General features: G+C 69.4%; 100 protein-coding genes, 2 tRNA genes, 1 other RNA gene and 1 pseudogene (1 of these 104 cut by a window edge). 51 read left to right on the top strand and 53 right to left on the bottom strand.

Annotated features, from left to right (window positions below):
* Positions 1–115 precede the first annotated feature (115 nt).
* Complete coding sequence (locus ACFYWJ_RS04360; RefSeq protein WP_355284013.1) at positions 116–2,410, bottom strand: MMPL family transporter; 2,295 nt, start codon at positions 2,408–2,410, stop codon at positions 116–118.
* A 200-nt stretch (positions 2,411–2,610) separates the two neighbouring features.
* On the opposite strand from ACFYWJ_RS04360, the gene ACFYWJ_RS04355 reads away from it, so the two are divergent.
* The 5 genes from ACFYWJ_RS04355 to tgt all read left to right on the top strand — a co-directional run bounded on the left by ACFYWJ_RS04355 (position 2,611) and on the right by tgt (position 8,763).
* Positions 2,611–3,207 (top strand): TetR/AcrR family transcriptional regulator, encoded by a 597-nt coding sequence (locus ACFYWJ_RS04355; protein WP_355284011.1) that lies wholly within the window; start codon positions 2,611–2,613, stop codon positions 3,205–3,207.
* 47 nt (positions 3,208–3,254) lie between these two features.
* Entirely contained in the window at positions 3,255–3,731 is a 477-nt protein-coding gene (locus ACFYWJ_RS04350; RefSeq protein ID WP_355284008.1) for an Rrf2 family transcriptional regulator, read from the top strand.
* A gap of 82 nt (positions 3,732–3,813) precedes the next feature.
* On the top strand, positions 3,814–5,547 hold the full coding sequence (locus tag ACFYWJ_RS04345) for an ABC transporter ATP-binding protein (protein WP_355284006.1): 1,734 nt from the start codon (positions 3,814–3,816) through the stop codon (positions 5,545–5,547).
* The gene (locus ACFYWJ_RS04340) at positions 5,544–7,451 is read left to right on the top strand and encodes an ABC transporter ATP-binding protein (protein ID WP_355284003.1); all 1,908 of its coding nucleotides are present in this window, start codon (positions 5,544–5,546) and stop codon (positions 7,449–7,451) included. The genes ACFYWJ_RS04345 and ACFYWJ_RS04340 overlap by 4 nt, the downstream gene beginning before the upstream one ends.
* Positions 7,452–7,509: 58 nt before the next feature.
* Complete coding sequence (gene tgt / locus ACFYWJ_RS04335) at positions 7,510–8,763, top strand: tRNA guanosine(34) transglycosylase Tgt (RefSeq protein ID WP_355284000.1); 1,254 nt, start codon at positions 7,510–7,512, stop codon at positions 8,761–8,763.
* 33 nt (positions 8,764–8,796) lie between these two features.
* Here the strand turns inward: tgt and ACFYWJ_RS04330 are convergent, their stop codons facing one another.
* Positions 8,797–9,579: a queuosine precursor transporter gene (locus ACFYWJ_RS04330; RefSeq protein WP_355284091.1), complete on the bottom strand. Its 783-nt coding sequence runs from the start codon at positions 9,577–9,579 to the stop codon at positions 8,797–8,799.
* 53 nt (positions 9,580–9,632) lie between these two features.
* Between ACFYWJ_RS04330 and ACFYWJ_RS04325 the strand changes: the two genes are divergently transcribed.
* Positions 9,633–10,196: a DUF4190 domain-containing protein gene (locus ACFYWJ_RS04325; RefSeq protein ID WP_355283997.1), complete on the top strand. Its 564-nt coding sequence runs from the start codon at positions 9,633–9,635 to the stop codon at positions 10,194–10,196.
* A 70-nt stretch (positions 10,197–10,266) separates the two neighbouring features.
* On the opposite strand, the gene ACFYWJ_RS04320 is transcribed toward ACFYWJ_RS04325, so the two are convergent.
* The 3 genes from ACFYWJ_RS04320 to ACFYWJ_RS04310 are packed head-to-tail and all read right to left on the bottom strand — an operon-like array spanning position 10,267 to position 12,421.
* Complete coding sequence (locus tag ACFYWJ_RS04320; protein WP_355283994.1) at positions 10,267–10,953, bottom strand: RDD family protein; 687 nt, start codon at positions 10,951–10,953, stop codon at positions 10,267–10,269.
* A 43-nt stretch (positions 10,954–10,996) separates the two neighbouring features.
* The gene (gene gluQRS / locus ACFYWJ_RS04315; protein WP_355283991.1) at positions 10,997–11,923 is read right to left on the bottom strand and encodes a tRNA glutamyl-Q(34) synthetase GluQRS; all 927 of its coding nucleotides are present in this window, start codon (positions 11,921–11,923) and stop codon (positions 10,997–10,999) included.
* A 9-nt stretch (positions 11,924–11,932) separates the two neighbouring features.
* Positions 11,933–12,421 carry a DUF309 domain-containing protein gene (locus ACFYWJ_RS04310; RefSeq protein ID WP_355283989.1) on the bottom strand — a complete coding sequence of 163 codons (489 nt, stop codon included), beginning with the start codon at positions 12,419–12,421 and terminating at the stop codon, positions 11,933–11,935.
* 431 nt (positions 12,422–12,852) lie between these two features.
* On the opposite strand from ACFYWJ_RS04310, the gene ACFYWJ_RS04305 reads away from it, so the two are divergent.
* On the top strand, positions 12,853–13,050 hold the full coding sequence (locus ACFYWJ_RS04305) for a DUF397 domain-containing protein (RefSeq protein WP_308248653.1): 198 nt from the start codon (positions 12,853–12,855) through the stop codon (positions 13,048–13,050).
* An 87-nt stretch (positions 13,051–13,137) separates the two neighbouring features.
* Positions 13,138–14,589 carry a wax ester/triacylglycerol synthase domain-containing protein gene (locus ACFYWJ_RS04300; protein WP_355283986.1) on the top strand — a complete coding sequence of 484 codons (1,452 nt, stop codon included), beginning with the start codon at positions 13,138–13,140 and terminating at the stop codon, positions 14,587–14,589.
* Here the strand turns inward: ACFYWJ_RS04300 and ACFYWJ_RS04295 are convergent.
* Both ACFYWJ_RS04295 and ACFYWJ_RS04290 read right to left on the bottom strand, forming a co-directional pair.
* Positions 14,586–15,056 carry a helix-turn-helix transcriptional regulator gene (locus ACFYWJ_RS04295; RefSeq protein WP_355283984.1) on the bottom strand — a complete coding sequence of 157 codons (471 nt, stop codon included), beginning with the start codon at positions 15,054–15,056 and terminating at the stop codon, positions 14,586–14,588. The genes ACFYWJ_RS04300 and ACFYWJ_RS04295 overlap by 4 nt on opposite strands.
* Before the next feature lie 265 nt (positions 15,057–15,321).
* Positions 15,322–15,966, bottom strand: a complete 645-nt coding sequence (locus tag ACFYWJ_RS04290) for a helix-turn-helix transcriptional regulator (RefSeq protein ID WP_355283981.1) — start codon at positions 15,964–15,966, stop codon at positions 15,322–15,324.
* A 345-nt stretch (positions 15,967–16,311) separates the two neighbouring features.
* Between ACFYWJ_RS04290 and ACFYWJ_RS04285 the strand changes: the two genes are divergently transcribed.
* The gene (locus ACFYWJ_RS04285; RefSeq protein WP_355283979.1) at positions 16,312–17,763 is read left to right on the top strand and encodes a threonine/serine exporter family protein; all 1,452 of its coding nucleotides are present in this window, start codon (positions 16,312–16,314) and stop codon (positions 17,761–17,763) included.
* On the opposite strand, the gene ACFYWJ_RS04280 is transcribed toward ACFYWJ_RS04285, so the two are convergent.
* Together ACFYWJ_RS04280 and ACFYWJ_RS04275 are read right to left on the bottom strand one after the other, a co-directional pair.
* A complete protein-coding gene (locus tag ACFYWJ_RS04280) occupies positions 17,764–18,183 on the bottom strand; it encodes a DUF5994 family protein (protein WP_355283976.1) in 420 nt (139 codons plus the stop codon). It abuts the gene before it with no gap.
* Between the two features lie 258 nt (positions 18,184–18,441).
* Positions 18,442–18,529 (bottom strand) — tRNA-Ser (locus ACFYWJ_RS04275).
* A 147-nt stretch (positions 18,530–18,676) separates the two neighbouring features.
* On the opposite strand from ACFYWJ_RS04275, the gene ACFYWJ_RS04270 reads away from it, so the two are divergent.
* Positions 18,677–19,228, top strand: a complete 552-nt coding sequence (locus ACFYWJ_RS04270; RefSeq protein WP_355283973.1) for a TetR/AcrR family transcriptional regulator — start codon at positions 18,677–18,679, stop codon at positions 19,226–19,228.
* Positions 19,229–19,230: 2 nt separating this feature from the next.
* On the opposite strand, the gene ACFYWJ_RS04265 is transcribed toward ACFYWJ_RS04270, so the two are convergent.
* Positions 19,231–20,181: a hypothetical protein gene (locus ACFYWJ_RS04265; RefSeq protein ID WP_355283971.1), complete on the bottom strand. Its 951-nt coding sequence runs from the start codon at positions 20,179–20,181 to the stop codon at positions 19,231–19,233.
* 102 nt (positions 20,182–20,283) lie between these two features.
* On the opposite strand from ACFYWJ_RS04265, the gene ffs reads away from it, so the two are divergent.
* Both ffs and ACFYWJ_RS04255 read left to right on the top strand, forming a co-directional pair.
* Positions 20,284–20,378: signal recognition particle sRNA small type (gene ffs, locus ACFYWJ_RS04260), an RNA gene on the top strand.
* Between the two features lie 168 nt (positions 20,379–20,546).
* Positions 20,547–21,839: an aminotransferase class I/II-fold pyridoxal phosphate-dependent enzyme gene (locus ACFYWJ_RS04255; protein WP_355283968.1), complete on the top strand. Its 1,293-nt coding sequence runs from the start codon at positions 20,547–20,549 to the stop codon at positions 21,837–21,839.
* Positions 21,840–21,881: 42 nt separating this feature from the next.
* On the opposite strand, the gene ACFYWJ_RS04250 is transcribed toward ACFYWJ_RS04255, so the two are convergent.
* Positions 21,882–22,688 (bottom strand): methyltransferase domain-containing protein, encoded by an 807-nt coding sequence (locus ACFYWJ_RS04250; RefSeq protein WP_355283966.1) that lies wholly within the window; start codon positions 22,686–22,688, stop codon positions 21,882–21,884.
* A gap of 79 nt (positions 22,689–22,767) precedes the next feature.
* Between ACFYWJ_RS04250 and ACFYWJ_RS04245 the strand changes: the two genes are divergently transcribed.
* The 3 genes from ACFYWJ_RS04245 (at position 22,768) to ACFYWJ_RS04235 (ending at position 25,824) form a co-directional block, all read left to right on the top strand.
* Positions 22,768–23,346, top strand: a complete 579-nt coding sequence (locus ACFYWJ_RS04245; RefSeq protein ID WP_355283963.1) for an HhH-GPD-type base excision DNA repair protein — start codon at positions 22,768–22,770, stop codon at positions 23,344–23,346.
* 105 nt (positions 23,347–23,451) lie between these two features.
* On the top strand, positions 23,452–24,171 hold the full coding sequence (locus tag ACFYWJ_RS04240) for a hypothetical protein (protein WP_387160810.1): 720 nt from the start codon (positions 23,452–23,454) through the stop codon (positions 24,169–24,171).
* A gap of 372 nt (positions 24,172–24,543) precedes the next feature.
* Positions 24,544–25,824 carry an ROK family protein gene (locus ACFYWJ_RS04235; RefSeq protein ID WP_355281012.1) on the top strand — a complete coding sequence of 427 codons (1,281 nt, stop codon included), beginning with the start codon at positions 24,544–24,546 and terminating at the stop codon, positions 25,822–25,824.
* A 61-nt stretch (positions 25,825–25,885) separates the two neighbouring features.
* Here ACFYWJ_RS04235 and ACFYWJ_RS04230 read toward each other — a convergent pair whose 3' ends face one another.
* Entirely contained in the window at positions 25,886–27,511 is a 1,626-nt protein-coding gene (locus tag ACFYWJ_RS04230; RefSeq protein WP_355281010.1) for a DUF2207 family protein, read from the bottom strand.
* Between the two features lie 277 nt (positions 27,512–27,788).
* On the opposite strand from ACFYWJ_RS04230, the gene ACFYWJ_RS04225 reads away from it, so the two are divergent.
* Both ACFYWJ_RS04225 and ACFYWJ_RS04220 read left to right on the top strand, forming a co-directional pair.
* Entirely contained in the window at positions 27,789–28,700 is a 912-nt protein-coding gene (locus ACFYWJ_RS04225) for a neutral zinc metallopeptidase (RefSeq protein ID WP_355281009.1), read from the top strand.
* Between the two features lie 104 nt (positions 28,701–28,804).
* Entirely contained in the window at positions 28,805–29,827 is a 1,023-nt protein-coding gene (locus ACFYWJ_RS04220) for a neutral zinc metallopeptidase (RefSeq protein WP_355281007.1), read from the top strand.
* Between the two features lie 3 nt (positions 29,828–29,830).
* Here the strand turns inward: ACFYWJ_RS04220 and ACFYWJ_RS04215 are convergent, their stop codons facing one another.
* Both ACFYWJ_RS04215 and ACFYWJ_RS04210 read right to left on the bottom strand, forming a co-directional pair.
* Complete coding sequence (locus ACFYWJ_RS04215) at positions 29,831–31,111, bottom strand: ammonium transporter (protein ID WP_355281005.1); 1,281 nt, start codon at positions 31,109–31,111, stop codon at positions 29,831–29,833.
* Between the two features lie 77 nt (positions 31,112–31,188).
* On the bottom strand, positions 31,189–32,013 hold the full coding sequence (locus ACFYWJ_RS04210) for a hypothetical protein (RefSeq protein ID WP_355281003.1): 825 nt from the start codon (positions 32,011–32,013) through the stop codon (positions 31,189–31,191).
* Between the two features lie 485 nt (positions 32,014–32,498).
* On the opposite strand from ACFYWJ_RS04210, the gene ACFYWJ_RS04205 reads away from it, so the two are divergent.
* The 3 genes from ACFYWJ_RS04205 (at position 32,499) to ACFYWJ_RS04195 (ending at position 39,115) form a co-directional block, all read left to right on the top strand.
* Positions 32,499–35,522: a DNA polymerase III subunit gamma and tau gene (locus tag ACFYWJ_RS04205; protein ID WP_387160805.1), complete on the top strand. Its 3,024-nt coding sequence runs from the start codon at positions 32,499–32,501 to the stop codon at positions 35,520–35,522.
* Between the two features lie 188 nt (positions 35,523–35,710).
* Positions 35,711–36,925 carry an acetyl-CoA C-acetyltransferase gene (locus ACFYWJ_RS04200; protein WP_355281002.1) on the top strand — a complete coding sequence of 405 codons (1,215 nt, stop codon included), beginning with the start codon at positions 35,711–35,713 and terminating at the stop codon, positions 36,923–36,925.
* 39 nt (positions 36,926–36,964) lie between these two features.
* Complete coding sequence (locus ACFYWJ_RS04195; protein WP_355281000.1) at positions 36,965–39,115, top strand: 3-hydroxyacyl-CoA dehydrogenase NAD-binding domain-containing protein; 2,151 nt, start codon at positions 36,965–36,967, stop codon at positions 39,113–39,115.
* Positions 39,116–39,189: 74 nt separating this feature from the next.
* Here the strand turns inward: ACFYWJ_RS04195 and ACFYWJ_RS04190 are convergent, their stop codons facing one another.
* Complete coding sequence (locus ACFYWJ_RS04190) at positions 39,190–40,065, bottom strand: exodeoxyribonuclease III (RefSeq protein ID WP_355280999.1); 876 nt, start codon at positions 40,063–40,065, stop codon at positions 39,190–39,192.
* A 253-nt stretch (positions 40,066–40,318) separates the two neighbouring features.
* Between ACFYWJ_RS04190 and ACFYWJ_RS04185 the strand changes: the two genes are divergently transcribed.
* Positions 40,319–43,846: a protein kinase gene (locus tag ACFYWJ_RS04185; RefSeq protein ID WP_355280997.1), complete on the top strand. Its 3,528-nt coding sequence runs from the start codon at positions 40,319–40,321 to the stop codon at positions 43,844–43,846.
* A gap of 44 nt (positions 43,847–43,890) precedes the next feature.
* Here ACFYWJ_RS04185 and ACFYWJ_RS04180 read toward each other — a convergent pair whose 3' ends face one another.
* Positions 43,891–45,207 (bottom strand): class I SAM-dependent methyltransferase, encoded by a 1,317-nt coding sequence (locus ACFYWJ_RS04180; protein WP_355280995.1) that lies wholly within the window; start codon positions 45,205–45,207, stop codon positions 43,891–43,893.
* Positions 45,204–46,640, bottom strand: a complete 1,437-nt coding sequence (locus ACFYWJ_RS04175; protein WP_355281025.1) for an FAD-binding oxidoreductase — start codon at positions 46,638–46,640, stop codon at positions 45,204–45,206. Before ACFYWJ_RS04175 ends, ACFYWJ_RS04180 begins: the two co-directional genes overlap by 4 nt.
* 175 nt (positions 46,641–46,815) lie before the next feature.
* On the opposite strand from ACFYWJ_RS04175, the gene ACFYWJ_RS04170 reads away from it, so the two are divergent.
* The gene (locus ACFYWJ_RS04170; RefSeq protein ID WP_355280994.1) at positions 46,816–47,250 is read left to right on the top strand and encodes an SRPBCC family protein; all 435 of its coding nucleotides are present in this window, start codon (positions 46,816–46,818) and stop codon (positions 47,248–47,250) included.
* Between the two features lies 1 nt (position 47,251).
* Here the strand turns inward: ACFYWJ_RS04170 and ACFYWJ_RS04165 are convergent, their stop codons facing one another.
* From ACFYWJ_RS04165 to ACFYWJ_RS04155, 3 genes are read right to left on the bottom strand one after another with little or no spacing between them, the layout of a single operon-like run.
* Entirely contained in the window at positions 47,252–47,602 is a 351-nt protein-coding gene (locus ACFYWJ_RS04165) for a VOC family protein (RefSeq protein WP_355280993.1), read from the bottom strand.
* A complete protein-coding gene (locus tag ACFYWJ_RS04160; RefSeq protein ID WP_355280992.1) occupies positions 47,599–48,429 on the bottom strand; it encodes a MerR family transcriptional regulator in 831 nt (276 codons plus the stop codon). The genes ACFYWJ_RS04165 and ACFYWJ_RS04160 overlap by 4 nt, the downstream gene beginning before the upstream one ends.
* Before the next feature lie 44 nt (positions 48,430–48,473).
* Positions 48,474–49,040, bottom strand: coding sequence for a hypothetical protein (locus ACFYWJ_RS04155; RefSeq protein WP_355280990.1), 567 nt, complete (start codon positions 49,038–49,040; stop codon positions 48,474–48,476).
* A gap of 251 nt (positions 49,041–49,291) precedes the next feature.
* Here ACFYWJ_RS04155 and ACFYWJ_RS04150 point away from each other — a divergent pair, with 251 nt between their 5' ends.
* The gene (locus tag ACFYWJ_RS04150) at positions 49,292–49,609 is read left to right on the top strand and encodes a YbaB/EbfC family nucleoid-associated protein (RefSeq protein ID WP_378825692.1); all 318 of its coding nucleotides are present in this window, start codon (positions 49,292–49,294) and stop codon (positions 49,607–49,609) included.
* Complete coding sequence (gene recR, locus ACFYWJ_RS04145; protein ID WP_019044526.1) at positions 49,609–50,217, top strand: recombination mediator RecR; 609 nt, start codon at positions 49,609–49,611, stop codon at positions 50,215–50,217. The genes ACFYWJ_RS04150 and recR overlap by 1 nt, the downstream gene beginning before the upstream one ends.
* Here recR and ACFYWJ_RS04140 read toward each other — a convergent pair.
* Positions 50,214–50,855 (bottom strand): hypothetical protein, encoded by a 642-nt coding sequence (locus tag ACFYWJ_RS04140; RefSeq protein ID WP_355280988.1) that lies wholly within the window; start codon positions 50,853–50,855, stop codon positions 50,214–50,216. The genes recR and ACFYWJ_RS04140 overlap by 4 nt on opposite strands.
* Before the next feature lie 147 nt (positions 50,856–51,002).
* On the opposite strand from ACFYWJ_RS04140, the pseudogene ACFYWJ_RS04135 reads away from it, so the two are divergent.
* From ACFYWJ_RS04135 to ACFYWJ_RS04110, 6 genes and pseudogenes are all read left to right on the top strand, one after another.
* A pseudogene (locus ACFYWJ_RS04135) lies at positions 51,003–51,188 on the top strand (transglutaminase N-terminal domain-containing protein); the annotation flags it as partial.
* A gap of 210 nt (positions 51,189–51,398) precedes the next feature.
* The gene (locus ACFYWJ_RS04130; RefSeq protein ID WP_387161402.1) at positions 51,399–55,043 is read left to right on the top strand and encodes a transglutaminase family protein; all 3,645 of its coding nucleotides are present in this window, start codon (positions 51,399–51,401) and stop codon (positions 55,041–55,043) included.
* Positions 55,044–55,070: 27 nt separating this feature from the next.
* The gene (locus ACFYWJ_RS04125; RefSeq protein WP_387160799.1) at positions 55,071–58,220 is read left to right on the top strand and encodes a circularly permuted type 2 ATP-grasp protein; all 3,150 of its coding nucleotides are present in this window, start codon (positions 55,071–55,073) and stop codon (positions 58,218–58,220) included.
* Entirely contained in the window at positions 58,217–59,113 is an 897-nt protein-coding gene (locus ACFYWJ_RS04120) for a transglutaminase family protein (RefSeq protein WP_355280986.1), read from the top strand. The genes ACFYWJ_RS04125 and ACFYWJ_RS04120 overlap by 4 nt, the downstream gene beginning before the upstream one ends.
* Before the next feature lie 4 nt (positions 59,114–59,117).
* Positions 59,118–60,182 (top strand): putative zinc-binding metallopeptidase, encoded by a 1,065-nt coding sequence (locus ACFYWJ_RS04115; protein ID WP_355280985.1) that lies wholly within the window; start codon positions 59,118–59,120, stop codon positions 60,180–60,182.
* A gap of 103 nt (positions 60,183–60,285) precedes the next feature.
* A complete protein-coding gene (locus ACFYWJ_RS04110; protein ID WP_355280984.1) occupies positions 60,286–61,170 on the top strand; it encodes a bile acid:sodium symporter family protein in 885 nt (294 codons plus the stop codon).
* Between the two features lie 3 nt (positions 61,171–61,173).
* Here the strand turns inward: ACFYWJ_RS04110 and ACFYWJ_RS04105 are convergent, their stop codons facing one another.
* The 10 genes from ACFYWJ_RS04105 to ACFYWJ_RS04060 all read right to left on the bottom strand — a co-directional run bounded on the left by ACFYWJ_RS04105 (position 61,174) and on the right by ACFYWJ_RS04060 (position 70,487).
* Positions 61,174–61,950, bottom strand: a complete 777-nt coding sequence (locus tag ACFYWJ_RS04105) for an ABC transporter ATP-binding protein (RefSeq protein ID WP_355280983.1) — start codon at positions 61,948–61,950, stop codon at positions 61,174–61,176.
* A complete protein-coding gene (locus ACFYWJ_RS04100) occupies positions 61,947–63,008 on the bottom strand; it encodes a glycine betaine ABC transporter substrate-binding protein (RefSeq protein ID WP_355280981.1) in 1,062 nt (353 codons plus the stop codon). Before ACFYWJ_RS04100 ends, ACFYWJ_RS04105 begins: the two co-directional genes overlap by 4 nt.
* The gene (locus ACFYWJ_RS04095; protein WP_387160796.1) at positions 63,005–63,889 is read right to left on the bottom strand and encodes an ABC transporter permease; all 885 of its coding nucleotides are present in this window, start codon (positions 63,887–63,889) and stop codon (positions 63,005–63,007) included. Before ACFYWJ_RS04095 ends, ACFYWJ_RS04100 begins: the two co-directional genes overlap by 4 nt.
* A gap of 136 nt (positions 63,890–64,025) precedes the next feature.
* Complete coding sequence (locus ACFYWJ_RS04090; RefSeq protein ID WP_355280979.1) at positions 64,026–64,385, bottom strand: hypothetical protein; 360 nt, start codon at positions 64,383–64,385, stop codon at positions 64,026–64,028.
* Complete coding sequence (locus ACFYWJ_RS04085; protein ID WP_355280977.1) at positions 64,382–64,849, bottom strand: hypothetical protein; 468 nt, start codon at positions 64,847–64,849, stop codon at positions 64,382–64,384. Before ACFYWJ_RS04085 ends, ACFYWJ_RS04090 begins: the two co-directional genes overlap by 4 nt.
* Before the next feature lie 39 nt (positions 64,850–64,888).
* Positions 64,889–65,605, bottom strand: coding sequence for a glutamine amidotransferase (locus ACFYWJ_RS04080; RefSeq protein WP_355280976.1), 717 nt, complete (start codon positions 65,603–65,605; stop codon positions 64,889–64,891).
* On the bottom strand, positions 65,602–66,837 hold the full coding sequence (locus ACFYWJ_RS04075; RefSeq protein WP_355280975.1) for a MurT ligase domain-containing protein: 1,236 nt from the start codon (positions 66,835–66,837) through the stop codon (positions 65,602–65,604). The genes ACFYWJ_RS04080 and ACFYWJ_RS04075 overlap by 4 nt, the downstream gene beginning before the upstream one ends.
* 57 nt (positions 66,838–66,894) lie before the next feature.
* Entirely contained in the window at positions 66,895–67,512 is a 618-nt protein-coding gene (locus ACFYWJ_RS04070) for a hypothetical protein (protein ID WP_355280973.1), read from the bottom strand.
* A 104-nt stretch (positions 67,513–67,616) separates the two neighbouring features.
* Positions 67,617–69,368 (bottom strand): FAD-dependent oxidoreductase, encoded by a 1,752-nt coding sequence (locus ACFYWJ_RS04065; protein WP_355280971.1) that lies wholly within the window; start codon positions 69,366–69,368, stop codon positions 67,617–67,619.
* Between the two features lie 189 nt (positions 69,369–69,557).
* Positions 69,558–70,487, bottom strand: coding sequence for an EamA family transporter (locus tag ACFYWJ_RS04060; RefSeq protein WP_355280969.1), 930 nt, complete (start codon positions 70,485–70,487; stop codon positions 69,558–69,560).
* A 71-nt stretch (positions 70,488–70,558) separates the two neighbouring features.
* Between ACFYWJ_RS04060 and ACFYWJ_RS04055 the strand changes: the two genes are divergently transcribed.
* On the top strand, positions 70,559–71,458 hold the full coding sequence (locus ACFYWJ_RS04055) for a LysR family transcriptional regulator (protein ID WP_355280967.1): 900 nt from the start codon (positions 70,559–70,561) through the stop codon (positions 71,456–71,458).
* On the opposite strand, the gene ACFYWJ_RS04050 is transcribed toward ACFYWJ_RS04055, so the two are convergent.
* The 3 genes from ACFYWJ_RS04050 to leuA all read right to left on the bottom strand — a co-directional run bounded on the left by ACFYWJ_RS04050 (position 71,445) and on the right by leuA (position 76,028).
* The gene (locus ACFYWJ_RS04050; RefSeq protein ID WP_355280965.1) at positions 71,445–72,227 is read right to left on the bottom strand and encodes a DUF6585 family protein; all 783 of its coding nucleotides are present in this window, start codon (positions 72,225–72,227) and stop codon (positions 71,445–71,447) included. The genes ACFYWJ_RS04055 and ACFYWJ_RS04050 overlap by 14 nt on opposite strands.
* Positions 72,228–72,253: 26 nt before the next feature.
* A complete protein-coding gene (locus tag ACFYWJ_RS04045; protein ID WP_355280963.1) occupies positions 72,254–73,879 on the bottom strand; it encodes a MinD/ParA family protein in 1,626 nt (541 codons plus the stop codon).
* Positions 73,880–74,228: 349 nt separating this feature from the next.
* Complete coding sequence (gene leuA / locus ACFYWJ_RS04040; RefSeq protein WP_355280961.1) at positions 74,229–76,028, bottom strand: 2-isopropylmalate synthase; 1,800 nt, start codon at positions 76,026–76,028, stop codon at positions 74,229–74,231.
* A 273-nt stretch (positions 76,029–76,301) separates the two neighbouring features.
* Here leuA and ACFYWJ_RS04035 point away from each other — a divergent pair, with 273 nt between their 5' ends.
* The 3 genes from ACFYWJ_RS04035 to ACFYWJ_RS04025 all read left to right on the top strand — a co-directional run bounded on the left by ACFYWJ_RS04035 (position 76,302) and on the right by ACFYWJ_RS04025 (position 79,737).
* Positions 76,302–77,072, top strand: coding sequence for a sulfite exporter TauE/SafE family protein (locus tag ACFYWJ_RS04035; protein ID WP_355280959.1), 771 nt, complete (start codon positions 76,302–76,304; stop codon positions 77,070–77,072).
* 103 nt (positions 77,073–77,175) lie between these two features.
* Positions 77,176–78,810, top strand: a complete 1,635-nt coding sequence (locus ACFYWJ_RS04030; protein WP_387160789.1) for a GMC oxidoreductase — start codon at positions 77,176–77,178, stop codon at positions 78,808–78,810.
* A gap of 69 nt (positions 78,811–78,879) precedes the next feature.
* The gene (locus tag ACFYWJ_RS04025; RefSeq protein ID WP_355280956.1) at positions 78,880–79,737 is read left to right on the top strand and encodes an ion transporter; all 858 of its coding nucleotides are present in this window, start codon (positions 78,880–78,882) and stop codon (positions 79,735–79,737) included.
* On the opposite strand, the gene ACFYWJ_RS04020 is transcribed toward ACFYWJ_RS04025, so the two are convergent.
* From ACFYWJ_RS04020 to ACFYWJ_RS04010, 3 genes are all read right to left on the bottom strand, one after another.
* Positions 79,724–80,926 (bottom strand): low temperature requirement protein A, encoded by a 1,203-nt coding sequence (locus tag ACFYWJ_RS04020; RefSeq protein WP_355280954.1) that lies wholly within the window; start codon positions 80,924–80,926, stop codon positions 79,724–79,726. The genes ACFYWJ_RS04025 and ACFYWJ_RS04020 overlap by 14 nt on opposite strands.
* Positions 80,927–80,995: 69 nt before the next feature.
* Entirely contained in the window at positions 80,996–81,454 is a 459-nt protein-coding gene (locus ACFYWJ_RS04015; RefSeq protein ID WP_355280952.1) for an SRPBCC family protein, read from the bottom strand.
* A gap of 98 nt (positions 81,455–81,552) precedes the next feature.
* On the bottom strand, positions 81,553–82,125 hold the full coding sequence (locus tag ACFYWJ_RS04010; protein WP_355280951.1) for a TetR family transcriptional regulator: 573 nt from the start codon (positions 82,123–82,125) through the stop codon (positions 81,553–81,555).
* Positions 82,126–82,196: 71 nt separating this feature from the next.
* Between ACFYWJ_RS04010 and ACFYWJ_RS04005 the strand changes: the two genes are divergently transcribed.
* The 3 genes from ACFYWJ_RS04005 (at position 82,197) to ACFYWJ_RS03995 (ending at position 85,210) form a co-directional block, all read left to right on the top strand.
* On the top strand, positions 82,197–82,769 hold the full coding sequence (locus ACFYWJ_RS04005; RefSeq protein ID WP_355280949.1) for a dihydrofolate reductase family protein: 573 nt from the start codon (positions 82,197–82,199) through the stop codon (positions 82,767–82,769).
* Positions 82,770–82,906: 137 nt separating this feature from the next.
* Positions 82,907–84,172 (top strand): aspartate kinase, encoded by a 1,266-nt coding sequence (locus tag ACFYWJ_RS04000; RefSeq protein ID WP_218716967.1) that lies wholly within the window; start codon positions 82,907–82,909, stop codon positions 84,170–84,172.
* A 3-nt stretch (positions 84,173–84,175) separates the two neighbouring features.
* Complete coding sequence (locus ACFYWJ_RS03995) at positions 84,176–85,210, top strand: aspartate-semialdehyde dehydrogenase (RefSeq protein WP_355280947.1); 1,035 nt, start codon at positions 84,176–84,178, stop codon at positions 85,208–85,210.
* Between the two features lie 58 nt (positions 85,211–85,268).
* Here ACFYWJ_RS03995 and ACFYWJ_RS03990 read toward each other — a convergent pair whose 3' ends face one another.
* On the bottom strand, positions 85,269–85,826 hold the full coding sequence (locus ACFYWJ_RS03990; protein ID WP_355280945.1) for a helix-turn-helix domain-containing protein: 558 nt from the start codon (positions 85,824–85,826) through the stop codon (positions 85,269–85,271).
* A gap of 90 nt (positions 85,827–85,916) precedes the next feature.
* Here ACFYWJ_RS03990 and ACFYWJ_RS03985 point away from each other — a divergent pair, with 90 nt between their 5' ends.
* Positions 85,917–86,348: a nuclear transport factor 2 family protein gene (locus tag ACFYWJ_RS03985; RefSeq protein WP_355280943.1), complete on the top strand. Its 432-nt coding sequence runs from the start codon at positions 85,917–85,919 to the stop codon at positions 86,346–86,348.
* A gap of 1 nt (position 86,349) precedes the next feature.
* On the opposite strand, the gene ACFYWJ_RS03980 is transcribed toward ACFYWJ_RS03985, so the two are convergent.
* Together ACFYWJ_RS03980 and ACFYWJ_RS03975 are read right to left on the bottom strand one after the other, a co-directional pair.
* Entirely contained in the window at positions 86,350–87,657 is a 1,308-nt protein-coding gene (locus ACFYWJ_RS03980; protein ID WP_387161399.1) for a serine hydrolase domain-containing protein, read from the bottom strand.
* A gap of 120 nt (positions 87,658–87,777) precedes the next feature.
* Complete coding sequence (locus tag ACFYWJ_RS03975) at positions 87,778–89,016, bottom strand: amino acid permease (RefSeq protein WP_355280941.1); 1,239 nt, start codon at positions 89,014–89,016, stop codon at positions 87,778–87,780.
* A gap of 321 nt (positions 89,017–89,337) precedes the next feature.
* Between ACFYWJ_RS03975 and ACFYWJ_RS03970 the strand changes: the two genes are divergently transcribed.
* From ACFYWJ_RS03970 to ACFYWJ_RS03960, 3 genes are all read left to right on the top strand, one after another.
* The gene (locus ACFYWJ_RS03970) at positions 89,338–89,787 is read left to right on the top strand and encodes a Fur family transcriptional regulator (protein WP_355280939.1); all 450 of its coding nucleotides are present in this window, start codon (positions 89,338–89,340) and stop codon (positions 89,785–89,787) included.
* A complete protein-coding gene (locus ACFYWJ_RS03965; protein ID WP_355280937.1) occupies positions 89,784–91,244 on the top strand; it encodes a catalase in 1,461 nt (486 codons plus the stop codon). The genes ACFYWJ_RS03970 and ACFYWJ_RS03965 overlap by 4 nt, the downstream gene beginning before the upstream one ends.
* Before the next feature lie 523 nt (positions 91,245–91,767).
* Positions 91,768–92,436: an arsenate reductase ArsC gene (locus ACFYWJ_RS03960; RefSeq protein ID WP_387160781.1), complete on the top strand. Its 669-nt coding sequence runs from the start codon at positions 91,768–91,770 to the stop codon at positions 92,434–92,436.
* Here ACFYWJ_RS03960 and atzF read toward each other — a convergent pair.
* Together atzF and ACFYWJ_RS03950 are read right to left on the bottom strand one after the other, a co-directional pair.
* A complete protein-coding gene (gene atzF, locus ACFYWJ_RS03955) occupies positions 92,393–94,102 on the bottom strand; it encodes an allophanate hydrolase (RefSeq protein ID WP_355280936.1) in 1,710 nt (569 codons plus the stop codon). The two genes, ACFYWJ_RS03960 and atzF, sit on opposite strands and share 44 nt — an antisense overlap.
* Positions 94,103–94,114: 12 nt before the next feature.
* Complete coding sequence (locus tag ACFYWJ_RS03950; protein WP_355280934.1) at positions 94,115–94,819, bottom strand: GntR family transcriptional regulator; 705 nt, start codon at positions 94,817–94,819, stop codon at positions 94,115–94,117.
* A gap of 470 nt (positions 94,820–95,289) precedes the next feature.
* On the opposite strand from ACFYWJ_RS03950, the gene ACFYWJ_RS03945 reads away from it, so the two are divergent.
* Entirely contained in the window at positions 95,290–95,877 is a 588-nt protein-coding gene (locus ACFYWJ_RS03945) for a hypothetical protein (protein WP_355280931.1), read from the top strand.
* Between the two features lie 68 nt (positions 95,878–95,945).
* On the opposite strand, the gene ACFYWJ_RS03940 is transcribed toward ACFYWJ_RS03945, so the two are convergent.
* The 3 genes from ACFYWJ_RS03940 to ACFYWJ_RS03930 form a co-directional block, all read right to left on the bottom strand.
* Positions 95,946–96,019: transfer RNA gene (locus tag ACFYWJ_RS03940), tRNA-Pro, on the bottom strand.
* A gap of 64 nt (positions 96,020–96,083) precedes the next feature.
* A complete protein-coding gene (locus ACFYWJ_RS03935) occupies positions 96,084–98,252 on the bottom strand; it encodes a hypothetical protein (protein ID WP_355280929.1) in 2,169 nt (722 codons plus the stop codon).
* 39 nt (positions 98,253–98,291) lie between these two features.
* Positions 98,292–99,254, bottom strand: a complete 963-nt coding sequence (locus tag ACFYWJ_RS03930) for a metallophosphoesterase (protein ID WP_355280928.1) — start codon at positions 99,252–99,254, stop codon at positions 98,292–98,294.
* A 121-nt stretch (positions 99,255–99,375) separates the two neighbouring features.
* Between ACFYWJ_RS03930 and ACFYWJ_RS03925 the strand changes: the two genes are divergently transcribed.
* Positions 99,376–99,840, top strand: coding sequence for a GatB/YqeY domain-containing protein (locus tag ACFYWJ_RS03925; protein WP_355280926.1), 465 nt, complete (start codon positions 99,376–99,378; stop codon positions 99,838–99,840).
* Between the two features lie 57 nt (positions 99,841–99,897).
* Here ACFYWJ_RS03925 and ACFYWJ_RS03920 read toward each other — a convergent pair whose 3' ends face one another.
* The gene (locus ACFYWJ_RS03920) at positions 99,898–102,276 is read right to left on the bottom strand and encodes a transglycosylase domain-containing protein (RefSeq protein WP_355280924.1); all 2,379 of its coding nucleotides are present in this window, start codon (positions 102,274–102,276) and stop codon (positions 99,898–99,900) included.
* A gap of 374 nt (positions 102,277–102,650) precedes the next feature.
* On the opposite strand from ACFYWJ_RS03920, the gene ACFYWJ_RS03915 reads away from it, so the two are divergent.
* The gene (locus ACFYWJ_RS03915) at positions 102,651–102,974 is read left to right on the top strand and encodes a WhiB family transcriptional regulator (RefSeq protein WP_019044565.1); all 324 of its coding nucleotides are present in this window, start codon (positions 102,651–102,653) and stop codon (positions 102,972–102,974) included.
* A gap of 136 nt (positions 102,975–103,110) precedes the next feature.
* On the opposite strand, the gene ACFYWJ_RS03910 is transcribed toward ACFYWJ_RS03915, so the two are convergent.
* Both ACFYWJ_RS03910 and ACFYWJ_RS03905 read right to left on the bottom strand, forming a co-directional pair.
* On the bottom strand, positions 103,111–104,244 hold the full coding sequence (locus ACFYWJ_RS03910; RefSeq protein ID WP_355280922.1) for an ArsA family ATPase: 1,134 nt from the start codon (positions 104,242–104,244) through the stop codon (positions 103,111–103,113).
* Positions 104,241–105,278 carry an ArsA-related P-loop ATPase gene (locus ACFYWJ_RS03905; RefSeq protein WP_355280920.1) on the bottom strand — a complete coding sequence of 346 codons (1,038 nt, stop codon included), beginning with the start codon at positions 105,276–105,278 and terminating at the stop codon, positions 104,241–104,243. Before ACFYWJ_RS03905 ends, ACFYWJ_RS03910 begins: the two co-directional genes overlap by 4 nt.
* Positions 105,279–105,337: 59 nt before the next feature.
* Here ACFYWJ_RS03905 and ACFYWJ_RS03900 point away from each other — a divergent pair, with 59 nt between their 5' ends.
* The 3 genes from ACFYWJ_RS03900 to ACFYWJ_RS03890 are packed head-to-tail and all read left to right on the top strand — an operon-like array spanning position 105,338 to position 106,770.
* Entirely contained in the window at positions 105,338–105,499 is a 162-nt protein-coding gene (locus ACFYWJ_RS03900; protein WP_019044568.1) for a DUF4177 domain-containing protein, read from the top strand.
* Positions 105,500–105,501: 2 nt separating this feature from the next.
* Positions 105,502–105,963 carry a RidA family protein gene (locus tag ACFYWJ_RS03895; RefSeq protein WP_355280918.1) on the top strand — a complete coding sequence of 154 codons (462 nt, stop codon included), beginning with the start codon at positions 105,502–105,504 and terminating at the stop codon, positions 105,961–105,963.
* Between the two features lie 9 nt (positions 105,964–105,972).
* A complete protein-coding gene (locus ACFYWJ_RS03890; RefSeq protein ID WP_355280916.1) occupies positions 105,973–106,770 on the top strand; it encodes an MBL fold metallo-hydrolase in 798 nt (265 codons plus the stop codon).
* A gap of 172 nt (positions 106,771–106,942) precedes the next feature.
* On the opposite strand, the gene ACFYWJ_RS03885 is transcribed toward ACFYWJ_RS03890, so the two are convergent.
* Positions 106,943–107,617 carry a Crp/Fnr family transcriptional regulator gene (locus ACFYWJ_RS03885; RefSeq protein ID WP_019044571.1) on the bottom strand — a complete coding sequence of 225 codons (675 nt, stop codon included), beginning with the start codon at positions 107,615–107,617 and terminating at the stop codon, positions 106,943–106,945.
* 167 nt (positions 107,618–107,784) lie between these two features.
* Positions 107,785–108,027 carry a hypothetical protein gene (locus ACFYWJ_RS03880; protein ID WP_255587266.1) on the bottom strand — a complete coding sequence of 81 codons (243 nt, stop codon included), beginning with the start codon at positions 108,025–108,027 and terminating at the stop codon, positions 107,785–107,787.
* A gap of 155 nt (positions 108,028–108,182) precedes the next feature.
* Between ACFYWJ_RS03880 and nth the strand changes: the two genes are divergently transcribed.
* From nth to ACFYWJ_RS03860, 4 genes are read left to right on the top strand one after another with little or no spacing between them, the layout of a single operon-like run.
* Positions 108,183–108,941 (top strand): endonuclease III, encoded by a 759-nt coding sequence (gene nth / locus ACFYWJ_RS03875; protein WP_355281019.1) that lies wholly within the window; start codon positions 108,183–108,185, stop codon positions 108,939–108,941.
* Positions 108,938–109,597 carry a TlpA disulfide reductase family protein gene (locus tag ACFYWJ_RS03870; RefSeq protein ID WP_355280914.1) on the top strand — a complete coding sequence of 220 codons (660 nt, stop codon included), beginning with the start codon at positions 108,938–108,940 and terminating at the stop codon, positions 109,595–109,597. Before nth ends, ACFYWJ_RS03870 begins: the two co-directional genes overlap by 4 nt.
* A 14-nt stretch (positions 109,598–109,611) precedes the next feature.
* Positions 109,612–110,340, top strand: coding sequence for a CoA pyrophosphatase (locus ACFYWJ_RS03865; RefSeq protein WP_355280912.1), 729 nt, complete (start codon positions 109,612–109,614; stop codon positions 110,338–110,340).
* Complete coding sequence (locus tag ACFYWJ_RS03860) at positions 110,337–111,530, top strand: MarP family serine protease (RefSeq protein WP_355280910.1); 1,194 nt, start codon at positions 110,337–110,339, stop codon at positions 111,528–111,530. Before ACFYWJ_RS03865 ends, ACFYWJ_RS03860 begins: the two co-directional genes overlap by 4 nt.
* 46 nt (positions 111,531–111,576) lie before the next feature.
* Here ACFYWJ_RS03860 and ACFYWJ_RS03855 read toward each other — a convergent pair whose 3' ends face one another.
* The 3 genes in view from ACFYWJ_RS03855 to nhaA are tightly spaced (at most 55 nt apart) and all read right to left on the bottom strand, a layout consistent with a single transcriptional unit that may run on beyond the window.
* Positions 111,577–112,563, bottom strand: a complete 987-nt coding sequence (locus ACFYWJ_RS03855; protein ID WP_355280908.1) for an alpha/beta hydrolase — start codon at positions 112,561–112,563, stop codon at positions 111,577–111,579.
* A 55-nt stretch (positions 112,564–112,618) separates the two neighbouring features.
* On the bottom strand, positions 112,619–113,107 hold the full coding sequence (locus ACFYWJ_RS03850) for a phage holin family protein (RefSeq protein ID WP_355280906.1): 489 nt from the start codon (positions 113,105–113,107) through the stop codon (positions 112,619–112,621).
* A 31-nt stretch (positions 113,108–113,138) separates the two neighbouring features.
* On the bottom strand, positions 113,139–114,234 hold the 3' portion of the coding sequence (nhaA, locus tag ACFYWJ_RS03845) for a Na+/H+ antiporter NhaA (RefSeq protein ID WP_355280905.1). 170 nt of this gene lie beyond the right edge of the window; 1,096 of the gene's 1,266 nt are visible here — the last part of the coding sequence; the start codon falls outside the window, past its right edge; the stop codon is at positions 113,139–113,141.

Raw genomic sequence — 114,234 nt, 5'->3', positions numbered from 1 at the left:
CCGAGTCTGGTGCCAGGCCACCGCGATATCAAGCAACGTGCCAGGCGCGACGGGCGAAAAAGCGGGACGACCCCGCGATCCGGGATGGATCGCGGGGTCGTCCGATTCGAGCGGGTCAGGAGACCGGAAGCGGGTGCTTCACCGTCTCGGCGCCCTGGTTACGGAGCTGTTCGAGCTTGGAACCCTCGACGTCGATGTCGGGCAGGATGCGGTCGAGCCACTTCGGGATCCACCACGACCACTTGCCCATGATGACCAGCAGCGCGGGCACCACGATCATGCGGACGATGAAGGCGTCGATCGCGACACCGGCGGCCAGCGCGAAGCCGAACGACTTCGCGGTGACGTCGGTTTCCAGGATGAACGAGCCGAACACCGAGATCATGATGATCGCCGCCGAGGTCACGACGCGGGCGCCGTGGTGGTAGCCGGAGACCATCGCGTCCTTGGGCGACTTGCCGTGCACGAATTCCTCGCGCATGCGGGTCACCAGGAACACCTGGTAGTCCATGGCCAGGCCGAACACCAAGCCGATCAACATGATCGGCAGGAAGCTGACCAGCGGCTGCGGGTCCTCGATCAGGCCGAGCTTGCCCTGCTGGAAGATCAGCACGGTGGCGCCGAAGGTGGCCGCCATCGAGAGCAGGAAGCCCAGGGCCGCGGTGAGCGGGACCAGGATCGAGCGGAACACCAGGATCAGCAGGATGAACGCGGCACCGGCGACGATCGCCAGGTACGGCACGATCTTGCTGAGCAGCACGTGGTCGACATCGGCGTAGATGGCGGTGGTGCCGGTGATGCCGTACTCCATGCCGAACTGCGCCTTCAGGTCGGCTTCGGCGCCGCGCGCCTCGGCGACCAGATCCTTGGTGGCCTGGTTGTTCGGGCCGGACTTCGGCACGCCGTTGAGCATGGCGCCCTGCTTGTTCTCGCTCCACTGCGGCTCGGTCACGTAGTCCATGCCGTCGTAGGAGGCGAGCTTGTCGCGCAGGGCGCCGACCGCGGCCTCACGCTGGTTCTCCGGCACCGCGCTCAGGTCGGTGACGACCATCAGCACGCCGTTGCTGCCCTCGCCGAAGCCCTCCGTGCGCAGCTCGTAGGCCTTGCGGACGGTGGAGGTCTTCGGGGCCGAGTCCTCGCCGGGCAGACCCAGGTTCAGGCCCGCGGCGGGCGCGGCGAGTGCGCCGAGCACGACCACCGACAGGATCAGCGCGACCCACGGGGCCTTGCCGATCAGGCGGGCGAAGCGCTGGCCGTTGGTGACCGAGTTCTCGTCCTCGGGATCGTTCTGGGCGACCAGCGGCAGCTTCGGCTTGAACAGGGTCTTGCCGAAGGCGCCCATCAGCGCGGGCATCAGGGTGATCGCGGTGAGCACGGCGAAGCCGGCGGCGATGGCGCCACCCAGACCCATGAAGGTCAGGAACTGCACGCCGACGATGCTCAGCGCGCCGAGCGCGATGATGACGGTCAGACCGGCGAACACGACGGCCGAACCGGCGGTGCCGAGCGCGGTACCGGCGGCTTCCTCGGCCGAGTCACGCACGGCCAGTTCGTGCTTGTAGCGGGAGACGATGAACAGCGCGTAGTCGATCGACAGCGCGATACCGATCATCGAGGCGAGGAAGGTGGTGAAGCTGGGGACCTCGATCACCGAGGTACCGAGCATGATCAGCGAGGTCGCCGCGCCGAGGCCGACGATGGCGGTGACGATCGGGACGACGGCGGCGACGATGGCGCCGAAGGCGACCACCATCACGATCAGCGCGACACCCATGCCGATCAGCTCGGACTTGCCGCTCGGCTGCTCCTGCTCCATCGCGATGGAACCGCTGAGCTCGACCGTCAGGCCCGCGTTGCGGGCTTCGGCCGCGACCTCGTAGGCGGCGTCGCGCTCGACGTCGGTGACGTCGGTGACGCCCTCGATGTTGAACGGCACGGTCAGCACCGCGACGCTCTCCGGCGCCGTCGAGCTGAGCACGTTGAGCGGCGCGCCCGAGCACTGCGACGGGTCTGGGTTGGCGAGGCAGCCCATCTTGTCGGTCATCTCGATGGGGCTCATCAGCGGCTTCGCGTGATCGACGATCTGCAGCTCACCGAGCTTGGTGATGAGCGCGTCGACGGCGGCGCGGTTGGCCGGGTCGGTGAGCTTCTGGCCCTCCGGGGCGCCGATCACGTAGGTGCCGGACACGGCGTCGAACTTGAACTGCTCGGACATGCCGGGGAAGTGCTTGTCGAGGATCTCGTTCGCACGGGCCGAAGGCAGCGAGGGCATGCTGAAGTCGTTGGTCATCGGCTTGCTCAAGGCGGCGCCGACGCCACCGAGCAGCAGGAACAGCAACAACCAGACCGGTAGCACGATCCATTTACGGCGGAAAGCGAACTTTCCCCATCTGTACAGGTATACGGACACGAGGGTGCTCCTAGCGCGAAGAACTCGGGTGGGATCAGGCTCGTAGACAGCACATGCGGGTCTCCCCTGACGACCCGCCTCCACATCGTCGTTTTCTGCCTACCGTGCGGTAGGTAGACTACCGATCCAGTAAGTGGAGAGGCAACCTCGATTTCGGGGGCGCGCAGTGAGTCACCCGCAGTGATGGGAGGATTGAATACATGGCTCCCCGAGACACCGTCGACGCCGTTTCCGCAGGTGGAGGCACCAAGCAGGCTATTCGCGACGCCGCGGTGCAGCTTTTCGCCGCCAAGGGTTTCGAGCAGACGAGCCTGCGCGAGGTCGCCGATATGGTGGGGATCACAAAGGCGTCGCTGTACTACCACTACGCGTCGAAGCTGGATCTGCTCCTGGCGATCATCGATCCGATCATCGATCACATGCGCGACATCGTCACCGACATCGATGCCGTCCCGTACAACGACGAGGGCATCCGCGCGGTGCTGCGCACCTACCTGCGCGGGATGATCCGGCACCGCGCCGCAGGCGCGCTGTGTGTGCGCGATACGGCGGCGATCGTCAACGCCATCGCCGATCGCTATCCCGATCTGATGGAGCCGACCAGGGAACTGCGCACCTGGCTGGCCGGTCCCGACCCGGACCAGGAGGCGATGCTGCGCGCGGCCGCCGCCATCGAGGTGCTCGGGGTCGCGCTGCTGTCGTCGGAACTGGCGCCCGGCGCGACCGACGAGATGGTCGAGAAGACCCTGCTCGACGCGGCGACCTGCGTGCTGACCGCCTGCGGGCGGTCGGCCTGAGCGGGCGGCCCGCCGCTCCCGCCGGGTCGACCGCGTAAGTTCGAGACGTGCATATCACCGCCAGGGTCGATTACGCGGTGCGAACGCTGCTGGAACTCGCCGCGACCGACGGCGTCGTCAAGGCCGAGGCGATCGCCGCCGCCGCGCAGATCCCACCGAAGGTGCTCGAGACCGTGCTGGCCGAGTTGCGCCGCGCCGACCTCGTGCTGAGCAGGCGCGGCCCCGACGGCGGCTATCGGCTCGGCAGGCCCGCGCCGGAGATCTCGGTGGCCGACGTGATCCGCGCGGTGGAATCGCCGCTGGCCTCGGTCCGCGGGCAGCGCCCGGAGGACGTGCGCTACCCGGGCGCCGCCGAACCGCTGCAGCAGGTGTGGATCGCGCTGCGGGTCAATATCAGGGCCGTGCTGGAGAACGTCTCCATCGCCGATATCGCCACCGACCGACTGCCAGGTTTCATCGGTGAGCTGATCGCCGACCCCGGCGCCTGGGCGCGTCGCGAGCCGCGGACCCCCGCCGGCGCGTAGTTCATCCACAGGCTGGACTTGTCCACAGGGCGGGTAAAAGTCGGCGGCGACGGTCACCCGCACGCGGTAGCCTGCGACCACCATGTTGATCACCCTGCTGCGGACCTACCTGGCCCCGTACCGCGCTCAGCTGGCCGGTGTCCTCGTGCTCCAGCTGATCTCGGTCATCGCGATGCTCTACCTGCCCAGCCTCAACGCCGACCTCATCGACAACGGCGTGACCAAGGGCGATATCGGCTACATCTGGTCCACCGGCCTGTTCATGCTCGCGGTCAGCTGCGTGCAGATCGTGGCCTCGTCGGCGTCGGTGTACCTCGGCGCCCAGGCGGCCATGGGCGCCGGCCGGGACATGCGCGGTGGCGTGCTGCACCGGGTCGAGACGTTCTCGGCCAGGGAGGTCGGCCTGTTCGGCGCGCCGTCGCTGATCACCCGCTCGACCAACGACATCCAGCAGGTGCAGCTGCTCATCGTCATGTCGGTGACGATTCTGGTGATGGCGCCGATCATGTGCGTCGGCGGCATCATCATGGCGCTGCGCGAAGATCTCGGCCTGTCCTGGCTGCTGCTGATCGCGGTCCCCGCGCTCGCGCTGGCCATGGGCACGATCGTGGCCCGCATGGTGCCCGGCTTCCGGCAGATGCAGGCGCGCATCGATGAGGTGAACCGGGTGCTGCGCGAGCAGATCACCGGCATCAGGGTGGTGCGGGCGTTCGTGCGCGAGCGGCAGGAGATCTGGCGCTTCGGGATGGCCAACACCGCGCTCACCGACGCCTCGCTGCGGGTCGGCAAGCTGATGGCGCTGATGTTCCCGACGGTCATGCTGATCAGCAACGTCACCGCCGTCGCGGTGATCTGGTTCGGCGGTCACCACGTCGACAACGGGACGATGCAGATCGGCTCGCTCACCGCGATGCTGTCCTACATCATGCAGATCCTGATGGCCGTCATGATGGCCTCGTTCCTGGCGATGATGGCGCCGCGCGCCGCCGTCTCGGCCGACCGGATCGGCGGGGTGCTCGAGACCGAGTCCTCGGTCCGGCCGCCGCGGCTGCCGCAGCCCTTCGCCGCCGACCCGGCCGCGGTCGACCTGCAGTTCGCCGAGTTCGCCTTCCCCGGCGCGGAGAAGCCGGTGCTGCGCGGCATCCGGTTCCAGGTCGCCCCCGGCACGACGACCGCGATCGTCGGCGCCACCGGCGCGGGCAAGACCACCCTGATCAACCTGATCCCGCGGCTGATCGACGTCACCGACGGCGCGGTCTACGTCGGCGGCACCGACGTGCGTCATCTCGACCTCGAACTCCTGCGCGGCGGTATCGGCCTGGTGCCGCAGAAGGCGTACCTGTTCTCCGGCACGGTCGCGAGCAATCTGCGCTACGGCAAGCCCGAGGCCACCGACGAGGAACTGTGGCACGCGCTCGAGGTGGCCCAGGCGGCCGACTTCGTGCGCGAGATGCCGCAGGGGCTCGATACCCCCGTCGCCCAGGGCGGCACCACGGTGTCTGGCGGGCAGCGGCAGCGCCTGTGCATCGCCCGCGCGCTGGTGCGCAGGCCGAGCGTCTACCTGTTCGACGACTCCTTCTCGGCGCTCGACGTCGCCACCGACGCCCGGCTGCGCGCCGCGCTCAAGCCCGAGACCGCGGACGCGTCGGTGCTCATCGTCGCCCAGCGGATCGCGACCATTCGCGACGCCGACCAGATCGTCGTCCTGGAGGACGGCGCGATGGCGGGCATCGGTACGCATGAGCAGCTGATGCAGCGATGTCCCGAGTACCGCGAGATCGTCGAGTCCCAGCTGAGTGTGGAGGAGGCTCGATGAGGCCCGGTGCTCCGGTACCCGGCGCGCCGGGTACGAAGGCCAAGTCGTTCGGACCGTCGCTGAAGCGACTGCTGCGCAGGCTCGCGCCGGAACGCTTCGCCGTCGGCGTGATCGTCGCGCTGGTGATCACCTCGGTGGTGCTCAACACGCTCGGCCCCTACCTGCTCGGCAAGGCCACCAACCTGGTCTTCGACGGTTTCGTCGGCAAGCAGCTCGACCCGCGGTTCAGCAAAGAGCAGACCATCCAGATGCTGCGCGACCGCGGCGAGAACACCCGCGCCGACATGCTCTCGGCGATGAACGTCATCCCGGGCACCGGCATCGACTTCGACGCCGTCGCGCGCGTGCTGCTGATCGTGCTCACCCTGTACGTGGCGGCCTCGGTGTTCGGCTGGCTGCAGGGCTACCTGCTCAACATCGTCATCAACCGGACCGTCAAGCGCCTGCGCGACGACGTCGAGGACAAGCTGCACCGGCTCCCGCTGCGCTACTTCGACTCCGCGCCGCGCGGTGACGTGCTCAGCCGCGTCACCAACGACGTCGACAATGTCTCGCAGAGCCTGCAGCAGACGATGAGCCAGCTGCTGGTCTCGCTGTTCACCGTGGTCGGCATCCTGATCATGATGTTCTGGATCTCGCCGCTGCTGGCGCTGATCGCGCTGCTCACCGTGCCCGCGGCGATCATCGTCACCGCGCAGATCGCCAAGCGGTCCAAGCCGCACTTCGTCGACCAGTGGAAGTACACCGGCGCGGTGAACGCCTCGGTCGAGGAGGCCTACACCGGCCACGAGATCATCACCGCGTTCGGCCGCAGCCGCGAGGTCGGCAAGGAGTTCGACGAGCGCAATCAGAAGCTCTACGACGCGAGCTTCAAGGCGCAGTTCATCTCCGGCCTGATCATGCCCGCCATCATGTTCCTGGGGAACGTGAACTTCGTGTTCATCGCGCTGGTCGGCGGTCTGCGGGTGGCCACCGGCAACCTGTCGCTGGGTGACGTGCAGGCGTTCATCCAGTACTCGCGCCAGTTCAGCCAGCCGCTCACCCAGATCGGCGCGATGGCCAACCTGCTCCAGTCCGGCGTGGCCTCGGCCGAGCGGATCTTCGAGATCCTCGACGCCGAGGAGCAGAGCCCGGACCCGGAGACGGAGAACCAGCGCCCGGTCGATCGCGGGCGGGTCGAGTTCGAGGCGGTCTCCTTCGGCTACGACCCCGAGGTGCCGGTCATCGAGCGGCTGTCGCTGGTCGCCGACCCAGGGCACGTCGTCGCGATCGTCGGCCCGACCGGCGCGGGCAAGACCACCCTGGTCAACCTGCTCATGCGCTTCTACGAGCTCGACGCGGGCACCATCGCGATCGACGACGTCGACATCACCACCATCACCCGCGACCATCTGCGCTCGCGGATCGGCATGGTGCTGCAGGACACCTGGCTGTTCAAGGGCACGATCCGGGAGAACATCGCCTACGGCGACCCGAACGCCTCCGAGCACGACATCCTGGCCGCGGCCCGCGCCGCCTATGTCGACCGGTTCGTGCACGCGCTGCCGCACGGCTACGACACGGTGATCGACGAGGAGGGCGGCGGTGTCAGCGCCGGCGAGAAGCAGCTGATCACCATCGCGCGCGCGTTCCTGGCCAAGCCGTCGATCCTGATCCTCGACGAGGCGACCAGCTCGGTCGACACCCGCACCGAACTGCTGGTCCAGCAGGCGACCGCGGCCCTGCGCCGCGACCGCACCAGCTTCGTCATCGCGCACCGGCTCTCGACCATCCGCGACGCGGATCTGATCGTGGTGATGGAGAAGGGGCGCATCGTCGAGCACGGCTCGCACGAGCGGTTGCTCGAGGAGCGCGGCGCGTACTACCGCCTCTACAACGCGCAGTTCGCGGCGGCGGAACTGTAGGCGACCGGCGCGTCACCCGGGCGGGTGCCGCGCCGGGCCGTGCTGGCACGATGGGCTGGTGGCCGATCCCAGCGAGTTCTCCTTCACCGTAGGCACCCGTCTCGACGGCGGGCGGCACGGCCGTACCGGGGTCATCGGTACCCCGCACGGCGAGATCGCCACGCCCGCCTTCATCCCGGTGGGCACCAAGGCGTCGGTGAAGGCGGTGCTGCCGGAGACGATGAAGGATCTCGGCGCGCAGGCGCTGCTCGCCAACGCCTACCACCTGTACCTGCAGCCGGGCGCCGATATCGTCGACGAGGCCGGCGGTCTCGGCACCTTCATGAACTGGCCGGGCCCCACCTTCACCGACAGCGGCGGTTTCCAGGTGATGTCGCTGGGCGTCGGGTTCAAGAAGGTGCTCGCGATGGAAGCGGTCGACATCCGCTCCGACGAGGTGATCGCCGAGGGCAAGGAGCGGCTGGCCACCGTCGACGACGACGGCGTCACCTTCCGCTCGCACCTCGACGGCTCCAAGCACCGCTTCACCCCCGAGGTGTCGATGGGCATCCAGCATCAGCTCGGCGCCGACATCATGTTCGCCTTCGACGAGCTGACTACCCTGCTGAACACCCGTGGCTACCAGGAGAAGTCGCTCCAGCGCACGCACGAGTGGGCCCAGCGCTGCATCGATGAGCACGAGAAGCTCACCGGCGAGCGCGGGCACCGGCCCTATCAGGCGCTGTTCGCGGTGATCCAGGGCGCGCAGTACGAAGACCTGCGCCGCAAGGCCTGTCGCGAGCTCGAGGAGATCCGCGGGGCGGGCGGAACGGAATTCGACGGCTACGGCATCGGCGGCGCGCTGGAGAAGCACAATCTCGGCACCATCGTCGGCTGGTGCTGTGACGAGCTGCCCGAGCACAAGCCGCGGCACATGCTCGGCATCAGCGAACCCGAGGACATGTTCGTCGCCATCGAGAACGGCGCCGACACCTTCGACTGCGTGAACCCGTCGCGGGTGGCGCGCAACGCGGCGATCTACGTCGACCAGGGCCGGTTCAACATCAACACCAGCCGCTTCCGCCGCGATTTCACCCCGATCGACGAGAACTGCGACTGCTACACCTGCGCCCACTACACCCGCGCCTACCTGCATCACCTGTTCAAGGCCAAGGAGATGCTCTCGGCGACGCTCTGCACGATCCACAACGAGCGGTTCACCGTGCGGCTGGTCGACCGCATCCGCGCCAGCATCGAGGGCGGCTATTTCGACGAGTTCAAGACCGAATTCCTGGGCCAGTGGCAGGGCCGGATCAAGGCGCCGGGGGCGTAGCGGCGGACCGGAGACCGATCCGCCGCCTGCCGCCTAGTCGTGCAGGGCGTCGACCTTCGCCGGAGCGTAGGTCGGTTCGGTCTTCTTGAGGATCGCGATCACGCGGTAGGTGATCGGCATGACGAGGATCTCGACCAGCGTCTTCCACAGGAAGCCGACGATCACGTAGTTGACGAACGACTGCCAGCTGTCGATGCCGATGGCGGTGGCGGCGATCGAGCAGAAGATCAGCGTGTCGGCGAACTCGCCGATCACCGTGGAGCCGAGCAGCCGCGCCCACAGGTGCTTTTCCTTGGTGCGTTCCTTGATCATCACCAGGGTGGCCGAGTTCAGCAGCTGACCGACGAAGTAACCGGCCAGGCCGGCGAGCACGAGCTGCGGGGTGGTGCCGAGGACCGTGCGGAACGCTTCCTGGTTCTCGTAGAAGCCGGCGGCGGGCAGCCGGATCGCGATCGCGAAGCACGCGACGGTGAGCAGCAGCGCGCCGAAACCGGTGTAGATGGCGTGGCGGGTGGCACGGAAGCCGTACACCTCGCTGAGCACGTCACCGAGGATGTAGGCGAGGGGGAACAGGAAGAAGGCGCCGTCGGTCGCGATCGGCAGGATCTGCAGCGGGCCGAGCATCACCGATTTGTCGGCGAAGAATTCGACGCCCTTGGTGGCACAGATGTTGGAGATGATCAGCGTCGCCGTGAACACGGCGACGATTACCGGGTAGAACCCCCGCGCAACCTGGGCGAATGCCGCGTGGTCCGGCGCGGGGTGCCCAGATTCGGCAGGTTGGTCGAGAGTGTTTGCATCAGTCACGGCTCCTATCCAACCAAGGTCGCGGTGCCTCACGGGCGTCGGTTGTGGAATACGCTGTACCAATGACGAATCCCGGCGATTCCGACGAATGGTGGAAGCAGTACGGCGGCTCCGGCGTGTCGCCGGAGTCCGGCGCGCCGGGCTCGGTGCCGCAGTACCCGTCCGCGCAGCCGTCGCAGCCCCCCAGCTACCCGTCGGCGCCGCAGTACCCGCAGCAGCCCGCCCCTCCGCCGTCGCAGCCGCAGTATCCGAACTACCAGCAGCCGTCGGCGCCGCAGTATCCGCAGCAGCCGCCGCCGCAGCAGCCCGGCTACGGTGCCTACCCCGCCGCGGGCGGGTACCAGCCCTACGGCGGGTTCCCGCAGCCGCAGGGCACCAACGGCCTGGCGATCGGCGCGCTGGTCTCCTCGCTGGTCGGCCTGTGCACCTGCATCGGCTCGATCGTCGGCATCGTGCTCGGGGTGATGGCGCTCAACCAGATCAAGGAGCGCGGCGGTGAAGGCCGCGGCATGGCGCTGGCCGGCATCTGGATCGGTGCGATCACGCTCGTGCTCGGCCTGCTGTACGTGGTGTTCGTCATCGTGCTCGGGGTAGCGGGCGGGTTGGATTCCTCCTCGTCGTACTGACGTCCGGCGAAACGAACAGGGGCGCTTCCGGATTCGGAAGCGCCCCTGGCGTTTGTGGTCAGCCGGGAAATCAGCCCTTGACGACCTGCGTGCCGCCGGCGAACTTGTCGTGCCAGCCCTGCTTGTTCGGGTCCTGGGAGATGGTGATCATGATGTAGATCGCCAGGCCCAGGCTGATCAGGCCACCGACGCACGGGATCAGGCCGACGATCTGGAACAGGTTGCGCTTGGCCGACTGCTCCGGGGTCAGGTTCGGCGCGCCACCGGGAGCGACGACCCGCAGACCCAGGATCTTCTTGCCGAGCGAGGTGCCCTGGGTGACTTCCATGGCGATGAAGTAGCCGTAGACCGCCAGCGAGATGATGGCGCCGCCGATGAACTGGTAGGTGCTGCCGCTGAACACCAGCGCCAGCACGATCGCGAGCGGGATGCTGACGATCAGGTTGTCGATGAGGCGCGCGCCGATCCGGACGCCCAGGTCGGCAGGCTGCACGCCGCCGTACCCCTGCTGGCCGTATCCGCCCTGCCCGCCCGGGTAGGCCTGCTGGCCGTACGGGTCCTGGCCGTAGGCCGGCTGCTGCTGGCCGTAGGGATCCTGGCCGTAGCCGGGCTGGGGCTGCCCGTACGGCTGCTGCTGCCCGTATCCCGGCTGCTGCTGGCCGTAACCCGGCTGCTGCTGGCCGTAGGGGTCCTGGCCGTAGCCGCCGGGCTGACCGCCCTGCGGGTACTGGTTGGGGTCGTAACCACCGCTGGTCATAAATTCGTCCTCGTCGTGATCAGGAGATCGGTCGATGCGTACGTTACGGACATCCCTCTGGTCGGAACAACCCGATAGGCTCGAGTATCCACGGTTTTGCCGGTATCCGCGCCGGGTCGAAAACTTCACGGAGCTCGGTTGTTGTCCGCGCGTCGTATCCGAGGGAATCGGCGATGGCCGCCACCACATCCTCGGGCGTGTTGCCCAGGGCGCGCTGATCCGAAAGACTCACGGCACCGTCACGTTTGGCCAGCCGCTTGCCCTCGGCGTTGAGCACCAGCGGGACATGCGCGTATTGCGGCGCGGCCAACCCGAGCAGCTCCGCGAGGTAGGCCTGGCGCGGGGTGGACGGCAGCAGATCGTCGCCGCGGACCACCTGGTCGACGCCCTGCTCCGCGTCGTCGACGACGACGGTGAGGTTGTAGGCGGGGATACCGTCGCCTCGGCGCAACACCAGATCGTCGACGGCGCCACGGTATTCGCCGTGCAGTAGATCGGTGATCGGGTAGTCGTCGACATCGGCGCGCAATCGCAGTGCGGCAGGCCGTCCTTCGGCGCGCTTGGCCGCGCGCTCGGCGTCGCTCAGGTGCCGGCAGGTCCCCGGGTAGGCGCCCATCGGTCCGTGCGGCGCGGCCGCGGCCTGCTGGATCTCACGGCGGGTGCAGAAACATTCATAGGTGCGCCCGGCCGCGGCGAGCGTGGCGATGGCGCGGTCGTAGCGCGCGAGCCGCTCGGATTGGCGCACCACGGGGCCGTCCCAATCGATGCCGATGGCGGCGAGGTCGTCGAGCTGGCGTTCGGCGGCGCCGGGGCGGACCCGGTCGAGATCGTCGATCCGGAGCAGGAAGTCGCGTCCGGTCGTGCGGGCGAACAGCCAGGCCAGGATCGCGGTGCGCAGATTGCCCAGGTGCAGTTCACCCGAGGGGCTCGGGGCGTACCGGCCCGCGCCGGTGGAGGGGCTGGTTGGCACCGCACCATCCTAGGTGGCCCGCGGGTGGCACAGCCGCGGCCGCAACTGCTCCTCGGCGATCGGATCCCCCGCGGCCAGCGCGGCGAGCAGCACGGCCGCGTGGGCGATCAGCCCGGTCCGGTCGACATCGTGCTGCTGAGCATTCGCCGGGTAGGCCCCGAGCCGCTCGCTCGCGCGGCGCAGCAGAGTACCCGCGCCCTTGGCGTTTCCACGCTGGATGTGGGTGATGCCGACCGCGTACTGCGCCAGCCCCTGCCAGAGCATCCGCTCGGCAACCGGCCCGTTCTTCCACGCTGCCTCCAATACCTCGTGGGCATTGAATGCCAAACCGTCGTCCAGCAGTTGCTGAGCGAAGGTGAGAGTTTGCTGGGGTGCCAGCTCGAGGTCGTCCGGAATTCGGGCGACTCCGGCACTGCCGGGGGGCAGCGGCCTGCCGAGTCGGTCCCTGGGGCGGTCGTTGCGGGCACGACCTGCGGCATCGCGGTCACGGGAGATCATCACCCCATGATCCACGGGCGCCGTCGGTGGTGCTCGCGAGGCGGCTGAGACAGTCGAGAAATTGACGTATCACGGACTAATCACACGGATGTAAAACTTGATGCGTCAGCCGGTTCGGGAATGGGTACCGGGGTCCGGCAATGCTCCCGCAAACGTGAAGCTTCGCAAGCTTGGCAAACCCATATGAGAAAGCAAATTCTCATCCGCAAACTTGCGGAAGACCTGCTAGTGTTTCTTCCGCGGGGGCAGCCCCCGGAGGCGGAAACGCCTCGATGCGCTGGTTCGTGCCGGTCGGTTGCGCGCACCCTGTGGCAGTGCTCTGTGTGCCACGAAGTAACTCGTCGATCGCACCGGATATCGGAATGTTGCAACGATTCCTGGAGTAATCCCGTTCTCGATCATGCAAAGGAGTAAGTGCCGTGGAAGTTGATGTGACGGACGCTGTGTGGCGGAAGAGCACCTACAGCGGACCCGATGGGAACTGCGTGGAAGTGGCCTTTCTCGCCGGCGGCGATGTCGCGGTCCGCGACACCAAGGATCGCGGTCGCGGTCCCGTGCTGGCCTTCGGACCGGGAGAGTGGCGCGCGTTCTTAGCCGACGTCACCGCGGGAGAGTTCGCGCGCGGCTGAGCCGCGCCATGCGCCTCGAGAAGGCAGCACGGGCCCCGGGTCGGTAGGACTCGGGGCCTTCTCAGTGGTGTGGCCTATCGTGGCCGGATGACCACGATGGCCGCGCGTGACGCGACGATGTTCTGGCTGTCGCGCCGCGGCGCCAATGATGTGTTCCTGCTCTACTGTTTCGCCGAAAACGACAGCAGCGCAGACGAACTCCGCGCTTTCATCGCCGACCGTTCGGCGCGCATTCCGGATCTGCGGATCCGGATTCGGGAGATTCCGGGCAACCTCGACTATCCGCGGTGGGAGCCCGCCGAATTCACGTCCCAGCAATTCGTGTACCACCGTCCCGATGGGCTCCGGTGGCCCGCGCTGCTCGACCGCGTCGGCGAACTGCTGGGTACCGGCGTCGACGGCACCGAAAGTCCTTGGCGCATCCACGTTTTCCGCGCTGTCCTGGATGCGCCCGCGGCGTCGGGGCCCTTACTCGTCGTCGTGCTGCAGGTGTCGCACGCCCTGGCCGACGGCACCGGGGCGGCCGCTCTCGCGCGTGCACTGTTCGCTCCGTCGCCGGTGCGCGAAGTTATCCCCAGCTCTCCCGGTGTGCCTGTGGACAACTCGGAATATCCCCCGGTCGAGCCTGTGAAAACTCCCCCCCGGCCTGTGGATTACTGGGGACAACTCTGTGCATGGACCACTCGGGCCGCCGGTCCGAGAGTGACTGGGGTGCTGCGGTTTCCCCGGCAGCTGGTGACCACCGCTCGCCGGGGGCGCGCGGCGCAACTGGCCCAGCGCGAGCTCGTTGACCGCACCGCCGCGGGTGCGGTACCGGCGCCCACCACCGGTTTCGCGCCGAACCCGCTGAATCCGAGTGCTCCCGTCGGCGTGTTCGACCATCGGGTTCGCCTGCTCGTCGTCGACGCGGCACGGATCCGGGTCCCCGGCCGTACCGTGACAGTCGTTGCCCTGACGGCGGTTTCCCATGCGCTCGCCGCCTACCTCGCCGAGCGCGGCGAGCACCCCGACCGCCTCGGCACCGCCCTGCCGATGGCGCTGCCCGGCCCCGGCGCTGCCCGCAACCACTACCGCGGCCTGTCGATCGACCTGCATATCGACGAACCCGATCTGGTCGTCCGCGCCGGGCTGATCGCCGACGACCTCGCGACCCGCCGGGAGCGCGCGCTGAATCCACTACTCGCCGTCCAGGATCGGGTCGGCGCGACCGTCCCGGCCGTCTTCGCTGCCCGCGATGTCGCCAGGGCCGATCTGGACAGCGTGCCCGCCGCCCTGGACGGCAACACCGTGGTCTCCAGTGTCTACCGCGGCGACGCCGACCTCACCTTCGCCGGCGCCCCCGTCCTGTTCACCGGCGGTTTCCCTGCTCTCGGCGCCGTCATGCACCTGACCCACGGCGTGCACGGCATCGGCGAAACCATCGCGCTGTCGGTGCATTCGGATGTGCGGGTGCTGTCCGATCCGGACCGGTATCTCGCCCTGCTCGCCGAATCGCTGGACGCGGTGGTCGAGGCGCACCGCGCGAACGAGCGCGGCTAGTCGCGCTCGCGGTCCAGCTCGACGCCGATGGCGCGCAGCGCCGAGTGCAGCGCGGTGGCGGCGTCGGTGCCCGCGGCCTCGCCTTCGATCAGGCCGTCGATGCGGAACGGGCAGAAGAAGCCGGTTCCGTTGTCGCCCCGGTGTGGTCGGTCGATCTCGATGAGCGGGCGGGTGGTGCCGCGACCGGCCGCGATGGCGCGGGCCAGCGCGGTGTCGGCGGCGCGTGGGTCGCGGCGCCGGGCGCCGGGGAGCGCGGGTGCCGCTTGGGCGTGTACTCGCTCGTACCAGTCGATCACCTCGGATGACGCTGCGCGCGTGCCGGTTTCGTAGTGGCCGAGGGCCGCCCGGCTGTACGGGACGCGGGTGGCCAGCGCGGTCAGGGATAGTCCGGCTTCCTCGCGGAGTTGTCGCAAACGTGCCCCGACGACGGTGATCTCGTCGTTCCCCTGCTCGCCCCGACTGGACATGGACACACCGTAGCGAACTGTAGACGTTTGTAGACGCTTTTTGCTGTCCAAAAGGTCTTGACGACGACCATACTTTGCTGCGGTGGCTTCGACACCACCATACCGCGCCACCCGCGTAGTACCGACTGGTTCGGAGGGGACAGATGGACATCTACCTGTGGATTGCTGTGGGCCTGTTCGTGTTCGGAGCGCTGACCCGCTACCTGCTACTGCTGCCACCCGTGGAGCCGGGGCGGCCGACCGTCGGCGACATCCTGCGCCGGCTTCAGGCCGAGCGCGAACTCCCCGGCCACGACTCGACCGTGCCGTCGGTGCGGACCAGTTCCGACAGGAGCTTCTCGGCGTCGGACTTCTCCCTGGCCAGCGCGCTCCAGCCGCGGACGACACCGTCGGGGCCGGATTTCGTCGTCCACGAGCCGACCGCATGAGCGCCCTGGGGGTGCAGCGAGTAGTAGATGGTGCCGATCGGCCGCGCGACATCCATGCCACGGACCCAGCCGGTGAGCGCGTCACCGTCCCACACCCGCATCTCGCCGCGCATCTGCGCGGCCGGGTCGTCCTGCGCCGCAGCGGGTTCGGCGGCCGAGTCGATGAGCAGATGGTCGCCCTCGTGCCGGATCGTCACCGGCGTTACCTCGACCTCGTCGCCGTGGTGCGCCGCTTTCTGCCAGGCTGCCCACCAGCGGCCCGCCAGATCGATCCGGTTGTCGACGATGCCCGCCAGCTCGGCGAGCGAGATCTGCAGCGCGTCGGCCAGCCGGATCGCCACCGGCAGCGTCGGCGACTGTTCCTCCGATTCGTACCGGGTGATCTGCCGCGAGCTCACCCCGATCGCGGTCGCGAGCGCGGGCTGCGAGAGCCCGAGCAACCGCCGCCGCTCCTGGATCACCTTCCCCGTCCCGGTGTTCATACAGTCATCGCCTCCATCGCCGGCCCCTACCGTCACACCCTGCTGGACACATCCGCACCAGACCCGCCCACATCGCGGGCCGCCACCCGTGGTCGCGAAGACCGCTGGCGCGCCGCGCATGCCGACTGCGTGGCCGATTCTCCCATCTTCTCGCTTCAGCAGGCTCGTTTCGTGCTGACTCAGCACGACGGCTGCGGTCCGCGCTGCCTCCAGCACCTGGCGGCCACGGCTTACAGCACGGGGCTGATCGAGGACATCTGAGATCGGCCCCGTGCGGCAGACGACACGTTGACGAACTCGTTGCGAGACGGCGAACCGGCCTCGAACGCCGTTACGGTCGAGAGTATGAGTGCGGACCCGGCAATGGAAGGCGACGGCGACACGATCACCGCCCGTCCAGGGCCGCGCACGCGATGGTGGCGACTGCGCCGCCCGTTCGTGCTGCCCTCGCAGCGCGCCACGGCCGACAACATCACCATCGCCCCCACCCCGCTGCAGCCGATCGACCTCACCGACGACGCCGAGGTGTCGCAGGTGCTCGACCTCGCCGTGCGGGTGGGGGAGGTGGTGCTCGCCGCCGGTACCGGTGTCATCGACACCTCGGCCCAGGTCCGCTTCATCGCCTCGACCTACGGCCTGGACAAATGCGATATCGACGTCACCTTCGACGCCATCCGCATCTGGGCCGATCGCGGCCCGCGCCTGCCCCCGGCCAGCGATATGCGGGTGGTGAAGTACCGCTCGCTCGACTTCACCCGGCTGGCCGCGGTCGACCGGCTGACCCGGCGGATCCGCAGCCAGGTCGTCCCGGTCGACCAGGCGCACGCCGCGCTGGACGAGATCGTCTCCGGGGCGCACCCGTATCCGCGCTGGGTCTCGACGATGGGCTGGTCCCTGCTGGCGGCGGCCATCGCGGTACTGCTCGGTGGCGGCGCGCTGCTCGCGGTCATCAGTTTCGCGACCACGGCGCTGATCGATGTAGTCAACCGGGCGCTGCACCAGCTCGGCCTGCCGATCTTCTTCCAGCATCTGGTCGGTGGTGTCATCGCCGCCGCGCCCGCCATCGCGCTCGCCGCGATCAGTGATCACTGGCGGGCCGACGCCGCGCTGATCGTCGCCGCGGGCATCACGGTGCTGCTGTCCGGGCAGCAGCTGGTCGGTTCGGTGCAGGACGCCATCACCGGCGCGCCGATCACGGCGGCCGCGCGCATGCTCGAAGTGGTGATGATGACCGGCGGCATCGTCGCCGGTATCGGCCTGGCCCTGCGGGTTTCGACCATGCTCGGGATCGCGGTGCCGGAGATCGCGGACAGCGCGGGCCGCGACACCGAGTTCCTGGCGATCAAACTGAGCGCGGGCGCGGTGGCCGCGATCGCCTTCGCGATGGCCTGTTACGCCGAACGTCGGGCCCTGTTCGCGGCCGGGCTGAGCGGCGCGGCGGGCACCGTCGCCTACCTCGTCGCCCAGGACATCGGGTTCGGTCCGGTCGTCGCCTCCGGGATGGCGGCCACGCTGATCGGCCTGGCCGGTGGTCTGATGGCCCGCCGCGCGCTCACGCCGCCGCTGGTCGTCGCGGTCGCGGGCATCACGCCGCTGCTGCCGGGTCTGAAGGTGTATCGCGGCCTGTACGCGCTGCTCGAGGACGAGACGCTGCTCGGGTTCGGGCAGATCCTCGGCGCGTTCGGCGTCGGGTGCGCGCTGGCCGCCGGCGTCATCCTTGGCGAATGGTTCGACCGCCTGCTGAGCCGCCGTGGCGCGCCGCGCGACTTCGACCCGACCTACACCAGCGATCGATAGTCAGGTCTGGACGAGGGTGCGCGGCCCGTCGGCCGCCGTCTCGGCGGGCGCGGGGTCCTGGACGCGCGGTTTGCCCGCGGCCCAGCGCATCTGACTGCGCGCCGCGGGTGCCTCGGTCGAGGCGGGGATGACGAGCAGCGCGAGGTCGGCGCCGTTGCTGCCGACCAGATGCATGATGCGCGAGGCCTGCTCGGCCGACGCCTCGGATTCGGTGGCATGCCAATCGAATCCGAGCCTGGCCAGCTTGCCGATCCGCGGCGAGACCGCCTGCACCAGCTGGTGCAGTTCGGTCATCGGCTGGTCGGTGCGCGGCCACCAGGCGCCGTCGATCGGGCCCGTGATGGCATGTCGCTCACGCAGCATCAGCCGGATCGGCCCGGACGCGTCGCGGCCGATGCTCGTGTCAGGTGATGTAGTCACTACGAATTTTCTTCCTGAAGTCTGGGGCGCCGTCGAAGAACAATCGACCGGCGCACGCCGTCCGTTTACGGACGGGCACTGGGGATGGGTACCCACTCCGCTGTGTCGGCACGCACACATCTGAGACGGCGGCGACACCGGCGGGTGGGTTGGTGGGGGTTTCCCGCACCATCGGGGCTCACTCTACGGAAGCCCACCGACAGATCCACCGATTAAACGAACAGGGCCCCGACCGGCGAACCGATCAGGGCCCTGCTGTGGCGGAGGATAGGGGATTTGAACCCCTGAGGGCGTTAACCCAACCCGCGTTCCAGGCGAGCGCCATAGGCCACTAGGCGAATCCTCCGTGGAGCAGCATAGCGGTCCCGGTGCCCCGGTGTAAAAACGGGTCGGGTCGGTCGGGTCGGATCGGGAGACTATACGGCTCCGTACACTGGTTGCTCCGGCCGCTCATCCGGCGGTCCGGCCGAGGCGATATGAGGTGGAACACGTCGTGGGTACCGCGCGAACTCCCCGGGAGCGCTGGGTCGAGGAAGGGTTGAGCGTGCTGGCCGCCGCCGGCGTCGACGCGGTCCGGGTCGAGGCGCTGGCCAAGCGCATCGGCGTCACCAAGGGCGGGTTCTACGGCTACTTCGCCGACCGGGACGCCCTGCTCGTCGCGATGCTGGAGCAGTGGGAGCGCGAGGCGGTCGACCAGGTGCTCGAACAGGTCGAGCGGGCGGGCGACCCGAAGGCCAAAGCCCGCCTGGCGGGTGTGCTCACCTTCTCCAGCGACCGGCTGCTGCCCATCGACCTCGCGATCCGCGACTGGGCCCGCCGCGACGACGACGTCGCCGCGCGGCTGCGCCGGGTCGACAATCGCCGAATGGACCTGCTGCGCGAGACGATCGGCGCCTTCTGCGCCGACCCCGACGAGGTCGAAGCCCGCAGCCTGCTCGCCTTCTGCGCGGTGATCGGCGGGCACTTCCTGGCCGCCGACCACGAGGGCCGCACCCGCACCCAGGTGCTGGCCCGCGCCGCCGACCTGCTGTTCGAGCCGCGCTGAGGCTACTTCTTCAGCCCCGTGAGCGCCTTCTGCGCCTGGGCTTTCGCGACCGTGGCGACCTCGTCGGTATTGATGGTCTCGCCCTCGGCCCGCGAGAGGGTGATCTGCACCTTCACCGAGACATTGCTGTCGGCGACGGCGACGGTGTAGGTCAGCCGCGGGCCGACGACGTCGCGCGTCTCGGATTTCCAGTAGCCTTCCGCGCCGATCCCGGTGACCGGGCCCGAGGCGAGGCCCGAACCCGAAGTGCCGGTGTCGTATTCCTTCCACCGGGTGTAGGAGGGGTCGCCGTAGGCGTCGTTGAATTCGACGTCCAGGTCGATCTCGGCGTCGTTGGTCTGGTACTTGCTGCGGGGCGATTTGCTCGAGTAGTCCGCGGTGCACGAGAGCCTGCCGCCGGTGGAGCTGGTGGGCTGGGTCTCCTTGTGCTCCGGGCTGCCCTTGGGGTCCGAGGACCACTTCTTCAGCACCGTCGGGTCGATGAGCGAGCAGGCGTTGGAGATGGAGGTCATCGCGTAGTTGCCCTCCATCTTCTTCTTGCGGTCGTTCTCCATCGAGGTCAGCGGGTCGGACGGGTCGTCGCGGGTGGCGACCGCGACGCCGACGACACCGATGCTGACCACCGCGAGCAGCCCGACGACACCGGCGATGATCAGCCCGTTCTTGTTCCCGGACGGCCGGGGCGGCATCCCGTAGGCGGGCTGCTGGTAGCCGGGGCCGTACGGGGGCGGGGGCTGCTGTGGATAACCGGCCTGTGGCGCGCTCGGGACGGAGGGGTACTGGCCGTAGCCGGGCTGCCCCTGCGCCGGGTGGCCGTACCCCGGCTGCGGCTGGTCGGCGGCCGGATTGAACACCGTGGGATCGGCGCCCGCGTTCGTCGGCGTCGACCACCAGTGCACGGTCGGATCGGACTGTCCAGGCTGATCGCCGGATCCCTGCTGGGAATTCGTCATGGTTCGGCCCCCTCCGGTTTCGATACGGGACAAGCCCCGTCGATTCGACGCGATCGTATCGACCCCCCGCTGCGAGGGGCACATCGAACCGCTACACTGGCCGACGGATCCCGCGCGGCGCGCATCCTGTGAACTCCCCCAGGGCCGGAAGGCAGCAAGGGTCAACGGGCTCTGCCGGGTGCGCGGGGTCCCCTTAATTTTTCGGGGACCCCCGCCGGATCGATCCGCCTACGCACCTTCGCAGCGTGCGAGCCTGATTCGGCCCCGGATACCCCACCGATTCCGAGCAACCGCCGGGTAACGTTGCGGGTGTCGGCACGCGCAGCGTGCACCACCCACCTTGCTGCTTCGAAAGGCTGCCCAGGATGCCCCGGCAAACGCAGATCGGTTTGATGAGCCACGCGGAACTCGTGTCCGAGCACGAGTCCCAGACCGCGAATTACGCGACGCTCCAGACCGAGAAGCTCACCCTGGACCTCACTCGAGGTAAGCCCTCGCCGGAACAACTCGACCTATCCGCGTCGCTGCTCTCCCTCCCGGGCGACGGCGACTTCCGCGACGGGTCGGGTGTGGACTGCCGCAACTACGGCGGCCTCAACGGCCTGCCCGAGCTGCGCGCGATCTTCGGTGAACTGCTCGGCATCCCGGTCGAGCAGCTGATCGCGGGCAACAACGCCAGCCTCGAGCTCATGCACGACAACATCGTCTTCGCGATGCTCTACGGCACGCCGGACTCCCCGCGCCGCTGGGCGGCGGAGGAGACGATCAAGTGGCTGTGCCCGGCCCCCGGCTACGACCGGCACTTCGCGATCACCGAGGCGCTCGGCATCGAGATGATCGCCGTCCCGATGAACAACGATGGCCCCGACACCAGGGCCATCGCGGCGCTGCTGGCCGACGACCCGCAGATCAAGGGCCTGTGGGCGGTGCCCAACTACGCCAACCCGACCGGCGCCGTCTTCTCCGAAGAGGTTGTCCGCGAGCTGGTTTCGATGAAGGCCGCCGCGCCGGACTTCCGGCTGTTCTGGGACAACGCCTACGCGGTGCACCCGCTCACCGACACCGCGGCGCCGGTGCTCGACGTGCTCGGCATGGCCGCGGCGGCGGGCAACCCGAACCGCCCGCTGGTGTTCGCCTCCACCTCCAAGATCACCTTCGCCGGCGCGGGCGTGAGCTTCTTCGGCGCTTCGAAGGCCAACCTCGACTGGTACCTCGGGCACGCGTCGAAGAAGAGCATCGGCCCCGACAAGCTCAACCAGCTGCGGCACCTGCGCTTCTTCACCGACGCCGAGGGCGTGCGCGAGCACATGCAGAAGCACCGCAGGCTGCTCGAGCCGAAGTTCGCGCTGGTGCGCCGGATCCTCGAGGACCGGCTCGGCGCGTCCAAGGTGGCGTCCTGGACCGAACCCAAGGGCGGCTACTTCATCAGCCTCGACGTGCTCGACGGCACGGCCGCGCGGGTGATCGCGCTGGCCAAGGACGCGGGCATCGCCCTCACCGCCGCCGGCTCGGCCTTCCCGTACGGCAAGGACCCCGACGACAAGAACATCCGCATCGCCCCCTCCTTCCCGCAGCTGCCGGAGCTGGAGAAGGCGATGGACGGGCTGGCGACCTGCGTGCTGCTCGCGGCCACGGAGAAGCTGCTCGCGGAGCACTGAGCGCGCGCGGCCGGGCGCGTGCCGACGCGCCCGGCCCTCGGCTCAGCTCGGCTTGTGCACCAGCACGCCGAACATCGTCACCGAGACGTGGACGTCACCGCGATCGGCGCCCGCCTGCAGGTCGGCGATCAGCCGCGCGTGCTCGGCCTCGGTGATCACCCCGCGCAGCACCGCCAGCCCGGCGATCCGGCTGACCAGCGCGCCCGCGCCGACGCTGCGGTCCTGCACCAGCGCGTGCGAGCCGATCTCGTCGACGACCAGTCCGGCGCCGCTGAGCAGCCCGGCCAGCCTGCGGCCGGACAGCGGGTTCGTGGTCGAGGAGATCAGGGTGTCGATCACCGCGCCGACCACCCGCGGGTCGCCCGGATGCACGATCGAGGTGGCCCAGTCGCTGTCGACCACCACCGCGCGGCCACCCGGCCGCAGCACGCGGGCGATCTCGGCCGCGGCGCGGGCGGGCGCGGTCAGATGCTGGAAGACGCGTTCGCAGAGCACCGCGTCGAAGCTCTCGTTGCCGAACGGCAGGCCGTAGGCGTCGCCGGTGGCGAAGGTCGCCGTCGACTCGCGCTCACCGGCGCGGCGCTGGGCCGAGGTGAGCAGGTTGAGGTCGGGTTCGACGCCGACGGCGGTGCCGGTCGGGCCGACGGCGTCGGCGAAGACGAACACCTCCGAGCCGGTGCCGGAGCCGATGTCGAGGGCGCTCTCGCCCGGTTGCAGGGCCAGCGCGGCGTGGCTCCAGGCGCGTAGCCTGCGCATCCCGGGCTGGGTGACCTCCAGGTCGTGGGCGTCGATCAGTTGGTCCTGGCCCGCTTGATCGAAGCGGTCAGGGCGAGGGGTGTAGTCGGTCATACTTACCGCCATCGTGGAAGCTGCAGTCCTCGGGAGCATGGATCCAGAGGCTACTAGTGAAATGTGTCACGATGAATGTATGACTCGAACGCTGTGTCTCGCGCAGGAGGCCGAGGCCGACGAACTCCTCAGCACCGATGATTTCGCGTTGCTGCTCGGCATGCTGCTCGATCAGCAGTATCCGATGGAGCACGCGTTTCGCGGGCCGCGCAAACTCGCCGAGCGCATGGGCGGATTCGATCTGCGCCGGATCGCGGAGGCCGATCCGGCCGAATTCGAGGAGCTCGCCGCCACCCCGCCCGCCATCCATCGCTACGGCCGCTCGATGGCCCGCCGGGCGCAGGCGCTGGCCCAATACGTCATCGAGCACTACGACGGCGTGCCCGCCAACCTCTGGACCAGCGGCGATCCGGACGGCAAAGAGGTGCTGCGCAGGCTGCAGGACCTGCCGGGCTTCGGCGCGCAGAAGGCCAAGATCTTCCTGGCGCTGCTCGGCAAGCAACGTGACGTACATCCCAATGGCTGGCGAAAGGCCGCGGGATCCTATGGTGACGAGGGCTCGCGCCGCTCGGTCGCCGATGTCGTCGACGCCGAAACCCTCGCCGAAGTAAGGGAATTCAAGAAGCAGGCAAAGGCCGCCGCGAAATCCGCCGGGTGAATTCTTAGTTACGATCTGCCTGCTTTTTTCCCTCGTCATCGGTGGTCGTCTGCTCGAAGCTGGCTTCTCGAACAGATCGACAACCGATGAGGGATTGGCAGTTTTATGAAGATGAGGAAGCTCGCCGTGGTCGCGGCGCTCGTGACCATGGCAACCGGTGTTGCTGCGGGCACCTCCTACGCGGCTCCGGCGCCGGCCGACGAGGGCGCCGACGTGATCAACTACTCCGCCGAGGTCGTCGAAGACTCGAAGGCTGTCATCACCACCGATGCGGGCTCGCTCGTCGTCGAGGACGGCGCCTTCAAGGTCAAGGCCGCCAACGGCACCACCGTCGCGGGTACCCCGCTGACCTTCCGCCTCGACGAGTTCGAGCTGCCCATCGCGGCCGAGATCTCGGGCAACAAGGCCACCCTGAGCCCGGTCTACGACGCCTCCAAGGCCGTCTACAAGCCCGTCGCCCTGCCGTTCGAGAACCAGGCTCCCTGGAAGAACGAGTACGAGCGTGAGCAGGCCGCCTGGTCGCGCCTGACCTCCACCATCTCGCTCGGCGCCGCGATCGGCACGCTGGTCGGTGGCCTCGGCGGCGCCGCTGTCGGTTGCATCGCGGGTGCCGGTGCCGGCCTCGTCGCGACCGGTGTGCTGCTGGCGCTGTTCGGCGCGGGCCCGATCGCGGGTTGCGTCGTGGGTGCCACCACGATCGGTGCCCTCGGCGTCATCGCGGGTCAGATCTTCGTGACCGCGCCGGTCGCGATCGGTGCCGCGATCCAGTACTTCATCACCATCACCCAGCCGTACCCGACTCCGGCCCCCTCGCCGGCCAAGTAGTCACCCGGCTCAGCGACCCCTCCGGAACCACGGTTCCGGAGGGGTTCTGCCGTCTGCCCGGGTAGACCGAAATCGGCTTTGCGCACCCCTCGCGCCCTTCTGACCTGCGGAAACGTTGTGCGTCGCGACACAATCCGCCGGTTCGGCTTGGATGGGTCCGGGTTAGGTGTTAACTTGATTGTTATGTCCGGCAACCATCTTCTCGCCAAGCGGGTCACCTATGTGACCGCCGCTCTCGGCTTGCGGTTGCCGTTGACGCGTGAACTTTGTCGTTCCTGATGCTGCAGCTGAGCCTTCTGCGGCTCGCGAGCTGCCACGCCATACGTGTCGGCAATTCCGTTGGGACAACGGGATTTCAGCAAGGAACTTCATATGTCTACTCCCATCATCGATCGCCCCGCCGCTCGGGCGGGCGCCGGTCGTCCTCGGGTTTCCCGCCCCGTCGTCGCCCCGGAACTGCGCCGTAGCGACAACCCCGCCGCCGCCGTGCTGCGGACCGCCGCCTCGGGTCCGGTCTCGCGCGACAATGCCGCGCGGGCAACGGGTCTCAGCATCGCCACCGTGAATCGCCAGGTGGCCTCGCTGCTTTCGGCCGGTCTGCTGCGCGAGCGGCCCGATCTGACCGCCGCCGGCGCGGTCGGCAGGCCCCGCGTGCCGTTCGAGATCGACCACGACGCCTACCTCACGCTCGGCATCCACATCGGCGCCGCGGCGACCAAGATCGTCGCGGCCGATCTGCGCGGCCGGATTCTGGGTGGCCTCGCCATCGCGACTCCGCAGACCGGTCAGGAGTTCGCGGTCACCACCGTCGCGCGCAGCGCCAAGGCGTTCCTGCAGCGCTGGCACCGGCGCACCCCGCTGTGGGCGGGCGTCGCCATCGGCGGTCGCGTCGATTCGCACACCGGGGTGGTCGACCATCCCAAGCTGGAATGGAAGGGCGCCCCGATCGGTCAGGTGCTCGGTGACGTGCTGGAGCTGCCGGTCTCGGTCGCGCCGCACGTCGAGGCGATGGCCGCCTCGGAGCTGCTGCTGCCGACCTTCGACGCGCGCAGGCCCGAGCCCGACACCGAACTGCCCGCCACCCAGAACGGCAGCAGCCTCTACTTCTACGTCCGCGAGACCGCGGGCATCGCCGTCACCCTCGACGGCCGCGTGCACACCCCGAACAACGGCCCCGGTTCCATCGCGCACCTGCCCACCGGCTCGGACGTGCAGTGCACCTGCGGCCGTCGCGGCTGCTTGGAAGTGACCGTCGGCGATCGCGCGCTGCAGGCCAGGGCCGTCGGCCGCGGCATCATCCCCGCGCACAACGGCACCGCGGGCACCACCATCGCCGACCTGTACCGGGCCGCCGAGTCCGGGTCCGACGGCGCGCGGGAACTGCTCGCGGAGCGGGCCACGATGCTCGGGCAGACCGTCGCGCTGGTCCGCGACATGCTCAACCCCGACCGCGTCGTCCTCGGCGGCCAGGCGTTCACCGGGTACCGCCCCGCGCTGCCGCACGTCGCCAGGGCCTTCACCCAGAGCACCCAGCTCCCGCCCACCGACATCCGGATCAGCGGATTCGGCGGCAAGGTGCAGGAATTCGCCGCCGTCGTCACCTCGCTCAGCGCGCTCTACGCCGACCCGCTGGCGGCCATCCGCCGGATCTGAGCGGAACCTCGGACAGACGAACGGCCGCCTCGACACAGTCGAAGCGGCCGTTCGGCATCCGCTAGCGGGGGTTGAACGCGCCTTCCAGCGCGGTGATGAAGAACGGGAACTGCGCGGCGAAACGGTGCAGGTTGCGGTCGCGGTCGTAGCCGGCGAACCAGTACAGCCCGGGCTGGGAATCGGCCGACGGGTCCATGTCGCGGAAGGCGCGGATCCAGTTGTCGGCCCGGCCGCTGATCACCGTGTACGGCAGGGCGCGGGAGAACACCGTCTCCTGATCGATCGGCGGGATCTGTTCGCGGGCCACGGTATCCAGGCCGCGCTGCATGGCGCGCACCCGGCCCGCGACGGTGTCGCCGAGGGTGGTCCTGGTCGGCAGGTAGTTCGGCAGCAGGATCGCGGCCACACCGGCCAGCGCGATCGCGACGCCGACCAGCGCGTGCCCGGAGGTCAGCGCGAGCACCACGGTGGCGATCACGCCGAGGACGATCAGCGCGCCGCCGATCCAGCGGGGGAGCGCGCGCTGCTTCGGGTCGGCGAAGGCGCCGGTGGCGACCGCGTCGGCGCGCATCGCGGCGCGGATCGGGTCGAGCTGCATCCGGCCCGGCGCGCGCAGCTCGCGCACGGCGACGGTGTCGGTGCCCTCGGGCAGCAGCATGTCGTAGACGGTGCGCTCGTAGTCGCGCAGCTGATCGTCGGGCGCGTTGACCCGGCTGATCCGCCAGTCGTCCTCGCCGCGCGCGTTCACCGGAGTGATCCAGATGTAGCGCCGGACCGCGAGATCGACGACGGTGGCGGCGATGTCGACCGGGTCGACGTGCTCGTCGAGCAGCAGACCGGCCTCACCGGGAAGCACGCCGTCGGGGGAGGTGAAGTCCACCCGGCCGCCCTGCTGGACGATCGGCTGGAAGGTGTCGCTGCCCGCCAGCGCCGCCGCGGCGCGCTTCCTGGCGGTCAGCACGTAGGCGATCATCGCCGCCAGCGCCAGCAGCAGCGCGCCGAACGCGGCGAGCACCGGGGTGGTGAAGGCGAAGAAGTTGTCCGAGTCGCCGCCGCGCACATCGGCGTTGGCGGGCACGGTGCCGGGCGGCAGCTGCAGGGTGAGGTCGATCGCATCGCCCTTACGCAGGTCGCGCTGGCTCAGGTACAGCACACCGTCGGGTTCGGTGTGCACATCGGCGCACGGCTTGGGGCTGCCCGCCGGGCCGAGTTTGCAGTCGACGATGCCCATTTGATAGCTGGGGCTGATCACCGAGACGTCGAGCGCGGCGATATCGGCGTTCATCACGCCGAGCCAGTGGAACACCTGGGTGCCCGGTGCGTCGGAGACGGTGTTGTGCACCGAATAGGTGAACTTGGATTCACCAGGCTTCGCTTCGACGACGAACTGATCGTTGACCGTGGTGGCGGTGCCTGCGCCGCTCGCGGTGACATCGGTGACCTTGAAAACGCGCTCGACGTCGTCGCCGACCTTCAGGCGCAACGGCAGCGACATCGTGAAGTTGCCGTCGGCGGGCACCCCGACGGTCTCGGTGACCTGGAGCACACCGTCATCGGTCAGGGTGAGATCGGCGGTGATCGTGACGCCGGCCGGCGCGGGCTCCGTGTGGGCTACCGGCGCGGCCGCGAGCAATCCCGCCGAAGCGAGCAGCAGCGCGCCTGCGGCGCCCCCCCGAAAAGTCAGCATGGCTGCTTACTCTAGACAGCTTGCTATTCTGCGTCAGCGGCTGTCGGCGACTCACGAGACGAGGGGGTACGGGGGCGTGACCCAACCACCGTACGGTTATGGCCCGGTCGGTCCAGGTGGACGACCGGTTCCGCCGCCCCCTGGCTATGGGCAGCCCCCGGGATATCGACCGCAACCCGGTTACGGGCCGCCCGGTTATCAACAGCCGCAAGGTTATCCACAGGGTTACGGACCGCGACAGGGCTACGGTCCGCCGTCCGGCTACCGGCCGCCGCCGATGCCCTACGGCCCGCCCGGCAGGCCGACCCCGCCACCGCGCAAACGCCGCGGCGGCCTGACCTCGCTGTTCCTCGTCGTCGTCTTCCTCGTGGTCGGCGGCCTGGTGAAGTTCGCCGTCAGTACCGGCCTCGACGCGGGCATCGGCGCGATCGGCCCGAAACCGAGCACCACCTACACCCCGCAGCCCGGCACCGCGCCCGCGGCCACCGGCGACAATCCGCTGCTCACCGACGCCGACGGCACCCTGGTGCCCGCGTCCTGCGATTACGCGCCGTGGGGCACCCAGGTCGAGAAGGCGCGCGCCTTCTTCGAATCGGCCGCGACCTGCCTGGAGGCGGCCTGGAAGCCGTTGCTGGCGGCCAACAACCTGCCGTTCGAGTCGCCGACGCTGAGCGTCACCGCGACCACCGCGGGCATCACCACGCCGTGCACCGGGTCGACGAGCAACTTCGCCGCCTTCTACTGCGCGGCGAACAAGACCATCTACATGCCGATCAGCCAGCTGCAGACCGATCAGTTCCGGGACAACTGGGTCGTCTACCTGTCGGTGTTCGCGCACGAGTACGGCCACCACGTGCAGGCCCAGTCGGGCATCCTGCGCAAGGCGAACTCGGAACGCGTCGACGCGGGCGCCCGCTCGCCCAAGGGGCTCGAGCTCTCGCGCCGGGTCGAGTTGCAGGCCAACTGCTTCGACGGCATGTTCATCGCGTCGTCGAAGGGCGGCGGTTCGCTGTCGGCCTCGCAGGTCACCGTCGCCACCAAGGACTCCTACGGCCGCGGTGACGGCCCGGGCGACATGCGCGATCACGGCACCTCCGAGCACGGTGGGCAGTGGTTCGAGGCCGGGTTGCAGCGCAACCTCACCTCCCAGTGCAACACCTTTACCGCCGCCGCGAGCGAAGTGAGCTGATTTTCCTGTCCCAACCGCCCGGACCCTATGGACCCGGGGCGCCCTACGGATATCCGCAGCAGGGGCAGCCGCCCTACGGGTACCCCGCGTCCTACCAGCAGCCGATGTACCCGCGCCCGCTGCCGCCGCCGTACGGCTATGCGCCGCAGGGGTATCCGCCGCCGCGCCGAGGTGGTGGCGGCTGGTTCGGGTCGCTGCTCACCGTACTGACGGTGTGCGGGATCGTCGGCGCGCTGCTGGTCGCGGCGGTCTCGCTGTCGGAGGACTCGTCGAAGAAGAACGTCGCCAAGACGACGACGCCGAGTTTCACCTACAGCAGCTCGGCCACTCCGGCACCGACCACGACGACCCAGACCACCGTGCGCACCTCGGCCCGCACCACCGCGCCGACGACGACGAAACCCGCTGGGCCGCAACCGGTGATCGCGCTCGGCCAGCATCCGCTGTTCCGCGACAGCAGCGCCTTCCTGCCGAACATGGATTGCGATCTGCCGCGCTGGTCGACCGACGCGGCCACGGCCAAGGCCTTCTTCGCGGCCGCGCAGGGCTGCCTCGACCAGATGTGGCGGACCAACCTGGCCGCGGCGAACCTGCCGTTCCGCAGCCCGGGCCTGGAAGTCGCGGTGAATCCGTCCGAGCTGTCCTCGCCGTGCGGCGGCGCCACCAGCGACGCGTTCTACTGCAGCGCGTCGAGCACCATCTACATGTCGACGGCCGGGCTGGTCCTGCACAACACGCCGTACCCGCCGATGGAGGCGCTGTCGGTGTACGCGCACGAATACGGCCACCACGTGCAGGGCCTGACCGGACTGCTGCAGGCCTCGTCGAATCAGCGCCGCGAGCAGGGCGCCACCTCGGCGGGCGGGCTGGAGACCTCACGGCGAATGGAATTGCAGGCCAGCTGCTTCGGCGGCATGTACATCGGCTCGGCGGAGGCGGGCGGTTCGTGGACCTCGCAGGAGGGCTACGCCGCGGTCAAGCACAACTACAACCGCGGTGACGGCAACGGCCGCCACCGCGATCACGGAACGCCTGAGCACAACGGCAATTGGTACAACCAGGGTTACTCGAAGAACCGCAACTTCGAATGCAACACCTGGTTGTCCCCGGCCGACGAGGTCAGCTAGGGGTCAGTGACCCCCGTAGTGCCCCTCGCCGAAGCGACGCGGCGAACTCCCGTGCACGCCTTCGGCGTACGCGGTCTCGGCGTGCAGGGCGAAGTCGATGCCCGCGGTCTCGTCTTCCTTGCTGACGCGGAACCCGATGACCTTGTCGATCAGCTTGCCGATCACGAACGACACCCCGAACGTGTACGCCGCGACCACGAGCACGCCGACCAGCTGCTTGCCGAGCTGGGCGAAGCCGCCGCCGTAGAACAGGCCGTTCACCCCGCCGGTCATCACCTCGGTGGCGAGCAGGCCGATCAGGATCGTGCCGACGATGCCGCCGACGAAGTGCACGCCGACCACGTCGAGCGAATCGTCGTAGCCCGCCCGGTGCTTCCAGCCGACGGCGAACGAACACACGACACCGGCCGCCAGGCCGACGATCACCGCACCGAGGGTGTTGATCACGCCGCAGGACGGCGTGATCGCGACCAGACCGGCCACCGCGCCGGAGGCCGCGCCGAAGGTGGTCGGCCTGCCGTCGCGGACCTGCTCGACGATCAGCCAGCCGAGCATGCCGAGACTGCCCGCGACCAGGGTGTTCAGGAAGACCGCCGCCGCGGTGCCGGTGGCGCCGAGCGCGGAACCGGCGTTGAAGCCGAACCAGCCGAACCACAGCAGACCGGCACCCAGCAGCACGAACGGCAGATTGTGCGGTCGCATGGCGTCGATGTTGAAGCCGATGCGCGGGCCGAGCACCAGGGCCAGCGCCAGCGCCGAGGCGCCCGAGGCGATCTCGACGACCAAGCCGCCCGCGTAGTCGAGCGTGCCGAAACCGAGCAGCCAGCCGTCGGGTCCCCATACCCAGTGCGCGATCGGGGCGTACACGGCCAGCGTCCACAGCGGGACGAAGACCATCCAGCCGGAGAACTTGGCGCGGTCGGCGATCGCGCCCGAGACCAGCGCGGCGGTGAGGATCGCGAAGGTCAGCTGGAAGGTGACGAACAGCAGCTCCGGAATCGTGCCGCGCACCGAGCCGGGATCGATCCCGGCCAGGCCGACGTGCTCGAGGTTGCCGATCAGGCCGCCGCCCGCGTCGTCACCGAAGGCCAGGCTGTACCCGGCGACCAGCCACACCACCGTGACCAGCGGGATCGCGATGAAGCTCATCATCAGCATGTTCAGCACGCCCGTGGAGCGCACCATCCCGCCGTAGAAGACGGCCAGCGCCGGCGTCATCAACAGCACCATGGCGGTAGCCGCGAGAAGCCAGGCGGTGGCCGCAGGATCGATCGTTGCGGGCACGGTAACTCCTTTCACGCGTGATTGCGTTGCAAGGAAATTACCGAATGCTCACCGTCCGCGCTGGTGTCGCCCGGGTTCTAGCCCCGGTTTTCCTTCGCCAGCGCCCTGGTGCCGCGCTTGCCGGGAACGGGCAGGTCATCGCCGTCGGCGAGCCATTCGGCGGTGATCAGCCAGCGTCGCTGGGCGTGCGCGTCGGCCACATCGAAGAAGACCCGCCTGCCGCGATCGTCGCGGGCGTCCCTGGCCAGCGCGGCCCAGCTCGGCGGCCTGCCCCGCTCGGCGGTGTGCTCGACGACGAATCCGGCGACCAGCTTGCCGATCATGTTGACCGGTTTCTGCGAGACCCGGTTGCCGTACTTGGTGGTGTGCCAGCGGCGGGCCGGGCACAGCGAACCGGGGTTCGCGTTCGAGGCGATCCAGCCCGCGCGCTGCGCCCGCTCGATCAGCCACAGGTGCTTGACCGCCGACGGCGCGATCTCGCCGACTCGCTCGGCGATGAGCTCGGAGACCTCGGCGTCGGCGAGGATGTCGCGGCGGGTCGGCCCGATGCCGTGGTCGGTCCAGTGGGCGGCGGCGAGCCGGGCCAGGATGCGGCCGAACTCGTCGATGCTGCGCTGGGCGCGCCTGCCGAGACGCTCGATCCGCTCGGCCTCGCGGCGCATCTCGTTCTGCGCGGTGAGGGTGCGGATGGCCGCCATCGTCGGCACCTGCCCGCGTTCGAGCAGTTGCAGGATGGCCGCGGCGGTCGCCGGGTCCGCCGCGGCGGCGACGGGCAGCGAATCGCGCTTGATGTCGAAGTCCTGGGGGCTGATCGCCCGGCTCAGCAGGCCGACCGCGGCGTGGTCGCCGGCGAAGTCGGTGTGGGCGAGCCAGGCGGCTGCGATGTCATCACACGACAGCACGGTGAAACGTTCCTCCGGTCGGCGGTGGGGGAGCGATACGGTGCGCGAAGGTTGTGCCCCGGTCGGGATGAGGGACCGGCCGGGGTCACCAACCTGATGAAGGTTTGGCCACCGAAGTTGCCGAGATCCACGGTAGCCAGGCGCTTGCGCTGCTGTCACGGCGATTGATTGTTTCGTTACATCTGGAAAGGGGCTGTCAATCGGGGAACGGGTACGCATTTCCGTCACAACCAGGATCAACCGCCGTTCCTCCGGGCATTCGCCGCGCGCGAAATAGTCGACAACTCGGCCGTAGCGCCTCGTCGACCGGGTTTGCCCACCCGCTCCGAACCTGCACTCGAACTGTGATCTGCATCACGTTTGTGCGACGGGATGCGGGCGAGACGGTGACGCGTCGGCCGCTCATCCACATGTCACAGTGCGGCGGTAGCCTGTGGGCCGTGGCTCTGTACCGGAAGTATCGACCGGCGACGTTCGCTGAGGTAGTGGGTCAGGAGCATGTCACCGACCCGCTGAGTACGGCGCTGGATACCGGACGGATCAGTCACGCGTATCTGTTCTCCGGTCCGCGTGGTTGCGGCAAGACCTCCTCGGCGCGCATCCTCGCCCGCTCGCTGAACTGCGTGGAGGGGCCGACCTCCACGCCGTGCGGGGTGTGCGCGTCCTGCGTGGCGCTCGGGCCGGGCGGCGCGGGCAATCTCGATGTCATCGAGCTCGACGCGGCCAGTCACGGTGGTGTCGACGACACCCGTGAGCTGCGTGATCGCGCGTTCTACGCGCCCGCCGAGTCGCGCTATCGCGTGTTCATCGTCGACGAGGCGCACATGGTCACCACGGCCGGCTTCAACGCGCTGCTCAAGATCGTCGAGGAGCCGCCGGCTCACCTGATCTTCATCTTCGCCACCACCGAACCGGACAAGGTGCTGCCGACGATCCGTTCACGCACCCACCACTACCCGTTCCGGCTGCTGCCGCCGGCGACCATGCGCGGCCTGCTCGGCAAGATCTGCGAGCAGGAGCACGTGCCGGTCGAGGAGGCGGTGTATCCGCTGGTCATCCGGGCGGGCGGGGGTTCCCCGCGCGACAGCCTGAGCGTGCTCGACCAGCTGCTGGCCGGTGCCGGGCCCGAGGGCGTCACCTATCCGCGCGCGGTCTCGCTGCTCGGCGTCACCGATGTCGCGCTGATCGACGACGCGATCGACGCGCTGGGTGCCGACGACGGCGCCGCGCTGTTCGGCACCATCGACAGCGTGATGGAGGCGGGCCACGACCCGCGCCGCTTCGCTGTCGACCTGCTCGAGCGCCTGCGCGACCTGATCCTGCTGCGCGCGGTCCCCGACGCCGCCGAGCGCGGCCTGGTCTCCGGCCCCGGCGACGTCCTGGAACGCATGCGTGACCAGGCCGAACGCCTCGGCCCCGCCACCCTCACCCGCTACGCCGAACTCCTGCACGAGGGCCTCGGCGAGATGCGCGGCGCGACCGCCCCCCGCCTCCTGCTCGAGGTCATCTGCGCCCGCATGCTCCTCCCGTCGGTCTCCGACGCCGAATCCGCCACCCTCCAGCGCCTGGAACGCCTGGAGCGCGGATTCGCCGGTGGCGCAATCGCTCCCGCCCCCGCCCGCCCCGGCCCCGCCGCCGGTGAACCCACCGCCGCGCCCGCCGCCGCCCCGTCCCCCCGCCCCGCAGGCGGCGAGAACCGTCGCCGCGGCGCCGAACTCCTGGCCGCCGCCCGCGCCGAAAAGGAAGCGGCCGCAGGCGGTTCGGTGCCGTCCGCGCCAAGCCGTGAGCGCCCCGCTGCTGGTGGATCGGCCGCTCCTGGCGGATCGGCCGCTGCTGGTGGATCGGCCGCTGCTGGTGGATCGGCCGCAGCAGGCGGATCGGCCGCTACTGGTGGACCGGCCGCTACTGGTGGTTCGGTCGCCCCCAGTGGTTCGGTCGCTCCCGGTGGTTCGGTCGCAGCAGGCGGATCGGATGCTTCTGCCTCGACCGTGGCGCCGGTGCGGGATATGGCGTCGCAGCCGTCCACCCAGTCGAATGTGCAGACCGGGCCCTCCGGTGACCGCCCGTCCGCTGCCCCAGGGTCGGAAACGACTGCCTCGCAGGCGCCTTCGGTGGTCAGGCAGGATCCCGCGTCCGCTGCAGCGTCAATCGCCCAGCCGTCGGCCGATACGCGCGGGCAGCGCCCCGGTGAGGCTGTGACCGGGCAAGATCCCGACCTGGCGCCGAACGGCCAGGGTGAACCCGCCGGGCCGGGCGCTGTCCCGCAATCCGGTGCGGCAATCAAGCGTGGAACGGAAATGTCGGCACCGCAAGGTGATTCGCCCACACGCGTGGGTGATTTCCCAGCGCCGGACCCGGTCGCATCCCCGCCCGCGGCATCGCGAGCGGCGGACGTCGCTCCGGTACCCGCCGCGGCGCACCAGCCGGAACCTTCCGGCGCCGCGCATCAATCAGAGTCGGCTGACGTACATCGATCTGAACCCGGCGCCGCGTATCGCCCGGATCCCGCTGCCGCACAGAGGCTGGAGCCCGCCGCCGCGCAGCGGCCGGAGCCCGCTGCCGCGCAGCGGCCGGAACCCACTGTCGCCCACCAGCCGGAACCCACCGCTGCCGCGCAACGGCCGGAACCCGCTATAGCTGCGCAGCGGCCGGAGCCTGCTGCTGCGCACGAGCCGGAGCCTTCTGCTGCGCAGCGGTTGGACTCCGCTGCTGCCCCTCGGCCGGAGTCGGCCGCTGCCGCTCACCGACCGGAGCCTGCCGCCGCGCACCAGCCCGAACCCGCTGTCGCTGCCCAGCGACCGGAGTCCGACGCCGCTCCGCAACCGGCCGCCGCGCCGGCCGAGGACCTCGTCGCGTTGGTCGACGGGGCCTGGGCGGAGATCAAGGGGAAGGTGCGGGAGTTCGGGCCGACCTTGCAGGCGTTGCTGTCGGGGGCCGCGGTGTCGCGGGCCGAGGGTGACGTGATCGTGTTCGCGCATCAGAGCCCGCCGTTGGCGCAGCGGCTGTCGGATCCGCGCAATATCGACGCGGTGCGGTCGGCGGTGCGCGCGGTGCTCGGCCGCGAGCTGGATGTGCGCTGGGAGACGGGTGCGCCCGCGCCGCGTCCGGCGGCGAAGGCGGCGAGTGCTCCGGCGCGCGGTGCGGGTCAGGGTGAGGCCAAGCCGGCGGGGCGGCCCAAGTTCTCCCGGCCCAGCCAGGCCAACGGCAATCAGGCGGGTCAGGCCAAGCGGGCCGCCGACGACGACATCCCGCCGCCCGATTTCCCCGACCTTCCCGACGACCCCGGCCCCGATGAGGGGTACGGGCCCGATTCGAGCCGGTCCGGTGGCGATTCCGGGCACGGCTCGAGGCCGGGCGACGCGGTGCTGGCGCCGCCGACCCCGGAAGAGGAGCAGGAGATGCTGGCCGCCGCCGCGGAGCCGGTGGCTCCCGGCGATCGGCAAGACCCGGACGAGGTCGCTCTGGCGTTGCTGCGAGACGAGCTCGGAGCGAAGAGTCTGGATGGTTGACAGCCACCGGCTGGACCACGTTAAGTTAACCGGAGTTCGCACACCACGGTAGTATGAACGGGTGGCCGGAATCGCCGGATGGAGCATGGCTCTGTGCTCCGTCGGCGCTGCCGGATTTGTACGGCGTCGAGACAGTTGGTCGTGGCGTTCGTGCGGCCACCGCACCCCAAGGAAGGAAACACTCCGATATGACCACAGAGGCCTACATCTACGAGGCCATCCGCACTCCGCGCGGCCGCGGCAAGAAGAACGGCTCGCTGCACTCGGTCAAGCCGATCGATCTGACTGTTGGTCTGATCCAGGAGCTGCGTGGCCGCTTCCCCAACCTCGACGAGGACCAGATCTCGGACCTCATCCTCGGCGTCGTCACCCCCGTCGGTGACCAGGGCATGGACATCGCCCGTGTCGCCGTCACCATCGCGGGTCTGCCCGACACCGTCGGTGGCTTCCAGCTCAACCGCTTCTGTGCTTCCGGCCTCGAGGCCGTGAACCTGGCTGCGCAGAAGGTTCGCTCCGGCTTCGACGACCTCGTCATCGCCGGTGGCGTCGAGTCCATGTCGCGCGTGCCGATGGGCTCCGACGGCGGCTCGTGGGCGCTCGACCCGGCCACCAACTACGACGGCTACTTCGTGCCGCAGGGCATCTCGGCCGACCTGATCGCCACCATCGAGGGCTTCTCCCGCGATGACGTCGACGCCTACGCGGTGCGTTCGCAGGAGCTGGCCGCCAAGGCCACCACCGGCGGCTACTTCGCCAAGTCGATCGTCCCGGTCAAGGACCAGAACGGCCTCGTCGTGCTCGACAACGACGAGCACATGCGTCCCGGCACCACCGCCGCCGACCTGGGCAAGCTGAACCCCTCCTTCGCCGGCATCGGCGAGATGGGTGGCTTCGACGCCGTCGCGCTGCAGAAGTACACCTACATCGAGAAGATCAACCACGTCCACCACGGTGGCAACAGCTCGGGCATCGTCGACGGCGCCGCCCTGGTGCTGATCGGCTCCGAGGAAGCGGGCAAGAACTCGGGTCTGACCCCGAAGGCCCGCATCGTCGCGACCGCCACCTCCGGCGCGGACTCGACCATCATGCTGACCGGTCCGACCCCGGCCGCCAAGAAGGCGCTGGCCAAGGCCGGTCTGACGATCGAGGACATGGACCTCGTCGAGATCAACGAGGCGTTCGCCTCCGTGGTGCTGAAGTTCCAGAAGGACCTCAACGTCCCGGACGAGAAGCTGAACGTCAACGGCGGCGCGATCGCCATGGGCCACCCGCTGGGTGCCACCGGCGCGATGATCACCGGCACCGTGGTCGACGAGCTGGAGCGCCGCAACGCGCGCTACGGCCTGGTCACCCTGTGCATCGGTGGCGGCATGGGTGTCGCCACCATCATCGAGCGCGTCTGATCCCCGGCCGAAACTTCTCATAGGAGAGAACGAAAACTTATGACTGACAACATCATCGGCTGGGAGAAGGACGCCGACGGCGTGGTCGTCCTGACGATCGACGACCCCAGCCAGGGCGCCAACACCATGAACGACGCCTACCTGGACTCGATGGCCGCGACCGTCGACCGCCTGGAGGCCGAGAAGGACGACATCACCGGTGTCGTGCTCACCTCCGGCAAGAAGACCTTTTTCGCCGGCGGCGACCTGAAGAACATGATGCAGGTCGGCCCGGAGGACGCGGCCGCGGTCATGGACATGGTCACCCGCGTGAAGGCCCCGCTGCGTCGCCTCGAGCAGCTCGGCAAGCCGGTCGTCGCCGCCATCAACGGCGCCGCCCTCGGCGGTGGCCTGGAGATCGCGCTGGCGACCCACTACCGCGTCGCGGCCGACGTCAAGGGCTCGGCCATCGGCCTGCCCGAGGTCTCCCTCGGCCTGCTGCCCGGTGGCGGCGGCGTGACCCGCACCGTGCGCATGCTCGGCCTGCAGGGCGCGCTGATGCAGGTGCTGCTGCAGGGTCAGCGTCACCGCGTCACCAAGGCCAAGGAAATCGGCCTGATCGACGAGGTCGTGTCCTCGGTCGAGGAGCTGCTGCCCGCCGCCAAGGCGTGGATCGCGGCCAACCCCGAGGCGGCCCAGCCGTGGGACAAGAAGGGCTTCAAGATCCCCGGCGGCACCCCGTCCACCCCGGCCTTCGCGGCGAACCTGCCCGCGTTCCCGGCTAACCTGCGCAAGCAGATCAAGGGCACCAACATGCCCGCCCCGCGCGCCATCATGGCCGCGGCGGTCGAGGGCGCGCAGGTCGACATCGACAACGCGCTGACCATCGAGGGCCGGTACTTCACGAGCCTGCTGACCGGTCCGGTCGCGAAGAACATGATCCAGGCGTTCTTCTTCGACCTGAACCACATCAACGGTGGCGGTTCGCGTCCGAAGGACGTGCCGAAGCGTGAGATCAAGAAGATCGGTGTCGTCGGCGCCGGCATGATGGGCGCGGGCATCGCCTACGTCTCCGCCAAGGCCGGCTACGAGGTCGTCCTCAAGGACGTCAAGCTCGAAGCCGCCCAGAAGGGCAAGGCGTACTCGGAGGCCCTCGAGGCCAAGGCCCTCTCCCGTGGCAAGACCACCCAGGAGAAGTCCGACGCGCTGCTGGCCCGCATCACCCCGACCGCGGACGCCGCCGACTTCAAGGGCGTCGACTTCGTGATCGAGGCCGTGTTCGAGAACCCCGAGCTCAAGAACAAGGTCTTCCAGGAGATCGAGGACATCGTCGACGCCGACGCGCTGCTCGGCTCGAACACCTCGACCCTGCCGATCACCCTGCTGGCCGACGGTGTGAAGCGCTCCGAGGACTTCATCGGTATCCACTTCTTCTCCCCCGTGGACAAGATGCCGCTGGTGGAGATCATCAAGGGCGAGAAGACCTCGGACGAGGCGCTGGCCAGGGTGTACGACTACACCCTCGCCATCAAGAAGACCCCGATCGTCGTCAACGACAGCCGTGGCTTCTTCACCTCGCGCGTGATCGGTACCTTCATCAACGAGGCCATCGCGATGGTCGCCGAGGGCATCGACCCGTCCACCATCGAGCAGGCGGGCCTGCAGGCCGGTTACCCGGCGGCGCCGCTGAAGCTCTCGGACGAGCTGAACTTCACCACCATGCAGAAGATCTACAAGGAGACCGCCGAGGCCATCCTTGCTGCCGGTGGCGAGCTCAACGCCGCGTCCGCGAAGACCGCCGAGGTCATCGACTCGATGGTCAACGAGCACAAGCGCTCCGGCAAGCTGGGCGGCGCGGGCTTCTACGACTACGTCGACGGCAAGGCCACCGGCCTGTGGGACGAGCTGCGCTCGATCTACAACTCACAGCGTGAGCTCCCGGAGGGTGTCACCTTCCAGGACCTCAAGGACCGGATGATGTTCGCCGAGGCCATCGAGACCCAGAAGTGCTTCGACGAAGGCGTGCTGACCAGCACCGCCGACGCGAACATCGGCTCGATCTTCGGCATCGGCTTCCCGGCCTGGTCGGGCGGCTCGCACCAGTTCATCGTCGGCTACCCCGGTGGCCAGGAGGCCTTCGTGGCCCGTGCGGACGAGCTGGCCAAGAAGTTCGGCCCGCGCTTCGAGGTCCCGGCCTCGCTGCGCAAGTAAGCGGCACCCGGCTCCGGCCGGACCGGAAGCCCGTCACCGTTCGCGGTGGCGGGCTTCCGCCGTTTCGGGCCGAGTCAGCCGTAGGTCACCACGAGCGGCGCGTGATCGGAGAGCCGCTGGTCGGGTGACGATTCCTTGTCGGCGGCGACGGCCGTGGCCAGCCGGGCGAGGTTCGGTGTGGCGAGCTGGTGATCCACCCGCCAGCCCACATCCTTGACGAACGACTGGCCCGCCCAGCTCCACCAGGTGAGCGGCCCCGGCCGCTCGCCGTGCACCTGCCGCACCACGTCGACGAGCCTGCGGGTGCCGAGCACCGTGCCGAACCACTCACGGTCGGCGGGCAGGAAGCCGTCCATCGTGCGCGCGGCACGCCAGTTGGTCACGTCGTGCTGGGTGTGGGCGATGTTCAGGTCGCCGGCGAGGAGGAACTCGCGTCCCGAGGCGAGCGCCGCGAGTCGGTTCCGGCGCAGTTCCCGGGCGAACGCCGCGAGAAACCGGTGCTTGCGCTCGTATTTGCGACCGCCGTCGGGCTGTTCACGCATCGACCCCGGACGCTGCAGATGCGCCGGCAGCCCGCCCTTCGGGAGATAGAGACAGGCCACCGTCACCGCGCGGTCGGCCAGGTCGACCTCGAGGTAGCGACCCTGCGTGGCGAACTCGCCGAGTCCGCGGGCCTTGGGCGGATGGGTCACCCACGTCCGCACCGCGGCGGCGGGAACCCTCGTGAGCACCGCCACCCCGTTCCGGCCTGCCACGGAACCGACGTCGACAGCGGCCGAGTAGCCCGGAAAAGTTCCCACTTCCGCGGCGGGACAACGCAGTTCCTGCAGCGCGACGACATCGGCCGACCGAGCCCGCAGCCACGTGTCGAACCCGCGACGCCGCGCCGCGCGAATCCCGTTGACATTGAACGTGGCGACAGTGAACGAATCGACGACCGACGAACTCATGCGCAACACTGTGCCGGAGCCGCGCACCGCCCGAGGCGCCGGGACCGCCCTGGTCACCGGCCGGCGCTCGTCGACGATGGCGCGGCGCCGAACTCCGGTGTCGGCCAACCGTGGCCGCCACAGCATCGAATCTCCACCCGATGGATGCCATATCGCGCTAGCTTGGATATGTGCGGATATTCGGGCGCGCGCCCGATAGGTCGCACGCCGACCGATACGCCGGTGACGCCGATTCGATGTGTGAGGTGGTCACATGGATCCGCAGCAGACGCGCATAGCGAACACGCAGCGCCAGCAGGCTCCCGGCGAGGTCGACGAGGCCGTGATCGCCGAGCTCGACGCCATGGGCCTGACCGGGGCCAAGGAGATCGGGCGCGGCGGGTTCGGCGTGGTCTACCGGTGTCTGCAACCCGCGCTGGACCGGGTGGTCGCGGTGAAGGTGCTGTCCTCGGAGATCGACGAGGAGAGCCGCGAGCGGTTCCTGCGCGAGGAACAGGCGATGGGCAGGCTCTCCGGCCACCCGAACATCGTCGACATCCTGCAGGTCGACGTGACCGCGACCGGGCTGCCGCTGATCGTGATGCCGTACTGCTCGCGGGGTTCCCTCGAACGCCTCATCCACGATCGCGGCCCGCTGACCTGGGCCGACACCTTGCGCGCCGGGGTGAAGCTGGCCGCGGCGATCGAATCGGCGCACCGGGCCGGGATTCTGCACCGGGACGTGAAACCGGCGAACGTGCTGATCAGCGGGTACGGCGAACCGCAGCTCACCGACTTCGGGATCGCCCGCATCCCCGGTGGCTTCCAGACCTCGAGCAGCCTGATCACCGGCTCGCCCGCGTTCACCGCGCCCGAGGTGCTCAAGGGGCAAGAACCAACTGTTCAGTCCGATATCTATGGCCTGGGCGCGACCCTGTTCGCCCTGCTGACCGGGCACGCCGCCTTCGAACGGCAGGCGGGCGAGAAGGTGGTCGCCCAGTTCCTGCGGATCACCACCCAGCCGGTGCCCGACCTGCGCGCCCAGGACATCCCCGACGACGTGGCCGCGGTGATCGAGGCGGCGATGTCCCCGGATCCGGCCGACCGGCCCGCCTCGGCCTACGAGTTCGGCGAGATGCTGCGCGAGGTGCAGCGCGCGCACGGCCAGATGCCCGACGAGATGGCCCTGCTCGACACCGAGCCCGCCGAGATCGACGCGGGGACCCCGGAGGCGCTCAAGGCCGTCACCGCCCGGCGCAGCTGGCCGCTCACCCTGCAACCCGCGGGCGCCTCGGTGCCACTGCGCAGCGGCAGTGGCGGATCCACCGGCACCTTCCCGCCCACCGCGGCCACCAAGTTCCGGCCGCCGACCCCGGCCCGCGAGCCGTTCCCGCGCCAGCGGCTGCTCGACGTGCTGCGCGCGGGTGGCAATCGCCGGCTGGCGCTGGTGCACGCGCCCGCCGGGTTCGGCAAGAGCACGGTGGCCGCGCAGTGGCGGGCCGACCTGGTCGCCAGGGACATCCCGGTGGCCTGGCTCGGCGTCGACCAGGACGACGACAGCGAGATCTGGTTCCTGGCCCACCTGATCGAGGCCATCCGCCGGGTGCGCCCCGATGTCGGCGCCGGCCTGGAGCAGGTGCTCGAGGAACGTCCCGCCGACGCGTCCGCCTTCGTGATCGCCACCCTGATCGACGAGATCCACGCCAGCGATCGCAGCGTGGTGGTCGTCGTCGACGACTGGCACCGCGTCCGCGACCCCGGCGTGCACCGTGCGATGGCGGCGTTGCTCGACAACGGTTGCCACCATGTGCGTTTCGTGGTGACCAGCCGCGACCAGTCCGGGCTGCCGATCAGCAGGCTGCGGGTGCGCGACGAGCTGGTCGAGCTGGGCCCGGCCGAGCTGCGCCTCACCGAGGCCGAGACCCGCCAGATCCTGGTGGAGCGCAACGGTTTCGCGCTCACCGACGAGCAGATCGAGCAGATCCACACCGCCACCGAGGGCTGGCCCGCCGCCATCCAGCTGGTGAGCCTGACCCTGCGCGGCAAGGCCGACCCGGTCCAGCTGCTCAGCTCGCTGGCCGAGGGCGGGCACGGCATGCGCGAGTACCTGGCCGAGAACGTTCTCGACAGCATCGCGCCGGAGCTGCTGGAGTTCCTGATGGCCATCTCGGTGGTGGAGCGGGTCAACGGCTCGCTGGCCACCGTGCTCGCCGACGTCCCCGACGGCGCGGCCATGCTCGAACAGGCCGAACAGCGTGAGCTGTTCCTGCACCGGATCGAGCACGACCCGGAGTGGTACCGGATGCAGCCGCTGTTCGCCGAGTACCTGCGGGCGCGGCTCGAACGCGAACACCCCGGTCGCGCGAAAGTGCTGCACCGCAAGGCGGCTCGCTGGTACGCCGAGCATCAGCTGCTGCGCAAGTCGGTCGACCACGCGCTGGCCGCCACCGATCTCAAACTCGCCGCCGACCTGCTGGAGAGCGGCGGCATGGACCTGATCGACCGGTCCCGGCTGGCGACGCTGCTCGGCAGCGTCTCGAAACTGCCGGTGCAGCAGGTGACTTCCCGCTCCAAGCTGCTGATGGCGGTCGCGCGGGCGAACATGAACCTGCAGGAGACCAGCACCGCGCGCACCGCGCTCGGCCGGTTGTCGAACCTGCTGGCGCGCGGTGGCGGCGGCGAACCGGAGCTGGCCGAACAGCGCTGCGCGGCGACGGTGCTCGAGGCCGCCGACCGGGTCGCGCACGACGACCTCGACGGGGTGGCCGACAAGCTGGCCGCCTGCCTGGAGTCGCCCGACGAGCTGCCCGCGTGGACGGTCTCGACCGCGGCCAACCTGGTGTCGTTCGTCCGGCTGTGCGAGTTCGACTTCGTCGGCGCGACCGAGATGCAGGACTGGGCGGTCGAGTATCACGTGCGGTCCAAGGACCCGCTCGGCCCGGTCTTCGGCCTGTGCGCGCGCGGTGCCGCCGCCTACGAGCAGCTCGACATCGCCACCGCCACCGAGTGTTTCGAACTGGCCTACGACACGGCGCGGGACCGGGCCGGGCCGCGCTCGGACGCCGCGCGGGTGGCCGCCGCGCTGCTGGGCGAGGTCGCCTATCGTCGCGGTGATCTGGACCTGGCCGACCGGCTGCTCGACGAGAGCCACGAGCTGGTCACCCGGGTCGGACCGGTCGACTTCCTGGTCGCGACCTTCGTGATCGGCGCGCGGGTGAAGGCCGCGCTCGGTGACCAGTACACGGCGTCGGCGCGGTTGGCCGAGGGCGCGCGGGTGGCGTCGGCGAACGGGCTGGCCCGGCTCGACGCGCAGGTGCGCGCGGAGCGTTCACGCCTCGGGCTGCCCGCAGGCGATGGCGTCGACCAGTTCGCCGCCGACCCGTCGGGCAACGGCAAGCGGTCCAAGTCCGGTGCGGCGGTACTCATCGCGGAGGCGCGCGAATTCGCCGAGATCAGGACGCTGCTGGCCGAACAGCGCCTGCGGGCCGACGACCGGGCCGCCCGGCACGCGCGGGTGCTCTACGCGCGACTGCTCGATCAGTCCCGTCCCCGCGCGGAACTGGACGCCACGCTGCTGCTCGCCGAGTGCCTGGCCTCGGCGGGCTGGGTCGGCGAGGCGACCGGACTGGTCCTGCCGGTGCTGCGCACCTGCGCCGACCTCGGCTGGACCAGGCCGCTGCTCGACGCGGGGCCGGGGGTGGTCGGACTGCTGCACGTCCTGCGCACGCAATCCCATGAGGGACAACCGCATCCACTGCTGGCCGAGGTGCCCGGTCACTTCCTCGACGAACTCCTGGTCTGAGCCGAGGGCTCGGGTGCGCGCACGCACCCGAGCTCAGGCTCGGATCAGGGCTGCCACCACGGGCGCAGCGGGACGTCCCAGCTGCCGTTCTTGTCCAGCTTCACCCCGAGCACGTGGTGCAGCTGCACCACATTGCGCTGGAAGCCCAGCCGGCACCCCGCCATGTACAGGCCCCACACCTTCGCGGTGCCCTCGCCGACCTCGGCGACGCAGGCATCCCAGTTCTCGACCAGGTTCTTGCACCATTCGTGCAGGGTGAGCGCGTAGTGCTCGCGCAGGTTCTCCTCGTGCAGTACCTCGAGGCCGATGTTCTGGACCTCGGAGATGATCCGGCCCGAGCCGATCAGCTCGCCGTCGGGGAACACGTAGCGGTCGATGAAATCGCCCGCCTTGGTGGTGCGGGTGTTGTCCGGCCGGGTGATGCAGTGATTGAGGAACAGGCCGCCGTCGCGCAGCTTGTCCTTGATGTAGCCGAAGTAGAACGGATAGTTGTGCACGCCGATGTGCTCGGTGAGGCCGATCGAGGAGACCGCGTCGAACTCGCCCTCCGGGATGTCCCGGTAATCGCTGTGCCTGACCTCGGCGAACTCGCCGAGACCCTCCTCCTCGATCTTCTGCTGCGCCCAGGCGGCCTGCTCGGCCGAGAGCGTGGCGCCGATGACCTTCACCCCGCGCCGGGCCGCGTAGCGGACCATGCCGCCCCAGCCGCAGCCGATGTCGAGCAGCCGGTCGCCTTCCTTCAGCCGCAGCTTCTCGAAGATCAGCCGGTACTTGTTCTCCTGGGCCTGCTCCAGGGTCCAGTCGGGCTCGCCGTAGACCGCGCAGGTGTAGGTCATGGAGGGGCCGAGGACATACTCGTAGAACGTGTTCGAGACGTCGTAGTGGTGGTGGATCGCCTCGGCGTCGCGGGTCTTGGAGTGGCGTAGGCCCTCCAGCGCGATCCGGCGCCAGCGGGGCAGGGTCTCCTGCGGCGGCGGCGCGATCGGCTTGAGCCGCTCCCAGCCGAGCGAACGGGCGATGGTGACCAGCGACAACGCCGACGGGCGATGGAACTTCATCGCCTGCATGGCCTTCAGGATCTCGTAGGGGTCGCCGGGGTGCACGCCGTCGGCAACCATGTCGCCCGCGATGTAGGCGCGGGCCATGCCGAGGTCACCGGGGGCCGAGGCCAGGTAGTTGATGCCGCGCGGCGTCTTGATGTCGAGGGTGAACCGCGAGTCCTCCGGCCCGGTGGCGCTGCCGTCGTAGGCGGTCAGCCGGATCGGGATGTCCCCGTCGATGAGCGTCTCGAACACCTCGGCGATCGTGAGCCGGTTTCCCAGCTCGGCGAATACCTCGGATCGGTCCTTGAATGTCGTCACTTGCGTTGCACCGCCTTCGAATACAGATTCAGCAGTCGTTGGTCCGGGTCGTAACGGTTCTTCAGTTCGGTATAGGTCGCGCCGCCGTACAGCTCGGCGAACTCGTCCTCGGCGTAATAGGCGTCCGAGTACAGCGACTTGTGCCCGTCGAATTCGGACACCGTCTGCTCGATCGCGCGGTTGGCCGCTCCTTCCGGTTGTCCCGGCACGGTCGGGACGGCGGACCAGAACCCGACGTTGACGTAGGTGCGCCGTGGTTCGAGCGGGTACAGCGGCCACGGCCGGTCGCCCGCCGGGTCGCCGGCGGTCTCACGCAACCGCAACGGGCACAACCAGATCGGCTCGATCGGTATTTCCTTCAGGAACCATTCGACGAAATCGGCGGTGCGGTGCACCGGCACCTCGATGTCCTGGACGACCCGTTCCTGCGGTGGATTGCCCTTGCGGGCCTCCAGGCGGTCACCGATGTGGTACTTGCGGTCGAGGGCGACCAGCTTCCAGTAGAAACTGCTGCGGCGGTACGCCTTCGGCCAGAACCGGCGGATCTTCGGGTTCTGCGTGCCGAAGGCGCGGGAGCACCAGAACCAGTCGGTGTCCCAGCGCCACAGGTAGTCGTGGATGGTCAGCCGGTCGCGTTTCACGCCGTCGGCGTGCTGGAGCGAGCGGTAGTAGATATCCATGCCGGTGTAGTCGCTGACCGGGCCCGGCTCGTCGGTCTGCCTGCCGAGGGTGAGGTAGCTCTCGGTCGCGGTGAAAACGACGCCGTCGAGGTAGTCGACCTGCTCGCCGTCGTAGCTGCGCTCGGTGACGATGCGCTCGAGCTCGGCTTCGAGTTCGCGCAGGTCGTGGAAGCGCACGTGGCGCAGCGCGACATACGGCTTGACGGGTTCGAGCTCGATCTTCAACCGGACCGTGTAGCCGAGCGTGCCGTAGGAGTTGGGGAAGCCGCGGAACAGATCGGCGGTCTCGCCCTCGGGTTTCACCGTGACGATCTCGCCGGAACCGGTCAGCACGTCCATTTCCAGCACGGATTCGTGCGGCAGGCCGTTGCGGAACGACGTGGATTCGATGCCGAGACCGGTGACGGCACCGCCGAGGGTGATGGTCTTGAGCTGCGGGACGACCAGCGGCGCCAGACCGTAGGGCAGCGTCGCCGCCACCAGGTCCTCGTAGGTGGTCATGCCGGCGACATCGGCGGTTCTCGCTTCCGGGTCCACCGCGATCACCCGCCCGAGGCCCGACACATCGAGGCCGGGCGCGGTGGTGGCCGCCCTGGCCCGGAACAAGTTCGACGTCTTCTTCGCCAAGCGGACGACGGCGCCGGGTGGAATGGCGCGATAGCTTGCCAGCAGTCGCTCCACACCCTCCCGGTGCGCGGCATATCCAGACTCGCGTGCGGCCGGTTCGTGGCCGGCCCTACCCAAAAGACTCACTGCCACGTCATCGACGCTAGTACGACCGTGTCCGTCGGGCTACCGAATACCGCCCCGCCACGATGAAATGTCACGCACATGTTTCCCTTTCGCCCAACCTGGTCGGGCGATCCGGTGAGGCACAGGGCAGGATGTAACCCGGTCGAGATATCGCACCCCCGACAAGGAGTCAACAGTGGGACAGGTCAGCGCCAGCAGTTCGATCGTCGTCGCCGCGGATCCGCAGCGCACGCTCGAAGCGATCGGCGACTACGAGACGATCCGCCCGCGCATCCTCTCCTCGCACTACCGCGACTACAAGGTCGTCGAGGGCGGCAAGGGCGCGGGCACCGTGGTGGAGTGGACGCTGCAGGCGACCGAGAAGCGCTCGCGCAACGTGCGCGCGAGCGTCACCGTGTCGGACTCGATCCTCACCGAGCGCGACGCCAACTCCTCGATGGTCAACACCTGGACCGTCACCCCGGACGGCGCGGGCGCCCAGGTCACACTCCGCACCACCTGGACCGGCGCCGGCGGCGTCTCGGGCATCTTCGAGGGCATCTTCGCCCCCCTCGGCCTGAAGAAGATCCAGGCCGAGGTGCTGGCCAACCTGGCCCGCGAACTGGCCTAGTTCACTCCTTGCCGATGTCGAAGAGGTTTCCTTCGGGATCGGCGAGGGTGACCCACTGCTGGCCGTACTCGTCGAAGTCGCCGACGTGCTTGGCACCCAGGCTGATCGCGCGCTCGACGTAGTTACGCCATTCGACGGAGTGGAAGTCCAGGTGCACGACGTTCTTGCCCGGCGTCTTGTCCGGCACCTGGACGAACATCAGCACGGGCGAGGCGCCCGAGGTCTGGCCGACGGTGGCGAAGGCGGCCGAGGCCTCCGGGTCGACGGGGCGGTCGAGCAGCTGGGCGTAGAACTGCGCCAGCGCGCTCGCGTCGTCGCAGTCGAACGTGACGTTGCCGAGGGCGAGAGTCATCGGGTTTCTCCTTCGGTGATCGGCCAGCACACTTCGGTGCGATAGTCGGCCGGGTTATCGGTGATGTCCGGTCCGACGAGATAGCGCTCGCGGACCGGTTCGTCGGGAAGAACGGTGTCGTGCTCGGCGACGTGGCTGCCGAGCGCGCCGTAGGTGCGGTCGAAGTCCTCGAACGCGCCTGTGTGCACGGCGATGGCGAAGCGGCGGGCCGGGAACTCGGTGATCGCGAGCCCGTCGGGTGCGACCAGCTCCGTGCCGGGCGGCAGCGGCACATACGCGGTGACCGCCCCGGCCGCCTCGGTGAAGAACTCGGTCGAATAGGTCGCGCCCGCGACCCCGCCCGGCGTCACGCCCGCGGCGAGCAGGCTCACGTAGAGCTGCTCGAACGCGGTGCCGCACCACGGCGCGATCGCGTCGCGGTCGACCGATTCGGTGCGGGTGAGCGCGGTGAACGCGGGCTCGACCCGGTAGTCCACCCGCAGCGGCGGCGCGGGCACGGTGAGCAGCGCGCGCAGCGAGGCGACCACGTCGCGGGTCCGCTGTAATTCGGCTTCCATCCTGGTCAGATGGGCACGCAGGGTGGCGTCGCGGTCGGCGGGTTCGGCCGCGGCGAGCACGGTGCGGATATCGGGCAGCGGCATGTCGAGATTGCGCAGCCTGCGGATCAGGTGCGCGGTCTCGACCTGGTCGGTGGAGTACCGGCGATAGCCGGTGCCCGCGTCCACCGCGACCGGGGCCAGCAGCTCGATCTCGTGGTAGTAGCGCAGCGTCTTGACGCTCAGATGGGTGAGGCGGGCGAACTCGCCGATCGCCACGGTGGCTGTCATGAGATCAGCCAACACCCTCCAGCCGGGGGAGGGTCAACAGCGACTCACGCGGGGGCGAGCACGAAGGCCGCCATCAGCGGCCAGTCGCCCTCCCGCCACCACGAGTAGCCGAACCAGACGCCCGGACTGATCTCGCGGATCTCGTCGTAGACCTGCGGTGTCGGCGACGGCGCGTAGTTCAGGGCCCAGGTCGGGCCGCCGTCGAGGATGGACGCCGCCCGGTAGACGTCGGCCGGGAAGGCCTCGATGCCCGCGCTGGTGACGCGATTGGTCAGGCTGCCGCCGTCGGGTCCGGTGCGGAACACCTTGCCGATCCACAGCGACGCCGCCATCGGTTCGAATTGCGGCGGGCGGGTCAGCCAGCCGTTGGTGACGCCGGTCGGCACCGCGCCCTCGCGCGCGTCGCGGTAGATCTGATCCTGCTGGGTGACGCTGCAGCGAAAACGCAGCGAATCCAGGGTCACCGCGGAATTGCCGGGGTCGACGACACAGCCGCGACCGTAGTCGGTGATCTCCGCGCCAGGGTCGGCCGACGCGGTCGCCGTGGGCAGAACGAGCAGGCCAACGGCGGAGAGCGTGGCGGTGATCAAGGACGCGCGAATGACACTCATCAGTTCTCCCTCGGATTGCTGAACCCTGTCCCGACCCAGGTTCGATCCTAGGCACGAGTCCCCGGGCGGGTCTCATCGCGGACAGGCAGCAATCAACCTGTTACCGAGCAGGTCACGGGTAACGGCCCGGTCGGTATGCGCCATCGCCGGGGCGGGTGTGGGAGTATCCCGGCGGCGCGTGAGGACTACGCTTGACGCGGACGAAACTTCTGAGAGGACGTGCTGTGCAACCCGATGGTGGTCAGTTCGATATGCAGGCCCTGCTCGCCCAAGCCCAGCAGATGCAGCAGGCCGTGATGCAGGCGCAGGCCGAGCTCGCCGAGTCCGAAGTGCAGGGTCAGGCCGGTGGCGGTCTGGTCGCGGCGACCATCAAGGTCAGCGGTGAGGTCACCGCGCTCACGATCGACCCGAAGGTCGTCGATCCGTCCGATGTCGACGGCCTGCAGGACCTGGTGATCGGCGCGATCAACGACGCCATGGCCAACGCGCAGAAGCTGGCCGCCGAGCGCCTCGGCCCGCTCTCGCAGGGACTCGGTGGCGGTTCGCTGCCCGGTCTGCCCGACTTCTGATGTATGAGGGTCCGGTCCAGGATCTGATCGACGAGCTGGGCAAGCTGCCCGGCGTCGGTCCGAAGAGCGCCCAGCGCATCGCCTTCCACCTGCTGCAGGTGGAGCCGCCGGAGATCGACCGGTTGCAGGCCGCGTTGCAGAAGGTGCGCGACGGCGTGCAGTTCTGTGTGTCGTGCGGCACCGTCGCCGACGGTGAGCTGTGCCGGATCTGTGCCGACCCGCGCCGCGACCGCACGATGATCTGCGTGGTCGAGGAACCCAAGGACGTGCAGGCGATCGAGCGCACCCGCGAGTTCCGTGGTCGCTACCACGTGCTCGGCGGTGCGCTCGATCCGCTCAGCGGCGTCGGCCCCGATCAGCTGCGGATCAGGGAACTGCTGACCCGCATCGGCAATCAGGACGACGGCGTCGACGTGAGCGAGGTGATCATCGCGACCGACCCGAACACCGAGGGCGAGGCGACGGCCACCTACCTGGTGCGCATGCTGCGCGATTTCCCCGGGCTCACCGTCACCCGGCTGGCCTCGGGCCTGCCGATGGGCGGCGACCTGGAGTTCGCCGACGAGCTGACGCTGGGCCGCGCGCTGTCGGGTCGGCGGGCGCTCTAGAACTCGACGCGGGTCCAGTCCACGCCCTTGCCCGCGGCGGGGTCCTCGGTGGTCCAGGCCCAGATGATGTCGGCGACCTGCGCCGGATCGTCGATCGTGGCGCCGAAGTGCTTGTCCGGGGACCCGTCGCGGTATTCCAGGGTGTAGGGGCCGCTCGGGTCGCGGTAGGTCTGGATGTAGCGCTGCTCGCCGCGCTCGACGATCAGGTACGGGTTCGGGTCGGCCAGTCCGGCGACCCAGCGCCGCGCCAGTTCCTCGGTGAGATACGGGAATTCGCCTGCGCCGCCGTGCGTGACGGCGATCGGCACGTGCCCGGCCGGGTCGATCAGCCAGGTCAGCTGCGGGTCGTAGACGGCGTAGCCGCGCGGGGTGGCCAGGTCGAAGAGCAGGTTGCGGACGAAGCCGATCGCGTCGTAGGGCGAGGGAACATAGAGCGTCGTCCCGTTCGCGCCGCCGACCGACTCGACGTTCAGGAACGAGTCGTCCACCGGTAGTTCGGCGTTGCGGGCGTTCAGTTCGGTCGCGATCTCGACGATCTCCGCGGACTCCGGCTGACCTTCCTGGGCAGCCAGGTACGCGTCCACCTCGTCGACGGAGGTGGCGACGCCGGACGGCAAGAGGATGTGGTCGTAGCTCACCCGGTCAGCCTACGGGTCGGTCGGTTCGTGCTGGTTCGGCAGCCTTTGGTGCGGCTGTGTTGCCTGCGGGTTTCGACCTGATGCCCGTCGGGAAACTCCGGTTTCGTCACGCCCCGCCGCGCGGGTGGTCTGTGGTCAACTGAGTGCATGGGCATCAAGGTGTCACTCGAGCACCGGACCGCGTACTCCTTCGACCGTCTCGTCGAGGTGCATCCGCACGAGGTGCGGTTGCGGCCGGCGCCGCATTCGCGGACACCGATCGAGGCGTACTCGCTGCAGGTGTCGCCGGCCGCGCACTACGTGAACTGGCAACAGGACGCGTTCGGCAATTTCGTTGCGCGGCTGGTGTTTCCGGAGCCGACCAAGGAGTTGTCGATCACCGTGGGGTTGATCGCCGATCTCGAGGTGGTCAACCCGTTCGACTTCTTCGTCGAGGACTACGCCGAGTACTTCCCGTTCGACTATCCCGCGGCGCTGGCCGCGGACCTGGAGCCGTACCTGCGCCCGGTCGACGAGGCGGAGCCCGGCTCGGGGCCGGGGGAGCTGCTGAAGGACTGGGTGCGGGTGCACCGGGCGCAGGGGCGGATCCGCTCGATCGACTACCTGGTCGAACTGAACTACGCGCTGCGCAACACCGTCGACTACACGGTGCGGATGGAGCCCGGCGTGCAGTCGCCCGATCACACGCTGCGCACCCGGCTCGGGTCCTGCCGGGACTCGGCCTGGCTGCTCGTCGGCATCCTGCGCGAACTCGGGCTGGCCGCGCGGTTCGTCTCCGGGTACCTGGTGCAGCTGACCTCGGATACGCCGTCGCTGGACGGGCCGTCGGGGCCGAGCGCCGACTTCACCGATCTGCACGCCTGGACCGAGGTGTACCTGCCGGGCGCCGGCTGGATCGGCATGGATCCCACCTCCGGACTGTTCGCCGGCGAAGGCCACATCCCGCTCGCCGCGACCCCGCATCCCGGCGCCGCCGCCCCGATCACCGGCGCGACCGGGATCACCGAGGCCACCCTCGAATTCAGCAATGTGGTGCGCCGGGTGCACGAGGACCCGCGAGTCACCCTGCCCTACACCGATTCCCAGTGGGAGCGGATCACCGCCTCCGGCGCCGCCATCGACAAGCGGATGGCGGCCGCCGACGTCGGCCTGACCATGGGCGGCGAACCCACCTTCGTCTCCATCGACGACCAGATGAGCGCCCAGTGGACCACCGACGCCGACGGCCCGCACAAACGCGAGCGCGCCGTCGACCTGGCCGACCGCCTGCGCGCGCTCTACGCCCCCACCGGCATCGTCCAATACCGCCAGGGCAAGTGGTACCCCGGAGAACCGTTGCCGCGCTGGGAGATCGCCATCGCCTGGCGCGCCGACGGCGAACCGATCTGGCGCCGCCAAGACCTCCTCGCCGACCCGTGGACCCCGGTCGCCCAGCGCGTGCTGTCGGCCCAACCCGCGCTCACCGACGTGGCCATCGTGCCGGTCGAGTCAGCGAACCCGGCGGAACCCGTCGAGACGGCCGAGTCTGCAGACTTGGTCGCGTCCGTCGACTCGGCTGTGTCTGCCGAGGCCGCCGAGCTGGCGGAGCCCGCCGAGCAGGCCGAGTCTGCTGAGGCGGTCGAAGCTGGCGGCCCGGTCGCGTCCATCGACTCCGCTGTGTCTGCCGAGACAATCGACCTCGCAGAGGTGGCGGAGTCTGCTGGCTTGGCCACCTCTGCCGAGCTGGCCGCGCCTGCCGACCTGCTCGAGTCTGCTGATGTGGCCGAGGCCGGAGGCGGGGCCGCGTCCGGTTCGGAGGCCGAGGCCGTGGGGCTTGCCGGGCTGGAGGAGCGACCCGCTCTCGCCGACTCGACCGCGCCCGCCGAGTTGATCGGTGCTGACGTGGCCGAGGTCGCTGACGTGACCGAGTCCGGGATCTCGGCGGAGGCTGTTGAGCTGGTCGAGGTGGCAGTCGAGGTCGGGAAGCCGGCCAAGGGGAAGAAGCAGACCGACAAGAAGCCGAAAGAGAAGAAGAAGGGGAAGCGGGCGCGGAAGAAGGCGGGGGTCAGGGCCGCTGATACGCAGCCGTTGAATGCGGCGGGAGTGCTGGTGGATCGGCAGCCCGCGGCCGATATCGATGCGGCGCGGCATCTGGTGGCCCGGATCGCGGACACGCTCGGACTGCCCGCCGCGCAGGTGCGGCCCGCCTTCGAGGACCCGCTGGCCCGGCTGGCGGCGACGGTGTCCGCGCCGTACGGTGATCCGCCGCCCGCCGATATCGACCCCGAGGAGGACTCGCCCGAGGTGCGGCAGCGGCTGGTGGAGAGCCTGGATCAGGCGGTGAACGAGCCTGCGGCCTTCGTGCTGCCGATTCATCGCCGGGCCGATGGCGCGGGCTGGGCGAGTGCCGACTGGCAGCTGCGGCGGGGTCGCGACGAGGACGGGCCGGGGCGCATCGTGCTCGCCGAGGGTGATTCGCCCGCGGGCCTGCGGCTGCCGATCGGTTCGGTGTCGTGGCTGTCGCCGCCGGTGCTGCCCGAGGCCGACCCGCTGTACCAGCGGCCGCTTGATCCGGAGCGGGTCGAACCGCCCGCGCAGGTGGAGCCCGCGCATTTCACGCCGACGACCGCGCTGGTCGCCGAGGTGCGCGCGGGCCGGTTGCACGTGTTCCTGCCGCCGGTCGGCGAATTGGCCGACTTCCTGGATCTGATCGCCCGGGTGGAATCCGCCGCCGTCGCGATCGGGCAGCCGGTGGTGCTGGAGGGCTACGCCCCGCCGAACGATCCACTGTTGCAAACGTTCTCGATCACCCCCGATCCGGGCGTGATCGAGGTGAACATCATGCCGACCAGTTCCTTCGCCGAACAGGCCGAGGTGCTGAACACCCTCTACGAGCAGGCCAGGCTGGCCCGGCTGAGCACCGAGTCGTTCGACGTGGACGGCACCCACGGCGGCACCGGCGGCGGCAACCACATCACCCTGGGCGGGGTGACACCCGCGCGCTCGCCGCTGCTGCGCAGGCCCGACCTGCTGGTGTCGATGCTGACCTACTGGCAGCGGCATCCGGCGCTGTCGTACCTGTTCGCGGGCCGTTTCGTCGGGCCGACCTCGCAGGCACCGCGCGCCGACGAGGGCCGCGAGGACTCGCTCTACGAACTCGAGATCGCCTTCGCCGAGATCGCCCGGCTCACCGCCGAACAGGCGCTCGGCGACGCCACCCCGGCCGAGATCCAATCCGCCCCTTGGCATATCGACCGCGCCCTGCGGCACCTGCTGACCGATCTCACCGGCAACACCCACCGCGCCGAGTTCTGCATCGACAAGCTCTACAGTCCCGATTCGGCGCGCGGCAGGCTCGGTCTGCTGGAACTGCGCGGTTTCGAGATGCCGCCGCATTTCCAGATGGCGATGGTGCAGTCGCTGCTGGTGCGCGGCCTGGTCGCGATGTTCTGGGACCAGCCGTACCGCGCGCCGCTGCTGCGCCACGGCGCCAACCTGCACGGCCGCTACCTGCTGCCGCACTTCCTGATGAGCGACATCGCCGAGGTCGCGGCCGATCTGCGCGCGCACGGCATCGACTTCGACACCAGCTGGCTCGACCCGTTCACCGAGTTCCGTTTCCCGCGGATCGGGACCGCGGTGATCGGCGATGTCGAACTGGAACTGCGCGGCGCGATCGAACCGTGGCTGACCCTCGGCGAGCAGACCACCGGGCAGGGCACGGCCCGCTACGTCGATTCCTCGGTGGAACGGTTGCAGGTGCGGGTGGTCGGCGCCGATCGCGGCCGGTACGTGGTGACCTGCAACGGCATGCCGGTGCCGCTGCTGACCACCGACAAGGCCGACGTGCAGGTCGCCGGCGTGCGCTATCGCGCCTGGCAGCCGCCGAACTCGCTGCACCCGTCCATCACCGTGGACGCGCCGCTGGTGTTCGACCTGGTCGACGCGGCGACCGGGCTCTCGCACGGTGGCTGCACCTATCACGTCGTGCACCCCGGCGGTCGCGCCTTCGACGACGCCCCCGTGAACGCGGTGGCGGCCCAGTCCCGGCGCAACCGCCGCTTCGAAGCGGCGGGACACACCGTGAATCCGATGGACCCGGCCGAACTCCGTGCGAAGATCGCGGCGCAGTCGACCGATGTCGGTGCACCGGGCATCCTGGATCTACGTCGCGCGCGAACCGTGTGGGGCGCGACCGGCGGCCGGTAGGCAACAACAGGAAGCGAGGTCGGCTCGGTGACACAGCGCGACGAGGCGCTACGGGACGGGAACCGGACGGCACCGGGCGCACGCGCGCAGGTCGCCGAGCAGTTCGCGCGGTACCGGGCCGAGAGCAAGGCGGGATCGCGCTTCGACGAGTGCGGTCGGCCCACCCATGCCTATTACGACGAACTGGTGGACGGTCGCGGGCGGGTGCGGTCGATGTGGTCGGAACTCTCGTCCGACTTCGTCGACCAGGGCACGGGCGGGCTCGGCCGGATCGATCTCCGGGTGCGCAGGCAGATCGAGGACGACGGCGTCACCTACACCGAGGTCGGCCTCGGTGACGACACGGCGACGCCGATGCCGTGGCGGCTCGATCCCATCCCGCTGCTGGTCTCGGCCGACGACTGGACCCGGCTGGAGAACGGTCTGGTGCAGCGCTCGCTGGTGCTCGACGAGGTGCTCACCGATGTGTACGGCCCACGCAGGCTGCTGAGTTCGGGGCTGCTGCCGCCGGAGATCGTCTTCGGCAACACCGGGTATGTGCGGGCGGCGCACGGCATCACGATCCCCGGCACGCATCAGCTGTTCCTGCACGCCTGCGACATCAGCCGCTGGAGCGACGGGCAGTTCCGGGTGCTGGCCGACTGGGCGCAGGCACCCTCGGGCGCCGGGTACGCGCTGGCCGATCGGCGCGTGGTCGCCTCGGCCATCCCCGAGGCGTTCGAGCACGCGGGCCCGCGCCCGCTCACCCCGTTCGCGCGGGCCATGCGGTTGATGCTCGAGGAAGCCGCGCCCGAACTGGCCGACGGCGAGGAGCCGGTGGTCGTGGTGCTGAGCCCCGGTTCGCACTCCGAGACCGCGTTCGACCAGGCCTATCTCGCGCAGACGCTGGGTTTCCCGCTGGTCGAGAGCGCCGACCTGGTGGTGCGCGACGGCGCGCTGTGGATGCGCTCGCTGGGCAGCCTGGAACGGGTCGACGTGGTGCTGCGCCGCGTCGACGCGGAGTTCTCCGATCCGCTGGACCTGCGGCCCGATTCGCGCCTCGGCGTGGTCGGGTTGGTCGAGGTGTTGCGCAGGGGCGCGGTGACGGTGGTCAACACGCTCGGCTCCGGGCTGCTGGAATCGCCCGCGCTGAGCGCGTTCCTGCCCCGGATCGCCCGCTCCGTCCTCGGCACCGACCTGCTGCTCGACGGCACGCCCGCCTACTGGGGCGGCGACGACACCGAGCGTGCGCATCTCGTCGCGCACGTCGGTGACCTGGTGATCCGGTCGGCGGTCGACGGGTCGACCATCTTCGGGCCCAGCCTGGCCGCCGCCGAGCGCGCCGAGCTCGCCGCCCGGATCGAGGCCGAGCGGTGGAAGTGGGTCGGTCAGGAACCCGCGGAGTTCTCGGTCGCGCCCGCCGTCGAAGGCGAGGCGGGATTGAAGCCGGCGCCGGTCGGGATGCGGTTGTTCTCGCTGGCCCGCCGTGGCGGCTACACCGCGATGTCGGGTGGGCTCGGCCAGCAGCGGATGCGGCTGGAGCCGACCCGCAGCGTGATCAAGGTGGCGGCCAAGGACGTCTGGGTGCGCGCCGCACCCGCGACCGCGCCCGCCGTCGGCGCCGAGACACCGCACGAGGAGCGGCTGCGTCGCGCCGTGCCGGTGGTCGAGGCGGTCAGCTCGCCCCGTGTGCTCAACGACCTGTTCTGGATGGGCCGCTACAGCGAGCGCGCCGAATCGGTCGTCCGCCTGCTCGCCGCGACCCACGACGTCTACCAGGACTACCGCTACCGGCCCTGGCTGGACGGCGCCGAGGCGCTGCCGATCCTGATGCGCGCGCTGTCGGTGACCACCGGCACCAACGCGCCGGAATCCGTGCTGCCCAATGGAACCGCGCCGGTCGGTGCGCTCGTCCGGGTGTCACCCCCGGCGGACGCGGGCGCTGACGGATCCACCGCGCCGGATTCCGCGGTGCGGGCGGCATCCGCCGCCGCGCCGACCGGCTCGGCCGACGGTGCCGCCACGGCCCAGGAAACCGACCGATCCGCCGAGCCGGGGACCGCCTCTCGGGCCCCGGCCGCTGACGGCGCTGCTCCGCCGCCGGAAACCGGGAAGCGGCGCCCGGCCGCGGACGACACCGGCGCTCCGGACCCGGGCGATGCGGAGGCAACGGAACCGGAATCCGGCGACCCGGAAGCCCCGTGGGAGCGCGCGGGCACCAGCGCGCTCGCCCGCGCCTTGCGCACCACCGGTACAGCCGCCGAGCGGACGGCGGAGCAGTCGGGAGACAACGAACCCGCCGTGCCGCGCACGCGACAGAAGCAGGGGCAGTTCACGACCCGGCCGATGGACGCCGCGGGCGGCGGTGGCGCGGGACGACGGACCGTCGCGGGCGCGTCCGCCGACGGCTTCGCGTACCTGTCCGCGCTCACCGGCGACCGGAACCTGCCGGGGTCGCTGTCCTATGCGGTCGACCACTACGGATCGGCCGCCCGCGCCGTGCGTGACCAGCTCTCCGCCGACACCTGGATGGTCATCGGCGCCGTCGATCGCGCGCTGGCCGAATTCCGGGCCGCCAGTACCGAAAAGGAGACCGCGCTCTCCTCGGTGCACGCGCTCGCGCTGGCCGCGCTGCTGTCGCTGTCGGGGATCGGCGCGGAGTCGATGGTGCGCGACACCGGCTGGTACGTCATGGACATCGGCAAGCGGATCGAACGCGGACTCGCGCTGACCTCGCTGCTCAATGCCGCACTGGCGCAGGCGAGGTCGCCGGAGGTGGAGCGGGTGGTCACCGACTCGGTGCTCGTCACCACCGAGTCGGCGGTGAGTTACCGCCGCCGCCACCGTGGTTCGGCGCATGTCGCCGCGCTGGCCGGATTGCTGCTGTTCGACGCGGGCAACCCGCGCTCGCTGGTGTACCAGCTCGATCGGCTGGAGGCCGACTTCCAGGCGCTGCCCGGCGGCGCGGGCGCCTCGCGTTCGCAGCGGCTGCTCGCCGACGCCCAGCGCATGCTGCGCCGCGTCGACCCGGCCGACCTCGAACAGACCGACGCCGAGGGTGTGCGGACCGAGCTGGTGGAACTGCTGGAGGGGGTGCACTTGCGGCTGCGCAAGCTGTCGGAGTCGTTCGAGACCACCAAACTCGCTGTGCCGGTGGGTATCCAGCCGCTGTGGGGCAATACCAGGATGGTCGGATGAGCAGGCGCTACCGGGTGGTGCACCGGACCACCTACAGCTATTCCGACGAGGTCACCAGTTCCTACGGCCGGGCCTATCTGACCCCGCGCGAATTCGCCGGTCAGCGGCAGCTCGAGCACGAGATCCACATCGACCCGGTGCCGTCGGACCGTTCGGTCGGCACCGATGTCTACGGGAACACGACCACGTATTTCCATGTGACATCGGAACATCGGACGCTCGAGGTCACCGGCGAATCGCTCGTCGACGTCGACGGCGAGCACCCGTCGACGACGCCGGGCGCCGACGTGCCGTGGGAGGCGGCCCGGCCGAGCACGGCCACCGGGCCGCTCGCGGTCGAGTTCACCCTCGACCTGCTGCCGCCCGAGATCACCCCGGAGGTCGCCGAGTACGCCGCGCAGAGCTTTCCGCCGGGCAGGCCGCTGCTCGAGGCTGTGACCGAGCTGAACACCCGGATCCACCAGGATTTCCGGTACCGCTCCGGCTCGACCACGGTGAGTACCAGCGTCGCCGACGTCTTCGTCGCGCGCGAGGGGGTCTGCCAGGACTTCGCCCGGATCGGCGCGGCCTGCCTGCGGTCGCGTGGCCTGGCCGCCCGCTACGTCTCGGGCTACCTCGCGACCGATCCGCCGCCGGGCAAGGAACGCATGGTCGGGGTGGACGCCACCCACGCCTGGGCGGCCGTCTGGCTGCCCGGGACCGACGAGACCGACCGCACCGGCCGCTGGATCGCCTTCGACCCCACCAACGACCAGTTCGCCGACGAGCGCTACGTGACCGTGGCGTGGGGGCGTGACTACCAGGATGTTCCGCCACTGCGTGGCATCATCTACACCGACGCCAAACAGTCCACGATCACGGTCTCGGTCGATGTTGCCCCGGTGGAGGTGTAATCCCTTGCGTGATTTCGTCTGCCCGAACTGTGGGCAGCAGCTGGCCTTCGAGAACTCGGTCTGCCTGTCGTGCTCGAGCCCGCTCGGCTTCAGCCTGCGGGAGCGCGCGCTGGTGGTGATCGGCGATCCGCCCGGTGACGCGGCGATCGATCACGCGGGCGGCGTCGTCGACGGCGACCGGTTCCGGCTGTGCGACAACCTGCATGTGGCGCAGTGCAACTGGCTGGTCTCCACGACCGACCGCAGCGCGGGGCCGATGCTGTGCGCCTCGTGCGCGCTCACCCGGACCAGGCCCAACGACGCCGACGCCGACGGCTTGGCGGCGTTCGCCGAGGCCGAGGCGGCCAAGCGCCGCCTGATCTTCGAACTGGTCGAGCTGGGTCTGCCGATCGTCGGCCGCGACGCCGATCCCACCCACGGCCTGGCCTTCGATCTGCTCTCCAGCCGCACCGACGGCGTGCTGACCGGGCACATCGACGGGGTCGTCACCCTGGATCTGGCCGAGGCGAACGACCCGCACCGCGAACAGCTGCGGATCGAGATGGCCGAGCCGTACCGCACCCTGCTCGGCCATTTCCGGCACGAGATCGGGCACTACTACTTCACCGTGCTGGTCGCCGACGACGAAGCGCTGCACCGATTCCGGGACCTGTTCGGCGACCCGTACGCCGACTACCAGGACGCGCTGAACCGGCACTACTCGCACGGTGCCCCGCCCGGCTGGGAGAGCGACTACGTGTCCTCCTACGCGACCATGCACGCCGCGGAGGACTGGGCCGAGACCTTCGCGCACTACCTGCACATCCGCGACACCCTCGACACCGCCGCCGCCTTCGGCTTCGCCCCGGCCGGCGCCACCCTCGATCGTCCGCAGGTCGGGCGCGCCGGTTTCGACAAGATCATCGAACTGTGGCTGCCGCTGGCCTGGTCGCTGAACATGGTCAACCGGTCGATGGGACACGACGACCTCTATCCGTTCGTGCTGCCCGATCATGTCCTGGAGAAGATGCGCTTCGTCCACGAGCTGTGTGAGCGCAGTGACTCCGCGGCTGCCCAGGTGGTCGCCTAGGGGTAGGCGATTTGCCCGATTTCGCTGCGATGTGAGTCACAGCTGACTACCCTCTCGGTTTGAGACTAGCGAGTCTCAAACTCGGTGCTCGATGAGGATGGCTATGAACTCACCGCTGATATCCGTCGGATTGCCGCTGGCCCTGGCCGTGGTCATGTTCGGCCTCGGCCTGTCGCTCACCACCGCCGACTTCACCCGGATCGCGAAGAGCCCGCGGGTGGTCGCCATCGCCCTGGCCTGTCAGCTGATCGCGCTGCCGGTCATCGCGTTCGGCCTGGTGCTGCTCTTCGATCTGGAGCCGATCCTGGCGGTCGGCATGATGCTGCTGGCCGCGTCGCCGGGCGGGACGACGGCGAACCTGTTCAGTCATCTGTTCCGCGGTGACGTCGCGCTCAACGTGTCGCTGACCGCGGTCAACTCCGTCATCGCCGTCGCCACCGTCCCGCTGGTGACCAACTTCGCGATCGACTACTTCGACCCGGCGGGCAGCGGCGACTCGGTCGGCCTGCAATTCGGCAAGGTGGTCCAGGTGTTCGCCATCGTGCTCGTCCCGGTGGGCATCGGCATGCTGGTGCGCCGCTGGGCGCCGGCGTTCGCCGAGCGGATGGACCGCCCGGTGCGGATCGGCTCGGCCGTCATCCTGCTGCTGGTGATCGTCGGTTCGCTGACCGCCGAATCCGAGGACTTCTCCACCCACTTCCCGAAGATCGGCGCGATCGCCGTGCTGTTCTGCGTGATCAGCCTGACCATCGGGTTCTTCGTGCCGCGACTGCTCGGTGCGACGGGCCGTCAGTCCATCGCCTGCTCGATGGAGGTCGGTGTGCACAACAGCACGATCGCCATCACCATCGCGCTCAGCGTCCTGGACAGCACCGAGATGGCGGTGCCCGCCGCGATCTACGGCATCCTGATGTTCCCGACCGCCGCCGTCTTCGGGTTCCTCATCACCCGCCGCCGCACCAGGACCGCGGTGGCCGCGGCCGAGTGAGGCTCAGGCGTGCGCCGCGTAGATGTGGCGGGCGAGTTCGTCACGGAGGGCGCCGAATTCCGGGTGCGCGCGGATATCGGCGAAGTCGGGGCCGACGTCGTCCTTGAAGGTGAGCGTCACGTCGTGGACCACGCGGCCGGGGCCCGCGCCCATCACCAGGACGCGGGTGCCGAGCAGCACCGCCTCCTCGATGCCGTGGGTGACGAACAGGACGGTCTTGCGGCGGTCGCGCCAGAGGGTGCGCAGCTCGCGTTGCAGACGTTCCCTGGTGAGGGCGTCGAGGGCGCCGAACGGCTCGTCCATCAGCACGATGCCCGGATCGTTCACCAGCACCCGGGCGATCTGGGCGCGCTGCTGCTGACCGCCGGACAGCTCGTAGGGCTTGCGCTCGGCGAGCTGGTCCAGGCCGACCAGCTCGAGCAGTCGATCGGCCTGCGCGCGGCGCGTCTTCCTGTCCACACCACGGACTTTCGGGCCGAACTCGACATTGCCGCGCACCGACAGCCAGGGGTACAGCGTGGCCTGCTGGAACACCACCCCGCGATCGGGGTCGGGGCCGTCGACCACCCGGCCGCCGACCCTGACCTCGCCCCCGCTGGGCGGGAGGAAGCCCGCCAGGATGTTCAGCAGCGTCGATTTGCCGCAGCCGGACGGGCCGACGACACAGACGAATTCGCCGGGCTCGATGGTGAGGTCGGTGGGCGCGAGCACCTCGACGTCACCCTCGGGACCGGGGTAGCGCTTGCTCACCCCGGTCAGCGTCACCCGCTCGGCGGTCACGAGGACGCGCCCGCCGCGGCCGTCGCCGAGATGCCGTCGCGGTACTGCTGCTCGCTGCCGACCGCGGCGATGCCGCCCTGGCTCAGCAGGAATCGCGCGGTGCCGGTGAGATCGTCGCCGAAGCCGCCGCCCAGGTAGCGCGGTCCGGCCTGCTCGGCGGCGGGCAGGTACTGATAGCCCGCCAGCTGGGGGACGACCTGGTCGGGCGCGATACCCAGCTGCGCGCCGAGGGAGACGGCGGCCTCGGCGGGCTGGGTCCGCAGCAGGCCCACCGCGTAGTCCTGCACCTTCGCCCAGGTCTTGGCGAAGGCGGCGTTGTCGGCCAGGAACTTGCGGCTCGCGAGCGCCACGTCGTAGGTCGGCGCGCCCGCGGCGGCGGTCTCGGCGCTGCTGGTGAGCACGGTGCCGCCCGCCGCCGTCAGCTTGGACAGGGTCGGGTCCCACACCCAGGCGGCGTCGATCTGATTGCCCTGCCACGCACCGGGAATCGCGTCGGGCTGCAGGTTGATCAGCTCCACCTGGCCGGTGAGTCCGGCCTTGTCGAGCGCGGCGAGCAGGCTGTAGTGCGAGGTGCTGCCGAACGGCGTCGCCACCTTCTTGCCGCGCAGCCCGGCCAGTGCCGTGATCGACTTGTCCTTCACCACCAGCGATTCCGACGTGCCGATGACATCGTGGATCCACACCACCTGCACCGGCAGGTTCAGCGGCGCCGACAGCGCCTTCGTCGCCGGGCTGGAGCCGAGCGTGCCGATATCGAGGCTGCCCGCGCCGAAGGCCTGCACCACGTCGGCGCCGGAGGCGAACTGGCTCCAGGTGATCTTCGCGTTCGGCAGGCACGCCTGCAGCAGATTCCGGTCCTTCACCAGCAGATCGGCATTGGGGATCGCCTGGAACCCGAGGCGAACGGTGCTGGTGACACCGGTATCGGCGGCGAACGGGCAGCTCGCCGCGGCCGAACCCGTGTCCTCACGACCGGATTCCACGCAGCCCGCGGTGACGGCGACGACAGCGGACAGCGCGACCGAGGTCGCGACGACCCCGCGCAGTGCGGATTTCATACTTTGCCTTTCCATGGGACGGCCTTGGTGCCGATGAAGACGATCGCCGCGTCGAGCAGCATGGCCGCCACGCCGATCACGATGATGCAGGCGATGGTGAGGGGCGTATTCAGTTGCGTGCCCGCGATATACGCGAGGCCGCCGATGCCGGGGATACCGTTGTTGAGTTCGGCGGCGACGACCGTGGTCCAGGCGAACGCGGTCGCGATGCGGATGCCGCTGATGACCGTTGGCAGCGTCGCTGGCAGCACGACGAGCGCGACCACCTGGGCGCGGCCGGCGCCGAGTGAGCGCGCGGCGTTCAGGTAGTCCCGCTTGACGCCGAGCACGCCGTCGAGGGTGGCGATGACGATCGGCGGGAACGCGGCCAGGAACAGCAGCCAGATCTTGGAGGTGTCACCGATGCCGAACCACACGATCAGCAGACCGATGTAGCCCAGCGGCGGCAGCGCGCGCAGGAAGTTCAGCACCGGTTCGGCCACCCAGCGCACCGGCGCGACCATCCCCATCACGAACCCCACCAGCGGACCGACCAGAATCGCCGCCCCGACCCCGACCGCGATCCGCTGCAGACTCGCCAGCAGATGCTCCCAGAGGAAATACCCCTGCTCCCCGATGACGACCCGATCCACCCCCTCGGCGATCCGATGCCGGGTATTGGCCCGCACGAACGCGTCCCACACCGCCCGCGGCGACGGCAGATACAGCGGATCAACCAGCCCCGCCGCCGTCACCACGGTCCACCCCGTCAGCACGAGGCCGACCGCGACCACCGCGGCCAACGCCCGCCGCCCCCGCCCGCGCCGCGGACGCGATCCGGCCGACGGCGCGGGCGTGGACCCGACCGCCCGCTCCTCCGTCGCCTCCGCCACTTCGGTCACGCCGACTCCTCCCACCAGGGTGTCGGCGGTGGATTCGGCGACACATGCGGGGTCTGACGCTATCGGCGCAGGTAGCGGCTCCGGGAGGGTAAAAGTCGAGCTGAGCCGAAGTCGGGTCGGTCGCCTGGCTCAGCGCTCAGTCGGTTTCCTTCGGATGGCCGGGCATACAGCGCTCGAGCAGTACCCGACCCGCCGTGCGGCTGCCCTTGGGCGCGTGGTCGACGAAGTACCAGAGCCGCCCGCCGTCGGTGAACTTGTACTGGAACCGCTCGAACGTGCGGCCCTGGTATCGGCCGTAGCGGAGGTCGGCCTTGAGCGGGTAGAGCCGGGCCGAGACGGTTTCGGGCTCGCGGGTGAGCTGGTCCCAGGCATCGACGATGGCGTTGCGCGCCGCTGCCAGGCAGTCGGTCCAGCCCTTCTGCGCCTGGCTGGTGATGAAGACGATCTCGAACTCGGCCCGTTTCAGCGGCCGCGGTACCTCCGAGCGGCGGCTCACTCCCCGGCCCCTGGAGCAGGTACTGCTTCAGGGTCATCCAGGTAGTGCAGGTCCGAACCGTCGACGCTGAGCGCCGGGTCGGCGTACGCGCGCGCCGTTTCCTTCCACGATTCGAGTGTGGTGCCGAGCCGGTCCACCCGGCCGACCGAGATCCCACCGCGCGCGATGGCGAGGAACTCGCCGACGAACTCGATCCGGGCCGACTCGGGTAGCAGCTCCAGCCAGGGGAAGACGACAGCCAGGCGCGCCACCATGCGTTCCAGCATCTCGTCGTCCATGGCGACAGTCAGCAACTGCATCAGGACGCCGAGCGCGTCGGACGCCGCCGCCTCGGCATCGGCACTCGACAGCCGGACCGGCGGAGCCGAGCGGCGAACGAGGATCACGTCCCCGTTCGCCTCCATCTCCTCGATGATCCGGTTCGGGTCACGCAGGAACTCGGACCAGGTGGCTGTCGCGCTCATGCGCCCAGATTATCAGAACTAGTTCAGATAACCCCGTGATCAGGCGCGGAGGCGTTCGCGGCGGAGGCGGTCGACCTCGGGGAGGTCGAGGGGGGCGAGGTCGGTGGGGGAGATGCCGAGGGCTCGGGCGATGAGGAGGTCGGCGAGTTCCGGGTTGCGGGCCAGGGCGGGGCCGTGCAGATAGGTGCCGATGACCGAACCCTGGACGACGCCTTCGGTGCCGTCGCCGACGCCGTTGCCGACACCGCGGGTGACCTTGGCGAGCGGGGCGGCGTCGGGGCCGAGGCGGGTGCCGCCGCGATGGTTCTCGAAGCCGGTCAGCGGGGCGGACAGGCCGTCGAGGACGGGGGTGGTGGTCACCTCGCCGATGGCGCGGGTTTCCTGCGGGGAGGTGGTGACGTCGAACAGGCCGACGCCGTCGACCTTCTCGCCCGCCGAGGTCTCGTACCAGTTGCCGAGCACCTGGATCGCGGCGCAGATCGCGAGCACCGGGGCGCCCTTGGCGGCGGCCTGCTGGAGGCCGGGGTACTGCCGCAGGTGCCGGGTGGCCAGGCGCTGGGCCGAGTCCTCGGCGCCGCCGAGGGTGTAGATGTCGAACGAGTCCGGCACCGGGTCGGCCAGGGTGATGTCGATGATCTCGGCGTCGTAGCCGCGCATGCGGAGCCGCTGGCGCAGCACCAGCGCGTTGCCGCCGTCGCCGTAGGTGCCCATCACGTCGGGCAGGACGAGGCCGATGCGAATGGTCGACTCACTCATGCGCGCGCCTCCAGGTCACGGTTCAGATCGCGGAACGCGGTGTAGTTGGCCAGCACCTCGACGTGCCCGGCCGGGCAGGAGGCGATGGCGCGCAGCGGGTCGGGGATCAGGGTGTGCTCGACGCCCGCGTAGGTCAGGCGCACGGCCAGGTCGGTGGCGCGCTCGCCGGCGGCCACCACCTGCACGCCTTCGAAGTGCTCGAACCGCACGTCCCAGAGCCAGGACAGATCCTCACCGTCGGGTACCTGCCCGTTCACCGCGATCACCAGACCGGCCGAGGTCGGCTCGATCATCGACAGCGCCTCCTGCCAGCCCGCCGGGTTCTTGGCGAGCAGCAGTCGCGCGTCGTGCTCGCCGACGGTGACGGTGCGGTAGCGGCCCGCGATCTCGCGCACGGTGCCGGTCGCGTCGGTCGCCTTGGCCGGCTCGGCGCCCATCGCGACCGCCGCGGCGACGGCCTGCGCCGCGTTGCCGCGGTTCGCGCGGCCGGGCAGCGCAAGGTGCAGCGGAGCGCGGAAACCGTCGGGGCCGCACAGGTCGTCGCCCTCGAGCCACCAATCCGGTTGCGGACGATGGAAATCGGCGCCGGTCGAGCGCCAGTTCTCGCCCTCCCAGACGATCGGCTCGCCGCTGCGCGGACAACTCGTCGCGTCGACGGCCCAGCCGCTGCCCGCCGCTACCCACACCACGTTGGGGTGGTCGTAGGCGATGGAGGCCACCAGCACGTCGTCGCAGTTGGCGATGACGACGGTGCCGGGATGCCGGGCCAGTCCGGCGCGCAGCTTGCGCTCGATCATGTTGATCTCGCCGACCCGGTCGAGCTGGTCGCGGCTCAGGTTCAGCAGCACGACGGCGGCCGGGTCGAGCGCGTCGCTGACGTGCGGCAGATGCAGCTCGTCGACCTCGATCGCGGCCAGCGGCACCCCCTGGTGCACGCTCAGCGCGGCGACGATGCCCGCGTCCATATTGGCGCCGTCGGCCTGGGTGGCGACCTGGCCGAGGGTGCCGAGCGCGGCGGTGGTCATCCTGGTGGTGGTCGACTTGCCGTTGGTGCCGGTGATCAGCACCGTCCGCCTGCCGCGACCGAGCTGCGTCATGATCGTCGGATCGATCTTCAGCGCGATCAGGCCGCCGATCATCGAACCCTTGCCGCGACCCGCCTTCTGCGAAGCCCACGACGCTGCCGCCGCCGCTCGCAAAGCCAGGCGCCCACGCACCGAGATGTCTGCCACGCCGCGAGTCTATGTGCGCGCGGTCGCGGGCCGCGTGCGGGAGCGGTGTGAGGTACGTCAGCCCATCCGTGCGACGAGGGTGCGCACGATCTCGGCGGTGACCTCGTCGCGCCAGATCTGGAAGTGCGCGGGGCTGTCCAGGCCGCCGACCGAGGAGTCGCCGCTGACCGCGAACGCGAAATTCCCCCGATGACAGGCCACGGTGGATTCGATGATCTTGCCGTAGGTGCATTCGGTGGCGCCCCACTCCGGAGCCACCGGGTCACCGGTGAAGCGCTTCGTATCGGCGTAGTAGGCGGCGACGGCGGATTCCTCGCCGACCGAGGAGAACATGACGGTGATCTTGGCGTTGCCCGAGGACGCGGGCAGATCCGGCAGGTCGAAGGTGAACTGACAGCCGCCCTGGGCGATATTGCGCACCGATTCGTCGAGCAGCTGCACGGTCTGCGGCGCGCGTTTCAGGTTGGTGGCCTGCGGCAGGATCGCGGTGATCTCGGCGTCGGTGAGAACGGCGCAGGCATCGGGCCAATTGTCGACGGTGGCGGGCAGCGTCACCGTGATGGGCACGGCGGCCGGGGCCGCCGCGCCGAATTCGATCTCGGGCGGGCCGACCGGACCGCACCCGGACACCACCGCCGCCGCTATCGCGATCGAGCCGAGCACGCGCAGATTCACCAGAAATCCCCCCGCTAACACCGAGATTCGAACAGACGGTCGTTATTGTCGGCTGAACCCGACGCAGACGCAACGCGCGTTCTGGTCGTTCCAACAGTTCACAATCATTCGTCGAACATATTGGGTAATCCCCGAGCGTAGCGATCGGCGTCGATCACCCGCAGCGGCTCGAGTTCGGGCGTGCGGCGCAGCCGGAAAGTGCGGCAGCGCTGGGCCGATGAGCCCGCGACGTCGAGCAGTGCGTTGACCGCGGCGCGCGCCGATTCGTTGGCGCCCTCCATCGTCGCCAGGTCGACATCGGTGCGCACGTAATCGCCTGCCAGGAACAGATTCTCGATCGATCCGTGCGCTTCCGGACGCGCGTCCCACGAGCCCGCGGTATTGATGAGCAACGGATCGGCATTCGCGTTCCGGCTGCCCTGCCAGGTGATCCCCGGATCGAGAAACCAGGAATGGACGTCGGCCGGGCGGAGCAGTTGTTCGCGGTCGTTGAGGTGCGCGGCGAGCTGGGCCCAGACCTCGCGGAAGATCTCCTCGTGCGTGCATTCCACGGCGGGCTTGCCGAACAGCATGCCCGGCGTATTCCAATCGGAGATGTCGACCGAGAGACAGTCGGCCACCGAGCCGTCGCCGAACGAATTCAGCTTGTGCGTCCACAGCTGGTTCTGGCTGATCGAGGTGAGCGACCACGGGGAATCGACGAACGCCGTGTGCCCGCGCGAAATGTGCAGCGGGGAACGGAAATAGATCTGGATGCCGTTCATCCAGTCGACGAACAGGCGATCGGTCGCCGCCAGTTCCGGCGCGAGTTCGAGCACCTGCGGCGACCAGAGTTTGCGCGCCTGTTCGACCGGCAGCGCGGTGACGAAATAGTCCGCCTCGACGGTGCGGGCGCCGGTGGCATCGGTGATCCGCGCGGCGCCGATGCGCTTGTCGCGCACCACGAGTTCCTCGACGCGCGCGCCGAGTTCGAAGCGCACGCCGAGTCCGCGCAGGTGCTGCACCCACGGGTCGATCCAGGCGATATTGGTGGCGTTGTTCAGCACCCGGTCCAGGCCGCCGTCGTTGCCGAGGCCGAGCGGATTGCCGAGGAACTGCTCGCCCATGCTGCCGATGGTGCGGGTGCTGGCCAGATTCTCCTTGGCCGCGACCATGATGCTGGTGAGCGAGCGGGACACGATCGCGCGGAATTCGTGTGAGCGCTCGTGCCCGTGCACGAAGTCATACCAGGAGGTGTGCTCCCACTGGCCGAAGCGGCGAGCCTCGCAACTGCTGTTGAACACCAGCAGCCGGTTGGCGAAGTAGCCGACCTCCGCGGGCGGCATCTTCGTCATCGTCGACAGGGTGGCGGCCAGGGTCTCCCTGATCGCGTCCGGATGGGTGTTCGGGTTGGTGAAGCCGTCGGGCAGGGCGAGCAGGATGTCGTCGGTGTCGCGGCGGGAGAACCTGGCCTCGGGCACGGTGAGCAGGTTGCTCCACACGCCGTCGGCATTGCCCGCGACGGGAATCCGGCGCATGGTGTCGGGCAGGTTCTGATAGAAGCCGGGGAAGAAGCGGAAGCCGTGCTCACCGGGCAGATCGGGCCTGCCGTCGCGGCCGGTGCCGGGGACCGGCACGCTGCGCGCCTTGCCGCCGAAGGCCCTGGCCTCGTAGACGGTCACCTCGAAACCGCGTTCGGCCAGCTCGTGCGCGGCCGTCAGCCCGGCGACGCCGCCGCCGAGGACCGCGACCCGGCGGCCGGGAGGCGCGGCTAGCGCGACACCCGGCGCGCCCGCCACGGCTCCTGCCGATACCACCCCAGCTGCGACTGTGCCGCGGAGAAAAGTCCTCCGCGAGACGGGCCACCGTTGCGCCATATGCTGTTCAGCTGCCTTGCTCGAGTATTGCCTGCGATTTGCTACCACTCTAGAGCGCGGCGAAGACCTGGCTGTTGCGACCTGCACGTCGTTCGCCCGAGCTCGAAACCGACCGGTCGCGCGGAAAACGCATCGCGCGATCGGTCACATGCTAGCCAGAGCCTTCGCGATTGTGCGCTGAATTGGACGTTAGACCTGCACCAGGCCGCGGTCGGGCACCGGGTCCGGTTGTGGTCGCGGCTGCCGGGTGGTCGTCGCGGCGAAGGCGCCGGCGATCACGATCGCGCCGCCGACGAGTGAGGCCACCGACGGCCGCTCGTCCAGGGCCACCCAGGCCGCGGCGATGCCGACGACCGGCACGAGCAGCGACAACGGCGCCACCGTGCCCGCCGGATAGCGGCTCATCAGATACGTCCACAGGCCCGATCCGCACACGGTCGCGAGCAGGGCGATATAGGCGAGCGCGGCCAGCGCGGGGAGCCCGGCGGTGGACGAGACCGCGGCGCCGAGCGCGCGGAAACCGGTGTCAGGCCCCTCGACAGCCAGCGACAGCGCCAGCAGCGGGAGCGGCGGGATCACCGACATCCACAGCGTCAGATGCAGCGGATCGAAGCCGGGGGAGTTGGCGCCGGCCTGGCGCGCGCCGATATTGCCGAACGCCCACCCCAGGCCGCCCGCCAGCGTCAGCAGGACCGGGAGCAGCGTCGCATCGGCCAGCCGATCGGCGCCGATGACGACCATGCCGAGCACGGCGACCGCCAGGCCCGCGACCTGCACCGGCCGCAGCCGCTCGCGCAGCGCGACGGCACCGAGCACCACCGTGAACGGCGCGGACGACTGGAGCACCAGCGAGGCGAGGCCGGTGGGCATGCCGGTGCGCATCGCGGTGAACAGGAAGGCGAACTGCAGGATGCCGAACCCGGTGCCGTAGAGCAGCAGCCAGCGGGTACGCACGGCGGGACGCGGAATGAAGACGAGCACGGGGATCGCGATCACGGCGAACCGCAACGCGGCGAAGAAGAACGGCGGGAAGTGGTCGAGGCCGATCCGGATGGCCAGGAAGTTCAGGCCCCAGAGCACGACGACGGTCAGTCCGAGCAGGCGGTCGCGGGTGGTCACGCCCTAATCGTGCGGTTGGCGAAGCATCAGGACAATCGAATAAAAGTGGATCAATAAAGTAGATTTACTTCATGTTTTCCATTGACCGACTGCGGATTCTGCGCGAGCTGGCCGATCGCGGCACGGTCGCCGCCGTCGCCGAGGCGCTGTCGATGACGCCGTCGGCGGTCTCCCAGCAACTGAAGGTGCTCGCCAGGGAAGCCGGCGTCGCGTTGCTCGAGCCGGACGGGCGCCGGGTGCGGCTCACCGACGCCGGACAGGCGCTGGTGCTGCGGGCCGATGACGTGCTCGCCGCGATGGAGCGGGCGACCGCCGAGATGGCGCACTACCGCGGCTCGCCGCGCGGGCAGGTCAGGGTGGCGTCGTTCCCGTCCGGCGCCGCGCTGTTGCTGCCGCCGGTGCTCACCGCGCTGTCCGGCAGCGGCGTACAGCTCGTCGCGGGCGACGAGGACCTGCCGCCGTCGGCGGCGCCCAAGCTGCTGGCCGACTACGACATCGTGCTCACCCATCGCGACGAACGCGCGCCATCGCCCGCCGGTCCACGGCTCTCGGCGCGGGTGCTGATGCGGGAACCGATCGACGTCGTCGTCGCGGCGACGCACCCGCTGGCGGGCAGGCCCGCGGTCCGCCCGGAGGAACTGGCCGACGAGGTGTGGGTGAGCGTGCGCGGCGGATTCCCCGTCGACGACGTGCTCGAATCGATCGCCACCATCACCGGGGTGCGGCCGCGGATCGCGCAGCGGCTCAACGAGTTCCGGGTGATCGAAACGCTGGTGGCCTCGGGGTACGGTGTCGCGCTGATGCCGCGCTTCGCGGTCGCGCATCCCGGGCTGTCGGTGCTGCGGCTGGCCGGCGTGCGCGCGGCGCGGGTGTACGAACTGCTCACCCGGCCGCAGGCGCACCGGCGCCCCGCCATCGCCGCGGTGCTCGACGCCTTCGAGGCCGCGGCCCGCGACGTCAGCGCGCGCTGACCGACGCGCACAGCCGCTCGACCAGCGCGCGCAGGACCATGACGTTGGGGATGTCGGCGATCGCGGTCGAGTTCAGCTCGAACCACCTGCCCTCGACGGCGATCTCGGCACAGCCGGAGTCCGTCCGCAGGCCCTGGACCTGGTGCCACGGCACGCTCTTGTTGCGCGTGCCGATCTCGGTGCCGGTCAGCCAGATGTCGCCGAAGTCGAGGCGGTGTCCGGCGTGGACGGCCGCGAGCGCCCGCGGCAGCTGGGCCGCCGTGACGGCCCGCTGGATCCAGTCGCCCCACTGCTCGGCATCGGCGAACGAGCTGTCGAGCACGAAGTGCCGACCGGCGAGATCGGTCAGCGTGTAGGTTGCGACGGTGCTGAGGGGCCCGCCGTCGGCACGGCGGACGATCTTCCGCAGCACCGTCGTCGAGTCGAACCGCGCGACGCCGATGTGCCCGCCCAGCACCGCGACCAGGCCGTGGTCGTAGACGGCGAGCCGGTTACCCGCGGTCTCCCGCTCGTGCCACCACGCCTGCGCCGTGCTCAGGACGAACGCGAAGACGGCGCCGAGCGCGGTCAGCCCGGTGATCCAGGCGATCCCGGCCTGCTCGATGACGAAGGCCAGGGCCGTGACCGCGAGCGCGACACCCGCCACGACGCCGATCACGCGAATCCGGCTCCACGCCATCACCGTCGGTGCGTACGTCGCCCGGTGCTGACCCAGCCCGGCTCCGGCCGCCACACCCGCGATATGGCGCGCGGCATCGACCTCGGACACGTTCCCCCCCGGTTGATCCGGCTACGTCAGTACTGCCCCGGCTGGTACTGCTGGCCCTGGTAGGACTGCCCCGGCGGCGGGAACTGCTGGCTCTGCTGCTGCCCGTGGTAGCCGAAATCGTCGGCGACCATGGCGGCCAGTTCGAGCAGCGCCCGCCTGGTCGGCTTGCTGACCAGCTCGAGGTCGATCTCGGCGCCCTCGGCCAGGTGATCGTCGAAGGGCACGATCTGTACGGCGCGGGTGCGGTCGAGGAACAGCTTGCGCAGCTGGTCCAGGTCGACCGTCGACGCGCCGCGGCGCGAGGCGTTCACGACGACGACGGTCCGCTCGACGAGCTTGCTGTAGCCGTGGTGGTCGAGCCAGTCCAGCGTCGCCGACGCGCTGCGCGCACCGTCGATCGCGGGTGAGGTGACCAGCACCAGCGAGCTCGCCATGTCCAGCACGCCCGACATCGCCGAGTGCATCAGACCGGTGCCGCAGTCGGTCAGGATGATGTTGTAGAACGACTGCAGGATGCCGATCGCCTTGCGGTAATCGGCCTCGCTGAAAGCCTCCGACACGGCCGGGTCCTGCTCGGAGGCGAGCACTTCCAGCCGGCTCGGGGCCTGCGAGGTGTGCGCGCGCACGTCCGAGTAGCGGGTGATGTTCTGGTCTTCGAGCAGGTTGCGCACCGTCGAACGGGTCTGGCGCGGCACCCGGTGGGCGAGGGTGCCCAGGTCGGGGTTGGCGTCGATCGCGATGACGCGGTCACCGCGCTGCGAGGCGAAGGTGGAACCGAGACCGACCGTGGTGGTGGTCTTGCCGACGCCACCCTTGAGCGAGAGGATCGCGATCCGGTAGTCACCGCGGACCGGCTGGTTGACCCGCTCGGCCAGGTCGCGATGGACGACGTCGGCCGCCGACTCGCCCGGGTTGATCATGCCGCCGGAGGCCTTGTGCACAGCGCGGCGCCATCCGCTGCGCGGCGCCTTGCGGGCCCGCTTGAGCAGGTTCAGGTCGTTGACCGAATGGCCCGGCTGACCGGGTGCGGGCACGTGCTGCGGCTGGAACGGCTGATGCTGCTGCGCCGGTCCGCCCTGCCACTGCGGCTGCCCGGGCGGCGGGCCGAGCGGACCCGGCTGGCCGGGCACCTGACCGGGCGGCATGCCACCCGGCATCGGCGGCTGGTACATCGGCGGCGGCGGGGGCGCCCAGCTGTAGATCGGTTCGGACTGCTGGCCCTGCGGCGGCTGCTGCTCCTGCCCGGGGAACTGCGGCTGCTCGGGCGCGCCCGGATACGGGCCGGGAGCGCCGGGGTACGGCTGCTCACCGGTGGCCTGCGGACCGGGCCACGGCTGCTCGGCGCCGGGCACCGGCTGACCGGGCCACGGCTGTTCGGTGCCAGGCACGGGCTGACCCGGCCACGGCTGCTGCTCGGGACCGTTCACGACGGGATGCGCGCCACCGCTCTGGTACGGATCGGGCGCGCCCGGATACTGGTTCGGCGCGAACGGGCCCGGCACGAAGCCACCGGGCTGGAACACCGTCTGCTCGGCGAGCCCGGCGTGCGGCTCGGCCGCGGCGGCCTCGGCGGGCTGCGGCTCGGCGGCGTCGTCGGCCTGCTCGGCGGTGGCGGACGTCGGCTCGAGGTCGTCGTCGGTGGCCGTCTGCACCCCGGCGGATCCGGACGCAGCGTCGGCCGTCTCAGCCGACGGACTCTGCAGCCAGGGCGGAGACGTCGGATTATGGTCGTTGTTGGTCACAGTTCCCCCACTTTGCCCGATGAACGAGCAGGAAGCTCGGCGCTGAATGTGCACCAAAACGCTAGCACGGTGCCAATTTCCGCGCGCCGGGGGCGGCCGCCCGGAGAACCGCTCCAGCCCGGCATGCGCGCAGCTCAACCGGTAGATCCGCACCGAAGCCGACCGGTCGGGCCCGAGTTGTCCACAGCCCTTTCGACCCTGTGCACAACCGGCGAAGGCCGGGCCCGCGCGTCGCGGACCCGGCCTTCGCGGTGTCGAACTAGCGCGCGGCGGCGCGGTTGACCGCCGAGACGACGGCCCGCAGCGACGCGGTGGTGATCGAGGTGGCGATGCCGACGCCCCACACGACCTTGTCGCCGATCGCGACCTCGACGTAGGCGGCGGCCTGCGCGTCGTCACCGGCGGACATGGCGTGCTCGCTGTAGTCGAGCACCCGCACGTCGAAGCCGACGGTGGCGATCGCGTCGACGAACGCGGCCAGCGGGCCGTTGCCGGACCCGGTGATCTCCTGCTCGACGCCGTCGACCTTGACCGTGGCGACGATGGTGTCGACGCCGCCGTCGGTCTCCGACGCGGTCACCTTCTGGCGCATCCGCTCCAGCGGCAGGATCGGGTTCAGGTACTCGGTGGCGAAGACGTCCCACATCTCCTTGGGCGTCACCTCGCCGCCCTCACCGTCGGTGATCGCCTGGATCGCCTGCGAGAACTCGATCTGCAACCGGCGCGGCAGCACCAGGCCGTGATCGGTCTTCATGATGTAGGCGACGCCGCCCTTGCCGGACTGCGAGTTCACCCGGATGACGGCCTCGTAGGTGCGGCCGACGTCCTTCGGGTCGATCGGCAGGTACGGGACCTCCCAGGTGATGTCGGCGACGTCGGCGTTCTGCGCGTCGGCGGTGGCCTTCATCGCGTCCAGGCCCTTGTTGATGGCGTCCTGGTGGCTGCCGGAGAAGGCGGTGTAGACCAGGTCGCCGCCGTACGGGTGGCGCTCGGCCACGGCCAGCTGGTTGCAGTACTCCACCGTGCGACGGACCTCGTCGATGTCGGAGAAGTTGATCTGCGGGTCGATGCCGCGGGAGAACATGTTCATGCCCAGCGTCACCAGGCAGACGTTGCCGGTGCGCTCACCGTTGCCGAACAGGCAGCCCTCGATGCGGTCGGCGCCGGCCTGGTAACCCAGCTCGGCGGCCGCGACGGCGGTGCCGCGGTCGTTGTGCGGGTGCAGCGACAGCACGATCGAATCGCGGCGGGCCAGGTTGCGGTGCATCCACTCGATCGAGTCGGCGTACACGTTCGGGGTGGCCATCTCGACGGTCGCGGGCAGGTTGATGATCAGCGGCTTGGCCGGGGTCGGCGCGATGATCGCCGAGACCGCGTCGCAGACCTCACGGGCGTAGTCCAGCTCGGTGCCGGTGTAGGACTCCGGGCTGTACTCGTAGCGCCACTCGGTGTCGGGGTAGCGCTGCTCGATCTCCAGGCACAGGGTGGCGGCGTCGGTGGCGATCTTCTTCACCGCGTCGCGCTCGGCGCGGAAGACCACGCGACGCTGCAGGATCGAGGTGGAGTTGTAGAAGTGCACGATGACGTTCGGCGCGCCGTTGCAGGCCTCGAAGGTGCGCTCGATCAGCTCGGGGCGGCACTGGGTCAGCACCTGGATGGTGACGTCGGCGGGGATCGCGCCGTCCTCGATGATCTCGCGGACGAAGTCGAAATCGGTCTGGCTGGCGGCCGGGAAGCCGACCTCGATCTCCTTGTAGCCCATCCGGACGAGCAGGTCGAACATGCGGCGCTTGCGGGCCGGGCTCATCGGGTCGATGAGCGCCTGGTTGCCGTCACGCAGGTCGACGGCGCACCACGCGGGGGCGCGATCGATGATCTTGTCGGGCCAGGTGCGGTCGGGCACCGAGATGGGCTCGACCTCTTCGGCGAAGGGCCGGTACCGGAACGACGGCATCGACGAGTTCTTCTGGTGGTTCCAGGCGGGCTGGTCGGCCGGTGCGGGTTTGCCGGGGGCCGTGATGGTGCGCGAAGCGGATACGAATGCGTCAGCCGAGGACATGCAAGTTTCTCCGTGGATGTGAGTGGATTCCCTGGTGGGAGCGGGTCGACCGGCGCGTTGGAACCCCGCGACGGGAGCCGGTCCGTATCAGAACCCGTCGCGGCGGCCGAGAAGAAGTGCCCGCTGCATGATCCTTCGAGCTTACCGCGTGCCCTACCCCGCTGGTAAGCGGCCTGGGGAAACCGGCCGGTAGTAAGCGAGCGGTACGGTTTTCTGCGAATCGCACGCTTGTACGGACCATCGCGTCCGACGAGACGTCACAAAGGAACTCGGATGACCTGGTTACAGCAAGTGGCCGTGCTCGCGGCGGGCATCGCCGCGGGCGGCATCAACACGATCGTCGGCTCCGGCACGCTCATCACCTTCCCCACGCTGCTTGCCTTCGGTTTGCCGCCGGTGACGGCGAACGTGTCGAACACGATCGGTCTGGTCCCCGGCTCGGTCAGCGGGGTGATCGGCTACCGGCGCGAACTGGAAGGACAGCGGTCGCGACTGCTGCAGCTGGGCACCGCCTCGCTGCTCGGCGGCATCACCGGCGCGATCCTGCTGCTCGTCATGCCCGCGGAGGCGTTCAAGGCGATCGTCCCGGTGCTGATCATCGCCGCGCTGATCCTGGTGGTCGTGCAGCCCCGGCTGGCGGCCTGGGTGAAGCGGCGCAGGGCCGACGGTGACGCGGCCACCCCCGCGCACGGCGGCCCGATCCTGCTGGTCGCGGTGTTCGGCACCGGCATCTACGGCGGCTACTTCGGCGCCGCCCAGGGCGTGCTGCTGCTCGGCCTGCTCGGGGTGTTCGTGCACGAGGACATCCAGCGGCTCAACGCGGTGAAGAACGTGCTGGCGCTGATCGTCAACGCGGTGTCGGCGGTGATCTTCATCCTGATCGCCGAGGTGAACTGGCAGGCCGTCGCGCTGATCGCGGTGGGTTCGATCATCGGCGGCCAGCTGGGCGCGAAGGTGGGCCGCAGGCTCTCGCCGAACGTCCTGCGCGCGGTGATCGTCGTCGTCGGCACGATCGCGGTGATCCGGCTGCTGACGTCCGGGTGAGCGGGGGCCGCGTCATGCGGCCCGCCCGGTGGTTGTGACTACCACCAAAGGCCCCTCGGTTGAACACCATTGGCGTTTCACACGGGGTATCCTGCGCTCGGCCATGCGTGATGAGGGAGGTGGCCTGGTGCACAGACGTGCCTTCTTCAAGGCGGCGGGACTGGCGACGATCGCCGGTGCCGTGGGGACGACGCTGACGACCACGGCCGCCGCGGCCGATCCGCGCGAGGCGATGTTCCGTACCTGGGTACCGGAGATCTTCGAGCCCATCCCCGACGCGCCGGCGCACACCGAGGCCATCGTCATCGGTTCCGGCTTCGGCGCCGCCGTCACCGCCTTGCGGCTGGCCCAGGCCGGGATCGCCAACACCGTGCTGGAGCGCGGTTCGCGCTGGCCCAACGACCCGTGGCGGGAGATCTTCACCGGCGACGACCTGCCCGACGGCCGCGGCTTCTGGCACCGCACCAGCTTCACCGGCGTCACCAAGGTGCCGATGAGCTTCGGCAAGTTCGGCGGCGTCCTCGATGTCACCGAGTACCCGGGGATCGACGTGTGGCGCGCGGCCGCGGTCGGCGGCGGCTCGGTGATCTTCACCGGCGCGATGGTGGCGCCCGAGCGCAAGCTGTTCGATCACGTCTTCGGCGGCGTCGTCGACTACGGCGAGCTCGAGCGCGTCTACTACCCGCGGGTGCGCGAGATGCTGCGGCTGGACCCGATGCCCGCCGACATCTACCGGTCCGCGCCGTTCGCGCACTCGCGCGCCTGGGACGACCAGGTCCGCGCCGCGGGCTATCAGCCGGTGGCCAACGACTCGATCTTCACCTGGGACGTGCTGCGCGGCGAGCTGGCGGGCAACTCCCGCGCCTCGGCCACCGCCGCCCGCTCCAACCTGGGCAATTCCAACGGCGCCAAGTTCGACCTGAACCAGAACTACCTGCGCTACGCCAGGGAGACCGGCAGGTCGCAGGTGTACCCGGGCCACCGCGTCGACGCCATCGCCCAGGAGGCGAGCGGCAAGTTCGTGGTCACCGTGACGAAACTGGCCCCGACCGGTCAGCACCTCGGCACCCGCACGCTGACCTGCGACAAGCTGTTCCTCGGCGCCGGTTCCGTCGGCACCTCCGAACTGCTGGTCCGGGCCCAGGCCACCGGCGCGCTGCCCAACCTCAACGAGCACGTCGGCGACGGCTGGGGCACCAACGGTGACGTGGTGCTGGCCCGCGGCGCGAGCGCGGTGGCCGGCCAGGGCCAGGGCGTGCCCAGCGCGAGCCGCATCTTCGACGCGTCCGCCGTCCCGCTGACGCTGGAGAACTGGTACATCCCCGGCATCCCGTTCGAGACCGGCGCGCTCGCGTCGCTCGGCATGGTGCTCGACTCGACCAGGGCCCGCTTCGGCTACCACGGCGGCGGCGTCGGGCTGAGCTGGTCGGCGGGCGCGCAGAACGCCGTCGTCGACGCGGCGCGCGCGGTCGATCACCGGATCGCCGAACGCGCGGGCGCGGTCGCCGAGTACGGCGCGCTCGGCTACGACGCGAACGCCCAGTTCACCGCGCATCCGCTGGGCGGCGCGGTGCTCGGCAAGGCGACCGACGCGTTCGGCCGCGTGCACGGGCACCCCGGCCTCTACGTGATGGACGGCGCGGCGATCCCCGGCAGCACCGCCACGGTCAACCCCTCGCTCACGATCACCGCGCTGGCCGAACGCAATATCGCGGCCGTCATCGGCGCCGGTCGCTGACACTCGCGCGGACGGTCGCGCGCAATGTGACCGATCCGCGCCGATTCGGCCGTACGCTCGGCATGGACGATGGCGTTCGAAGGGAGTACCGAGGTGGCCTCACCGGGCATCGAGCGGGTCGAGGCATTGCCGGACGTGCGGGCCAAGACGCCGTCGCTGCGGACCGATCTGTTCATGCTGGTGCTGGCCATAATCTCGGTCGGGCTGGTCGTGTGGGTCACCTTCTTCCCGGTCTCCGGGACGACTTATCACGCGATCGTGGTCACCGACTGGACGATCTGCGGCATCTTCCTGATCGAGTTCCTGTGGCGGTGGCGCCGGGCGGGCTGGCCGTGGAGCTTCCCGTTCATCTACTGGTACGAAGTGCTCGGCATGATCCCGGTGACCAGCCCGATCTTCCGCAGCTTCCGGCTGCTGCGGATCGTGGTGATCCTGATCCGGCTCGGCCGGGTCGCCGATCGCGCGCTGGGGGAGCGGGTCACCGCGACGGTGGTGAACCGGTTCGTCGGCACCATCGTCGACGTGATCAAGCGCCCGATGACGATCGCGATCCTCGACGAGGTCTCCAAGGTCCTGCGGGCAGGCCACTACACCAAGAACATCGCCGCGGCGCTGGAGGAGAACCACGCCGAGGTCGACCAGATGATCGTCGACCTGATCAAGAACGACCCGGCGACCAGCAAGCTGCGCTATCTCCCGTTCCACGACGACATCATCCGGCTCGTCGCCGACACCGTGTACCGGATGCTGCGCCAGCTGCTCGACGATCCGCGCACCGACGAACTCGTCGCCGACATGCTGCGGGAGAACCTCGATCAGATCAACGACGCGGTGCGCGCAGGCATCAACGTGCCGCCGTCGCACCGCGGGGCGACGCCCGCCGAGCACGGCGTGCGGCACCACCTCGATCAGGTCAAGCGTGCCTGATCTCGTCGCGCGGGGTCGCGTAGCGCACGGTCTCGAAGATCACCAGCAGGGCCAGCACCGCGCAGAGCAGCGTCAGCGCGGCGAGCGCCGGTAGCTTCGTCGCCACCGGGACGAGCGCGACCAGGATCACCGCGGTGACCACGCGGGGGAGCGAGATCGACTTGGTCGCGTAGTATTTCGCCGCGATCACGCCGAGCAGGAACAGGGCGGGCCCGACGTAGAGCGCGATCAGCGGAATCCCGTGCAGCGCGTCGGTGAGCTTGTGGTGCGAGGCGTCGCCGACGTAGTACAGCACCTTCTTCAGCCCGAGCGAGAGCGCGATGACACCGGCGATCATCGGGAAATGCCCGTAGGTGTAGCTGCGCTGGGCGATCTTGATCTGGTGCGCGCCGCGGGAATGCGCGAAGGCGTGCTCGATCGAGATCGCCGCGACGTCGAAGTACAGCCACCACAGCAGGCCCGACACCGCGAGCCCGAGCATCGAGCCGAGCGCGATCGGCCACGAGATCGGCAGACCGGCCACCCCGATGCCGATCGAGACGATGGACTCGCCGAGCGCGATGATGACGATCAGCCCGTACCGCTCGGCGAAATGCGAGGCCGAGTTGATCCGCCAGTCGCTGCCGGCGAACCAGGTCCAGAGCATGTCGCCGGCGATCGCGCCAAGCCACAGCAGGATCTGGGTGAGGCCGTCGGTCATGGCCGCGACGACGAGCAGGCTGGTACCGAGGGTGATCGAGCCGATCGCCCAGCGCAGCACCTGCCCGCGCAGCTGGGAGTCCTCGGCGCTGATCACCCAGAAGATCGAGACGTGCACCAGCCGGACCACGAGGTAGGCGATGGCGAAGACCAGCGGGCCGAACCAGCCGCCGCTGAGGTCGTCGAACGCCTCGGGGATGGTCAGTGCCGCGATGAACGCGCCGCCCATCGCGACGAACATCGCGATCCGGGCGATGCCCTCGTCGGCCCTGACCACATTGCCCAGCCAGGAGTAGGCGATCCACAGCCACCACATCAGCGCGAGCACCAGCCCGGCGCGGACCACGTTGGCCGCGGTCGGATCGTCGGCGGCCAGCGCGGTGACCATGGTGAAGGCGAAGACGATCACGAGGTCGAAGAACAGTTCGAGCTGGGTCACCGAGGCGCCTTCGGCCACCTGCTGGAACCGAGCCCGTCGAGTACCGATCATGCGCACATCGTCGCACCCGGCGCCGTCGTCCGCGCGGAACGGACGGAGCTTTCGCCGTCGGCGCAACCGCTAGCCGACGCCGTAGCGCTCGATCTCGGGATACCGCTCGGCGAAGTCGATGAAGTTCGCGACGACCTCGTTGTTCTCCTTGCGCAGCGTGCGATTGAACAGCACGCCGGGGACGGGCAGCGGGTAGCGCAGTTCGACCCGGAGGTCGACCTCGGTGCCCTCGGGTCCCTCGGCCAGCTCGAACGAGCCGCCGCCCTTGGAGCCGCGGCTGCTGTCGACGACGTCCCAGGACACCCGGTTGTAGTCCCAGGAGTATTCGAGGACCTGCGAATCGGAGTCGCCCATGAAGTGGGCGGTCACGAACACCCGGCGCGGCCTGCCGTCGGGGCCGAGGGGGCCGATGCGGACGTCGCTGTAGGACGGTGACCATTCGGCTAGACGATCGACAGCGAGCAGGGCATCCATGACCTGATCGAGCGGGGCATCCACGGTGAAACGGATGTGGGTCTTCGAGCGCATGTCTATCTGTCCTCCGAACCCCCGCTGTCTTCGCGCCCGATTGTGCACAGTTGTACCAGTGATCGTCAACACGTCTATGGTCTGGACAAATGACCGGGTCAGGGGCGTATTGCCCGCTCGACGGCGGTTTCGATCAGTTCCATGCTCTGTTGCTCGGTGAAGATTCCGGGCAGTGTGAGGTGTTCGACAATGAGCCAATTCAGGGCCAGATACAGCAGGAGCACCGAGGCTTCGTCGCCCGGCTGACCGGACGCCAGGTGGTTGCGGACATTGAAATCGAGGTCGGCCCTGACCCGCTCGGTGAGCACCTCGCGCAGCTCCGGACGCCGGGTCGCCTCCAGCCGCAATTCGAGGAGCGCGAGGTAGGCGGTGCGGTGCGATTCGAGCCGGCCGACCACCTCCTTCATCAGCGCGGTGATGTTCTCGACCGTCTTGGGCCCCTCGCTGACCAGCGCCATCGTCTCCTCGGTCGGCTGCACCACCTCGTAGAAGCGGGTGCCCGCCTGGGTGAGCAGCTCGTCGCGGCTGGTGAAGTAGTTGGACGCGGTGCCGACGGGCACCCCGGCCTGCTTGTCCACCGCGCGGAAGGTGAGGCCGCGCGCGCCCTCGCCTGCCAGCACCTCGATCGCCGCGTCCAGCAGCGCCTGTCGTCGTTCGGGATTAGTTCGCACTTGACACCACTCCGTCTGTAGTACTACGTTCAAACCACTTCATTCAGAGTACAACAACTTAGGCGGTACCCATGCGAAAGCTTGTCTACTACATCGGTGTCTCGCTCGACGGCTACATCGCAGGTCCCGGCGGTGAGGTGGACTTCTATCCGACGCCGCAGAACTACATGGAATGGATGACGGCCGAGTTCCCCGATTCGATCCCGACCCATATCCGCCCGCACATCGGGATGGACCCCGAGCTGCCCGCCGTCAAGTGGGACACGGTGCTGATGGGTCGCGGCACCTACATCCTCCCGGGCGAGCACGTCGAGAGCCCGTTCTCGCACCTGAAGCAGTACGTCGTCTCGTCCTCGCTGGACCAGGCCGATCACCCCGGTGTCGAGATCGTCGCCGGCGATCCGGCCGAGCTGGTGCGCGAGCTCAAGGGACAGGAGGGCGGCGACATCTGGCTGTGCGGCGGCGGGAACCTGGCCGGTCAGCTCATCGGTGAGATCGACGAGATGGTCGTCAAGAGCTACCCGGTCATCGCGGGCGACGGAGTACACGCGTTCACCGGCGTCTTCCAACCGACATCCTTCACGCCGGTGCAGCGCAAGGAATTCGACAACGGCACGCAGGTCACCTGGTTCACCCGGGCCTGATTTCCGCGGTTATCCACAGGTGACGAGCCTGTGTCGTTTTCCACAGGCTGGGGAGGTAGCGGCAAATCCGGTGGACCTGGGCCGGTAGTCTAGGTCGCTGATACCAAGCCTGACTGTCGATCGTGAAGGACCTAGCCGTGGCTCTCGTTGTTCAGAAGTACGGAGGATCCTCGGTGGCCACCGCCGAGCGGATCCGGCGCGTCGCTGAACGGATCGTGGAGACCAAGAAGCAGGGCCACGACGTCGTCGTGGTCTGCTCGGCCATGGGCGACACGACCGACGAACTCCTCGATCTCGCGGAGCAGGTGGCCCCAGCGCCGCCTGCTCGCGAGATGGACATGCTGCTCACCTCCGGCGAGCGCATCTCGAACGCGCTGGTGGCCATGGCGATTCATTCGCTCGGCGCCGAAGCACGCTCGTTCACCGGATCCCAAGCCGGCGTGATCACCACCGGCGCGCACGGCAACGCCAAGATCATCGACGTCACCCCGGGCCGCCTGCAGGAGGCGCTGGCCGAGGGACAGATCGTGCTGGTCGCCGGCTTCCAGGGCGTCAGCCAGGACAGCAAGGACGTCACCACGCTGGGCCGCGGCGGCTCCGACACCACCGCCGTCGCCCTGGCCGCGGCGCTGAAAGCCGATGTCTGCGAGATCTACACCGACGTGGACGGCATCTTCAGCGCCGACCCGCGCATCGTCGGCGACGCGCAGAAGCTCGACAAGATCTCCTACGAGGAGATGCTCGAGATGGCCGCCTGCGGCTCGAAGGTGCTCATGCTGCGCTGCGTGGAGTACGCGCGCCGCTACAACGTTCCCGTTCATGTCCGGTCGTCCTACACCGACAAGATCGGCACCACTGTTTTCGGATCGATGGAGGACATTCCCGTGGAGCAGGCAATCCTGACCGGCGTCGCGCACGACCGCAGCGAGGCCAAGGTGACCGTCGTCGCCCTGCCGGACGAGCCGGGTTACGCGGCCAAGGTGTTCCGCGCGGTCGCCGACGCCGAGATCAACATCGACATGGTGCTGCAGAACATCTCCAAGGTCGACACGGGCAAGACCGACATCACCTTCACCCTGCCCAAGACCGACGGCGCGCGCGCGGTCGAGATGCTCACCAAGCGGCAGGACGAGATCGGCTTCGCGCAGGTCCTCTACGACGACCACATCGGCAAGGTCTCGCTGGTCGGCGCGGGCATGAAGTCGCACCCGGGCGTCACCGCCACCTTCTGTGAGGCGCTGGCCAACGCGGGCGTGAACATCGATCTGATCTCCACCTCGGAGATCCGGATCTCGGTGCTCGTGCGCGACACCGAACTCGACGAGGCCGTGCAGGTCCTGCACAAGGCCTTCGATCTCGGCGGCGAAGAGGCCGCCGTCGTCCACGGCGGAACGGGGCGTTAAGCGATGGGTGTACGGGTAGGAGTCGTCGGCGCGACCGGTCAGGTCGGCGCCGTCATGCGCAAGCTGCTGGAAGAGCGCAACTTCCCGGCCGACGAGGTGCGGTTCTTCGCGTCCGCGCGCTCGGCCGGTAAGACGCTGCCGTGGCGCGGCGGCGAGATCGTCGTCGAGGACACCGAGACCGCCGATCCGTCGGGTCTGGACATCGCGCTGTTCTCGGCCGGTGCCACCATGTCCCGCGTGCAGGCCCCGCGCTTCGCCGCGGCGGGTGTCACCGTGATCGACAACTCCTCGGCCTGGCGCAAGGATCCCGATGTGCCGCTGGTCGTCTCGGAGGTCAACCCCGAGGCCACGCGCAACCTGCCCAAGGGCATCATCGCGAACCCGAACTGCACCACCATGGCCGCGATGCCGGTGCTCAAGCCGCTGCACGACGTGGCGGGCCTGCAGCGCCTGATCGTGTCGAGCTACCAGGCCGTGTCCGGGAGCGGCCTGGCCGGTGTCGAGGAGCTCGCCACGCAGATCCGCGCGGTGGCCGCCGACGCCGAGAAGCTGGTGCACGACGGCAGCGCCGTGGAGTTCCCCGCGCCGAACAAGTACGTCGCCCCGATCGCGTTCGACGTGATCCCGCTGGCCGGCGCGCTGGTCGACGACGGCTCCGGCGAGACCGACGAGGACCAGAAGCTGCGCAACGAGAGCCGCAAGATTCTCGGCCTGCCCGACCTGCTGGTCAGCGGCACCTGTGTGCGCGTGCCGGTCTTCACCGGTCACTCGCTGTCGATCAATGCCGAGTTCGCCGAACCGCTTTCGGTGCTGCAGGCGCAGGAACTGCTGGCCAAGGCGCCGGGCGTGCGCCTGGTCGACGTGCCGACCCCGCTGGCCGCCGCGGGCCAGGACGACTCGCTGGTCGGCCGCATCCGCCAGGATCCGGGCGTCCCGAACGGCCGCGGCCTCGCGCTGTTCATCTCCGGCGACAACCTGCGCAAGGGCGCCGCGCTCAACACCATTCAGATCGCGGAAGTCCTCCTGAACAACCGCTGAGCATCGCCGACGAACGGGCCTGCCCACCGATTCCGGTGGGCAGGCCCGTTTTTCGTGCTCAGGACTCGGTCCGGCGCAGCCCGTCCAGGATGACCGCGAAGGTCAGCTGCCGCTGGCGCTCGTCGGCTTCGCGGGTGGCGCCGAATCCGGCCTTCAGGATGAGCATCAGGTCGTCGACATCGATATCGGACCTGATCGCGCCGTCCCGCTGCGCGCGCCGCAGCAGTGTGCCGATGGCGCCGGGCAGGTCGGCCGGCGCGCCGAGCGTGGCCAGCCGATCCGAGCCGACCGCATCGGCGAGATCGCGCTTCACGCCGTTCTCCCGGCCGAGAAATGCCAGGAATTCGAAGAACGCCGCCCCGGCATCGTCGGCCTCGGACAGTTCCCGCGCATAGGCCGCGGCGCGTTCGACCCGGTCGATGATCGCGGCAGTGAACAGCGCTTCCTTGGTCGGGAAGTGCCGGTACACGGTGCCGGCGCCGACGCCTGCGCGTCGCGCGATCTCGTCGATCGGCACCGAAAGTCCTTCGGCGGCAAAGGCTTCCTGTGCCGCGGTGAGGACCAGCGCGCGATTGCGGCGGGCGTCGGCGCGCAGCGGGCGTGGTTCGTCGGGCACGGTGGCGATTCTAGCGAGGACCGTTGACAACCGGGGCGCTGGTTCCGGATGATAAACGGGTCCATCGTTCCGGTTATGAAGGATGCTCCGATGACCGAAAGCCCGGTCCAGCTCGTCGAGCGGTTGATGACCGTTCTCCCCGCCCGCGACGCGACGGCCTTCACCGCCGAATTCGCCGACGACGCCGTCTTCGAGATGCCGTTCGCGCCGCCCGGCGTGCCCGGCCGCATCGTCGGCCGCACGGCGATCCGCGACGCCCTCCGGCAGGGCTGGGCGGCTACCTCGGCGGTGCAGGTGCACGCCGTCCATCCGCAGATCTACGCCACCGACGACCCCGAGGTCGTGGTGGTGGAGACCGAGGTGGAAGTGACCCGTCCCGGCGAAGAACGTGTCCGGGTCCGCTCCGCGATCAACGTGATCCGGGTGCGCGCGGGCGAGGTGGTGCTGTACCGCGACTACCTGGACTCGGCCCGTTTCCGGCATCCCGGCAACAGCGGCGCCGAGGGGGACTCGCGATCCTGACCTAGCGCCGGATCCCGGGGGTGCGTGGATCGTCGCCGAGGCAGACCAGCACCGCGCATCCCGGCGGAATGCTCGCGAACGGCGCGGCCAGCGGCTGGTTCAGGCACTCGAAGACGGTGCAGCCCGGATAGGCGCCGGGACCGATGCCGAAGACCGCGAGCAGGATGTTGGCGTCGATCAGCCGCGCCGGATCGAACTCCACCGGCGGCTCGACGTACGGTTCGGCGACCGGCGTCGGCGCATCGGTGAACGCCGCGAACAGCCGGCGGAAGAACTCGTGCGGCAGTTCCTCGGGATGCGCGATCACCCCGCTCGCGCCGTAGGCGGTCTCGTTGCCGAACGCGCCGGTCCACATGACCATCAGGTCGAGACCGGGCAGGAAGAAGACGTTCTGCAAGGCGAGCCCCGACATGAAGAAGCCGTCGGCGGGCAGGAAGTCGGGGGACTCCGCGCAGTCGGCGCCCACCCAGAACAGGTAGCCGTAGCAGTGATTCTGCGGTGACGGGGTGCGGGCCGCACGAAGGTAGTCGGCCGAGATCACCCGGTGCGCGCCCCAGCGGCCGTCGTTGGCGACGAGCAGGCCGATCTTGGCGAGATCGTTGGGCGGCAGCAGCAGGTGGGCGTAGCCGTAGGTGTGCCCGGACCGATCCCGCGCCCAGTAGTAGTCCGAGCGGGGGATGCCGAGCGGGTCGAACAGCTCGCGCTGCGCGAACTGCTGCAGCGGTTCGCCGACGGCCAGCTCGATCACCCACGACAGCAGGTCGACATTGCGCTGGCTGTAGCTGAACGTGGTGCCCGGCGGGTTGGTCAGCTCCACCGCCAGTGCCTGGATCGCGCTGTTCGGGTCGACCGGGATCACCGCGGTGATGCCTTCGGTGAGCACGCCGACCTTCATCCCCGAGGTCTCGGTGAGCAGGTTCTCCACCGTGATCGACCGGTGCAGCGCGTCGCCGAGGCCGGTCGGCAGATAGCGGTCGATCGGGGCGCCGATCTCGAGTTTGCCCTGATCGGAAGCGATTCCGGCGAGCAGCGACACCACCGACTTGGTGACGCTCCAGATGTTCCACGCCACGTCGCCGGTCTCGTCGTTGCGCGGGCCCTCCCCGACGAGGCAATTGTGCCGGAACACCTGGACATTGAGCCGGTTGCGGGTGTCGGCGAACCGCAGGGCCTCGTCGAGCTTGGCCGGGTCGAGTCCGACCTGTTCCGGACGGGCGCGTTCGAGGTCGCGCTCGGAGGTCACCGCGCACGTCTTCGGGGTGGTGGGGGCGGCCACCGCGGGTGGGGCGACCAGTGTCGCCGAAGCCAGTGCAGCCACGATCGTTCCCGCGAAAAATCCCCTGATCAGCCCCATACGGCCGAGACTAGCCCGCGCCGCCGTCCGTAACCCGTATAGCGGGGCCGCCCGATCCCCTAATCACGGGCATGTTCATCTACCCGTAAAGCCCCGAACCAGATAGATCGTCGCGCCGACGGCCAGCACCCCGAGGCCGGCGAGCACCGATCCGATCGGCAGCGCGAACCCGACGACGACGCAGCCCAGCGCTCCGAGCACCGGCACCCAGCGCGGTGGCCTGCCCTCGGCCGTGGTCAGCGTGGCCGCCGACAGATTGGCGATCAGGTAGTAGGTGAGGACCGCGAACGAGGAGAACCCGATCGCCGCCCGCAGGTCCACCGTCGCCGCCAGCACCGCGACGACGGCGCCCACCGCCAGCTCGGCCCGATGCGGCACCGCGTAGCGCGGATGCACCGCGGCGAGCGCGCGCGGCAGATGGCCGTCGCGCGCCATCGCCAGCGTGGTCCGCGAGACACCGAGGATCAGCGCCATCAGCGACCCGGCCGCCGCGAGCACCGCCCCGGCCCGCACCACCGGCACCAGCCACCCCGCCCCGGCCGCCTCGACGACCCGCGCCAGCGGATCACCCGCCGCCGCGAGCCCACCGGAGCCGAGGGTGAGCAGCGCGGCCACCGCGACCAGCGCGTACACCACCAGCGCCCCCGCCAGCGCGAGCATGATCGCCCGCGGAATCGTGCGCGCCGGGTCGCGCACTTCCTCGCCGAGCGTGGCGATCCGCGCGTAGCCGGCGAATGCGAAGAACAGCAGACCCGCCGCCTGCAACACGCCGTACGGCCCGATCTCCGCGTCGAGAACCGTTGCCGCCGAATGATCCCCACCGATCCCCACCACGACCACCGCCGCCAGCACCGCCAGCACCAGCCCCACGATCACCCGCGTCGCCAGCGCCGACTTCTGCACGCCCACATAGTTGATCGCGGTCACCACGACCACCACCCCCACCGCCACCCCGTGCGCCTGCGCGGGCCACGCGTAACTCCCCACGGTCAACGCCATCGCCGCGCACGACGCCGTCTTCCCGACCACGAACCCCCACCCCGCCAGATATCCCCAGAACTCCCCGAGCCGCTCCCGCCCGTACACATACGTCCCACCCGACACCGGATACACCGCCGCCAGCCGCGCCGACGACATCGCATTGCAATACGCCACCACCGCCGCCACCCCCAACGCCACCAGCAACCACGACCCGGCCACCCCCGCCGCGGGCCCCAACGCCGCGAACACCCCGGCCCCCACCATCGCCCCCAGCCCGATCACCACCGAGTCCCGCACACCCAGCTCACGTCGCAACGGCAGATCGGAAGTCATGCGCTCATCGTCGAACATCCCCCGGCATCCCGCGACCGGACGCGGCCGGAGACGACAAACGCCGCCAGGTCGATGAGGGAGACCTGGCGGCGTTCGAGTCGAAGGGCCGCCGCGTGGACGGCCCGTCAGGGTGCCGACGCCCCACAAGCGCCTCTCGGCGGGTGGTCGCTCGTAGCGACAAAGGGGTGAGGCCCGGGGCTGTTCGGGCGCCGACAATGGTGTTCAACCAAGGCTCCCTTCGAGCTATTCCGCGCCTCGGATGTGATCCGCGCAACGGCTGCTTGATTGACTCGTTTTCTTGACTTATTCCAGAAAACTGGAATGGTGGATGTTGTGCACACCGAGGAGATGGACGCTTGCCGACTGTTGCGCGAGGCCGGGTTGCGGGTGACCGCGCCCCGGATCGCGGTGCTGGACGCTGTTGCCGCGCTGCCGCATTCGGATGCCGAGACGATCGCGACGGCCGCCAGGGCGCGGCTGGGCGCGGTGTCGACGCAGGCCGTGTACGACGTGCTCAGCGCCTGCGTGCGGGTGGGAATCCTGCGGCGGATCGAGCCGGCGGGCTCGCCTGCCCGGTTCGAGACCAGGACCGGGGATAATCATCATCACCTGGTGTGCCGAAGTTGTGGGCTGGTCGTCGACACCGATTGTGTGACCGGCGCCCCGCCCTGTCTGCAGCCCGCGGACGATCACGGTTTCGCGATCGATGAGGCCGAGGTCGTCTTCTGGGGGTTGTGCCCCGACTGTCGAAACCAGGAGGCCGCGAAATGACCAAGCCGACCACGACGAACACCGGCAATGCCGTCGAGAGCGACGACGAATCGCTGACCGCCGGAACCCAGGGACCGGTCCTGCTGCACGACCACTACCTGATCGAGAAGCTGGCCCAGTTCAACCGCGAGCGGGTGCCGGAGCGCATCGTGCACGCCAAGGGGTCCGGTGCCTACGGTGAACTGGTGGTGACCGGCGATGTCAGCCGCTACACCAAGGCCAAGCTGTTCCAGCCGGGCGCGCGAACCGAATCGCTGGTGCGGTTCTCGACCGTGGCCGGTGAGCAGGGCAGCCCGGACACCTGGCGCGACCCGCGCGGGTTCGCGGTGAAGTTCTACACCGAGGACGGCAACTACGACCTCGTCGGCAACAACACCCCGATCTTCTTCATCAAGGACGCGATGAAGTTCCCCGACTTCATCCGCTCGCAGAAGCGCCTGCCCGGCAGCGGCCTGCGCGACCACAACATGCAGTGGGACTTCTGGACGCTGCGCCCGGAGTCGGCGCACCAGGTGACCTGGCTGATGGGTGACCGCGGCCTGCCCAGGACCTATCGCCACATGGACGGCTTCGGCTCGCACACCTACCAGTGGATCAACGCCGAGGGCGAGCGGTTCTGGGTGAAGTACCACTTCAAGACCGACCAGGGCATCGAGTTCCTCACCCAGGCCGAGGCCGACACCCTCGCCGGTTCCGATCCCGACTACCACCGCCAGGACCTCTGGGAGGCGATCGAGCGCGGCGAGTTCCCGAGCTGGACGCTGAAGGTGCAGATCATGCCGGTCGCCGAGGCCGAGGGCTACCGGTTCAACCCGTTCGACCTGACCAAGGTGTGGTCGCAGCGGGACTACCCGCTGATCGAGGTCGGCACGTGGACGCTGAACCGCAATCCGGGCAACTTCTTCGTCGACATCGAGCAGGCCGCGTTCGAACCGTCCAACATCGTCCCCGGCATCGGTTTCTCGCCGGACAAGATGCTGCTCGGCCGGGTCTTCGCCTACGCCGACGCGCACCGCTACCGCATCGGCACCAACTACGCGCAGCTGCCGCCGAACCAGGCCAAGGCCGCCGAGGTGAACTCCTACTCGAAGGAGGGCGCCATGCGGTACCAGTACAACCCGGCCGACGTGCCGGTCTACGCGCCGAACTCGTTCGGCGGGCCGCACGCCGACCCGGCCGCGGCTGGCGACAGCGGGCTGTGGGAATTCGATCCGTCGATGGTGCGGGCAGGCTATGTCGAGCACGCCGAGGACGGCGATTTCACCCAGGCGGGCACGCTGGTGCGCGAGGTCCTCGACGAGGCGGCGCGTGAGCGCTTGGCCGACAATATCGTCGGGCACGTGCTCGCCGGTGTCAGCGAACCGGTACTGAGTCGAGTATTCGAGTACTGGCGCAATGTCGACGCCGATCTGGGCAAGCGCGTCGAGGAAGGGGTGCGGGCAGGCCGGGAGGGCTGATCCACCGCATAGGAGCGACAGCGGGGCAGGTACGCCGAAAGGCTGCCTGCCTCGCGTCGTGTCCGCAGGAAATGGGTTGGCGCGGAGCGGATTTCGTTCCGCGCCGTCGATGTTTTTCGGTCAGAAGTTGCTGAACCAGTACAGCAGGCTCGCCAGCAACCAGACGATCACGGTCTCCATCGTCGCTCTCCATCTTGTCGGTACTTCCATCATCGCCGAAGAATCGGCCGATGCTGACAAGTTGTTCTTAAGAACCTCTCGAGACGGGCATCGCATCCTTTCTCCAGACACCGGAACAACCGGGTCCGACCGGTCTCGAGGGGTGATCAGTCGGACCCGGCGGTGCAGACCAGAAGGTGGCTCTTCCAGACGCTGAAGACGCACTGCCGACGGTAACCACACCGAAGGACTGGGCCGGAGCTGTTCCGCGGGTGTCGCGGGGTACGCCGACCGGGCCGGTCTGTTCGCGGGGTGACCGGCCCGGTCGTTTGCGTTCGACGGCATTCGCCGTCAGGGTTGAGGGGTGGTCGAAATCGCCGAGCACCGAGAAGCGCTGGACCGTGCCGAGGTACGGCTGCGCGAAGAGTTCGCGACGATGTTCGAGCCGGCGACGATCCATCGTTTCCTGCGCACCTCCTACGACGACTTCGCCGCCAGGGCGACGGTGACTTTGTATCTCCCGTTGCTGGCGGAACGTTTCGGCAGGCAGCGGCTCCAGGCGCTGGCCAAGGTCGAAGGCAAGGTCGCGACGCCGCGTCCGACGGTGCTGTTCCTGTGCACGCACAACGCGGGCCGGTCGCAGATGGCGCTGGGGTTCTTCGAGGAGCTGGCGCTGGGCCGCGCGGTCGCCTGGTCGGGCGGGTCGGTACCGGGCGAGCAGCTCAATCCGGCCGCGGTGGCGGCGATGGCGGAGGTGGACGTCGACATCTCGCGCGAGTATCCGAAGCCGTGGACCGACGAGATCATCCGGGCCGCCGACGTGATCGTCACGATGGGCTGTGGCGACACCTGTCCGCTGGTGCCGGGCGTGCGCTACGAGGAATGGATCATCGAGGACCCGGCCGGTCTGGAACTGGAGCTGGTGCGGCCCATCCGCGACGACATCGGCCGCCGCGTGACGGGCCTGCTCACCGACCTGGGGATCGACGTCAGCGAGCCCGCAGGTACGCCACCCAGCCCCCGTAGCCGGTGATGTCGGTGGCGGCGACGGCGGCGTCGTAGCTGCACGCGAATCCGATCACCGAGCGGCCGTCGGACAGCTCGATGCTGGTCAGCGCCATCGGCGGCGGCAGTTCGGCCAGGAAACGGCCGAGACCGCCGGGGGAGACCAGGAACAGCTCGCCCAGGATCGGCGCGCCGAGGCCGTCGCCGTGGCGGACCAGGCCGGGCTTGGGCGGGGTGGTGTCTAGGGCGGTGAGCCGGTAGGCGTCGCTGGTGGTGATCTCGCCGGCGAATCGGGCGCCGAGCTGTTCGAGCTGCCAGTGCAGCGGCTGGCCGCGCAGGTGCGCGCCGAACACCGCCAGCGGCACACCGGTTTCCACCAGCAGCGGCGGCGGGGTTCCGGTCAGGCGGGCGGCCAGGTCGACGGCGAGCTGGTCGGCGAAGGCGGGGACGACCACCATCACGCCGAACGGCGATCCGGCGGCGGTGGGCGCGCCGGGCACCGCGACGGCGGCGAGATCGAGCAGGTTGCAGAAGTTGGTGTAGGTGCCGAGCCTGCGGTTGATCGCCACCGGATCGGCGGCCACCTCGGCGAGCGACGGATGCTCGGTGGTGGTCGGCAGCAGCAGGCCGTCGTAGCCGGTCAGCAGCGCGGTGGCCGCCGCCCTGGCGCGGGCGAGGGTGTCGAGATCGGTGGCGAAGGCGTGCGCGTCCAGTTCCCGTGCCGCGCCGATGATTCCGGCGACGGTGGGATCGAGCCCGGCCGCGCCCTTGTCGACGAACGCGCCGACGGCCGCGTACCGCTCGGCGACGATCGCGCCGTCGTAGAGCAGCCGGGCCGCGTCGAGCAGCGGGGAGATGTCAATCTCGTGCACCGCTACGCCCTGATCGCGCAGGGTGGCGACGGTGTCGGTGAAAGCCTGCCGATAGGCGGGGCTCAGGGGCGCGAGGTCCTCGGGGCGGGGGATCGCCACCTTCGGCCGGGGTGCGGCGGCCAGGCGCACGTCGGCGGGCCAGGCACGGCTGCGCGGATCGCGGGCGTCGGGGCCCGCCATGGTCCTGGCCGCGGTGACGGCCAGGTCGAGGTCGGCGGCGAAGACGGTGACCGCGTCGTAGTCGGCGCAGGCCGGGACGACGCCGTGCGCGGGGATCACCCCGAGGCTGGCCTTGATGCCGACGATGCCGTGCAGCGCGGCGGGTACGCGGCCCGATCCGGCGGTGTCGGTGCCGATCGCCAGGTCGGCGATGCCGAGGGCGACCGCCGCCGCCGAGCCGGAACTCGAACCGCCGGAGATCAATTCGGGATACAGGGCATTGCGGACCGCGCCGTACGGGCTCCGGGTGCCGACCAGGCCGGTGGCGAACTGGTCCAGATTGGTCTTGCCGAGCACCAGCGCGCCCGCCGCGACCAACCGCGCGACGGCCGCGGCGGTTTCGGTTGCCGGATAGGCGAATTCGGGGCAGGCGGCGGTGGTCGGCAGGCCCGAGACATCGACATTGTCCTTCACGGCGACGAGCAGTCCGGCCAGCGGCAGTTCCTCGCCCGCAGCGATTCGGCGCTCCAGTTCCGCTGCCTCCGTAACCAGTTCGGATTCCGGGCGCAGCGTGATCCAGACCTCGGGACGGTCCACCTCGGCGATCCGCGCGTAGGCCGCGGCGACCCTCGCGGTCGCGGTGTCGAGTAGTCCTGCTGACATGGCGGGGTCTCCTTAATCGCTCATGGACATGGCGGCGACGGCGCGCGAGATGCGGTCGAGCACGACATCGAGCGAGTCGCCGATGTGGGTGTGCAGGAGTCGCTGCGCCAGCTCGAGCTCGCCGGCGAGCACGGCGTCGAGAATGCCGAGGTGCTCGCTGATCGTGGTCTCGATGCGGTTGTTGATCATGAAGTCGTACATGCGCACGTGCCGGATGCGGGAGTTCACCGCGATCAGCGCGCGCACCATCTCGGCATTGCCCGCCGCGGTCAGCAGGGCGACGTGGAATTCCTCGTCGACCACGACGAACCCCGGCTCCTGAGCGGGCGGGTCGGCCTGCAGGGTCAGCCAGCGCTGCTGTTCGGCGCGCAGCAGGCGTTCGTCGTGGGTGACGGTGGGGTCGGTGCGCACCCTGGTCATCCCGCCCAGTTCGAGCGTCAGCCGGAGTTCGTACAGGTCGCGGATGCGGGCCACGCTCGGCCGGACCGGGCTGAACCCGAATTCCTCGCGTTCCAGCAGGCCGTCCGAGCAGAGCATGGTCAGCGCCTCGCGCACCGGCGTGCGGGAGATGCCGAATCTGGTCGACAGCTTCGGCTCGGTCAGGCGCTCGCCGAAGCGGATGTCGCCGTTCATCAACTCCGCGCGCAACGTCGAGTACACGACGTCTCGCAGCGGTCTGCCCGCGCCGTCATCCGGTGCATCCACCCTTGTCGACATGGGTGTATACGCTATCGACCGGGAATTTCTATCAAGTGACAGAAAGTAAGCGTCAGGTTATCGGGTCCTCACACCGCCGCATCTCACCAAGGCCGCGTTCGCGTGGAGAGCACTTCTCAACCACCTTCGAACACGCAGGGAACCTCGGGTGACACAGTCCGCGCGCAGTCTTTCACCGAGCCCACCGCCGCGCTCCCACTCCGCTCACCCGGAAGGGCGACCCATGAACGCATCCGCCGCAATCGTGGCCCTCATCCTTGGCCTGTTCTCGGTCATCGCCATCACCGTCTGGTGGCCCAACCCGCTCGACCGCGAAACGCCCCCACCCTACGAAGAACCCCTGCTCCGCGGCGCGTCCGTCCCTCGCCCGACCCGTCGCGAACATCACTGATCCGGCCGGATAACCAGGTGAGAGTGCCGCGGCGGCTGTAGCATCGCTCGGTTGCGACCACAACGGCATATGAGGGAACGTGAGAACCGACGCGAGACGGGCCACTCCGGCAGACAGCGATCTCGACCCCGGATTTTTCGACGCCGACGCCCAGCAGTCCGTGGCCTGGCTCGCGTGGAGCGACCCGGCCGCGATCGACGCCCGCATCGAGCGGTTGTTCACCGAGACGCTGCCCGGGCTGGAAGCGGTACGGGGTACCGAGGGCCGCCCCTCGCTCGACGACCGATTCAGCGTCGCCGCGTTCGACTGGATCACTGCCCAGATCGAATTCGCCGTCCGTGGCGAGGACGGACAGTACGCGCCCGAAAATGATCATCTCGCGGACCAATTCATCACCTATATCGGCGAGTGGATGGTGCGACGCGTCGAGGGCGTCTGGTTCAACTCTCCCGGGAACGGCGCACCGATCTTCGACCAGTACGGTCCAGCGGTCGGCTACCGATGGTCGCCGGAGTCGACGAACGACCTGGTGGCGTTGCTGTTCATGATGGCCGTGAACAGCGACGACAGTCCGTATGCGTACTTCGTCGACCTGCTGTGCGAGCGCGGACTGGTGTTCGCGGAGGAGCGGAACAGGCCGGATCTGAAGGCGGAGATCTTGGCGTGACCCCGGAAATACGAGGAGCCCCTGACCAGTGAACTGATCAGGGGCTCTTCTGTGTCTCAACCAACACGTCGGGGTGACAGGATTTGAACCTGCGACCTCTTCGTCCCGAACGAAGCGCGCTACCAAGCTGCGCCACACCCCGTGAGGCGAACCTGAAGTAGCTTACAACGAGGTGGTCGGGATTGTTAAACCGGCTGGTCAGGGAGCTAGTTGAGGGCTCGGACCGAGCTGAAGATGCGCTTGGCGGTGGCGGCGTCGATGGCGTCGGGTACGCCGGTGTCGGCGATCATGACCATCACGAAGCTGCCGTCCTTCGCGCCCTTGAACGCGTAGGTGTAGATGGAGAAGGTGGACGCGCAGCCGGGCTTGGGGTTGGGGACGGTGCCGGTGGTCTCGGTGAACATGCCGTCGGTCTTGCCGTCGATCGACTTCAGTGGCTGGGCCGGACCGGGGGTGCCGGTGGCGCCCGTGTAGGCCAGGGGCGCGGCCTTGGTGCCGAGCTCGGCGCCCGCCGCGGCGTGGTCGGCCTGCTTGGAGCCGGTGAGCAGCGACATGGTGCGGGTGGAGCCGGGGCAGTAGTCGCGGCCGTCGGAGGCGTAGCCCTTGCCGATGACGGTGTCGCCCGGCGGTTCGCCGACGCCGCCGATGGTGGTCTCGGTGGCGACCTTCCAGCTCGGCGGCACGTCGTAGGCGGCGCCGCGATCGGGCGAGGCGACCACCTGATAGCCCGAGATGAGCGGCGTGCGGTTGCCCGCGGCGCCGGACGGCGACGGCGTGGTGGAGCTGGGCTGCGGCTTGCTGCTCGACGGCGGCGGCGCGCCGGTGGTGGTGAGGGCGCTGACCATCGACGGGGTGGTGCTCCCGCTCGCGGTGGTGGTCGGGTCGTCGTCACCTCGGGTCAGCGCGAACGCCGTGATGGCGCCGCCGGCCAGCAGCAGGGCGGCGACACCGGCCGCCACCCAGACCACGGCCTTGCTCCCGGACTTCCGTCCGGGCGGGCCGTACGGCGGCTGTCCGTAGGGCTGGTTGCCGTACTGCTCCAACGGCGGCACCTCGCCGTACTGCGGCTGTCCCCACTGCTGCGCGGGATTCGGCTGCCCCGCAGCCGGTTGCGCGCCCCACTGCGGCTGACCTGCGGGCGCGCCCCAGGGCTGACCAGGCTGCCCAGTGGGCGGATTCGTGCCCGGCCACCCCGCGTTCGGGGCCCGCAACTGGGTCGCGTCGGCCTGACCCGGCTGCGGCGACCCCGCCAGTCCGGCAGGGGGGTTCGCGCCGGGCCATGGGGTGGGGTCAGCGGGTCCGCGCAGCTGTGTGGCGTCGGCCTGGCCGGGCTGCCATGGTTGCGGCGAACCAGGTTGTGCTGCGGCGGGATTCGCGCTCGGCCAGGGTGTCGCCGGATTGCCCAGTTGGGTCGGGTCGGCCTGCCCAACGGGCGGAATCCCGCCGGGATGAGGCGCTGGCTCGGCCGGATTACGCAGTTGGGTGGCGTCGGCCTGACCCGGCGGGGGAGCGCCGAGCGGTCCGGCTGGGGGGTTCGCGCCGGGCCATGGGGTGGGGTCAGCGGGGCCGCGCAGCTGGGTGACGTCGGCCTGTCCGGGCTGCCACGGTTGCGGCGAACCAGGTTGTGCTGCCAGGGGATTCGCCCCTGGCCACGGTGTCGCTGGATTCCCCAACTGGGTCGGGTCGGTCTGCCCTGGCGGCGCGGCAGGCGGATTCGCGCCGGGCCACGGGCCGGGTTCGGTGGGGGTGCGCAGCTGCGTGGCGTCAGGCTGGCCGGGCTGCCATGGCTGGGGTGAACCAGGTTGTCCGGCAGGGGGATTCGCGCCGGGCCAAGGCGTCGCGGGATTCCCCAGCTGGGTCGGGGCGGCCTGGCCGGGGGGCGCGGCAGGTGGATTGCCGCCTGGCCACGGGGCGGGATCCGAGGGGCCGCGCAGCTGGGTGGCGTCGGCCTGGCCTGGCTGCCACGGCTGCGGCGAACCCGGCTGTCCGGCGGGGGGATTCGTGCCGGGCCACGGCGCAGGGGCCGAGGGGCCTCGCAGTTGGGTGGCGTCGGCCTGGCCCTGCTGCGGCTGCCCGGGAGGCGAGTTGTCCCACTGCTGGGGGCCCGCCGGCGTCCACTGGGTGGGCTCGGGGAGGCCGGGGGGTGGGCCGGAGCCGTCCCAGCGCAGGGTGGGTGGGAGGCCGGTGCTGCCGGGCGTCCACACCGTGGTGGGATCGGGATTCGGCTGTCCCGGAGGGGGATCCGCCGGTGTGGGAGCGCCCGGGGGCGGGTTCACCGCACCGGGGCGCTGCCACTGCGCGTCGGATGGGTCGGGAGCGCCGGAACCGCCGAATACGGTCGGGTCGTTGCGCCGGTCGTCGGATCCACTGCTCACTGTCATCCCCTACTGACAAACGTCGTTCGGGGCGCAACCCTAGCGGGCGACGGCCTCCGATGCCGAGATGCCGTGGCCGGTGTCGGCCGACGGCCGCTTCGGCGGGGCGCCGACCAGCGTCAGCAGGGTCGCCTCCGGGCGGCAGCAGAATCGGTAGGGCGCCCACGGCGAGGTGCCGATGCCCGCCGAGACGTGCAGCTGGGTGTGCTCGCCCCACTGCGAGGCGCCCTTCACCCGCGACTTGTCGATGCCGCAGTTGGTCACCAGCGCGCCGTAACCGGGCACCACCAGCTGCCCACCGTGCGTGTGACCGGCGAGCACGAGGTCGTAGCCGTCCTCGGCGAAGCGGTCGAGCACCCGGGGCTCGGGCGAGTGGGTGACGCCTATGCTCAGCTGCGCGAGCTGGTTGGGCGCGCCCGCGACGGTGTCGTAGCGATCGCGCTGCAGGTGCGGGTCGTCGACGCCCGCGCTGGCGATGCGGATGCCCGCCACCTCGAGGTCGCGACGGGTGTGGGTCAGATCCAGCCAGCCGCGTTCGGTGAACGCCGCGCGCAGATCCTGCCAGGGCAGCGGGTCACCGTAAACGCGGCGATGATCCTTCTTGAAATACTTCAGCGGATTCTTCGGCACCGGCGCGAAATAGTCGTTCGAACCGAACACGAACAGACCGGGACGGGCCAGCAGCGCACCGAGTGATTGCACGACGGCGGGCACGGCCTTGGGGTGCGAAAGATTGTCGCCGGTATTCACGACCAGGTCGGGTTCGAGCCGGTCGAGTTCGCGCAGCCACTGCTGTTTGAGCTGCTGGCCCGGCATCATGTGCAGGTCGCTGACATGCAGAATCCGCAGCGTCGGTGAGCCGGGCGCGAGGACCGGCATGGTGGCTTCACGCAGGACGAACGCGTTCCGTTCGATCAGCGTGGCGTAGCCGATTCCGGCGACGGCGGCCCCGGCGGCTCCCAACGCGGTTCGGCGGACAGCGGACGTCGAGATAACGGGCATTTGCCCAGCATAGGCGACCCCCTCCCGGAACGGCGCGTGTGTTTCCGCACAAACGGTCGGAAATTCGGTTGCGATGAAAATGTGATGGGACTCCGCCGGGTGAACAGCTAGCGTGAGGCGCATGTCGGAACTGAAATCGCAACTGCGCGCGGATATGACCGCCGCGATGAAAGCCAAGGACACTCTGCGTCTGTCGACCCTGCGGATGCTGCTCGCCGCGATCCAGAACGCCGAGGTCTCGGGAGCGCAGGCGAAGGAACTCTCCGATGCCGAGGTCGTCTCCGTGTTGCAGAAGGAGGCCAAGAAGCGCAACGAGTCGGCGCTGATCTACGAGCAGAACGGGCGTGGCGAGCTGGCCGCCAACGAGCGCGCCGAGGAAGAGATCATCGAGGAGTACCTGCCGACGCAGCTGACCGAGGCCGAGGTGGCTCAGGTGGCCGACACCGCGATCGCCCAGGTCGCCGAGGAGATCGGCGAGCGGCCGGGGATGAAGCAGATGGGTCAGGTCATGAAGGCGGCCACCGCGCTCGCCGAGGGCAAGGCCGACGGTTCGCGGCTGTCCGCAGCGGTCAAAGCCCGCCTCTGAGCGGTCGGACAACGAACAGGGCCGCCGTCCGGAAGGACGGCGGCCCTGTTCACGTTCCTAGCGCGGCACCGGGATCGGGATCGGTGGCAGGCGCGGGATCTGCGGGAGACCCGGCAGCGCGGGCGCGGGCGCGGCCGGCGGCGGCGTGGTCGGCACCGGCACGCGGACCGAGCCGTCGCTGATGTAGATCGTGACGACCGAGCCGGGGATGGCCATGCCGTTCGGCGAACTGCCCATCACGGTGCCCTTGGCCTGCGAGCCGGGGCTGGTCACCGCCGACACCTGGAATCCGGCGCCGGACAGGATCGAGGTGGCCTCGCCCTGCGACTTGCCCGCCACGTCCGGGACCTGGGAGTTGTTCGCGCCGCGGACGTACTTGTCGTCCACCGGCGGCAGGCCGGGCGGCGGGAACCGGTCGAGGACCGGCTTGATGGCGTTGAACCAGGTGCGCGCGGGTTCGTTACCACCGAACAGGCCCGCGGCGTTGCTGGCGCCACAGTTGCGCAGCGGGAACGAGCAGATCTCGCCGGGGGTCGGGCTGTCGCCGTAGACGTAGACCGCCGAGGCCAGCGAGTTGGTGAAGCCGAGGAACGCCGAGGAACGGTGGCTTTCGGTGGTGCCCGTCTTGCCCGACATCGGCGCGGCCCAGCCCGCGGCCCGTGCGGCGCCCGCCGCGGTGCCGCTGACGTCGTCCTTGCTCATCGCGTTGGCGAGAGTGTTGGCCAGACCGGGGTCGACCACCTGTTCGCACGCCTGCTGGGTGAGCGGAACGGCCTTGCCGCTGCGGTCGACGACCTCCTTGATCGGCGAGGGCGGGCACCACTTGCCACCCGAGCCGATCGTGGCGGCCACGTTCGACAGCTCGAGCGGGTTCAGCGCGAACGGGCCGAGGGTGAACGAACCCATGTTGTTGTTCTTGATGTGGTCGGCCAGGCTGGTGTTGCCGTGTCCGGAGGTCCCCGGCTCGGTGTAGGTCCGCATGCCGAGGCGCACGGCCATGTCCACCGCGGCGGCCACGCCGACGTCCTGGATCATCTTCACGAACGTGGTGTTGGGCGAGGTCGCGAGCGCGTCGGTCACCGACATCGACCCCGGGTAGTTGCCCGCGTTCTTGACGCACCACGAGTCGGCCGGGCAGCCCGGCGAGTTCGAGTAACCCATGCCCTTGGCGGCGTAGGTGCCCGGCACGTCCACCTGGGCGGCGATGCCGAGGCCCTTCTCCATCGCGGCGGCGGTGGTGAAGAGCTTGAAGATCGAGCCCGCGCCGTCACCGGCCATCGAGTACGGCTGGCCGAGCAGCGTCTGGTTGGCGTCGCGGTCGAGGCCGTAGGTGCGGCTCGACGCCATCGCGAGGACGGGGTGCGAGTCCTGGCCGGGCGCGATCACCGACATGACCTCGGCGATGTTGTCGAGGTTGGGGTCGGCCTGCTCGTTCACCGACCGCTTCACCGACTCCTGCAGGACCGGATCGAGCGAGGTCTTGATCAGGTAGCCGCCCTTGTCCACCTGCTCGCGGCTGATGCCCGACTCGGCGAGGTACTGCAGCGCGTAGTCGCAGAAGAAGCCCTTGTCGTTGGCGGCGATGCAGCCGCGCGGCAGGCCCTTCGGCTCCGGCAGCACACCGAGCGGCTCGGACTTGGCCTTGCGGAACTCCTCCGCGCGGTTGGGGATGTTCTGGATCAGCGTGTCGAGCACCGTGTTGCGGCGATCGGTGACGCCCTGGACGTTGGTGTACGGGTTCAGCTTGGAGCTGGACTGCACCATGCCGGCCAGCATCGCCGACTGGGTGACGTTCAGGTCGGCGGCGTCGACGCCGAAATAGGTCTGCGCGGCGTCCTGGATGCCGTAGGAGCCGTTGCCGAAGGGCACCAGGTTCAGATAGCGGGTGAGGATCTCGTCCTTGCTCAGCTCGCGGTCGAGGGTGAGCGCCATCCGGATCTCGCGCAGCTTGCGCGCGGGGGTGGTCTCGATCGCGGCCCGGCGCTCGACGTCGGTCTTCGCGACGACGAGCAGGTTGAAGTTCTTCACGTACTGCTGGTCGAGCGTGGACGCGCCCTGCTGCACCTCACCGGAGGAGGTGTTGGTGAGGAACGCGCGCAGCGTGCCCTGCCAGTCGACGCCCTTGTGGTCGGCGAAGCGCTTGTCCTCGATGGACACGATCGCCAGCTTCATGTTGTTGGAGATGCGATCGCTCGGCACCTCGAACCGTCGCTGCTCGTAGAGCCAGGCGATGGGCGCGCCGTTCGCGTCGACCATGGTCGAGACGGCCGGGACCGTGCCTTCGACCAGTTCGGCTGACACGTTGTCGACGGCATCGGCGGCTCGGTTGGAGATGAACCCGAATCCACCGGCCAAGGGGAACAACAGCCCGGCGACTAGCACGGAGGCCAGCGCGCAGCTGCCGGCCAGCCTCGCGAGCGTTTGAGTGATCGGCACCCGCCCAGCCTAAAGGGTGGGGTGGCGGTGTTCACGGCTGTGCTGCTCGACAGGTGATGTCCGGTCGGTGCCAGGGGGGTTGCTCGGGCGTGTCAACAAAATGATCACATCGGCGTGTCGCGCCCGGCCACGCCGGTGAACAGCAGGACTGCCCGGTCGGATCGGTGATTTGAATGGACGGCCGTACCAAAAAATCGGGGGGTGGTCTTGCGCAAGCGCCATACCTTTACCTAGATTGAGAACCCAGTGTGATAGAGCTAACACTCAAAGTGGAATGTGGTGCGGACCGCAGCGGTAGTTGGGTTGCTGTGATCCGCGCTCGCGATTCTGGAGCGCCGCACAACGGTGTTCGGACTGCAAAGGGGCACATCAAAATGCACATCACAACCCCCATCGCTCGACTGGATGTAGAGCAGGCCGAGGCAAGGATCGCTTGGGTTGCCCAGGCGCGATGCAAGGAAGTGGACCCTGATCAGCTGTTCGTTCGTGGTGCGGCGCAGCGCAAGGCGGCGACGATCTGCCGCCATTGCCCGGTGTTGATGCAGTGTGGCGCCGACGCGCTGGACAACCGGGTGGAGTTCGGAGTGTGGGGCGGGATGACGGAGCGGCAGCGGCGCGCGCTGCTCAAGCAGCATCCCGATGTGACGTCGTGGGCCGACTTCTTCCAGGCCCAGCGCCAGCACCAGGTGGCGATCTAGCAGGCGAGACCGCAGCGTTATCACAAACGGCGCCGAGACCGCTGGGTTTGCGGAATCGGCGCCGTTGGCGAGTGTTACGAAATTGTGAGCTATAGCTGAAATGTCTGAATCGAGCTCTGGATTCGGACCGGACAGCTCAGACCGCGGCGGGTTTGCCCGCCAACTGGTCACCGACCGCACGCAACGCCTCCAGGTCGGAGACCTCGAACGGCAGCGCGGTGACCGAAACGATCGGGACCCGCGGATGGGCGCCGGTGAAGCGATGCAGCAACCGCTGTTCCCGCTTCGCCGTCGCCACCCGCTCGGCATGGATGCGCAGCACCGACGCGGCGAGCGGGTCCGTCCCATCAAGCTGATCGGCGGCGGTCAGCGCGTGATCGGCGGACAGTCCCGACAGCGCGGGGTGGGTCCGGTTCAGCACCAGGCCGGCCAGCGGCATCTGTTCGGTGGACAGCCGGTCGACGAAGAACGACGCCTCCCGCAGCGCGTCGGGTTCGGGCGCGGCGACCACAAGGAAGTGCGTGCCCGGCTTCGACAGCATCGCGAAGGTGCGCTCGGCCCGGTCCTGGAAACCGCCGAACAGCGACTCCAGCGATTGCAGGAACGTCGAGGCGTCCTTGAGCATCTGGCCGCCGACGATCGTCGAGACACCGCGCATCGCCAGGCTCATCGCCCCGGTGACGAACCGGCCGACCCCGCGACCAGGCGCCATGATCAGCCGGATCATCTTGCCGTTGAGGAAGTTGCCGAGCCGCTTGGGCGCGTCGAGGAAGTCCAGCGCGTTGCGCGAGGGCGGAGTGTCGACCACGATCAGGTCCCACTCCTTGTGCCCGGCCAGCTGACCGAGCTTCTCCATCGCCATGTACTCCTGCGTGCCGCCGAAGGACGAGGCCACCGTCTGATAGATCGGGTTGGCGAAGATCTGCTCGGCCTTCTCGGCGCTGGTGTGCTCGAGCACCATGTCGTCGAAGGTGCGGCGCATGTTCAGCATCATCGCGTGCAGCTCGCCGGGCACCTCGGGACCGAGGTCGACGCGCTGCGGGGTGTTGTCCAGCTCGGCGACGCCGAGCGACTGGGCCAGCCTGCGCGCCGGATCGATGGTGAGCACCACGACCTTGCGGCCCGCCTCCGCGGCCCGCAGCGCGATCGAGGCCGCGGTTGTGGTCTTGCCGACGCCGCCGGAACCGCAGCAGACGATCACGCGGGCCGTCGGATCGGCGATGATCCGGGAGACATCCAGCGGGGGCGTGGTGGTCACTTGCTCGCTCATCGCACTCCCTGCGCGGATAGCTGTTCTGCCAGTTCGTAGAGTCCGCCCAGGTCCATGCCTTCGCCGAGGGCGGGCAGGTGCAGCTGGGGCACGTCGACCCGCGCCAGTTCGGCGGCGCTCTCGTCCTGCGCGGTCAGCATGACGGCGTGGTCGACGGTCTCGGTGAGCAGACCGGCGAAATCCTCGTCGGGCAGCGTGATTCCGGCCTTCGCCAGACTGGCGGCGACGGCGGTGCTGTCGAGCTCGCCGCGCACGGCCAGCGCGCGATCGACGGCGGTGAGCCGGGATTCGGCCGCCCGGTTGACGATCACCGTGCCGATCCGCAGGTCGTTGGCCGCCAGTTCGGCGACCGCGTCGGCGGTCTCCTGCACCGGCAGCGCCTCGAGCAGGGTGACCAGGTGGATCATCGTCTGGTCCGAATGCAGCAGCTTGGACACGCCCTCGGCCTGCGAGGCGATCGGGCCGCCCTTGGCGATCTCGGCCATGGCCTGGGTGACGTCGAGGAAGCTCGCGATCCGGCCGGTCGGCGGCGCGTCGACGACGATGTCGTCGTAGGCGGGCTTGCCGTTCTTGTCGGCGCGCACCACGCACTCCTTGATCTTGCCGGTGAGGATCACGTCGCGCAGACCGGGCGCGATGGTGGTGACGAACTCGATCGCGCCCATCCGGCGCATCGCCCGGCCCGCGAAGCCGAGGTTGTAGAACATGTCGAGGTATTCCAGGAACGCGTGCTCGATGTCGAGCGCGAGCGCGAACACCTCACCGCCGCCGTCGGCACTGGCGATCTGGGTCTCGGTGGGTGGCAGCGGCGGCCGGTCGAACAACTGCGCGATGGACTGACGGCTCTCCACCTCGACCAACAGCACTTTGCGTCCCCCCGCGGCCAGGGCGAGCGCGAGTGCGGCCGAAACGGTCGACTTGCCGGTGCCTCCCTTGCCGGTGACGTAGTGCAAGCGGGCGGTGGCCGCGCGCTGTGGCCATCCGGTCGACGGTTCGGGAACCGACGAAACCGGCTCTGCTGTTGGTGCTCCCACGTGGCCGAGCCTATAACCCGTTTCTCGGCGGCGGTCGGGGTGCGCCCTAAACTCACACCATGAGTGAAGTCACCCTGTGGGAGTACGCCACCGTGCCGCTGCTGACGCACGCGACCAAGCAGATCCTCGACCAGTGGGGCGCCGACGGCTGGGAGCTGGTCACGGTGCTGCCCGGCCCGACCGGCGAGCAGCACGTCGCCTACCTGAAGCGGCAGAAGTAGCCGTGGCCACCGCGTGGAAGGACGCGCTCGATCGGCTCGGGGTCACCCTGCCGCCGGTCGCCGCTCCCGTCGCGGCCTACATCCCGGCCGTGCGCACCGGTTCGCTGGTGTACACCTCCGGCCAGCTGCCCTTCGTCGACGGTGAGCTGTCGGCGGTCGGCAAGGTCGGCACGGACGTCGATGTGGAGCAGGCCAAGGAGGCCGCGCGGCTGTGCGCGCTGAACGCGCTGGCCGCCGTGCACGATCTGGTCGGGCTCGACCAGGTGGTGCGGATCGTCAAGGTCGTCGGGTTCGTCAACTCCGCACCGGGATTCACCGATCAGCCGATCGTGATCAACGGCGCCTCGGAGTTCCTCGGCGAGGTCTTCGGCGAGGCGGGCGTGCACGCGCGCTCCGCGGTGGGTGTCTCGGAACTGCCGAAGAACACCCCGGTCGAGGTGGAATTGATCGTCGAGGTCGGATAGGCAGCCGTCATGGCACTGGAACATCCCGCGTACGGCCAGGTCAGGGCGGTCACGCCGACGGCATCGGTCCTGCTGGCGGACAACCCGTCGCAGATGACGCTCGACGGCACCAACACCTGGCTGCTGCGCGCTCCCGGCAGCGACGACTACGTGGTCGTCGATCCGGGGCCGAAGGACAGGAAGCACACGGCCGCGATCGTCGCGGCCACCGGCGGCCGGGTGGCGCTGACCCTGATCACCCATCACCACCCCGATCACACCGGCGGCATCGATCACCTGGTGAAGGCCACCGGGACGCCGGTACGTTCGGTGGATCCGAGCTACCTGCGCGGCGAGGTGAGCGCGCTGGTGGCCGGCGAGGTCGTCGAGGCGGCGGGCCTGCGGATCACCGTGCTCGCCACCCCGGGCCACACCGCCGACTCGGTGAGCTTCCTGCTCGACGACGCGATCATCACCGGTGACACGGTGCTCGGCCAGGGCACGACCGTCCTGGCCTCGTCACCGGGCGCGCTCGCCGACTTCCTCGGCTCGCTGGAGCTGCTGCTCGAGCGAGGCGCGGGCAAGGCACTGTTGCCCGCGCACGGTCCCGATCATCCCGACGCGGCCCCGGTGGTGCGGTACTACCTGAACCACCGGCGCGAACGGCTCGATCAGATCCGCGCGGCGCTGGTCGAATTGGGCCAGGACGCGGGTGCTTTCGAGGTCGTCCGCAAGGTGTACGCGGATGTGGACAAACGGCTGTGGCCCGCCGCGCGTAGCTCGGTGAAGGCACAGCTGGAATATCTGCGGGCCGAACGCGGGGCCTGAGCCCGGTCCGAAGGCCGACGTGCGGTGATCCGCGCGTCGGCCTTCGGCGTGCCCGGACGGCGTGCTGAAACGACGACGGCACGCCGGAACCACAGTGGTGCGGACGAGGCCCTCTTCCTACGGAGCCGCACCGGTGGTCCCGGCGTGCCGAGACGTCGACGAACTACTCGCCTCAGCGAGCGCGACGTGCGAGCCGCTCGGAGTCCGAGATCAGCACGCTCTTGCCCTCGAGTCGCAGCCAGCCGCGATGCGCGAAGTCGGCCAGCGCCTTGTTCACGGTTTCACGGGAGGCGCCGACCAGCTGGGCGATCTCTTCCTGGGTGAGGTCGTGGGTCACGCGCAGCGCGCCCGCTTCCTGGGTGCCGAAGCGCTGAGCGAGCTGCAGCAGCGCCTTGGCGACGCGACCCGGCACGTCGGTGAAGATCAGGTCGGCGAGATTGTTGTTGGTGCGGCGAAGACGTCGGGCCAACACGCGCAGCAGCTGCTCGGCGATCTCGGGGCGCTGATCGATCCACGCCTTGAGCGCGTCACGGTCCATCGTCACCGCGCGGACCTCGGTGACCGTGGTGGCGGTCGAGGTACGCGGGCCCGGGTCGAAGATCGACAGTTCACCGAACATGTCGGACGGACCCATGATGGTCAGCAGGTTTTCCCTGCCGTCCGGGGACCGACGGCCGATCTTCACCTTGCCCGAGGTGATGATGTACAGCCGGTCGCCGGGTTCGCCCTCGTTGAAGATGACGTGGCCGCGCGGAAAATCTACGGGCTGCAGCTGCTTGGCGAGCGCGGCCACCGCGGTGGGCTCGACGCCTTGGAAGATGCCTGCTCTGGCGAGGGCCTCGTCCACGAATGTGCTCCTTATGGGATATGGCTTGCGAACCTGGTCGAGCGAATCGACCAACAGCGCAGTCTACGCGGCATCACAGCAGCACAGTGACAGACACCACGTAAAGAGTGGATTGCGCACTGTGCGCGGAGTGTGAACGGGCGGTTGTGCCCAGGGTGGAACGATGATCAGCTGGCCCGAGCGACGTCCATTTCGGCGGTCCGTGAGCGGCGCTTGCGCATCCGCGCGACCGCGGCGGGGAGGCCGAGCTTCGTCAGCTCTTTCACTTCGGCGTTGCTGGCGTTGTCCAGGTACTGCTGAACCTCTTCGTCGGGTTCGAGAAGCTTTCGGAGCCGATTCTCGACCCGCTCCATCCCCAGCGCGAACAGCATCAACAGCACTGGGAAGAGCACCACAGCGAGTCCTTGCATGACAGGCAGTAAACACGGTCCAGGTCTCAGATGGAACACAGGCGGCAAACTGGCCACCCGATGTTGTCGTAGCGGTTCCGTATGGTGGACAGGTGCCCGTTTCCCCCTCCACCGCGGCCGCAGGCGACGCCGAAACGGCCGCGGCGCCCACCGGTATCTCCGCGGCGCGCAAGCGCAAGAACCGTGCGATAGCTGCGGAAACGCGGATCGGATTGGTTCGGCGGGCACGCCGGATGAACCGCACCCTCGCCGCGGCCTTCCCCGACGCGCACTGCGAGCTGGATTTCACCACGCCGCTGGAGCTGGCCGTGGCGACGATCCTGTCGGCCCAGTGCACCGACGTCCGCGTGAACCTCACCACTCCCGCGCTGTTCGCCAAGTACCGCAGCGCGCGCGACTACGCCGAGGCCAACCGGGCCGAGCTGGAGGAATACATCCGGCCGACGGGGTTCTACCGGAACAAGACCAGTTCGCTCATCGGGCTCGGCCAGGCGCTGGTCACCGAATTCGACGGTGAGTTGCCTCACACCATGCCGGAACTGGTCAAGTTGCCCGGCATCGGACGCAAGACTGCGAACGTCATCCTCGGTAACGCCTTCGATGTGCCGGGAATCACGGTCGACACCCATTTCGGCAGGCTGGTGCGCCGCTGGAAGTGGACCGAGGACGAGGATCCGGTCAAGGTCGAACACGCGGTCGGCGAGCTGATCGAGCGCAAGGAGTGGACGATGCTCTCGCATCGGGTGATCTTTCACGGTCGCCGGGTGTGTCATGCGCGCAAGCCGGCCTGCGGCGCCTGCGTGCTCGCCAACGATTGCCCGTCGTTCGGGATCGGGCCGACCGATCCGGTGGCCGCCGCCGATCTGGTCAAGGGGCCTGAGCGCGAGCACCTGCTCGATCTGGTCGGCCTGTGAGTGATCCCGCCGAACCGTCGCCGGTGCGACGGCCCGCGGTCCGCTGGGCGCTGGCCGCGCTGATCCTGGTCGTCGCCGCGGCGGTGGCGCTGTGGCCGCGTGGTGGTTCCGAGAACGCCGGCCCGTCGGCACCCCAGACCAAGCAGCCCGCGACCGCGTCGGCGGAGCAGCGGGCCGCGGCGGGTCTGGCGCCGTGCCCGGCCCCGGCTCAGCAGGCCGGATCGGGTCCGCTGGCCGGGATCACCCTGAACTGCCTCGCCGACGGCGCGCCCGTCGACCTCGCCGCCGCGCTCGGCGGCAAGCCCGCGCTGCTCAATCTGTGGGCGTACTGGTGTGGTCCGTGCGCCGTCGAGCTGCCCCACCTGCAGGAATTCGCGCAGCGTGCGGGCTCGCAGCTCACCGTGCTCACCGTGCACAGCGATCCCGACGAGGTGAAGGCGCTGTCGCGGCTGGACGGTCTGGACATCACGCTGCCCGGAATCGAGGACCCGCGGGCGAGCGTGCGCACCGCCGTCGGCGCGCCCGCGGTACTCCCGGTGTCGGTGCTCGTGCGCGCGGACGGCACGATTGCCAGTGTCGAGGTTCGCACGTTCGCCGATGTCGCCGACATCGCCGACACGGTGGCCGAGGAGCTCGGCGTTCGGATCGCGGTATGACGAAGGACGTTGTGATGAACGGTGTACTACGGCTGGACGAGTCCGGCCTCCCGTCCTGGCTGACCGCCGCGATCCGGCACGGTGGCCCCGATGCCGACGACACCCTCGCCACCTCCCGCGCGCTGCGCCGGGCCATGTCGATCACCGGCAAGCCGCGCCAGGCCGCCGTGCTCGTACTGTTCGGCGGCTCGCCGGAGGCCGACTCCGCCGCGCCGGGCGGGCTGCCCGCCGACGCCGACGTGCTGCTCACCCAGCGCGCGTCCACCATGCGGCAGCATCGCGGCCAGGTCGCGTTCCCCGGTGGCGCCGAGGACCCGGGCGACGACGGCCCGATCGGCACCGCGCTGCGCGAGGCCGCCGAGGAGACCGGCCTCGATCCGGCGGGCGTGCAGCCCTTCGCGATGCTGCCGAAACTGTTCGTTCCGCCGTCGAAATTCGACGTGACCCCGGTCCTCGGCTACTGGCGAGCACCGAGCGCGGTCGGCGTCGTCGATCAGGCGGAAACCGAGCGTGTCGTCCGTGTTCGGCTGACCGAATTGCTCGATCCGGCACACAGATTCATGGTGCGTGGCAGTCTCGGCTACCAGAGTCCCGCGTTCCAGGTCGACGGCATGCTGGTCTGGGGGCTCACCGGCGGTATCCTCGCCGGAATCATCAAAACGGCTGGGTGGGAAAGAGACTGGGATCGGGGCGACGTGCGTGACTTGGAGAGCTCGTTGGCTGCGGTCGGAATGACCCTGTGAGCCCGTCGGTATGGCTCGATATCGCGGTGGTGCTGATCGCGTTGGTCGCGGCGTCCACCGGCTGGCGGCAGGGCGCGGTGGCCTCGGCGCTGGCGTTCTTCGGCGTCGCGCTCGGCGCGGTCGCCGGCATTCTGATCGCGCCACACATCCTCAAACACCTCAGTGAGGGGCGCAGCCGGTTGCTCGGCGGCATCCTGCTGATCGTGCTGCTGGTGATCGTCGGCGAGGTCGCGGGCATGGTGCTCGGCCGGGCCGCGCGCACCGGTATCCGGCATCCTGCCGCACGCAGCGTGGACAGTGTGGTCGGTGCCGTCCTACAGGCGGCGACCGTGCTGGTCGCGGCGTGGCTGCTCGCGCTGCCGCTGGCCACCGCGTCCCAACCGGGGGTCGCGGCCGCCATCAACGGGTCGCGGGTGCTCGCCGACGTCAACTCGGTGGCGCCGCAGTGGTTGCGCAAGCTGCCCAACGAATTCTCCAAGCTGCTGGACACGTCCGGGCTGCCGGATGTCATCGGGCCGTTCGGCCGGGCGCCGATCGCCGCGGTCGAGCCGCCGGACGCGAGCGTGCTCGCCAGTCCGGTCGCGGCTTCGCTCCAGCAGAGCGTGTTGCGCATCCGCGGTGTCGCGCCCAGTTGCCAGCGGGCGCTCGAGGGCTCCGGCTTCGTCGTCGCGCCGGAACGGGTGATGACCAACGCGCACGTCGTCGCGGGCACCACGAGCGTGTCGGTCGACACCGCGCGCGGGCCGATGGAGGCCAGCGTGGTGCTGTTCGACGCGTCCAAGGACATCGCGGTCCTCGCGGTGCCGGGTCTGACGGCGCCGGTCGTGCCGCAGGCGCCGGAGGCGGCGAGCTCGGGGGAGAGCGCGATCGTGCTCGGCTACCCCGGCGGCGGCCCGTACACCGCCAGCGCCGCCCGTGTCCGCGAGACCCTCGACCTCACCGGCCCGACGATCCACGAGGATGGTGAAATCACGCGTGAGGTGTACACCGTGCGCGGTCAGGTCAGGGCCGGTAATTCGGGCGGACCGCTGGTCGACACCGAGGGCCAGGTGCTCGGCGTGGTCTTCGGCGCGGCAGTCACCGACGACGACACCGGCTACGTGCTGACCCTGCGCGAGATCGCCCCCGAACTGGCGGCCGCGCAGACCAGCGGGAGCCCGGTTCCCACCGGTGGGTGCGTCCTGAACTGAGCGCGGATCGTCCCGGGCGGCCGCCGGCTGCCCGGGACGAACTCGGTCAGGGGGAGACCAGGCCGTCCTTGGGCGAGCCGTTGACGCCGTTCTGTTCGCGCCAGCGGGTGGTCAGCACCTCGTTGACCTTGCCGGGGTTCTCCTGGTGGGCGTAGTGCCCGGCCCGCGGGATCGACACCAGCGTCCGATCCGGCGACAGCCGCGCCCCACGATGGAACGTGGTCGGCAGCAGGTAGGGGTCGTGCTCGCCGCGCAGCCCGAGGACCGGGATGTCGATCGGCGTGCGCATGGTGGCCATGAACCGCTTGCCGTCGGGCCGCCACTGACTGCGGAAGGCCCAGCGCTGGTATTCCAGCGCGCTGTGTGCGGCGCCGGGAATCCGGATGGCGGTGCGCATCCGGGCCGCGGTCTCGGCGAATTCGGCCGTGCGTGACCAGGATTCGCCGACCCGCTCGCGCAGCAGCCGCTCCACCTCGGCGCCGTCGCGGCGGGTGAGCAGGTGCTCCGGATAGCGGGGCAGCTGGTAGCGCAGGAAGTCCGGCAGCCAGGTGCGGCGCTGCGCCGGATCGCGCAGGACCGCGCTCTTCAACGCCGCCGGGTGCGGCGAACTCACCAGAGCGATCGAGCGGACCAGCCGGGGATGCAGCACGGCCGTGGCCCAGCAGACCAGGCCGCCCTCGGCGTGCCCGACGAGCGTGGCCTCGGTGTGGCCGAGCGCCCGGATCAGGCCGGCGATGTCACCGGCGAGGGTCCAGCCGTCGTAGCCGCGCGGTGGTTTGTCGGTGTCGCCGTAGCCGCGCAGGTCGACGGCGACGGTGCGGTACCCGTGCTCGGTGAGCCCGGTCAGCTGGTGCCGCCACGACCACCAGAAGTCGGCGAAGCCGTGCAGCAGGAGCACCAGCGGGGCATCCGCGCGGTCCGTTCCGTCGGCTTCGACGACGTGGAAGCGGATCCCGTTGGCGTGCACGTCCCGGTGCGTCCACGGTCCGTCGTAACGGACGCTGGACGGATCCGGGAATGAGTTGGACGACACGCCGATCGAGCCTAGTAGGCGGGTCCGGCCGTCGCGACCGGGCCCGCCCGGCGCGTCATCGACGGGTCGACTTCTCCAGCGCGGGAGCGGGCTCGCTGTGGGTGAGCGCCGCGGGCAGCACCTCGGCGGTCTGCTTGAGCGAGTTGATCGTCTTCTCCGGTGCCCGCAGCTTGCGGACCTTGAGCCAGCCGAGCAACGCGAGCAAGGCCGTCGTGATCACCATCAGCACGAACACGATCAGGAACGCGGCCCAGCGGTACAGCCACACGTCCAGCAGTTCGGCGAGGAAGAAGAAAAAGAAGAACGAGCTGAACAGCAGCACGGTCAGCGCGAGAATGAAGAACACGCTGCCGGTGAGTCCCTTGCGGACCTCGGCGGTGACCTCGGCCTTGGCCAGCGCGACCTCGGCGCGGACCAGTGTGGACATCTGTTCGGTCGCATCGCGGACGAGGCTGCCGAAACTCGCCGATCCGGGCGGGTTGGCGTCGGTCAACGGGATGGAAGTGACCGTGCGACCGTCATTTCCGCCTTGGGTGTAACTCACTTCGTCGACCCTTCTCCCTGTCCTGGCACTACTAGGCCTCACTGTCCGGTTGTAGCTCGTCCGCTTCGCGGCGCGCCTGGTGCACACGTCCTCGGCGCAACAGTAGCGCCGATCCGAGCAGCGATGCTGCCATGGAGGTCACCAGGACGGCGGCCTTCGCCAGATCGATGGCGTCGTCACCGACATCGGCCAGGGCGAGTTCCGCCACCAGCAGGCTAACGGTGAACCCGATCGCGCCCAGTACCGACAGGGCGAACATGTCGCGATATTCCAGCCCCACCGGCCGTTTCGCCACGCCGAACCGGATCGCGAGCCAGCTGATCCCGAAGATGCCGATGGTCTTGCCGAGCAGCAGTCCGAGGATGATCGCCAGCGACAACCGATCGGTGAACAGCGAGCCGAACACCGCGGCGTCGAGCGGAACGCCGGAGGCGAACAGCGCGAACAGCGGCACGCAGATGCCCGCCGAGATCGGCTGCACGACATGCTCGAGATGGGTGGCGGGCGCCATCTTCTCGCCCGGGTCCTTGCGCACTCTGGTGAGCAGTCCGAGTGCCACACCGGCCAGTGTCGGATGGATGCCCGCCTCGTGCAGCGCGTACCAGCAGACCAGCGCGACCGGCACATAGAACAGCGGTGTGTGCAGCCGCTGCCGCTGCGCCAGCGCCCAGGCCGCGCAGCAGGCCAGCGCGACCCCGAGCCACAGCATCGACAGCGACGCGGTGAACAGCACCGCGATGAGGATGATCGCGAGCAGATCGTCGACCACGGCCAGGCTCAGCAGGAACACCCGCGCGCTGGCGGGGATGCGTGAGCCGGTCATGGCGAGGACCGCGAGCGCGAAGGCGATGTCGGTGGCGACCGGGATCGCCCAGCCTTTCTCCATGCCGGGCACGCCGTGGCCGACCGTGATCGCGATCAGCGCGGGGGTGACGACGCCGCCGACGGCGGCGATGATCGGCAGCGCGGCCCGTTTCGGGTCGGCCAGCTCGCCGACGACGAATTCGCGTTTGAGCTCCAGCCCGGCGACGAAGAAGAAGATCGCGAGCAGCCCGTCCTTGGTCCAGTCGGCCAGGGTGAGATCCAGGTGCAGCGCGGGGATGCTGAGCCGGGTGTCGACCATCGTC

Origin of the sequence: Nocardia sp. NPDC003269 (assembly GCF_042888005.1) — a bacterium.
In the GTDB taxonomy this organism is placed as follows: domain Bacteria; phylum Actinomycetota; class Actinomycetes; order Mycobacteriales; family Mycobacteriaceae; genus Nocardia.
Note: the sequence above shows the minus strand (reverse complement) of the source record. Positions and strands in the feature narration are given on the sequence as shown.

Excerpts from the sequence above, each read along its gene's own strand:
- ACFYWJ_RS04355 (WP_355284011.1), top strand. The coding sequence starts at position 2,611 with ATGGCTCCCCGAGACACCGTCGACGCCGTTTCCGCAGGTGGAGGCACC.
- ACFYWJ_RS04345 (WP_355284006.1), top strand. The coding sequence starts at position 3,814 with ATGTTGATCACCCTGCTGCGGACCTACCTGGCCCCGTACCGCGCTCAG.
- ACFYWJ_RS04340 (WP_355284003.1), top strand. The coding sequence starts at position 5,544 with ATGAGGCCCGGTGCTCCGGTACCCGGCGCGCCGGGTACGAAGGCCAAG.
- ACFYWJ_RS04325 (WP_355283997.1), top strand. The coding sequence starts at position 9,633 with ATGACGAATCCCGGCGATTCCGACGAATGGTGGAAGCAGTACGGCGGC.
- ACFYWJ_RS04320 (WP_355283994.1), bottom strand. The coding sequence starts at position 10,953 with ATGACCAGCGGTGGTTACGACCCCAACCAGTACCCGCAGGGCGGTCAG.
- ACFYWJ_RS04310 (WP_355283989.1), bottom strand. The coding sequence starts at position 12,421 with ATGATCTCCCGTGACCGCGATGCCGCAGGTCGTGCCCGCAACGACCGC.
- ACFYWJ_RS04300 (WP_355283986.1), top strand. The coding sequence starts at position 13,138 with ATGACCACGATGGCCGCGCGTGACGCGACGATGTTCTGGCTGTCGCGC.
- ACFYWJ_RS04295 (WP_355283984.1), bottom strand. The coding sequence starts at position 15,056 with ATGTCCAGTCGGGGCGAGCAGGGGAACGACGAGATCACCGTCGTCGGG.
- ACFYWJ_RS04290 (WP_355283981.1), bottom strand. The coding sequence starts at position 15,966 with ATGAACACCGGGACGGGGAAGGTGATCCAGGAGCGGCGGCGGTTGCTC.
- ACFYWJ_RS04285 (WP_355283979.1), top strand. The coding sequence starts at position 16,312 with ATGAGTGCGGACCCGGCAATGGAAGGCGACGGCGACACGATCACCGCC.
- ACFYWJ_RS04265 (WP_355283971.1), bottom strand. The coding sequence starts at position 20,181 with ATGACGAATTCCCAGCAGGGATCCGGCGATCAGCCTGGACAGTCCGAT.
- ACFYWJ_RS04255 (WP_355283968.1), top strand. The coding sequence starts at position 20,547 with ATGCCCCGGCAAACGCAGATCGGTTTGATGAGCCACGCGGAACTCGTG.
- ACFYWJ_RS04250 (WP_355283966.1), bottom strand. The coding sequence starts at position 22,688 with ATGACCGACTACACCCCTCGCCCTGACCGCTTCGATCAAGCGGGCCAG.
- ACFYWJ_RS04245 (WP_355283963.1), top strand. The coding sequence starts at position 22,768 with ATGACTCGAACGCTGTGTCTCGCGCAGGAGGCCGAGGCCGACGAACTC.
- ACFYWJ_RS04240 (WP_387160810.1), top strand. The coding sequence starts at position 23,452 with ATGAAGATGAGGAAGCTCGCCGTGGTCGCGGCGCTCGTGACCATGGCA.
- ACFYWJ_RS04235 (WP_355281012.1), top strand. The coding sequence starts at position 24,544 with ATGTCTACTCCCATCATCGATCGCCCCGCCGCTCGGGCGGGCGCCGGT.
- ACFYWJ_RS04230 (WP_355281010.1), bottom strand. The coding sequence starts at position 27,511 with ATGCTGACTTTTCGGGGGGGCGCCGCAGGCGCGCTGCTGCTCGCTTCG.
- ACFYWJ_RS04225 (WP_355281009.1), top strand. The coding sequence starts at position 27,789 with ATGCCCTACGGCCCGCCCGGCAGGCCGACCCCGCCACCGCGCAAACGC.
- ACFYWJ_RS04220 (WP_355281007.1), top strand. The coding sequence starts at position 28,805 with ATGTACCCGCGCCCGCTGCCGCCGCCGTACGGCTATGCGCCGCAGGGG.
- ACFYWJ_RS04200 (WP_355281002.1), top strand. The coding sequence starts at position 35,711 with ATGACCACAGAGGCCTACATCTACGAGGCCATCCGCACTCCGCGCGGC.
- ACFYWJ_RS04195 (WP_355281000.1), top strand. The coding sequence starts at position 36,965 with ATGACTGACAACATCATCGGCTGGGAGAAGGACGCCGACGGCGTGGTC.
- ACFYWJ_RS04190 (WP_355280999.1), bottom strand. The coding sequence starts at position 40,065 with ATGAGTTCGTCGGTCGTCGATTCGTTCACTGTCGCCACGTTCAATGTC.
- ACFYWJ_RS04185 (WP_355280997.1), top strand. The coding sequence starts at position 40,319 with ATGGATCCGCAGCAGACGCGCATAGCGAACACGCAGCGCCAGCAGGCT.
- ACFYWJ_RS04165 (WP_355280993.1), bottom strand. The coding sequence starts at position 47,602 with ATGACTCTCGCCCTCGGCAACGTCACGTTCGACTGCGACGACGCGAGC.
- ACFYWJ_RS04160 (WP_355280992.1), bottom strand. The coding sequence starts at position 48,429 with ATGACAGCCACCGTGGCGATCGGCGAGTTCGCCCGCCTCACCCATCTG.
- ACFYWJ_RS04155 (WP_355280990.1), bottom strand. The coding sequence starts at position 49,040 with ATGAGTGTCATTCGCGCGTCCTTGATCACCGCCACGCTCTCCGCCGTT.
- ACFYWJ_RS04150 (WP_378825692.1), top strand. The coding sequence starts at position 49,292 with ATGCAGGCCCTGCTCGCCCAAGCCCAGCAGATGCAGCAGGCCGTGATG.
- recR (WP_019044526.1), top strand. The coding sequence starts at position 49,609 with ATGTATGAGGGTCCGGTCCAGGATCTGATCGACGAGCTGGGCAAGCTG.
- ACFYWJ_RS04120 (WP_355280986.1), top strand. The coding sequence starts at position 58,217 with ATGAGCAGGCGCTACCGGGTGGTGCACCGGACCACCTACAGCTATTCC.
- ACFYWJ_RS04110 (WP_355280984.1), top strand. The coding sequence starts at position 60,286 with ATGAACTCACCGCTGATATCCGTCGGATTGCCGCTGGCCCTGGCCGTG.
- ACFYWJ_RS04100 (WP_355280981.1), bottom strand. The coding sequence starts at position 63,008 with ATGAAATCCGCACTGCGCGGGGTCGTCGCGACCTCGGTCGCGCTGTCC.
- ACFYWJ_RS04085 (WP_355280977.1), bottom strand. The coding sequence starts at position 64,849 with ATGAGCGCGACAGCCACCTGGTCCGAGTTCCTGCGTGACCCGAACCGG.
- ACFYWJ_RS04080 (WP_355280976.1), bottom strand. The coding sequence starts at position 65,605 with ATGAGTGAGTCGACCATTCGCATCGGCCTCGTCCTGCCCGACGTGATG.
- ACFYWJ_RS04065 (WP_355280971.1), bottom strand. The coding sequence starts at position 69,368 with ATGGCGCAACGGTGGCCCGTCTCGCGGAGGACTTTTCTCCGCGGCACA.
- ACFYWJ_RS04055 (WP_355280967.1), top strand. The coding sequence starts at position 70,559 with ATGTTTTCCATTGACCGACTGCGGATTCTGCGCGAGCTGGCCGATCGC.
- leuA (WP_355280961.1), bottom strand. The coding sequence starts at position 76,028 with ATGTCCTCGGCTGACGCATTCGTATCCGCTTCGCGCACCATCACGGCC.
- ACFYWJ_RS04035 (WP_355280959.1), top strand. The coding sequence starts at position 76,302 with ATGACCTGGTTACAGCAAGTGGCCGTGCTCGCGGCGGGCATCGCCGCG.
- ACFYWJ_RS04030 (WP_387160789.1), top strand. The coding sequence starts at position 77,176 with ATGCGTGATGAGGGAGGTGGCCTGGTGCACAGACGTGCCTTCTTCAAG.
- ACFYWJ_RS04025 (WP_355280956.1), top strand. The coding sequence starts at position 78,880 with ATGGCGTTCGAAGGGAGTACCGAGGTGGCCTCACCGGGCATCGAGCGG.
- ACFYWJ_RS04020 (WP_355280954.1), bottom strand. The coding sequence starts at position 80,926 with ATGATCGGTACTCGACGGGCTCGGTTCCAGCAGGTGGCCGAAGGCGCC.
- ACFYWJ_RS04015 (WP_355280952.1), bottom strand. The coding sequence starts at position 81,454 with ATGCGCTCGAAGACCCACATCCGTTTCACCGTGGATGCCCCGCTCGAT.
- ACFYWJ_RS04005 (WP_355280949.1), top strand. The coding sequence starts at position 82,197 with ATGCGAAAGCTTGTCTACTACATCGGTGTCTCGCTCGACGGCTACATC.
- ACFYWJ_RS03995 (WP_355280947.1), top strand. The coding sequence starts at position 84,176 with ATGGGTGTACGGGTAGGAGTCGTCGGCGCGACCGGTCAGGTCGGCGCC.
- ACFYWJ_RS03985 (WP_355280943.1), top strand. The coding sequence starts at position 85,917 with ATGACCGAAAGCCCGGTCCAGCTCGTCGAGCGGTTGATGACCGTTCTC.
- ACFYWJ_RS03975 (WP_355280941.1), bottom strand. The coding sequence starts at position 89,016 with ATGACTTCCGATCTGCCGTTGCGACGTGAGCTGGGTGTGCGGGACTCG.
- ACFYWJ_RS03970 (WP_355280939.1), top strand. The coding sequence starts at position 89,338 with ATGGTGGATGTTGTGCACACCGAGGAGATGGACGCTTGCCGACTGTTG.
- ACFYWJ_RS03965 (WP_355280937.1), top strand. The coding sequence starts at position 89,784 with ATGACCAAGCCGACCACGACGAACACCGGCAATGCCGTCGAGAGCGAC.
- atzF (WP_355280936.1), bottom strand. The coding sequence starts at position 94,102 with ATGTCAGCAGGACTACTCGACACCGCGACCGCGAGGGTCGCCGCGGCC.
- ACFYWJ_RS03950 (WP_355280934.1), bottom strand. The coding sequence starts at position 94,819 with ATGTCGACAAGGGTGGATGCACCGGATGACGGCGCGGGCAGACCGCTG.
- ACFYWJ_RS03930 (WP_355280928.1), bottom strand. The coding sequence starts at position 99,254 with ATGCCCGTTATCTCGACGTCCGCTGTCCGCCGAACCGCGTTGGGAGCC.
- ACFYWJ_RS03925 (WP_355280926.1), top strand. The coding sequence starts at position 99,376 with ATGTCGGAACTGAAATCGCAACTGCGCGCGGATATGACCGCCGCGATG.
- ACFYWJ_RS03915 (WP_019044565.1), top strand. The coding sequence starts at position 102,651 with ATGCACATCACAACCCCCATCGCTCGACTGGATGTAGAGCAGGCCGAG.
- ACFYWJ_RS03910 (WP_355280922.1), bottom strand. The coding sequence starts at position 104,244 with ATGAGCGAGCAAGTGACCACCACGCCCCCGCTGGATGTCTCCCGGATC.
- ACFYWJ_RS03900 (WP_019044568.1), top strand. The coding sequence starts at position 105,338 with ATGAGTGAAGTCACCCTGTGGGAGTACGCCACCGTGCCGCTGCTGACG.
- ACFYWJ_RS03890 (WP_355280916.1), top strand. The coding sequence starts at position 105,973 with ATGGCACTGGAACATCCCGCGTACGGCCAGGTCAGGGCGGTCACGCCG.
- ACFYWJ_RS03880 (WP_255587266.1), bottom strand. The coding sequence starts at position 108,027 with ATGCAAGGACTCGCTGTGGTGCTCTTCCCAGTGCTGTTGATGCTGTTC.
- ACFYWJ_RS03865 (WP_355280912.1), top strand. The coding sequence starts at position 109,612 with ATGAACGGTGTACTACGGCTGGACGAGTCCGGCCTCCCGTCCTGGCTG.